Raw genomic sequence first — 113928 nt, 5'->3', positions numbered from 1 at the left:
GAAGTCCGATCTTGGAAGGCGGCACTCGAAGAATTGCCGGGTGCAAACTTGGCCCTGTTGTCGATTCCGGGCCAATATGTCGAATATGAGGCCAGAAAAGCACTCAATCAAGGGATGAGCGTCCATATTTTCAGTGACAACGTTCCTGTCGAAGTCGAACGTGAATTGAAGCAGTTCGCTGATGAGAAAGGATTGTTGGTCATGGGCCCGGATTGTGGGACCGCATCTCTTGCAGGGATTCCACTTGCCTTCACCAACGTCGTTCAAAAGGGGCGCGTCGGCATCGTCGGAGCCTCAGGGACAGGGATTCAAGAAGTGGCGACGTTGATTGACCGTCTCGGTGGGGGTGTCTCCCATGCGATTGGAACGGGCGGCCGCGACCTGTCGACTGAAATCGGTGGGATTTCGATGAAAGCAGGCATCCGAGCTCTCGCACAAGACGAATCGACAGACACGATCGTTGTCATCTCAAAACCGCCTGCCAAAGCAGTGCGGGAAGAGATTGAACAATTACTTCAACAAATCACTAAACCAGTCGTGGCCTTCTTCGTCGGTGAACACGGTCTGGCCCCAGACAATCACGTCGTCTACGCAGATACATCAGAAGAGACGGCGTTACTCGCACTCGGCAAGTCGACAGACGAACGGACACGGGTTGAACACATCCCGGGCGAGGCGACACGAATTGTCGGACTGTTCTCAGGCGGCACGTTGGCTGCGGAAACCGCAGACTTGCTCGCTCTCTCATTTGGAGTGGAGGCAGACCGGGAGCATCGTGACGGCTTCTCGTTCGATTATGAAGGAAATGTCGTCATCGATTTAGGCGATGACGTGTATACGCAAGGCAAGCCACACCCGATGATCGATCCATCGACGCGCATCGATTTCATCAATCGTTACTGTGATACGAATGACTCGATTGTGCTTCTGTTAGATAACGTTCTCGGGTACGGCTCGCACGACAATATGGCCGGTGCCCTGCTCCCGACGTTACAAGCGCTTCAGACGTCACGGCCGAACGTCCACGTCATCGTCAACGTTTGTGGCACCGAGCAAGATCCGCAAAGGTACAGCGCCCAAAAACAACTCTTTGAATCAGCCGGTATCTTCGTCGCCGAAAGCAACGTGGCCGCAGTCGAATATGCCCTTCGCATGATTGGAAACGAAGTGCCACAGTTTGAACAAAAAGCTGTTCCAACGGTAGCATCGAGTCCGCAAACCGTCGAGTCATCGGAAGCCATCCAACAGTTGTTGCGCGCACCAAAAGTCGTTAACTTAGGTCTTCGTTCGTTCGCGGAAGCCGTGACGAGCGAGGGTGGTCAAAGCGTCCAGTACAACTGGCAACCGACAGCCGGCGGAAAACCACATCTACAGCGCTTGTTAGCGCTCATGTCTTGAGGAGGAAAACAAATGAGTATCGGAGCCATGATTCAAGAAGCGAATGCGAAAGTCGTACAAACCATCCTAGAAGGCCAGCCGTTTTTGACGGACGTCGTTCCGGCGCATACGGTCATCCCTATCCTAAAAGATAAAGTGCTGTTACACGCCGGACCACCGATTGCATATGACGATATGACGGGACCGATGAAAGGGGCGGCCATCGGGGCGGTCATCTTCGAACAATGGACAGACGATTATGAAGAGGCGGAACGGATGCTCGAGCGTGGAGAAGTTACCTTTACGCCATGCCATCACGTCAATGCCGTCGGTCCGATGGGTGGGATCACGTCTGGGCACATGCCGGTGCTCGTCGTTGAAAACCGGAGCGGTAGCGCGAAGGCGTATTGCACGATGAACGAAGGGATCGGGAAAGTCATGCGATTCGGTGCCAATGATGCCGAAGTCATTTCGCGATTGCACTGGATGAAAGACGTGCTCGGGCCGGTTCTTTCGAAAACGCTCCAAGAGACGGGCGATGGCGTCAACTTGAACGTCATCATCTCGAAGGCGATCACGATGGGGGATGAGTTCCATCAACGTAACATCGCCGCCTCTGTCTTGTTATTGAAGGAATTGGCGCCTTATCTCATGTTGGCGGACGTCGATGACACGGAGCGGCGTGACGTCTTGCAGTTCCTCGCCGATACCGATCAATTCTTTTTGAACATCATGATGGCCACGTGTAAGGCCGTCCTCGACGAAGCGCGACAACACGAAGCTGGAACAATTGTGACGGCGATGACCCGAAACGGGAAAGAGTTTGGCATTCGCATTAGCGGCATGGGAGACGAGTGGTTCACGGCGCCAGTCAACATGCCGGAAGGATTGTTCTTCACGGGCTATAGCCAAGACGATGCGAACCCGGATATCGGGGACAGCGCCATCACCGAAACATACGGAGTCGGCGGGATGGCCATGGTCGCGGCACCAGGCGTGACCCGCTTCCTCGGTCGAGCCGGAGCGAGTGAGGCACAAGCGATCAGTGAAGAGATGATTGAGATTTGCGATCGCCACAACCCGAATTTGAGCATCCCGTCTTGGGACTTCCAAGGTGCCTGTGTCGGCATCGACATTCGGAAAGTCGTCGAGACCGGGATTACTCCGATCATCAACACGGGGATTGCCCACCGCGAACCAGGAATCGGTCAAGTCGGGGCAGGAACGGTTCGTGCGCCATTGGCCTGCTTCGAGAAGGCGCTCGAGGCATACGCCGAAAAACTTGGATTGGTTCAACACGCATGAGACAGATTGGGGCGGCATACAGTACGTATGCTGCCTCTCTCCTTCAAGAGTTCCCTCAGACGCTGCAAGTCGAGGCCGTCTTTCAAAACGGCTATAACCTGCGAATGGGTGGACACTTACTCTATATCGGGACGACAAAAAATGGACACACGCCTTTTGGGATCCACTTAAAAACAGTCGATCGATTGGAGTGGAGAGTCGGGGATTGTTTATTGGCCGGCATCGGCGCGACCATCCACCATATTCAAACCGGGGTTACGATTTACCCGGACCGGGTGCTACGGATGAAAGTGGAACGGGTTAAGCCAAACCGAAGTAACTTGATCGCGAACCTTCATCAACTCGAACTTCATTTAGACGAGCTAGGTCATGATTGGAGTCACGCTTATCGAGAGCGACAAGAACCGTTGTATCAGTACTTGACGAACATCGGACAAGCGGAAGGGAAGTATTTGATCGGCTACGGCAAAGGATTGACGCCTAGTGGCGATGACGTGTTGGTCGGCTATATGGCCGTGTGTGAAGTGTTAGGACGACCGATGAAATGGCAGAGCGACTATGTGATGGCGGCTAAATATCGGACGACGAGGAGCTCGGTCGCGTTTTATGAAGCAGCGTTACGGGGGGAATATACGAGCGAACTCAAATGGCTTATCACCGCACTCTTGACTGAACCGTTCTCCAATTGTCAGGACGCATGGGAACGTCTCATTACGTTTGGAAGTACGTCCGGCCAAGACACGGCGCTCGGCATATATTTGGCATTGAAACAAGAACTGGAGGAAATGGACAGATGAAAAAACGAATTGTCATTGCACTTGGCGGGAATGCGATTTTGACAGATGATGGCACGGCAGAGGCACAGCGGGAGGCCATTATGGAAACCGTGCGCCACATCGCTGATTTGGTGGAAGAAGGACATGAGGTCGTGCTTAGTCACGGGAACGGACCTCAAATCGGGGCGATTTTGATTCAACAACAAATGGCTGACTCGGAGAAAACACCTGCAATGGATTTAGGGACGTGTGGGGCGATGTCGCAAGGCATGATCGGGTATTGGTTCCAACAGTTATTGAAGAATGAATTGGCGCGTCGCGGGATTGAACGTCAAGTCGTGGCGATGATCACCCAGTCAGAAGTCTCGTCCATGGATCCAGCTTTTGATCAGCCGACAAAACCGATCGGTCCGTTTTATAGCGAGACCGAGGCAGTTGAGATGCAGGCAACCGGTGACGTCATGATTGAGGATGCCGGACGCGGTTATCGAAAAGTCGTCGCAAGTCCGAAGCCGATTCAAATCGTCGAGGCACCAGTTATTCAAGACTTGCTCGATGCAGGGCATCTCGTTATCGCTGCCGGAGGGGGCGGTGTTCCAGTCGTTCGAGAGCAGTACACACTTCGAGGCGTCGAAGCCGTTATCGATAAGGATTTTGCGGCCGCACAATTGGCCCGGTCCATCGAAGCGACACATTTGATGATCATTACGGGTGTATCGAATGTATACATTCATTACAATCAACCAAACCAAGAGAAGCTGGGGACAATCTCCACGTCTCGCCTTGAGCAGTTGATTGAGGAAAATCATTTTATGGCAGGCAGTATGTTACCAAAAGTCGAAGCCGCGCTCCAATTCATCGAAGCCGACTCGAACCGAGAAGCCGTGATCACAGACATCGCCTCGTTAAAAGGGGCAATCGCTGAAACAGAGGGTACGCGAATCCGATATGATGTCACGTCTCCGGACATGGTGTATTGATTGATTACGAATCGATAGTGGAATCAACACGCACACATCACACCTCTTTCTTTATTCCATATAAAGAAAGAGGTGTTTTCGTGTAGAGAGAACTTGGGGTCAAGCTTTCCGTCCCGTCACGGCGACCGTATGATAGTCGCGCGAGTCAGGTCCGCGTGTCTCGACGATGTCGGTCAGGCCGAGCGCGGAAGCGGTGGGGATGAACTGTTCTCGCACAATCGCTGCGATGCCGTCCCACGTCACGTCGCCTTTCCCGTCGCAGTACGTGATGACGAATGACCCACCTGGTGCGAGAACGCGATCAATCTCGGAAAGCACTGCAGGCACGTCTTCCCAAAAATAGAGCGTGTGGATACTGAAGACGCAATCAAACCGCGCGTTCGGAAACGGGAGCGTCCCTAGGTCACCTACGACGACTTCGGCTCGCCCGGCCTGCACGTCCACTCGATTTCGTCGAAGCGCCGAGCGGACGATGGTCGGGGAACGATCGAGCCCGGTCACATGCACGTGATCAAAGCCACGCAGCATCTGTGCCAGCGCGTCACCGGCCCCGCAACCGAGATCAAGGACGCGATTGTCGGGCTGAAGATGCAGTTGCTCAATCGTCCAATCGACTTCGACCCGGTGTTGCCGGACCATCTTCTCGCCGATGTACGTCCCGACGATGCCGCGTGGGTTCTCGTATTGACTGTCAATCCATGTTTGGAGACGTTTTTGGACCATTGACTCAGTCCTCTCGTTAGATTTTTTTGTAAGTCGAGTGTAGCATAACTGAAAATCGCAAACTGGACGTTGTGGGCAAGAAATCTAGAAAAATTGACCTCCAATTAAAAAGTTTCTTGATATTCCGGTTAAAACAAACTTAAAATGAATTAAATGGTCATATTAAAGATTATAAATTTATTTTTAATTATTTAGTTTGTTTTAACTGGAATAAAGGAATTGATAGTAAAGGGGGATTAAAATGAATCAAAATGAATTGAATCAATTGGTCGGTAGAAATATCAAGCTTTACATTGAAGCGACGGGAAAATCTCCGAAGTGGGTATATGAGCGAGCCGGTATGACGAAGTCGACCTATTACGACTTGTTAAAAGGGAGCGGCGATATCAATAAAAACGTCCAAAAAATAAACAGGTTGTTTCGAATCAACGAACCGTTTTATTTCTATAATGAACAGTTTGTGCCACCAAAAACAATCGAACAGATTGATTTAGAGTCTAATCTTATAAATGTTGCGGCTGCTAGCTATCATAAGAGCGGGAATGAACATCGTCTTGATGAAACGATGAAAATGCTTGAAGATTTCATCTCGATGATTGATGTATTAGAACGATTGAATCAAATAGACAAGGAGCGATCGTAATCTTATGATCAATCAGCAGAATCTGTTAGAAGTCATTACGCAGAATAAACGATTGCTGCCAGAAGTGATCAGCAAAGTAGAGAACACGAAAGACAAAGGCTTGTCATTTCGTTTAAAGACCCACGAAGCCATCAAAAATGAGTTAATGAAACACGCGCATGTATTGTTGTTTCCAAGCGAAGAGCAAAATTACGGAGGATTAGTCACATATCGAAACGGAAATTTTTATATTCACATTAATACGTCGCAACCAAGGGTTTACGAAAATTTTATGTGGGCTCATGAATATTATCATTACATGTATGAACAAGAAGAAATTAAAAACAGTACCACGCAAACGTTTTTTGACGACTCTGTTTTAAGTGAGAATGAAAGAAAAGCTAACTTATTTGCTGCAGAACTATTAATCAACAGCCATGTTTTGAAAGAGTCATATGAATCAATCAAAGAGCTTTATCCAGAGGACGACTATCGGTTGAACGTGATCCGTCTCATACCAATCTTTGAAGTGCCTTATAAATCGTTGGTCATAAAAATGACTCAGGATGGTGTAATTAATGAAACAGAGGGATTGAATGCAATCGATTATGACTATCGTAATCAACTGCCTAGTGATATCGACCATTCTTTATTCAACCCTACGCTTGCAATTAAACTGAACGAAATCAATCGTATGCTCCAACAACAACGAATCAATCCAATGCTTAGAGAAACGGATTTAGAAAGTCTTGAATCAGTTTATACGAAACACATGAAACGTCTTGTCGAGTTGCAGCAGGAGAAGTGGTGACTTTCGATGAGTGAGCTGAATGATTCGTTAATCACTTCAATTAATCCTTTTATCGATAGAAGGTATGTCCCACCGACTTCTCTTCAACAAGCGTGTCTGTTCGACACCATGATTTTGACTCGATTAGCCAAAATCGCGCGAGAACACCCTGAAGACATGAATCTCTTTATCGACGAGTTGGTTGCAATCAATGCTGTTCTCTATATCCCGGAAACTATTCTTGCAGAAACGGCCGGAAATCAAGGTATGACGATGGAGCGATATCGCGATTTACACCAGCCCCTGTTCGAAAGACTGTCTGAGAACGTTCAAGTGCGCGTTCTTTCGTTTGAGATGATCTATGACATCTTAGCAACCACAATGGATCAGTCAGCACAGGCATTTCTCAAGTTTCGATTATTGAATGTCCATTTGAACCAAACGAACAAAATGATTCAACATGAGGTTGAGAGGGCCGCTTCACCAGACGAAATCTTTCATGCGTTATCACAACAGAAAAAAGATTTAGGAGAAAGAATATTACATCTATTAGCTTTTGTACTTTTAGAAGATGGGGTTCCTGATGTTCGTCTATTCAGCGATGAAGAAAAGGGTGTGTACAATGTGCGCCGTCTGCTCAGTGCTGATGAAAAAGTGCTCGCGTTGTTGCACATTCAGAATCAGGCATCCTTTCTGGCAACGTATCAGCTAGAATCATTTGATTGTTTGTTATGTAGCATCTTGAATAAACAACTAAACGTTTGGGATGAAGAGGAAATGGCAGTATTCTTGTCTAAGCATCGTGAAGGAAAACACCTCCATCGAAAAATTAGATTTTCGTATTCAGTTCGAGATGTGGACCAAAGACAACTTGATAATCAAGAACTCGTTCGATTTGTATGTCGGAATGAAGAATTCAGAATCACGTTCTAACAGAATGCGTACAAAGCAGAGGTGGATGTAAATGCGTTCCTTTTGGATTTTCGGCAATCAACTGTCGCACGAACTCGAGCTATTCGATCACGTTGAGAACGATGACGTCATCGTCATGATTGAGGCGACGTCACGGGCGACGTGGCGGCCGTATCATAAACAGAAACTTGTCCTCATCTTCTCGGCGATGCGCCACTTCGCTGAGGAACTGCGAGAAAAAGGCTACACCGTCGACTATCACGAGGCGGACTCGTTCCAGGAGGCGTGGAACGACCACTTCAAACGGTATGAACCGGAAGAAATCCATTACACGGCCGTCACCGACGCTGCGATGGAGAAGAAGTTGCACCAGTTCGGTCAGAAGCACAAGCTCGTCGAACATTCGGACGTGCCGCTCTTCTATTTAACGAAGGGGGAAGCCGTCGACACGATTGGCAATGCGCCGTGGCGGATGGACCGCTTCTATCGCCAGATGCGGAAACGGTTCGACGTCTTGCTCGAGGACGGGAAGCCACGGGGTGGCAAGTGGTCGTTCGATGCGGACAACCGTCAGCCGCCGAAAGCAGGACTCACGTTCCCGCCACCAATTCATTTCCGGCCGGACGCGATCACGAAAGAGGTCATCCGAAAAGTCGAGACGGACTTCGCCGACCACCCCGGAGACATCACTCCGTTCGTCTGGCCAGTGACACGCAGAGAGGCACGGCGGGCGCTCGCTCGTTTCGTCGAAGCGCGTCTCGAAACGTTCGGTCCGTATCAGGACGCGATGCTGTCGGACAATCAAGAGATGTCGCATAGTCTGTTGTCGGCGGCGATCAACATCGGGCTCCTCACACCTCATGAAGTCGTCGAGGCAGCGTGCGCAGCCGATGCACCGCTCGCCTCGGTCGAAGGGTTCGTCCGTCAACTCCTCGGCTGGCGCGAATATATGCGCGCCGTCTATGTGGCGTCGATGCCTGGCTACGAGTCGGTCAATACGTTCAAGCACGAACGCGATTTGCCCGACTACTTCTGGGACGCGGAGACGGACATGCATTGTATCCATCAGAGTGTGAAGCCGGTCATCGAGCGAGCACACAACCACCATATTCAACGGCTTATGGTGCTCGGCAACTTTGCGACGCTGTTCGAGGTGTCGCCCCAGCAGACGAGCGACTGGTTCAATGAGATGTATATCGATGCCTACGACTGGGTCGTGTTGCCGAACGTGCTAGGGATGGCGCTCCATGCCGATGGCGGGAGATTGGCGACGAAGCCGTATATCGCCTCGGGAAAATATATCGACAAGATGAGCGACTATTGTAAAGGCTGCAAGTATAATCCGAAACATACGACCGAGGACGACGCCTGTCCGTTCAACGCGCTCTATTGGCACTTTATCGACAAGCATGAAGAGCGGTTCGCGAAGAACCAGCGCATGAAGATGATGGTCCGTAACTGGCAAGGCCGCGATGATGAGGTCAAAGCCGATATTTTGGCGAAGGCGAGACAGACGCTAAAGGATATGTTTTAACGACAAAAATGATGAGAAAAAAATGACGTGAGCCGGATAAACTTCCTGGCTCACGTTTTTATAAGAACTTTTATTGATCGAACCATCATTGACTCGGCCAGTCGATGCCAATCTCAGAAAATGAGATTCTACTTTCTTCAATTCCTTCCACATCATTAGAATCCAGTATTTGAATATCCTCTTTCGATAAAACAATTCGCTCAGTAGGGTCCTTCAACTTTAAATGATATAGTTTTTCCACTAATGCTAGTTGTTGTTCCGTGAGTTCGTAATTTTCTTCCCAAAATTCAATAGCCGCTTCATACGCTGATGCCTGTACTTCTAAAAGATCCGCTCCTCGTTCAAGCATGACGTCATAAGGATGACTCGAAAAAACGCGCTCGTCACTTTCCCATAAGACGGTCGTGACGACCGGACGAACCTCTCCATCCACTTCATCTAACAAGTATTGAAGCGTTTCTTGCTCAGCTATTTGTTGTACCTGGTCCGGAGCTTCGATAAAGTATTGCTTTGCGTCTACTGGGTTCAAAGCGAGATGGTCATTTCGGAAACCTGCGACATAGATCTCTTGACCAAATGCCACCGTCCCTCTGCTCCCTTGGCCATCATTGGTGCTGTAGTTGTCACCCTCCCATGAATGTTCGTACGCAAGATCAGGAGCATCCGCTATAAAAACAGCATGGGCAATCGAGGCGAGGATGCATCCTTCCCATATGTTTTGGCGGGTCCACTCATGTTCGGTGAGTTGAATTTTTTTCACGTCTATTCCCCCTAGTTATTCTCAAATGAAGGCTTTACTCGATTTCCACTCACTAACAGTATAACTCGGTTAACAAGTAGACATTGATGTTAGTTCGGCTGGTTTGTAAATCTCATTCATGAAAGGTTTACGCTTTTTTGCACACGCTTCACAGACAATTTACAATCATCCGGTACGATAGGACTTGTGAGACCCCTCATGCCAAGTGAATAGCAACCGGTAGAACATTCGAGAGACCAACAGAAGCCCGTACGTCGATGACGTCCTGTTTCTGTTGGTCCTTTTTTTAGGGAAGGATGATTCAAGTGAATGAAACGCTCCGCACGATCGGACAAGAGAAGATGATCGCCTCCATCAAATCACCAAAACAACTCGAGAAGTTCCTGCAGTCGGACGTGACGACGACGTTCCTCATGATGGGGACGCTTAGCACGCTCGACCGCTACGTCGCCCATTTGAAGCGCGAAAATCGGACCGTGTTCCTGCACGCTGAACGCATCAACGGCATCAGCCTCGACCGGGACGGCATCGACTATTTGGCGAAACGGGTGGGCGCCGATGGGATTGTGACGACGAAAGCGTCTGTCATCCAACACGCCAAACGGGCCGGCCTGATGACGGTGCAACGCCTATTCCTCGTCGATTCGGACGCCATTTCATCGGGCATCAAGATGGCGAAAGACCAACAGCCGGACGCACTCGAGTTGATGCCGGGTCTCATCCCGAGCGTCATCGAGTACGTCGCGGAAAACGTCTCGTTACCGATTGTGACAGGCGGGATGATTCGGAAGCCGATTCATGTGCATGAAGCACTTCATCACGGTGCGTTCGCCGTCTCGACCGGGGACGAGCGGCTATGGGCGTCGCAAGGAACGAAGGAGGAAATCATATGAAATCGATTCAACTGCAAAACATCAAAAAAACGTACGACGAGACGGAAGTGATTCGCGGGATTGACGTGACGATCGAGGCAGGTGAATTCTTCGCCCTCGTCGGTCCGTCCGGCTGCGGCAAGAGTACGATGCTGCGGATGATCGCCGGGCTCGAGTCAATCACGAGCGGGACGCTCCGCATCGACGGCGTCGCCGCGAACGAGCTGAAGCCGAGCGAACGGCAACTGTCGATGGTCTTTCAAAACTACGCACTCTATCCGCACATGACCGTCGAGAAAAACATCACGTTCGGCTTACATACGAAAGGACTGACGAAGCTCGAGCAGCGCGAACGTTGTTTGGAGGCGGCCGAGACGCTCGGACTGACCGACTATTTGAAGCGAAAGCCACGTGAACTGTCGGGTGGGCAGCGCCAACGGGTCGCCTTGGCCCGGGCCATTGTGACCGAGTCGCCGATCTGTCTCATGGACGAGCCGCTCTCGAACTTGGACGCGAAGCTCCGAGCCAAGATGCGTTCGGAGATCCGGCAGCTGCAACGCAAGCTCAAGCTGACGATGATTTACGTCACGCACGACCAAGTCGAGGCGATGACGATGGCTGACCGGATGATGTTGTTGAACGATGGTGAGGTCCAACAAGTCGGCCAACCGCTGGATTTGTACAACAAGCCGGCGAACACGTTCGTCGCCTCGTTCATCGGGTCGCCGCCGATGAACCTGACGGCCGTGACACGGAGTGACTCGGGCTGGCTCGCCTCGGACGGACGTGTATTCCGACCGAACACGTCGACACGTGAGGATATGGGGACGCTCGGTATCCGGCCAGAACAAATCACACCGGCGAAAGACGAGATCACGTTCTACGCCGAGCTGAAGAACATCGAAGTGCTCGGGACGGAGACGATTCTCGCCTTTGACATGGGCGGCGCCGAATGGCTCGCCAAGTGGCCGGGACAATGGCCGCTCGCGATTGGGGAGAAGATTGCCTGTTACGTCGATCCGAAGCAGATGTCCTTGTTTGACACGAACGGGAATCGCATCGAGCCGCGGCAACCAAAACTGTTCGAGGCGTTGGAGGTGTTTCAATGACGGTCGCTCTTCCGAGACAACGAATCCGCACGCGGTTGTCTGACGCGGCGAGCGGACTGCTCTACTTGTCCCCGTCGATCGCATTATTTGGGATCTTCCTCGTCTATCCGCTGTTCCGGACGATTTACTTAAGTTTCTTTCAGACGGACACACAAGGGACACCGCTCAGTTATGTTGGTGGCGAGCATTACGCAAAGCTGTTCATGAGTGCCTCGTTCTGGCAGAGCATTCAGGCGACGGTCGGCTTCGTCCTGTTGACCGTGCCGCTGACGATAATCATCGCGCTCGGGCTCGCACTCCTCGCCAATGAAAAGTTACGTGGCATCGGGTTCTTCCGGACGGCGTTTTCCGCGACGATGGGGATGAGCGTCGCAGCCTCGTCGGTCATCTGGATGTTCATGTACAACCCATCAATCGGAATCTTCAACCGCTTTTTGGAAGCGATTGGGGCGAGTGGGGTGCAGTGGCTCCTCGACCCGCAGTACGCGCTCCTATCCGTGTCGCTCGCGACCGTCTGGATGAACATCGGTTTCACGTTCTTGATTCTCCTCGGCGGGCTGCAAAACATCGACCGGACGCTCTATGAAAGTGCGGATGTCGCCGGGACGGGATATTGGACCCAGCTCCGGGCGATCACGATCCCGATGCTGTCACCAACGCTCTTCTTCGTCGGCATCATCTCGCTCATCAACGCGTTCCAGACGTTCGGGCAGATCGACTTGTTGACGAAAGGCGGTCCGACGAACTCGACGAACGTCATCGTCTACGCCATCTACAAAGATGCGTTCATCAACTATAACGTCGGCGGGGCGAGTGCGCAGGCCGTGCTCTTGTTCCTCGCGGTCCTGGCGTTGACGTGGCTCCAGTTCAAGCTCGTCGAAAGGAAGGTGCATTACCAATGACGCTCCGGAAAATAGTCACGTATACGCTCCTTGTCTTGAGCACCGTCGTCATGCTGTTCCCGATCGCTTACGCGTTCTCGATCAGCTTGATGGATGGGAGCGAGGTGTTAAAAGGCAACCTCATCCCGCGCGACGTGACGTTCGACAACTATGTCGCCGCCTTCGAACGAATCCCGCTCATGACCTACTTGTGGAACAGTCTCGTCGTGGCGCTCCTCGTCATGGTCGGACAAGTCGTCTTGTCGAGTCTTGCCGCCTTCGCGTTCGTTTTCATCGACTTCAAAGGGAAGGGGCTCATCTTTATGCTGTTCCTCGCGACGATGATGGTGCCATGGGAAGCGACGATGGTCCCGAACTTCTTGACGATCCAGTCGCTCGGCTGGCTCAACTCGGTGTGGGGGCTGTCGGTGCCGTTCTTCGCGCTCGCGTTCGGGACGTTTTTGCTCCGGCAACAGTTCAAGACGATTCCGTACGAGATGTACGAGGCGTCGCAAATCGCTGGTATCAGCCGCTTCCGTTTCTTTTGGAACGTCGTCTTGCCCGTCTCGAAGACGCCGCTCGTCACACTGTCGGTATATAGCTTTTTGACGACATGGAACATGTACTTATGGCCGCTCCTCGTCACGAACACGGAGCAGGCGCGCACGGTGCAGATTGGAATTAAACAGATGCAGTCGAACGAAGTGGCATCGGATTGGGGCGTCGTCATGGCGGCGGTCATCTTGATCATCATCCCGACGCTGATGCTGTTATTCGCAGGACAAAAGCAGTTGCAAGAAGGTTTGACACAAGGTGCAATCAAATAATAGGGGGAATACATGATGAAAAAGAAAGCGTTATTCGCAGGGTTGGCTAGTTCGGTATTGTTGCTCGGGGCATGTGGTAGCGAAGAGGCGGAGCCGGCCGCTTCGGCGACGGAGGACGGGAAGACGGAAGTCGTATTTTGGCACGCGATGAGCGGGGATTTAGAGACTGCGCTCAACAACCAAGTCGACGCCTTCAACGAGTCGCAAGAGGAATATGAAGTGAAGCCGGTATTCCAAGGCACGTATGAAGAGGCGCTCACGAAGTTCAACGCCGTCGCCGGTTCGACAGATGCACCGGCCATCATGCAGACGTTCGAGGTCGGTACGAAATACATGATCGACACGAACAAAATCACGCCGGTCCAAGAGTTCATCGACAAAGAAGACTTCGATACGAATGTCTGGGAAGAGAACATCTTGAGCTATTATCAAGTCGACGGCAAGCAGTACTCGATGCCGTTCAACTCATCGACACCGGTGCTCATCTACAACAAGGACGCGTTCGAAAAAGCGGGACTCGACCCAGAGAAAGCGCCGCGGACATACGATGAGCTGAAGCAAGCGGCGAAGGCACTGACGACCGACGGACAGACCGGCTTCACGATGCTCAACTACGGTTGGTTCTTCGAGCAACTCGTCGCCGCGCAAGGCGGGTTATACGTCGATAACGACAACGGACGTAGCGGGGCGCCGACGAAAGCGGTATTTGACGGGGAAGAAGGACAGAACGCCTTCAATTTGATCAAAGAGATGTATGACGAAAAGACATTCATGAACGTCGGTCAAAACTGGGACGATATGCGTGCCGCTTTCCAATCAGGGAAAGTCGCCATGTATCTCGACTCTTCAGCTGGGATTCGCACCGTCGCGGACAATGCTGACTTCGAGGTCGGGGCATCGTACTTGCCGGTGCCGAACGAAGCGGAGCGTGAAGGCGTCATCATCGGCGGGGCCTCGCTCTGGATGGGTGACGGGATCGCCGACGAGACGAAGCAAGGCGCATGGGAGTTCATGAAGTATGCGGCGTCGAAAGAAGCACAGGCCAAATGGCACGTCGAGACGGGCTACTTCGCCATCAACCCAGAAGCGTATGACGAGCCGATCGTCAAAGAGATGTGGGCCGAGTATCCGCAACTGAAAGTGACGGTCGATCAATTGAGTGAGACGAAAGCTTCACCGGCAACACAAGGCGCGCTCATCTCGACGTTCCCGCAATCCCGTCAAAGTGTCGTCAACGCGATGGAGAGCCTATACCAAGGCGTATCGGTCGAGGACGCGTTGAAGCGTGCGGCCGATGAGACGACTTCCACCTTGGGACAATGACATGTTGATTTACGCACATCGCGGCTATAGCGCCAAGTATCCCGAGAACACAATAAGCGCGTTCAAGGCGGCGTTGCCGCATGTCGATGGTATCGAGCTCGATGTCCAATTGACGCGCGACGGACGCCTCGTCGTCATCCATGACGAGACGGTCGACCGGACGACGAACGGGAGCGGCTTCGTCAAAGATATGACGCTCCGGCAGCTCCGCTTGCTCCGGACGGAGAGCGGGGAACGGATCCCGACGCTTGAGGAAGTACTCCTCTTGATTGAACCGTCCGACGTCACGCTCAACATCGAGCTGAAGACGGATCAGTTTGACTACGACGGAATCGAATATCTGACGTGGCTCGCCGTCACCGAGTTCAAGCTCGAGCAACGCGTCGTCTTCTCGTCGTTCAATCCGGATACGCTCGTCCGGTTACGGGATATCGCCCGAGAGGCGAGAATCGCCGTTTTGACCGGGGATGGGCATCCGAATCTGGTTGAATTTGTGGAACGCGTCGGGGCCGAGGCTGTCCATGCTCAACCGGAGTTTATCGGAACGAGAGACTGGATGACGCTTCGAGAGCAGAATCGCTTGATTCGACTATATACCATCAACGACCCGAACGAGCTGCCGGACATGACTGGTGTCGACGCCATCATGACGGACGAGGTCGAACAGTTTCAATCGAGGTCACATCAGTAAATAACACCCGAGACACTAGTCTCGGGTGTTATTAGTTAGAAGCGGTGTAAGGTTGCCGTTAGATCACCATGTAGTTGATGGGTGCGTGCAGACGTCGGATAGACGCGGCTCGAGAAGACGAATTCGCCGTCATTGACGAACACTTCAACTTGCTAGCTCTAAGGTCGACAACTCATGTGAATTCCTGTATAAAATAACTTAAAGTCAAATTTAAGTTAAAGAGGGTGACGAAATGTACAGTATCACTGAAATCGGTAAAATAACGGGCTTACCGGCCTCGACACTTCGTTATTACGAGCAGGTGGGGATTCTTCCACATGTCGATCGGAACGATGTCGGACGAAGAGTGTATAGCGAAGAAGTGTTAGAATGGCTCGAATTAGTCATCGCATTAAAAGACACGGGAATGTCTATTGACGACATTCGAACATACACAGCCATGATTTTAGAAGGGGATGACACACTGAACAAACGGCGCGAGCTATTAGTCCAACATAAACGGGATGTTGAAATGAGCATCGCAAAGACGCAAGTGTATTTAGAAAAAATTATACGGAAAGTAGCTGTATACGATGTATTGATGCATCAAAAGAAAAAACAAAAAAATCCGCTCATTTAACCGCTTGACTTAAAGTTAACTTTAAGGTGTAGGCTATATATATGCTTTGAAAGAAAGCAAATCATATAAAGCCTAAGGAGTGAGTCTCATGTCTGAAAAAGTATGGTTTATCACAGGATGTTCGACTGGTTTTGGTCGTCACATTGCAAAAAAAGCGATTGATGCTGGGTATAAGGTAGTGGTTACAGCCAGAAACGTCAATCAGATTGAAGACATCGTAGCTGAAAATGCGGACAACACGCTCGCACTTACGCTTGATGTTACAAATCAGGATCAAATCCATGAAGCTGTCCGTCAGACGATTGCGAAGTTTGGTCGGATCGACGTCTTGGTCAATAATGCTGGGATTGGGTATTTTAGTTCAGTAGAGGAAAGAGTGGAAGAAGAGACGCGCAAGATGTTTGAAGTGAATTTTTGGGGTTTGATGGAGATGACAAATGCGGTCTTACCTCATATGCGCAACCAAAAAGCAGGTCATATTATTAACTTCTCGTCGGTTGGCGGGTTGGTGTCATTCCCAACTTTAGGTTACTACCATGCCACTAAATACGCGGTAGAAGGTGTGTCGGAGAGTTTGGCTCAAGAAGTTGCACCTTTTGGCATTCACGTCACGTTGATCGAACCGAGTGGTTTCCGTACGGACTGGAGCGGTCGGTCGTCTGTGAAGACCGACACGGCAATCCCCGAACTACAAGCTTCGGCAGTAGGGATGATGTTACAAGGTGTATCGCAACAGAGCGGTCAGGAACCGGGTGACCCGGAAAAAGCAGCTGAAGCCGTATTGGCTGTCGTGGAATCAGAGACACCTCCTCTTCGTTTGTTATTGGGTAAAGCGGCTTATCAAGCCGTGACACATAAGCTGAATACGATGAGCACGAGTATTGAGTCATGGAAGGATACGACGTTACACGCTGACTTCGAGAGCGAAGTCGATTAAAACGAAATCGGCTCAACAAAAAGAGGAATCTTCCCGTCGAAGATTCCTCTTTTTGAATTCCGTCATTAATTTAACACGAGTGAACGCTCATTGACATTCGTGAGCACCACTTGATTTCGTCCCGAGTGTTTTGCTTCATACAATGCGTCATCCGCTGCTTCTGTCATTGTTTGAATCGGCTCCGATTTACCATGAGCAATCCCGATTGAAGTGGTAATGTGAATGGGAGGAAAGTCATTGAGTACAAACACTTCATGCTCAATGCGCGTCCGAATCCGTTCGGCGACTTTTTCTACTTTTTCAACAGACAGATCATACATCAAAATGACAAATTCTTCGCCACCAATCCGGGCGACTAAATCGTGCGATCTCGTTTCGATTAAAAGTAATTCAGCGAACCGTTGCAAGACGAGGTCGCCGTTCGCGTGACCATATGTATCGTTGACGCGTTTAAAGTGATCGATGTCCAAGGCGAGAACGTTATACGTTCGTTGTTTCGTCCCGAGTTCAGACGTATAACGGTCCCAGACGCGTCGATTGAATAGCCCGGTCAAATGATCACGTTCAGCAGATTGCTTGTAGTCTTTAGATTGTCGTGTCGTCTGTTCAAGATCGATCGTCAGCGCGCTTGAAAGCAACCCGACTGACATTCCGACAGTCCAGATTGTGGCAATGAGAGTGAAGTAAGCCACACTCCAACCAAGGTTGATCAACACGGCGACCGAGATAACCGACAGCGCCCAAACGTTTAACAGCATACTTTGTAAGAACACTCGCTCTGCTAGACGGCGATGAATCCAAAGCATACCGATGCTGACAAACCATGTTGCGACAAAGGCGATGACAGCTTGATCGGTGACACCGAATAAAAAGCGCGTACTCCCGATAAAAGCGGTCGCGACGAACAGCGGCAAGCGTGCCCCATAAAAAGCAAGTAACACGAGTGGTAAGTGCCGCAAATCGACACGGACTGACTCGTTCACTTCTACACCGTTAAACATGAGGAACAAACCGAGCAGTCCAGCAAGTATCCCGATTAAGACGCCACGACCTCTTGATGAGAAGAATAGTTGTGAGTGAAACACTTTTGAAATGAGATAAAAGCCAGTGAAAGCGACACAAGCGTTGATCAATAGGGCAATAATGGGCATTCGATCACGACCTTACTAACAGAGTATACGTTAACGGTAACAGACTGCAAAAACTTGTCAATTCATATGACGTTTTTTTGAAAAAACCTGTAAAAGTAAGATTGTTCAATGTATTCAATGTTTTTATTTGCTCGTGCTTCTCATGACGGAAAGCAAAAAAATAAGAGAATTGACCACCTAAATCAATGGTAGATTCTCTTACCAGAGCACTTTATTTCCAGTGTGAAATTCGGCGATTGAAAGTAGATCGTGTCGCCTCACGCTTTCTTCTTCGTTCCTTGGAACGCGAAAAACATCGCAATGCCGATGCCGAGTCCGAGCCACCAGTTATCGAACAACAGGCCGAAGATGAGGATAAAAGCGACAGCGACCGGGAGTGCTAAAAATCCACGTTGGCGTTTCATGAAAATCATCCTTTCTACTTCTCTCTGTTCGACTGTTCCCGGTTTCGCATGGAATCATTCTAAAAGCAAGCGTTTTCATAAAAACGGCTCAACGACAACGTTTGTCTAAAAGATGAACACTTCTGTTTTCATGTGAAATTGTGAGCAAACATATCTATTCAATGGATAGGAACCCTGCTATATTAATCAAGTGATATATTTCACATGAGGAATTCATAAATCACTTATATATAGGAGGACCATCCCATGGTTACATTTTTCTTAGCGTTAGGACTATTATTGCTCGGTTATCTCGTCTACGGCCGGTACGTCGAGAAGACGTTCGGTATTAAAGAAGAACGGACGACGCCCGCCTATGCGTCACAGGACGGCATTGACTACGTACCGATGGGCACAAAGCGCAACTCAATGATTCAACTGTTGAACATCGCCGGCGTCGGCCCAATCTTTGGACCGATCATGGGGGCGTTGTACGGTCCGGTCGCATTCCTATGGATTGTACTTGGCTCGATCTTCGCTGGCGCGGTGCACGATTATTTGACGGGCATGATTTCGCTTCGCAACAACGGGGCACACTTGCCGCAACTCGCCGAGAAGTTCCTCGGTCGCTCGCTCCGCCATGTCGTCAACGGCTTTGCGCTTCTCTTGTTGCTCTTAGTCGGGACGGTGTTCGTCACATCACCAGCCAATATGATCAACAACTTGTTCGATGGCAACGGCTCGACGCTCGCGATCGTCACGTTCGGGATCTTTGCTTACTACATCTTGGCGACGCTCCTCCCAGTCGATAAAATCATCGGTCGCATCTATCCGTTCTTCGGGGCGCTTCTCTTGTTGAGCGCGATTGGGATTGCCGTCAGCCTATTCACGCAAGGCTACCAAATCCCGGAGATGACGTTGACGAACATGCACCCCGACAACTTGCCGCTCTGGCCGCTCATCTTCTTCACGATCTCGTGCGGTGCGCTCTCAGGCTTCCATGCCACGCAGTCCCCCATCATCTCGCGGACGACGATGAAAGAGAGCAACGGCCGCTCAATCTTTTACGGCATGATGATCGTCGAAGCCGTCATCGCCATGATTTGGGCGGCTGCCGCCATGGCCATCTTTGAGCCGGGTGAACTGCTCGCCATGATCAATGCCGGCACACCGGCGCTCGTCGTTCAGGAAGTGGCGACGCTCATGCTCGGCAGCATCGGTGGGACGCTCGCCATCCTCGGCGTCATCGTTTTACCGATCACGTCAGGCGACACGGCATTCCGTAGCGCCCGGATGATTATCGCCGACTACTTGAACATCGTCCAGAAGAAGTTCACATCACGTCTGTGGATCGCGCTTCCACTTTTCGTCTTGTCGTTCATCTTGACGAAAGTCGACTTCCGTCTGCTTTGGCAATACTTCAACTGGGCCAACCAGACGACGGCGGTCATCGCTTTGTTCGTCGGCGCGACGTACTTGTATATCAAAGGGCGGAACTACTGGGTCGCGCTTTTGCCGGGGACGTTCATGTTGTACGTCGTCTGGTTCTACATTTTGACGGCCCCGATTGGCTTCAAGATGGACGGAGTGCTTCCGTATATTCTGGCCACGATTGGCACGGTCACGCTGTTCGGCTTGTTCTTCCGACACGCGAAAGCGATGCGTGAACAACGTTTCGAGTGCGACATATCAAGTGATCAAGCAGCATGACAAAAGGGTTTGGCCGAGGCCAAACCCTTTTTACTCGGTTGTATGTTGTTCCGAGAGCAGCGTTTTGCTATGAGTATACAAATAGATGGAGAACGTTGTCCCTTCTCCGTACACCGATTCGGCGTCAATGCCCCAACCGTGCGCCTCGGCGATCCGTTTGCAGATACGGAGGCCGAGTCCGGTCCCTTTGATGGAACGGTGAGCATCCGAGTCGACCCGGTAATATTCGTCGAATACGTACGGGATGGCGTCGCTCGGGATACCAATTCCTGTGTCACGCACTGATAGGACATACGTTTCGCCCTCGATTGTCTGCTCGACATAGACCGTGCCACCATCCGGAGAGTACTTGACGGCGTTACCAATCAAGTTGTGGAGCAACTGCAACAGCTTCTCCTCGTCGGCCTCAATTGTCACATTTTCGGCCGATAAGATGACATCGTGCTGAGGAGATGTCGCTTTGTAGTGGGCGACGACGTCCTCGAGCACCGGTCGCAAGGCGAACGTCGACAGTGACAACAGCTCTTCGGAGTAGTTGACGCGCTGATAGTCGAGGAAGTTATCGACGAGCCGCTCGAGTCGTTCGGCTTCCCGTTTGACGAGCGACAACATCCCGTGTGTTTTGTCGTTGTCGCTATGTTGGTACATGAGCAGCTCGGCATAGCCGTTGATAGCCGTGAGTGGGGAGCGGAACTCGTGAGACAGCTCGGCGAGGAAAGCATCCTTCTGCTCCTCGAACCGGATGGCGTCGGTGATGTCGCGCCACATGATAAAAACGCCACGCGGGGTGTGGGTGAAATTCAAAATGAGTTGCATCGTCCGCTCGCCAATTCGGAGCGACTTCGCATCCATACTCGGGCAACAGCCGAACCGGTTCGTCATGAGCTCATCCCAAAACAACATCACATCGTTCATGTCGGCGCCGTTCTGCTCGAACGTCTCATGAAAGAAACGACTCATGCCGTCGATGTTGTGAAAACGACGCGTCTCCATGGACGGACAGATGGTGCGGAGCTGTTCATTCGAATACAGATGGTTCCGCGTGAAGTCGATATAGCAGACGGCGTCCTGGACTTCTTCGACGAGTGAAGCGATCGGGAAGGCGTGAGGGGATCGTGATCGCTTCGTCACGATGGAACGACTGCTCGATGACCGTCCGTGATGTCTTCGAGCCGGATAGAACGATTTTCGATTCATGGGAAAACCTCCTTTCCATCATAGGTTGTATATGAAAGTAAGTGAGTACGTAGCATTCCCATTCATTATACGATATTCCGCTTTAATTCCCTATACCATCCATATACCTAAGCAAAAACGGGTCACAATCGGGATGTATGGACGATTCGGTATCGATTCTATGAAAAAAGCCTCCCTCGAGAATACGAGAGAGGCGTCAAAGTTAGAAGAGCGTGTATGGATTGACGCTGTTGGCAGCCGTCGAGCTGCTGTAGACGTACTTGTTTTTATGGATCTCGAAGTGGAGGTGGTTTCCGAACGAGTTGCCCGTGTTGCCGACCGTTCCGATTTTTGTCCCTTTGGCGACCGTCTGCCCTTTGACGACGTTCAAGCGGTCCATGTGAGCGTAGACGCTCGTATACGCTTGGCCGTTGATCGTGTGTGAGATTATGACGTGGTTGCCGTAGGCGCCGTAGTTCCGGGCGACGATGACTTGGCCGGTGGCTGCGGCTTGGACCGTCGTGCCTTTGGCGGCTGCTAAATCGATGCCGTTATGGAACGTGTAGCCATATTTGCCGCTCGCCGGGCCGTAACCTTGCGTCAATGTCCCTTTCGTTGGAATCAAGAACTTGTTCGCTGTGACCGTTTGGAGTGACGTGCTGCTATATTTTTTCACATACGTACTTGATACGTATCTAGTACTACCATTATAACTGATTTTTGTCCATGAACCTGTTGCGCCAAGATACGTGAACGTTTGACCGAGTTTGGCACTGCCGACTTTTTGATAAGATGTCGATGGGCCCGTCCGTACATTCAGGACGTTCGTCGTCACTTGGACTTTATACGATGTAGCTGCCTCTACCGGTGTCGAAGCGGGGACTGTTAAGCCGGAAACGAGAAGGGCGCCTAATGTGATCGTCATCAGTTGTTTTTTCATAGTATGGTAAATCCTTTCAATTATGTAACAATGCGACAGAACAATGATAATTACCTGATAAAAAAATTTTACCATCAAAAAATAGAATTAAATATGTCATTTATATTTCAAAAAAGTATAATCGTTATGAAAACGATTGTGGACTAGTAAAGTCTAGTCATACCAACATATATAACGTTTATTTGACGTAAGAGAATATGCCTATAATTAAAATAAACTAATCTTTCGTAGTTTAGTCATTTTAAAAATAGGGTAATTTTATCTGTTTTAGACTAAATAAAACAAGGACAGATCGAAAACAAGATATTTTGTCATTTATTTCCTTTGTTTTTAATTTCAATCCTCTCGATTTCAAGTCTGACGCTGAATAGTTCATGTGTTTTCCTCCAATATGCATAAGCAAAAACCGAGGCGTGAGCCCCGGTTTAGCGTGTCTGCCCTGACTGAGAAGGCATGATATATTCGTTGACCATTTCGGTTACGGTGCAGCTAGTTCTGCCTCGGTGACCCATTTATGATTGGTCACGTCTTCCCCAGATTCTAACGTGAAGTCGACCATGTAGACGGTCGTCTTTTCAGCCGAATCGATGGTAGCGGTCGTGCCGCCCATACCGGTCATATGTTCCGCCTCGACATCGACTTCATCACCAACCTTATACGGGGCTTGTGTCGCATCTTCGATTTCCTCATGGATAATCCATTTATGGTCTTCGACGCGCTCCCCGCCATGCATTGGATCATACGAGATGCTATATACGACCGTGTCGTAGGCACCGACAATCGTCGCCTCGGCACCTTCCATCCCCGGCATATGGGCTTCTGTGATGACGGCCGTGTCACCGACCGCGAACGTTGGGTTCTCGGCTGACTTCAAGCCTTCCGGTACGTCACCAGAGCCGGACCTGTCCATTCCTGCATGATCGTTTCCGTCCATCGTCTCTTCCATCTGGTCATTCATATTCGTGTCATTGTTCATCGCTTCATCTTCGCCACAGGCGACGAGCAAGCCGCTCAGTGAGAGTGCCATCGTCATCATTCCAAGTTTTTTGTTTACCTTCATCTGTATTCCCTCCAAACATAATGTGGTCAATCTACTTTTAATTGTCCCATCATCCCGTTTTCTTCATGTTCCAAGATGTGACAGTGATACATGAACGTCCCTGTTTCTGTGAACGTCATTTCAATTTTTACTTTTTCGCCAGCTGCGACGGCGACCGTATCCTTCCAGCCGCGTTCGTTGTCAGGCGGGGGCTGGCCGTCTCGTTCAAGTATTCGGAATTGGACGCCATGGACGTGGAATGGATGGGTCATCCCGCCCATCATGTCTTCCCGGTTATAAATTTCCCATACCTCGGTCGAGCCTTGTTGGACATTGATGTCGATTCGGTCGGGGTCGAACTGTTTCCCGTCAATTGTCACCATGTTTCCCATCCCGAACAACGTGAGACGTCGGTCGGCAACGCTTGATTCGTTGGACGCAGCCGTTCCGTCAAAGGCATCGCTCCATTCGCCATCCTGATCGACTTGGTCACGCACCGTGAACGTCGTGAACGGGATTCCATTTGCTTGAAGAGCGAGGTCGTCTCCGAGTGACAAGTCTGAGAAGTCGATTAAAATCTCGGCACGTTCACTAGGTGTGAGCGTCAACGTTTTGAGTGGTACGGGTTTGTCGAGCAACCCGCCGTCAGTCGCGATTTGAGTGAATGACGATCCGTTCGATAAGGGGAAGTCGATGTTCCGAGCGTTCGACCCGTTGACGAGGCGGACGCGTAACGTATTCGTCGTCACGTCGAACGTCGTATTGATGGCTCCGTTCACGATTAACGTATCACCGACCGTCCCATCGACGTTCATTTGGCGGTCGTAATCGAGTTGTCCGTCGTCTGTGAAGAGACGGTCTTGGACGATGAGCGGGATGTCATCGATACCGTACTCGTTCGGCAGACCCGAGGATATGCCATCCGTCACATAAAGGAGACCGGCCAAACCAAGGTATACTTGTTCGGCCGTTGCGCCCATCGGATGTGGATGGAACCAGAGCGTTCCCGGTTCTTGGTCAATATCGAGACGAACTTGTTTTTGCTCACCCGGGCCAATCAGTTGGTGCGGTCCGCCGTCTTCTTCTCCAGGAATGACGAGACCGTGCCAATGGAAAGAGGTCGGCTCGTCGAGCTGATTGATTGTGTCGATATACACGGTCTTCCCGGCCGGCAACTCAATCATCGGGCCGAGTAAATTCCCGTTATAGCCGAGCGTATCCGTGTTGACGCCTTCGTCGAAGAAGCGATGCTCGCCACGTTCGGTGCGGACCGTATAATAAAGCGCCTCGTCTGTGGCGCGGTCAGGTTGTAGCCGTTCCGGTATCGGGAGCGGTTGGGCTGGTTCGTCGGAGGCGATGAGGTCGATTGTGTTCCCACGTCCCATCCCGCTGTTCCCGTGCATCATACCCACATCGTCCCGATCTCCCATGAATGAGCCGTTTCCCATCATCCAACGTCCAGGAGTGAACGTGAACAATAGAAGGAGCAGTCCAATCACGATACTTACGATACCCATCCCGATAACCCATTTCATGACGCGGTTCATAAGGCATCATCCTCTCTACTTTAAGCAAGAGCCTATTTAGTTATACCAACAACTTATGAAATATTTGTTAAACGAGAAAAAAGTTTTTATATACTCTATAGGGGTATGTGGTATATATAGGAGGTGGTCATTGTGGAACATCCACATCACGCGTCATCTGACCATGAGCACGGGGAAGCGCACGACTCGCATGCCGGCGGACATGAAGGGATGATTGCAGAGTATAAACGTCGATTTTTCGTCTCGTTAGGACTGACGCTCCCGATTCTCATCTTGTCGGATATGATTCAAGAGTGGGCTGGTTTCGAACTCACGTTTCCTTATGACAAGGAGACGTTATTCGTGTTGGCGACGATTGTGTACGTCTATGGGGGCTGGCCGTTTTTGAAAGGGAGTCTCGACGAATTGCGGCAACGAAATCCGGGGATGATGATGCTGATTGGACTGGCCATCAGCGTCGCGTACTTTTATAGTGTCGCCATCGTGTTCGGATATGGACAAGGGCATGATTTCTTTTGGGAGTTGGCGACGTTGATCGTCATTATGCTGCTCGGGCATTGGATTGAGATGCGCTCCATCATGGGCGCCTCAAACGCGTTGCAACAACTCGTTCGGTTATTGCCGAGTGTGGCGCACCGCATCAACGGGAGTGATATCGAAGACGTTCCCGTCTCGGCGCTCGCCGCCGGAGATTTGATTCTCGTCAAACCGGGCGAGCAGATTCCTGTCGACGGGGAACTGCTGAAAGGGCGGACAACGGTCGATGAGTCGATGTTGACCGGTGAGTCGATGCCTGTCGAGAAAGAGGCTGGGGATGTCGTCATCGCCGGGTCGATCAACCAAGAAGGTAGTATGACGATTGCGACGACGAGCACGGGGGAGAGCACGTACTTGTCGAAAGTCATCGACTTGGTCAAAGAAGCGCAGGAATCCAAATCAAAAACGCAAAACCTGGCCAATCGGGCCGCCAAGCTTTTGTTCTATGTCGCCGTCGGGGCGGGCGTGCTGACGTTCGTCATTTGGCTCGCTCTCGGCTACTCGGTCAGTATGGCCGTCGAGCGGATGGTCACCGTCATGGTCATCTCATGTCCGCATGCGCTCGGCCTTGCGTCTCCGCTCGTCGTGGCGGTCTCGACGTCGCTATCGGCGAAACGCGGGTTGCTAATTCGGAATCGGACCCAGTTCGAGGAGGCGCGTCATCTTGATGCGGTCATTTTCGATAAGACGGGCACGCTGACGCAAGGTGAGTTTGGGGTGATGGACATTGAAGCCGCATCCTCTTACACGAACGATGACGTGTTGCGTCTGGCTGCCGCCGTCGAGACGGCCTCGCAACATCCGCTCGCACGAGGGATTCTTCGCGAAGCGGAAGAGCGAGGTTTGACATTGCCTGAGGTCTTCGATTTCGCCTCGATTACGGGTATCGGGTTAGAAGGACAGGTAGACGGAAGTCATGTCCAAGTCGTCAGTCCTCGTTTTATTCGCGAGCACGAGCTGTCGATCGATGAAGCGACATTTGATCAGTTATCGGCCGCCGGGAAGACCGTCGTCTTCACGATTCGCGACGGAGAGTTGGTCGGCATGATCGCCTTGGCGGACATGGTTCGCGATGAGGCGAAAGAGACGGTCCGAGCGTTGAGAGAGCGCGGTGTCCGCTCGATCATGCTCACCGGGGACAACCGGAAAGTGGCTGACTGGGTCGCGTCCCAACTTCACATCGATGAAGTATACGCCGAAGTGTTACCGGATGATAAATCACGGCAAGTCCAAACCGTCCAAGCCGACGGCAGCAAAGTGGCGATGGTCGGGGACGGCATCAATGATGCGCCGGCCTTGGCTCAAGCAGATGTCGGGATCGCCATCGGGAGTGGGACCGACGTCGCCGTCGAGACGGCCGATATCGTCCTCGTCCGGAGCAACCCGAAAGACGTGCTATCGATTCTCGACTTGTCTCGCAACACGTACAACAAGATGATGCAGAATCTGTGGTGGGCTGCCGGCTACAACATCGTCGCCATTCCGCTCGCGGCCGGCGTGTTGGCCCCAATCGGTATCATCTTGTCACCGGCCGTCGGCGCCGTACTCATGAGTCTCAGTACCGTCATCGTCGCCTTGAATGCGCGGACGCTTAAACTTTAACAAGTTTTTCATCTTTAGTTTATATACTAAGGAAGATGCTAAAGATGGAGGGACTTTAAATGAGACGAACATTACTCGTACCGACGCTCATCATGACGGTATTCCTTGCCTCGTGTGGGGGAGCGACGCCAGTGAGCGAGTCGACGGAACCGGTCACGGAAGAAAAAGAGATGTCGACGGAACAGGTGCCGGACCGCTGGGAAGCGACAAAAATAGGCACAACGGTCTCGCATATCCATGGTGCCGGTTTTTGGCAAGACGGACGCCCGGTCATCGCGACGCATACGGGACTGATGGAATTCAGGGAAGACGGCTGGTATGAGTTGTCGTCGAACCGGCATGACTATATGGGCTTCGAGCTCGTCGCGGACGGCTTTTACGCGAGCGGTCACCCAGCGCAGGATTCGCAATATGAGAATCCGCTCGGCGTCGTCCGTGGAACCGAGAAAGGCGAGACGCTCGAGATTCGCTCGCTAGAAGGTGAAGCGGATTTTCACTATATGAGCGTAGGTTATGAAACAGAAAGTATTTACGTCTATTTAGAACAAGCGACAAAAGAGCTCGCGCCAGGTTTTTATCGTTCGCTCGATGGCGGTGTCTCGTTTGAACCGATGAAGATGGACGGGATCGAAGGTCGTGGCATCGCGGGTATTTCGGCCGATGCAAGCGAACCGAAACGTGTCTTCGTCTATGGACCGGATGGCATCCTCGTTTCAGACGACGGGGGAGATACGTTCGAGCCGTTCAATGATCAAGGAAACATCGTCACGATGGCCACGGCAAAAGGACAACTGTCGTATATCGCTAAAACAGGTACCTCGTTCGATCTTGTTGTCTCGGATTTGACCGAGGAGACGGAGACGTCCATCGACTTGCCGTCGATGAGCGCGGACAACGTCCCGATTGAACTTGTGATGGAAGCAGATCGATTGTTGCTAGCGACATCGGACAACAGTGTGTATGTCTTCGAAGACGAGGGGTGGACGCAACTGTTGAAAGCGGGAAACGTGAACTGAAAAAATGGTCGGCGCCTGAGTCAGGGGCCGACCATTTTTAGTGGAGCGGAAGCGTGATCGTGAACGTCGTTCCGGATGGATTGGAGGCGACGGTCAACGTGCCATCATGCAACCGGACGATTTGATGGGCGATGGCGAGGCCGAGGCCGCTGCCTCCTGTACGACGGGAACGTGATTTCTCGACCCGATACAGGCGGTCGAAGATGTAAGGTAAGTCCTCTTGCGGGATTCCTTTCCCGTCGTCTTGAATCGTGAAATGAAGCGACTCATCCGTACGCTGCATATCAAATCGGACGTGGTGTGCCTCGCTGTGTTCAATCGCATTGTGGGCGATGGAACGGAACACTTGTAAGATTCGGTTTCGGTCCAACTGAAGGACGACGTCTGTTGCACTGCAATCGGTCTGAGCTTTGAAAGCGATCGGTGTCACCCGGAACATCGTATCGAGCACTCTCCGTAAATCTTCGCATAACTCACCTGCAGGCACGGTTTCGCGATGCAACGTGAACGTGTTCTCGTCCAACTGGGCGAGCTGGAACGCGTTCTCGACGAGCTCGGTCAACGCCTGGCTCTCCTCGAGAATCGTCTGAATCGATTGTTTTTTTAACGACTCTGGTGTCTGCGGTTTGGACGCGATTTCGGCATAGCCTTGGAGATATGTGAGCGGCGTTTTAATCTCATGGGCGAGGTCAGATAAAAATTGATTGCGCTCTTTCCGGAGGCGGGCCAGTTCAAGCGACATCGCTTCAATCGAGCGGGCGAGTTCCCCGATCTCGTCTTCTCGAGTCGTCGGGAGCGTCAACGTCTCAGGATTTGTCAGTACGTCCTCGGTCGCTCGGCGCAATAGCTGAATCGGATTTGAAATCAAACGGCTCAGTAAGACGAACGTCAAAACGGTGATGACGAGCGCGATCCCTGTGATGTAGAGAAATCGGAGTTGGAGGCGATGGCTGATTTCGTGAATGATCTCGGTCGGGAGAAACATATACACATATCCGAAGCGGGTGTCGTTTTCCATGGCGTCAATCGGGGTCCGCACCGCGAGATACGGCCCGTTCTCCCAATCATTCTCGAGAACAATCGTCTCATTTACATCTTCTCGGTTCGCTTCACCTTGAACGAGCGTCGCGAGCGGGTCAGGAAATCGATTGGACGTCTGTAAGATTGAATGGTCGGGAGCGGTGATGGCGACTTTCGTGTCAGTCTCGCTTTCCATCGTCGCGACGTGACCGATTGTCTCGGCATCAAAACTCATCGACAATACGTTCGCGTGACTCTCGGCTCTCGACTCGAGTCGATCGATTTCTTCGACGACGCGCTCACCGAGGAGTGTATGGTAGAGCAATAAGAACAAGACACCTTCAATCAATAACGTCGTCAATAAAAAGATCAGGCTGATCCGGAACGGGAGGCTATTGCGTCGAAACGTCATGAGTCCGATCGCTCCTCGCTCCAACGATAACCGCGTCCCCATACTGTCTTCAAATAGTCGTCGATCGGGAAGCCGGCCTCACCGAGTTTGTCGCGAATCATGCGGATGTGGGCATCGACCGTGCGCGGGTCCGACTCAGACGAATAGGGCCATACCAAGTCATATAAGTCCATCCGATTGTACAGACGGTTCGGGTGTTGTAGAAACAGTTTCAAAATGGCCGTCGCCTTCGGTGTCAAGACGACTTCTTGCTCTTGATAAAGAATACGACCACTCGCTTCCTCGTAGCGTAATTGACCGTAGCTGACGTTCGTCATCCGGCTGCGTCGCAAGACGGCACGGATGCGAGCGAGTAAGACGTTCCCTTCGAACGGCTTCGTCACATAATCGTCCGCACCGGCGTCCAACCCTCGAATCGTCGTCTCACTATCCGATCGGGCCGTCAGCAAGACGACGGGGAGCTCGGCATCGAGTGCTTTGATTTGGCGGCACAACGTGATCCCGTCGACACCGGGCATCATGATATCTAACATGACGAGGTCCGGGCGCTCAGAAATGAGCTCCATCGCTTCTTGTCCGTCCGCTGCCTCGATGCATGTATAGCCGTCCCCTTCGAGGAATAAGCGAAGGAGTCGTCTCATTTTCACTTCGTCATCGACAATCAAGATTTTCATCTGTTGTCCTCCTTTTGTCTGCGTCCATCATTCCTACCAATTTCGAGAGTCGCGCTACGTTCTCCTTGTAAAGAACTGTCGGACAAGTTCCGATTCGTCGAACGGCACGAGGTCGTCGTTTATGCGCTCGACGCGATCATGTCCTTTCCCGAACAGGACGCCACAATCATAGTCTACCATCCGTTCACAGAAGAAACGGATCGCTTCTTCACGCTTGTCGAAATGGGCGAGTTCAGTAGACTGTCCATCCGCTAAATCATCGAGGATTTGCTTCGGGTCTTCATGACGCGGATCGTGGACCGTCAAGATGAAGTCGGCACCTGAAGCGGCGACCACGTCAGTCATCATCCGACGTTTCATCCGGTCTCGCTCCCCGGCAGCACTGAGTAATACAAGGACACGAGAGTGACGAGCCGTTAGCGATGTCACGACTTTTTTTATGGCATCCGGGGTGTGCCCGTAGTCGATATAGACTGGTGTCGTGATACCTGTCACTTTCTCGAGTCGCCCGCTCGGTAAGTGTAAGTGCGAGAGGTGGGGAACAATCTCTTTTAATGAGACACCCTTTTGAAGGACGATACTGATCGCACATAACATATTGTCGAGATTATAGTCTTCTTGGAACGGGAGTGCAGACCAGGTCGTGTCTCCGTCCATATGAATCGCAAAATGGTCATCTTTTGTCTGACCGAGCAAGTCGGCCGTAGACGAAGAACGGCTGAACATGAACTGCCTCGTGTGCGGTGGCGCGATGGACCGCATGACCTCGTGATGCGGATCGTCACCATTGACGATCCCACAACCCACATCCGACAATTGCGCGAACAATTGAGCTTTCGTGTACGCATACGTCTCCATCGTGCCGTGATAGTCCAAGTGGTCGTGAGACAGGTTGAGAAACGAGGTCGTGTCGAATGACAAGTTCGCGATACGTCCCTCTGCAATAGCTTGAGACGAGACTTCAATCAGACAATCCGTCACACCGGCCTCGACCATGGTGTGGAGGTGGCGTTGAATCGTCAGTGCATCGGGTGTCGTGTTCGGTGTCTCGAACGTCTGTCCGGCATAGGTAATGCCAAGTGTGCCGATTAAACCGGCTGAGAGATCGAGACGGTCAAACAGTTGATGCGCGAGCGCGGTCGTCGTCGTTTTTCCGTTCGTCCCGGTGACGCCATGCAGACGTAGTCGCGTCGTTGGATGATCGTAAAATGCACTGGCAAGTTCAGCCAAAGCGTGTTTCGTATCTTTACAATAGATGACAGGCACCCGGGCCTCGATCGGACGTTCGGCGATGATGGCGACGGCCCCGTTGTGGATCGCTTCGTTCACGAAGTCATGACCATCGTGTCGATACCCTGATATACAGACGAATAAATAATTTTGTTTGATTTCTTTTGAGGAGAAGGAAATGCCTTCGATCACGGTTTCGGCAGGGTTGTCTAAATACGTCCATGTCACGAGCTGTTTTAGCTCTGCCAACAGGTCTTGCATCGTTTTGAGCACGGCTTGATTTCTCCTTTTTCGATAAAGTCCATTTTGACAGTATAGTCCCTGTTTGTGAAAAAGAAGTGAAATGATAGGAATGCTCGCTCGACGAGATGGTCCATAGGGTTTTAACAAAAAAAGAATAGGCAAAGGAATACGTAGAAGCAAATAAACAGAAAGGCAGGAGAGAACAATGAAACCTTATGCGAAATTCGGTGTGATGATTCTTGTGTCGACGTTCCTCATGTATTGGCTTATGTATTTGAACGTGTTCCAACTCGATCACATCTTCTTCAGTCAGACGCGTCTGTACATGGCGCTCATCATGGGCTCGGTCATGGCGTTCGTCATGCTGCTGTTCATGTGGGGCATGTACAAAAACAAGAAGGTGAACGCGGTCATTTTAGGCGTGAGCGCGCTCGTGTTCGGATTGTCGCTATGGCTCGTCCGGAGTCAGACGACGGTCGATGACGTCAGTTGGATGAAGGCGATGATTCCGCACCACTCCATCGCTATTTTGACGAGCGAGCGGGCTGAAATCGAGGATCCGCGCGTGAAACAGTTGTCAGAAGAAATCATCAAAGCGCAAGAACGAGAAATCGCCGAGATGAAGCGGCTGATTGAAGAGTTAGAAAAAGAAGAAGAGGAAGCGGCAAAAGAAGCTGAATCGACAACAACAGCGACCGAGTAATCGGTCGCTTTTCTCATAGAAAAAACCGAGGCGTGTGCCCCGGCTTAGCGTGCTTGCGGTATATAGTTTCTAGTACGGCGGTTTGTCGAGCGCGGTGCGACGAGGAAGAAGATTCCTAATATCACACCGACTCCAAGTCCCCACAGACTGTTGAACAACAGCATCAATACAATCCCGAAGACGAGTCCAATACTCACATCACCCATACGGTCAAACATTCGTTACCACCTTTTCTTTGTTTGCTAGAATTCATTTTTACCCACATCTGATAAGTTTTACACGTATCAAATGGAGGCGAGGCGTCTAGCGCGTCTCTGTTGACTTATAATACGTTGGTTTGCTCATTTGGTTTCGTTTTGTAGAAACTATAGACGACGCTGATCAAGATGACGAGGACGATGGCGCCGAGCGACATCCAAATCGGCATTTTATAGATGTCACCGAAAATCATCTTCGTTCCGATGAAGACGAGCATGAAGCTGAGCCCGTGCTTCAAATAGTAGAAGCGGTCAATCAAGTTGGCGAGGACGAAGTAGAGGCTACGAAGTCCAAGGATTGCCATGATGTTCGCGTAGAAGATGATATACGGATCACGCGAGTAAGCGAAGCTGGCCGCGACCGAGTCGACGGCAAAGACGATATCCGACAGCTCGATGAAGATGAGCGCGATGAAGAGCGGCGTGAAGAACAGTTTGCCGTTGATACGGTTCGTGAACTTACCAGACGAGATGTCTTGCGTGATCGGCAAACGGCGCTCAAGCCAACGGATCGTCTTATTCTCTTCAAGCGACTCGTCCTTGCCGATATTCTTGAACATCATCCATCCGGTATAGACGAGGAAGGCACCGAACACGTAATAGACCCAACCGAAGTTTTCTAACAGCGACACACCGGCGACGATGAAGACGGCCCGGAAGAAAATCGCGCCGAGGATGCCCCAAAACAACACCTTATGCTGATATTTGAGCGGAATCGCGAAATAAGCGAAGACGAGCGAGAAGACGAACACGTTGTCGATGGCGAGTGCTTTCTCAATGAAGTAGACGCTCGCATATTCTGTCGCGACCGTGCTGCCTTGCGAGTAAAACAACCAACCGCCGAACGCGAGGGCGATTCCAATCCAAACGAACGTCCATGTCCATGCCTCACGGAGCGAGACTTCGTGTGCCTTACGGTGAAACACCCCGAGGTCAAGCGCGAGCATGAAGATGACGAGTGCCAAAAAGGCGATGAGTAGGGTCAACAACAATTCCTCCTTTTAGGTTCATATGAACTCTATATAATTAATTTAAGGTCATAAGAACTTAAAGTCAATCTATTTTTTCGAGAGAGTTGTAAGATACATTTCGAGTTCTAACGACTTTGAAATTGTAAAGAATCAGTTGACGCTGTAAAATAAAATTAACTTAACCGAAAGAGGTGGAATAAGCCTTGGATTCATCCTGGCTGATTGATTTATCGATTATTTGGTTTCTCATTGTATTGAACGGTATTTTTGCGATGTCTGAGATTGCGCTCATCTCCTCGAAACCGAGCCGGCTCGAAGCGGCCGCAGCGAGAGGGAGCCGTAGCGCGGCAATTGCCTTACGACACGCAAAAGATCCGACCGACTTGTTGTCGACCGTCCAAGTCGGGATTACGTTGATTGGTATCATCAACGGGGCGTTCGGTGGAGCACGCTTTTCGGAGCCGTTGGCGCAACAATTAATCGCGCTCGGCATCGGGAGCGAGCTTGCCGGCACACTCGGATACATCATCGTCGTCACGATCATCACGTACTTGTCGCTCATCATCGGCGAGCTCGTCCCGAAACGGATTGCCCTCGTGACACCGGAACGGGTGACGATGACGATTATCCCGGCGCTCGACTTTTTCAGCAAAGTGATGAAGCCGTTCGTCTGGGTGCTCTCGAAGTCGACACTCGTCGTCTACAAGTTACTCGGGTTGAAATCTGAGCAATCAAGCGGAGAAACAGAACTCGAAATCAAACAGTTGTTAAGTGAAGGGATGGCGCAAGGCGATTTCGCCCATGACGAAGTCAAGCAAGTCGAGCGTTTGTTCGCCTTCCACGACCGCTACATCTATCAATTGATGCAACCACGTACGACCGTTGAATGGATTGACCTCGACGATTCGATTGAAGAGATTCAAGAGGCAATCTACAAGAGCCAGCACAACAAGTTGCCGGTCGGTCGTGGCAGTCTCGACCAGTTTATTGGTTTCGTCGAAGTACGCGAACTGTTGACTTTGCCGTCATTGAAACACGAGACGCAAATTTTGAAGCGGGTCAAACAGGCGCTCGTCGTGCCGCGCCAGCAAGAAGGAAGCCTCGTTCTTCAATCGATGCAACAGAGCGGCGTCGGGATGGCGTTCGTATTAGATGAGTACGGTGGATTCTTAGGAGTCGTCACCTTGTTCGATATTTTAGAAGAAATCGTCGGTGAAGTTGCCATCGAAGAGGAGGAGCCGTCGGTCGTTCAACGCGAGGACGGGTCATACCTGGCCGATGGGATGCTCAATATTGACGAGGCGAAGCAGATTTTTGGTTTGCCGGATGCGTTAGAAGGACAAGAGCGATCGGCTTATCATACGTTGGCTGGATTCGTCATCACGCAACTTGGTACGTTCCCGAAAAAGGGAGACGTCACCGAGGCGCACGGTCTGCGCTTTGAGATCGTCGATATGGATGGTCGCCGAATCGACCAAGTCTTGGTTCAACCGCTTGAGTCGGAACCGTCCATCGAGCCACAATAAAAAGAAGTCTCTCCAATATCGACGAACCGACACGGGAGAGACTTCTTTTTCATTTTTTATTCTTTTGAAATTGATTGAAGACACCCTTCACTTTATCGGTCAGCGAATCTTGCCGTCCGCTCGAGTGAGACGTACCATTGCTTTGGTTTTCGTTCATTTTGCCGGCGACTTCCTTCGCTTTGGCCGCAACTTGATCGATGATATGATCGTACTTACCGTTCTGTTTATGATCAGACATTTCTCTAATTCCTCCTCGTTTCAGGTCTATATTCATAATTTAACCGAATTCCAGAAAAATAAACTTTAAAGGTCACAAGAACTTATTTTCACACATTTCTTGAAAGTTAACCAATGTCTCATACATATTAAATGGGAGAAAAGCGAGCATGGTATAAGATTCAAGTGTATGAGCGCTTGGTCGACGCCTTGTTTACAGCAGAACGCTGCTTAAAAAAAGTACTCGGTCCACAACTTGTTCGTTTGACAAGAAAGATGCTATCTTTATCGTTAGGCAAAGTTGCGTTCAAGTGACCTTGCTAAAATTTTTAAATACTATGGAGGTGTCACTCGAGTAATTCGAGGAAAATGTGGACAGGATCTATTCTACACAGGTAATGGCTGCCGGGGGCGGCGGAGGAGATGTTGAAGGCCCGATTTGGTTATTATTGTCATTGGTGGCATTATTGATTGCGCTCACCGCTTTCTTTGTCGGATCGGAGTTTGCGGTCGTCAAAGTCCGGATGTCACGACTCGATCAGTTGATTGCCGAAGGGAACAAGTCGGCAGTGCTCGCGAAAAAAGTCGCATCTGACCTTGACTACTACTTATCAGCGTGCCAGCTTGGGATCACGGTGACGGCACTCGGACTCGGTTTCCTCGGAGAACCATCGGTCGTGCGTTTGCTCACCCCAGTCTTTAATCAGTTTGAGATTCCGGCCGCGGTCGCATCTGCCATCTCATTCGCGATTGCGTTCGCACTCGTCACGTTCTTACACGTCGTCATCGGAGAGCTGGCACCGAAGACGCTCGCGATTCAATTCCCAGAACGGATGACACTCATCTTCGCACGTCCGCTCTTCTGGTTCGGTCGAGTCATGTTCCCGTTCATCTGGTTGTTGAACGGTTCAGCACGATTGCTGCTTGGGTTGTTCGGTGTGAAGCCGGCAGGACACGAGCAGGCGCACTCGGAAGAAGAGCTGAAAATCATTATGGCGCAAAGCTTCCAAAGTGGTGAAATCAACCAGACGGAACTCGCGATGATGCAGAACATCTTCTCGTTCGACCAGCACGTCACGAAAGACTTGATGGTGCCACGGACAAAAATCGAGACGATTGACCTGGATGCGACGCGCGAAGAAGTGCTCGCCACGTTCGCAGATAGCCAATATACGCGCTATCCGATCACGGAAGATGGCGACAAAGACCATTTAATTGGCTACATTAACGTCAAAGAAGTGTTGATGGGTCTAGCGACAAGTCCGTCTATCGTCTTATCTACCTATGTGAAAGAGCTTCCGGTCGTCCATGAGATGACACCTTTGGAAGATACATTGAAACAAATGCTAGAAGCTCGTACACAAATCGCTGTTATCTTAGACGAATATGGTGGGACTTCGGGATTGATTACGCTCGAGGACTTGCTCGAAGAAATTGTCGGCGAAATCCGTGATGAGTTCGACGAGGACGAGATGGATCCAATCCATAGCGTGAGTGCCACGGTATATGATGTTGAGACACGGGTATTGCTCAACGACCTTGAGGAACGTTTCGGTATCCGATTCGAGGACTCAGACGAAATCGATACGTTAGGCGGTTGGTTGCAGTTGCAACGCTCGCAGTACGTCATTGGCGATCAACTCGAGTTTGACCGCTATTCGATGACAGTCATCGAGATGACGGATCATCACGTTGAGCGTGTTCGTCTCGAACTTCATGCGGACGAAATGCCGCAATCGACAGAAGCAGAGTGATTACTCTAGAATCATGAACAAGGTTTCAGACAGACGTAGGCGAAACAGTGTTCCTGTAGGCTATGAGAGTCAATCACAGTTCAGCCGCGAGTATGCACGGTTGTTCGGGCTGCCGCCCCGGGCCGACGTGCGGCAACAACGACAGCTTTGACAAACGAAATACGCGAGCGGTATGCTTGAAGGGAAAACGATATACACTAGGATTGTTACTGAGATGTCAGGCAAAACCTAAACTGGGCGCACGCGTTGCGTCTGGTTTAGGTTTTTCTTGTTTTTCAGGACAAAAAAGGAGGACATTATGCGACACATCATCTTTCTAGACGTTGACGGCACGCTCGTCGATGACCACGGCAACATCCCGGGATCGGCCAAAGAGGCTGTCCGACAGGCGCGACAAAACGGTCACCTCGTCTTTTTGTCGACCGGGCGCTCGAAGGCCGAGCTATTCTCGGATATTCTCGACGTCGGCTTTGACGGCATCATCGGGGCAGCCGGGGGCTACATCGAGCTCGAGGAGGAAGTGTTGTACCATCAACAAGTCTCCGTCGATGATTTGAGCCACCTCATCTCCTTCTTCACCGAACACGGCATCGACTTCTATCTCGAGTCGAACGACGGCCTGTTCGCCGGCGGCAACGCCAAGGCACGGGTGGCGACGATGATTGACGAGTTGATGGCAAACAATCCGGAGGCGAGCGCGACAATCGAGCGCGGCTTGAAGCCGTTCCATGACGCAATGATGGAAGGGGTCGACCTCGTCCGTCCCGACGTGAACAAAATCTCGTTCCTCGGCTCATCCGTGCCGCTCGACGTCATCCAACAAGAGTTCGCATCTCGCTTCACTGTCATTCCGAGCACGGTCGTCGTATTCGGGGCCAACAGTGGGGAGTTGTCCATCCCGGGCGTCAATAAAGCAACGGCGATCGCGACGCTGCTCGAACATCTAGGGTTGGAGCGTTCGCAGACGTTCGCCTACGGGGACGGGTTGAACGACATCGAGATGCTCGAATACGTCGAGGTCGGTGTCGCCATGGGCAACGCCAAACCCGAGGTCAAGCGCGTCGCGGACGACGTGACGGACGCGTGTGATCAGGACGGGCTCTTCAATAGCTTTAGAAAATATAGACTGATGTAACTGATAAAAGAGACCGTCTTCGGAGAGGGTCTCTTTTTTTGGGTTGCATTTTAGGGAGACTTCAATTAATATCGTTTCATAGCTAACGATTTAGGAGGATGAAGATGAGACACGACCTGCGAGAACCAGATTGGGACGACCGATTCAAACCTTTTGTTGATGAACTCGATCGTGATGCCATAGCGATTTTGACATCGATTGATCATTTTGCGCATACGATGAGAAGTCACTTTGAGAATCAAGTGCTCGTTCACTATCGTCTGTCTTGGACCGCCTTCGCGATTCTTTACGAACTGTTCGTGCATGGAAAGCTAGAAGTACGTGATTTAGCGGGCAAAGTTGGTATCAGTAAGGCCACGGTCAGTAATGTGTCAAAGACGCTTGAGAAGAATGGCTATTGCGGACGTGAGAGCGACAAAAAAGATCGCCGTATGACACGACTACTTTTGACCAAATCCGGTGAAGAAACAGTAGCGACACTGTACCCGAAGTTCCATGCGGAGGAACGCCGACTCGTCCGATATTTGGACACGGGCGAGAAAAAGACATTGCTTCGATTATTAAACAAAATGAACAACAAAGGAGAGAGTGAGTCGAATGAAACAGACGTTTGAAGAGATGACACTGACCGATGAGCAGTTACTGGAAGTCGAGAGGCAGATGGCTGAATACACGCAAGGGGTGGATGACATCATTCCTACCGAAGAGCTGAGGATGAAAGTAGCAAAATCGCTGATCAATAATCGTCCACTCAAGGTCAAACTCGGCCTCGATCCCTCAGCGCCCGATATTCATTTAGGACACACTGTCGTGTTAAACAAGATTCGCCAATTTCAAGAAAACGGTCATGAGATTCACTTGATTATTGGTGATTTCACTGGAAAGATTGGAGATCCGACTGGGAAATCAACGGCGCGGGTCCAACTTACGGATGAAGTGGTCAAGCAAAATGCGCAAACGTATTTTGATCAATTCGGCAAGCTGATCGATATGGACGGTGTCGTCCTGCACTATAATTCAAAATGGCTAAAAGGACTCAGCCTCGAGGATGTCATTGGACTAGCCGGTAAAATCACAGTCGCTCGTATGATGGAACGGGATGACTTCGAGGAACGGCTCGCCCTTGGTAAACCGATTTCCCTCCATGAATTCTTCTACCCTCTATTGCAAGGGTATGACTCGATTCATCTCGAGAGCGATATTGAAATCGGAGGAACCGATCAGCATTTCAATATCTTGATGGGACGACATTTCCAAGAAAAATACGGGCGAGAAAAACAAGTCGCTATCTTGATGCCGCTGTTAGAAGGGCTAGATGGGGTCGAGAAGATGTCGAAATCAAAACACAACTACATCGGGATCGATGATTCGCCCGCGGACATGTATGGAAAGACGATGTCGCTTCCGGATGAGCTCATGCCAAAGTTTTTCACGTTGGCGACGGGATTCCCACAGGAAACGATTGAGACGACGCTACGCGCACTCTCGTCAGGGAGCTTACACCCGCGAGATGCGAAAATGAAACTCGCTAAACGGTTCGTCGAGCTATACCATGGTGAAAAGGCGGCGGAACAAGCCGAACAAGGTTTCAAACAAGTGTTTCAGCTCCGCTTATTGCCAGAGGATATTGAACAACGAAAAATTCCAAACGGGGAATCTGTGACGTTACTTGAGGCAGTCATGAAATTCGATTTATTCGCTTCAAAGAGCGAAGCGAAGCGCATGATTGCTGGTGGTGGAGTACGGATCGATGGGGATAAACAGACGGATAGCGACGCGGCAATCCTACTCAAAGCGGGTATGATTCTACAGGTCGGCAAACGTAAATTCATTCAACTGAAAGACTAAAACAAGGGAAGCCCGCTTCGGGTTTCCCTTGTTTTACGTGTTCGTTTTATCAGCCATGTCGTTGACGACATCGGCGAGGGTCACGTGCTTCAACACAGACTCCATCGCTGATTGGGCGTGGATAAAGATTGGCTCGATCGTTGCTTGGATATGTTGGCCGACGGGACACGCCGGGTTCGGGTTGTCGTGGATGCTGAACAGTTCGTTCTCCTCGACGACACTGACGGCGTGATAGACGTCATAGAGCGAGATCTCGGTCAAGTCTTTCGTCAGTTTGGCTCCGGCTACGCCAGGCTTCACTTCGATCAAATCGGCTTTCTTCAACATGGCCATGATTTTTCGGATCAAAGCCGGGTTCGTGTTGACGCTGCCGGCCAAAAAGTCAGACGAGGTGACGCCATCCTTATTGACCTCGATCAACGTCAAGATATGAATGCCGACCGCGAAACGGCTACTGATGGACATAGGCTAACACCTTTCTGCACAGTCATGTAAGTGAATTGGTTACATCTTCAGTATAACAGGGAACAAACAATTGACAAACGAAGATGCTGTAACTATGATGATTACATGTAACTGATTCAATTACAGGTTAAAGGGAGGAAATGATTTATGAAATACTTAGTCACCGGTGCGACTGGAAAACTCGGTTCGAAAATTGTCGATGTGTTGCTCAAGTCGGTACCCGCAAGTGAACTCGCGGTCAGCGTCCGCAACCCTGAAAAAGCAGAAGCACTGAAAGCGAAAGGGGTCGATGTACGACACGGCGACTTCGACAAGCCGGAGACGCTCGATGAAGCGTTCAAAGGTGTCGAACGACTGCTCATCATCTCAGCGGACGGGGACAACGACACCCGCATCCGTCAACATGCGAACGCCGTCGAGGCGGCTGAACGCGCAGGCGTATCGTTCATCGCCTATACGAGTCTCGCCGACGCGACAGAGAGCCAAAACTTGATGGCACCGCCGCACGTCGAGACGGAAGGCGCAATCGAGCGCACGGGGATCCCGCATGCGTTTCTGCGCAACAACTGGTACTTAGAGAACGAACTGGGCAGCATTCAAGGCGTGCTCGCCGGCGCACCTTGGGTGACGGCGGCCCGTGACGGGAAAGTCGGTTGGGCGCTGCAGGAAGATTACGCCGAAGCGATTGCGAACGTTTTGGTGGCAGACGATTTCGAACAAGACATCTTCGAATTGTCAGGCCCGCTCCATACGCAAGCCGAACTCGTCGAGGCACTCAGTGAGGTGCTTGGCCGCGAGGTGCCCCTCCAAGAAGTGAGTAATGACGCTTACGCTGGCGTCATGCGCGGCGCCGGGGTGCCGGAAGGGGCGATTCCGATCGTCGTTGGCATTCAGGACAGCATCCGTAACGGCTCGCTCGAAGTCGAGTCGAACGATTTCGAGTTGGTGCTCGGTCGTCCGGTGACGCCGCTCAAAGAGGCGCTTCAAAAGCTCGTCTCTTCGCTATAAACGATACTGACGTCACGTTTTCGATTTTCGAGAACGTGACGTTTTTTGATGAATGCTAGCGATTTGTCGTCCCATATTTACCAATTAACTTGATTCATCTTGTATACTGACAATAAGTGGATAATTGAAGTGTACATATTGCAAGGGTCAGTAACTAAAAATATTGTCTCAAGGAGGGAAAAAGACATGAAAAACATCATGTTTCTATTGGCTGTTGTGCTCGGATTAGTTTTACTGTTCGGGTTGAGATATGAATTCCATGTGATTGGAGATCTGGGCTTTAGAGTCACAGCTGTGCTTATGTTGGTGACGGTCCTCGTCGTTCGATCGACTGCAAAAATCTCTTTCTTTAGCCATTCATAAAAACAGCCCGCGAATTCGAAAGTCGCGGGCTGTTTTTTAGTTCGCTCTTGCTTCGAGCTGATCAGTCACGTCTTCTAACGTGGTCGCAGTCGAAGCGAGTCGATCGGACATGTGACTCAACTCTTTTTGAATAGCGACTTGTTCTTCGGTGGCGGCAGCCACGTGTTGAATCTGTTGCTGCAGCTCACTCGCTGCATGTTTCGTCGTCGCGAGGCGCGTCTCGAGCGTCTCCATTTGAGACGTCACACGTTGACGTGTCTCTTGAATCGAACTGATTTGACCATCGATTTCGGAGACGTCTTCGGTCAAGCGATGGAAGACGGCGGTCACGTCGGCCGAGACGATTTGACAGTTCTCGGTCGCGCGTTTGAACAATTGTGCCGAATCCCGGACGACGGTCGTGTCATCCATCAGTCCGCCGAGGACGCGTGTCATTTCGGTTGCATAGTCTCGGGACTGGACGGCGAGTTTGCCGACTTCAGAGGCGACGACGGCGAAACCACGACCGGCATCACCAGCTCGCGCTGCCTCGATGGATGCGTTCAAAGCAAGCATATTCGTCTGGTCGCTAATGGTTTCAACATGTTGCAGAATGGCTTGAATCTCCGTCGACCGGTTCGACATCGTCGTGACGACATGTTCGAGCCGTTCCGATTCACTGATGATTTCACCGACTTTTGCTTCCATCCGTTGCATATCTTCGTTCCCGGCGATGGCATCGGCCGCAATCCGTGACGAAGCAGCAGCAGTTTGAGCCATCCGCTCTTGGATGAGGGCGGTGAGAGAGCGAATCGATTGAATCTCATCGGCACCGTGATTCATCGATGTCTCTTGCTCGGTCGCATGGGCGACGATCGGGTCGACCGAGACGGCAATCTGTTCTCCAGACTCGAGCGACTGGTTGGCTGCCGTCTCAAGCTCGTTTGCATGATTTTTTAGTGTCATGACGAGTTGGCTCGCATCGGTGACGGCTTGTTTTAGCAACCGGCGCGTCTCCTCTTCCTGTGCTTGAATTCGCGACGATTCGAGGTTACGGAAGTGAATTTGCGCGACGAGCACGGCACTCAGTAACACGAGATAGACGGCATGGACGAGCAACAAGCTGAACGGATAATCTGCCGTCCCGCAAATGATTTCAGGTACCAAGAAGTAGCCGGCTAAATGTTGAACCGCAAAGATGATGGTGCTGTAGACGATTAAGTCGATACGGCGCATGAACGATAGAATGGCCAAGACGACGAAAATCGAGAAGTGATATTCGACGAGCCCTTGCCCGCCGGCGACGGTCGAGATACTCGAAAACGTGAGCGTCAGCATCATCAAATACGGAAACAGATTCGGTTTTACGCGATGGCTGACGAACATAGTAATGAATAGAACAATCGGAAGGACGAACAGGATCCATGTCGCGATGGGATACGCATAGTCGACGGCGCCGTTTCGGAGCACGGTGTACGTATAGGCGAAATCCGTGAAGCGGTGGAGCAGGTGAACGATGACAGATGTGAAGACAATAATAAACGTGGTGACGAGCATCAACTGATTGCGTTTCATAGAACTCATAAAGATTCCTCCTGGTGATGGGTCAATATAGCTACTAGAGTATCGTCCGATTGACAAGAATGTTTACTGAATTTACACGTCGACGCAAAAAAAAGAGAAGCGGATGCGCTTCTCTAATTCGAAGTGAGCCCGAGCCAGCGTTTGACCGGTTCGCGGAAGTAGTAGGTGACACCGAGCAATGTGACGAAGACAAGGGCGGCGATAATGATTAACGTGACGCTACCTGAGGCGAGGCTTGCACCGAGGAAGCTGTAGGCGAGCGTCCCGGGTAGCATACCAAGGACGGTAGCGAGGATGAACGACTTGAATTTGACTTTCGCGATTCCGCCCGCGTAGCTAAGCAAATCGAAGCTGACGAGTGGGATGAGACGCAAGACGAACACATATAGGAAGCCGCGTTGCTCCATCTGCGTGAACAGCTTCTCCGACCACGGATAGTTCTCGACTTTGAGCACCGATCGGCCAAACAAACGTGCCATGACGTAACCGGTCACCGCGGCCGCTGTCGCACCAAATATAATATAGAGGACCCCGGGCCACACCCCGAATGCGAGCCCGGCCCCAAGTGACAGCACGGATGTCGGCAAGAAAATGATTGGGCCGATGGCGTAAATGAGAAAGAAGACGACGGGTCCCCACCATCCGAACGACAAGACGATGTCACGGACGTCAGACGGGCGAAGCTCATAATGGAAATGGGTGATATAGAAGATGCTCCCGAACACGGCGAGCATGAGGCTGATTTTGAGAGGGCGTGGCACGGGAATCATTCCTTTCGAGTCGATTCGTCTTTTATTTATCGTATCGCATTTTACATCTAAATCATCGTGAGCTAGCTTACAAATTAGTGCTCAATGTGTTGTCGATCCGAGAACGGCGCCGAAAATCGAAACTTAGGTCAATGCATGTGCAAATACGCTTCATTCCAACATCCTTTCCTACGATAAAGCAGATGGGAGGGATAATCATGAAAAATTTGAACATGTCCAAAAAGTTGTCGGTGCTCATCACCGTTTTTATCGCGACACTCGTCCTCGTCGCGGCGCTTAGTCACGTCTTTATAGGCAGGATAGCCGACGCAGGAGAAGCCATTTATGAAGAACGGTTGCTGCCGATTCGCGCGCTCGGTCAGATTCGGACCGATAACCGGGCACTTGATAGTCATTTGCTTGAATTGATGCTCACAACAGATGCGGCACGGAATGAAGAGTTACAGGCGAATATTAGTGAACGGCGCGACAGCATCGGGACGAATGTGGCGCTATTCAATGAGACGTTCGCCTCGACGGACGCGGAGATACAAAATCGGGTCGACGACTTGAACGCTGAAATCACAGCGTACCTCGAAGGGACCGAGCTCGTGCTTCAGCCGGCACTTCGAAATGAGAATGCGGCGGCGTACCGTGTCTATACGAACGACTTGCGACCAATTCGTCAAAATTTGGTCGAGACGGCCACGGTCGTCATGGATGGAATCAATCAAGAAGCGGAGACGGCGAGTGCGGAAATGCAAGCAGGACGTGAACAATCTGTCCTCACGTTTTGGGCACTCGTCGCCATCGGGGCGCTCGTCTCCATCGGACTCGGGGTCTACATCACGCGTCTCATCGTGCGACCGGTCCGTGAGTTGAATGGACTCATGAGCCGAGCCGGTGAAGGAGACTTGACGGTCGACAGCACGTACACGTCACGTGATGAGATCGGCTCGCTCGCGGTATCTTTCAATCAGATGAAAGATAACTTGCGTGACTTGATTGGCAATGTCACGTCGACGGCGGGACGTGTCGCGACGTCATCGGACGACTTGAAATCGAACGTCGAAGAGACGACGAAAGCGACAGAGATGGTCGCTGTCACGATGGAGGAGATTGCGTCGGGCTCGCTCCGTCAATTGACACGAGTGAAAGAGTCGAACAGCACATTGACCGAACTGACGAACGGGATTCATCACGTCTCGAATAGCGCCCAACATATGACGGAGTTGTCGGACGGGGCTCTTCAAAAAGTCGGGACCGGCAATGAATTGATTGAGACGCTCGAGTCCCAGCTCGAGGCGATGAACGAGAAAGTGAAGGCGTTGCAGACGGTCATCGGCCAACTCGACGTCCGCTCGCAAGAAATCGGCAGCATCACCGGTACCATCTCCGGTATCGCCGAACAGACGAACTTGCTCGCCTTGAATGCGGCCATCGAAGCGGCACGGGCCGGCGACCAAGGACGCGGATTCGCCGTCGTCGCCTCAGAAGTCCGTAAACTCGCTGAAGAGTCGGCCGTGGCGACGAAACGGATCTCCGGTTTGATTGGGGATACGCAGACAGAAACAAAACAAGCCGTCCAAACGATGCACATCGTCGAGAGTGAGATGGGCCATAGTGTCACGAACGTCCAACAAGCGGGCGATGCGTTCGAGGACATCAAACGGGCGATTGAAGAAGTCGGACAAAAAGTGGAGGAAGTGTCGGGCGCCGTCCAAGAGATGGCAGCCGGGGCGACCGAGATTTTGACGTCCGTGAACGAGATTCAAGGCATCACCGAGACGACCGCGACCGAAACCGAGAACACCTCGGCGGCGACAGAAGAACAGATGGCGTCGATGGAAGAAATCACGGCCTCGGCCCAAGAACTGTCGAACATGGCAGACGAGATGCGTCAAATGACAAAACGATTCAACGTGTAACGAACAGGCAGGTCGACAATCGACCTGCCTGTTTTTGTGTTTGATGTAAATGAAGCTGGTACATTATTTCCTCCCGTTTCCTTTTATATATAAATTATGTAAAAATGGATTCGTATTCATTCTCTACGGTAAGGAGTGGCTTATGAAATACTCATTATTTAGATTCAGCGACGTGTTAGAGGCATTTGGCATCTATCTCATGTGCTTTACTTCAAATTTGTTATTGGTTTATGTACAAATTTCGAACGTAGAAGTTGCTTCTCTTTTAGAGGGTTTTATAGAAAGTATTGTAGACTATCGACTGATTATAAGTATTTCTCTTACATTTACGATGATTGTGTTTCACTATCAATTTTTGAATCGAAAGAAGACAGAAATATCCTGCCGAATCCTTGTGGGTGATACACGCGAAGGGATTATCACCCGATACATGTTGAACAGTCTAACGATACTAATGTTCAGCTTCGTAGCATCCCTTTTATTAGGCCTTTATTTAAATGTGATTGGAACGAGCAATCTCTATTTAGTCTTTATTTTTATTCTATACATACTAGTTAGTGCGGGTCAGGTGACGAACAAATGAAAATTTTACACTTTTTTATAACTAAAATCTTTTTGAAGCGATGGATTTTGGTGTTGAGTATGGTTGCCTTACTGTTCCTAGCCAACTCTCTTTCTTTCATTGCTGCACGGTCCATTATTTCAACATTTCAAGGTTATCAAGATGTCGCTGTTTTTAATCAAGAAGGCAATTTCATTGCGAATCTAGACCCCGATCATGAAGCGAAGTTTGATAAAATCGATGTCAAAGATACACAAAAGTTATACGACTATCTAAATGACAACTATACATACGCTTTTCAAGCCGATGGGTTTGGCGCTGTATTGGACAATGAGCATGACATGGAACTTTCTTTCAGTTATATCAATGAAGATGCCTATAGAATCAACCAGTATGAATTATCTGAAGGAAACGATTTATATTTTGATTATCAGGTGGACGAAAATCAAATCCCTGTTTTAGTCGGTGCCGGTCTAGCCTCGACATATCCTGTGGGATCAACGATTGAGACCATGGATCCAGTCACCCAGCGAGTGGTTAATTTAAACGTTCAAGGGGTTTTAGAGAAGAATACGCACCGGTCTAATTTCTATGCGCCCGATTCAAAAAACTATTTTAATTTTGCGATTCTCCTCCCGGTGAACGAACAATTCATTCAACGTGCGGGCCTAGACCTTCATGTGAACGGATTGATGGATCTGGTGCTACTCGATTCGACAAAAGAGGAAGCTGCGGACTTGAATGAATACGTTCAAGAAAATATAGGTCTGAAACTTAACTTTTTTAGTCAACAAGAAAACTTTGATTACTTTGAGGCCTATTATGCGAACTCGATAAAAATAATCTGTGCCATCACCTTCGTTCTGCTTGTTATCCTTGTTGGTCTAGCAACGTGGACCACGTTGACGAGTGTTCGATTGATGATCAAAGAGTTTACCATCAATTTATTAGTTGGATTAAGTTATTCCAAACTGAGAACGATTTTTTATAGTTACTTCGGAATGTTGTTTTCAGTGATTTTAGCCGTGTTGTTCATAGTCATTGCGTTCAATCGATACGGCTATTGGATTAGAAAAGACGCCGTTTTTGCAACGTACGGGCTATTTGGTTTGATCAGTATGGATTGGCTTGCTTTACTCATGGTTCTTTTAATCAATCTGATGATTGGGTTAACGATTGTTGAACTGACGCTACGAAAAATAAAAAGGATTCCAATCTCGGTGGGGGTTTTACAATGAATCGCATTATGAAGTTAAAAATTCAGAACAAAACGTTCAAACAGAAAGGTTTTTCAATCTTGAATGATTTTGAGTTGGAAATTCAACCCGGGGAAAGAGTGTCAATCATCGGAGAGTCTGGGGTCGGAAAAACGTCGCTGCTTAATATTATCGGGTTGCTCGATACACAATACGAAGGAAGCTACGAGCTGTTTGGTTCAGCGGTGAAGGAGTTGTCACGAAATAAACTGGCGGAATGGCGCAATCAAAAGATTGGATTTGTTCTTCAAGATTCCGCGCTCATTAACTCTTTGACCATCGAGGATAATATCAAATTGCCTCTCCTGTATGCCAATATCGAAAAAAATCCCAGCGCCCAAAAACACTTTGAACGAATTGTTCAGAAGATTGGAATCGAGCCCATTTTGAAAAAGAAACCACTTGAGTGTTCGGGGGGGCAACGGTCTAGAGCTGTTTTTGCGAGGGCAGTCATGATGAATCCTCAAATCATTTTATCAGATGAACCGACGGCGTCATTAGATTCAAAAAACAAAGAAAAAATCATCGATCTACTGTTTGAAATGAACAAAGAATTTAATACGACGGTGATCACCGTGACGCATGATTTAGACGTGGCCCATCGTCACGACCGCATCATCACGCTCGAAATGAAGGAATGAGATATGTTCCATGAATGACGAAAGGCAGGTCGATTGTCGACCTGCCTGTTTTAGCGTGACTCGTAAGCCGCAATCCATTGATCCGGTGTCATCTTCGAGACGAGCTCGCCAATCAACACATACGGGATGTGTTTGACGTTGCCGAAACGGATACAGCTCTTGCCCATGTTCAACTTCGTCGGCACTTGTACGGCGTAGGATTCCTCGAACCAGCGGAGCAGTTCCGGGTCACTGTAGACGCCCATATGATACACGGCGACATGATTCTTTTGGGCGATGACGCTCAAGAAAGGGAGCGGGGTGCCCGGCGTGACGTGATACCCGGATGGATACGTCGACAGCGGGACGACATAATGGATGCCGTTCCCATCGGTCGTCTTCTCGAACCCGGCCGGCAAGTTCGCATCGATGACATCAATCAAACGGATGAAGGCGTCGAGTCGTTTGTCGTCGACGAGTGTCGTATAGTCCATCAGACGTCGCCTCCTCGTAAAATTTTCGCCATCGCCTTGCCTTTGGCGAGTTCATCGACGAGTTTATCCAAGTAACGGATCTCGCGCATGAGCGGCTCCTCGACGTTCTCGACGCGGACGCCGCAAACGACTCCTTTGATCAAGGCACGGTCTTCGTTCATCTTAGGTGCCGTGGCAAAGAACGTGTCAAAATCGACCTCGGCAGCGAGTTGGCGCTCGAGCCCAGCCTCGTCATAACCGGTCAACCAGCGAATAATCGTATCGACTTCGTCTTTCGTCCGTCCTTTTCGTTCGGCTTTCGCGACATAAAGCGGATAGACGCTCGCGAAGCTCGTCGTGTAAATGCGGTGTACCATGAAATCCCCTCGTTTCGTGGAAAGATACCTTCATTTTCTCACACAATCAAAGCTCACATCCAAAATGTTTTTTGTTGTAAATGCAACTAATTCAACTATACTAGACGTAACGTATTGCAAATACAACAATTAGGAGGATTGTATGAGAGACCAGTTGCGTGAAATCGGGATGATTGCCCGTGCCCTCGATTCGATCAGCAACATCGAGTTCAAAGAGCTCGAGCTGACGAAAGGGCAATATCTGTATTTAGTCCGGATTTGTGAAGAACCAGGCATCATCCAAGAGAAGCTCTCCGAACTGATCAAAGTCGACCGGACGACGGCGGCGCGGGCGATTCAAAAGTTGGAGACGAACGGACTAATCACGAAGCAGGACGATCCGAACAATAAGAAAATCAAACGACTCGTCCCGACCGAACGGGGCAAAGGATTGTACCCGGTCATCATCCGCGAGCACGAGCATTCGACGGACGTCGCGCTCTCCGGGCTGAGTGACCAAGAAGCCGAGCAGCTGCTCCGGCTGTTGAAGCGGGTCCGCCACAATATCGAAGGGGACTGGGATGCGGTGAAGAAAGGGAAGAAGCGAGACTACTAGAGGGGGAAAAATATGATCACAATCAAAGGTTGCACGATGGAAGACGTCGATGCGCTCCGAGACATCAGCATCGAGACGTTCACGGAGACGTTCGAAGCGGAGAACGACCCGGTGCATCTTGCGGCGTATCTCGAACGGGCGTACAACGTGCCGCAACTTAAAAAAGAGCTTTCGAATCCGGACTCACAGTTCTTCTTCGCCATACTCGACGGGGAGGTGGCCGGCTACTTGAAAGTGAACGCCAACAACGCCCAGACCGAGGCCATGGGTGAGGAGGCGTTCGAACTCGAACGGATTTATGTGCGACGCGTCTACCAAGGAAGCGGCGTCGGGAAAGCGTTGTACGACCAGGCCATCCAGTGTGCGAACGAGCTGAACAAACATGAGATCTGGCTCGGTGTCTGGGAACACAACCATAAAGCGCTCGCCTTTTACCGAAAACATGGTTTCGTCCAGACCGGGGCGCACACGTTCTATATGGGTGACGACGCCCAAGTCGACTTGATTATGGCCAAGCCGCTTCGTCCGTGACCCATTCCAATATCCCGGACAAGTCTTCGTAGACGGCGTCAGGGGCCAGGTCGGGCATGGCGATTGGTTTGCCATCGCGGTTGATCCAAGCCGTATGGAACCCAAAGTTCTTCGCACCGGCGATGTCCCAACCGTTCGAGGACATAAATAGTACCTCGTCGCGCTTCAATCCTCTGTTCTTGAACCAGTGCATATAGGCGGCCGGTGACGGCTTGGCTTGTTTGATGCCATCGATGCTGACGAGTTCGTCGAATAGGTCGGTGAATCCCGCATTTTTAATGAGTTCCTTGAGCATCGCGTCCGTCCCGTTTGAGAGAACGATGGTCTGTTTATGCTGTAGCTGCTGCAACACATCTGCGACTTCGTCATATGGCGACAACTCGGCATACGTGGCCATTAACGCGTCCTCGGTCTCGGTCGTCCACGTCACTTCGGCCGCCGACAAAGCATACCGCAGGGCGTCGCGCGTGACGACGGAGAAGTCCTCATAGCGGCCCATGATATGACGGGTGAAAAAGTAGTCGAGCTGTTTCGTCCGCCACGCTTGGCTGATCTGTTCACCTTTCCCCGGGAACTGTTCGTCACACGCCGTCTTGACGGAATGGACGTCGAACAAAGTCCCGTATACATCGAACACGAACGCTTGGATCGTCGGTTTCATCAAATCCCTCCTAAAGGTCGTCTAGCGCCTGTTTCACTTTATCGGCATGAATCGATAGGCGCAGTCCCTTTTTGATATACCCTTCTTTCTTCAAATTAGACATGATGACGCTCGTCGTCTCGCGTGTCGTCCCGACCATGGCTGCGATATCGGCGTGGGTCAATTTGATATTGATCGTCTGCCAGTCTTTCTTCCGCTCGCCGCTCTTCTCGCTCAACTTCAGCAGGAGATAGAGGATGCGGTATTTTACATCGGTCAAGGCGATCTTTTCACTGAGCGCGTATAAGTCTTTCAGCCGTTCGGAGAGGATATTGATTAGCTTCAAGGCGATTTTCGGGTTCTTCTCGATGAACTGTTCGAACTCGTCGACCCCGATCGTACACAAGTACGTGTCGGTCATCGCCTCGGCGTACAAGTCATCATCGGTCAACGAGAGTGTCGCCGTCTCGCCGAAGATGTTGCCGCTCGTCAAAATATCGACGGTGAACTGTTTGCCGTGCTGATTCATCCGGTAGAGCCGGACCTGTCCTTCTTTCAACAAGAACAGCGCCGGGATCGGAGCGTCCGGGGAGACGATGATCTTCCCTTTTTTGACCGGTCGCATCTGGCTCATCGCGTCGATCACTTTCAACTCTTGCATCGGCAGCTCGTCGAACAAGCTGATGTGCGAGAGCAATGTTAATTTGTCCATCGGTGGCACCTCACTTTCTAGTAATCTGTATTACTGTCTACTTAAATTGTAAACGATACAATGAGGAAAAGGGGGACGTGCTATGCTCGAACTGTATACGATTGACGGCTGCTCCCGTTGTCACTTGGTCAAATTGCGCCTGAACGAATTGGCCATCCCGTTCATCGAGAAGAACCTATTCGAGGAGCCCCGCTACGTCGAAGAACTGCTCAAATTGAACCAGCCACTCGTGACGCCGACGCTCGTCGACGAAGCGCGCGTCTTCACCGGAAAAGCGTTATGGGACGAGCTCGAATTGAATAAGTGAACAGGTCAAAAAGGGAGCGATCTGGCTCCCTTTTGGTCATGGTGTGACGTATGCGGCTAAAAACTCGGTGACTTCTCCTGGTGTCTTCGCGTTCGCGCTATGAAGATGTCCAATCTTTTCGCCGTTCTTATACACGAGCAGGCTCGGGATGCCCATCACTTGCTCACGTTCGGACAGGGCAGGCAGCTTGTCCTTATTGAGCGTATGGAGCGGCATGTCACCCAATGTCGAGGTGACGTCCGGCATGAAGGCGTCGAGCCGTCTGCAGTCCGGGCACCAGTCCGTGTAGAATTTGACGATCGTATGGTCGTTGGATGAGACGAGTTGTTCGAATTGTTGCTCGGTTGTGATGTTCATGTGTTTTCCTCCATTAGCGTATGGCCGCTTTCGGTGCGACTTGTTTTTCCGTTCGTAGCTTGAAGACGATGGCTAAGATGAATGAGAAGAATAGATGTGTGACAAGGCTCATCAATTGATCCGGGGCGAACGCGTTCGCGAGGTTCGTCCCCATGCCCATCATGAGCGGCATGACGACGAGCGGTCCGACGATCCAAATGCCAATCCCGAACAGAACGGCGAGCGTCCAAAGGTTCGAGATGACCAAGTGTCCGAGTCCGAACGTGACCCCGAAGATGACGCTGATGATCATATGAACGATCCAACCGACGACGAGGCTCTCACTGCCGACCATGCTCGCAATCATGCCAATCATGCCCATCATCTGCATGAAGAGCCCGAACAAAATCCCGCCGATCACTCCACCAATCACGCCGTTGACCACGTACCGTTTCATCTTCCTCACTCCTTCTAGTTTGATACAATAAGCGTATATCGGATGGGGCGATATTTCTGTAACCGTCCTTACAAACCCGAAAAAAAATGACGCCGGTTCGGCGCCATCTTGTCATTTGAGATTCTTTTTGATGTATTGGACGATCTTTCGGAGCTCGGTCGCCGTCAGACGGCCGAACGGGCTCGTCTGAATCTGTTGATACAACAGCCGTCCACCTTCATCGATGAGGAAGTAAGCCGGTTCTCCGTGCTCACCGTGGTCGGCATATGGAGCGTCGGTACCATGATACTGCACGCCATAGTCGAGCAACGTCTCGAGCGTCTCGTCGTGAAGGACCGGGAAGCTGAGCGCGTTGTCGTCGACCATTTGTTTCAAGTCCTCAGCTTTGTCGGTCGAGATCGTCACGAGACGGATGCCTTTGTCTTGGAAGTAGCCTTGTTGGCTCTCGAGCTCTTTCAAGTCTTGGACACAGACCGGGCACCAAGCACCGCGGAAGAAGATGATGAGATGCCAGCCGTCGTGTCGTTCAATCGATTCTGCGAGTGAGAACGAGTCTCCTGACACGTCCGGCAACTGGATGTCAGGGGCCTTGTCACGTAAGTTGAATAGTGTAGCCAATGGAATTCCTCCTCTGTATATGATCGTCAGGAATCCAGCCTAACATGCCACGCATTATTTTGTTTGTAAGCTAGCTAACACGATAGGAGGAATACGATGTACGTCCCAAAACTATACGCCGTAAACGATTCAAAAGAAGTCCATGCCTTTCTGAAGGCACACCCGTTCGGCACCGTCGTCACGCATGACGGACAGAAGCCGATCGCGACGCACGTACCGCTCCGGTTTCATGAAGAGGACGGTCACACCTGGTTCACGACGCACATCGCGAAAAACAATCCACAATGGCAAACGATTGAAGATCAGACCGTGCTCTTGATTATCCAAGGTCCGGACGCCTACGTCTCCGCGTCATGGTACGGGCATGAGGACGTCTCGACGTGGAACTATCAGGCGGTGCATGCATACGGACAGGCGACCATCTTGAACGCGGCACAACTCGAGGAAGACTTGGCCGGGCTATTGCGGGACCATGAAGGAGACCGCCATCACGCCGTCGTTTGGGAAGAACTATCCGAACCGGTGCAGCGGCAGAAGTACGGGGTCGTCGGGTTCCGCATCGAGATTTCGGAGATGCAGGCGGCGTTCAAGCTGAGCCAAAATCGTAACGAAACGGATTATACACGAATCGTCACAGAGCTCGAACAAGCAGGGTGTCCGCTGGCGGACGTGATGCGCGAGAAGCGGCAATCGTAAAGCATTGATTCGACGTATCATAAGTTTGGAACTTAAATCTATTTATGAAGCGAGCGAAAATCAATGAAGATGAAATGGATTGTACGAATACTAGGTGGGCTGATCATCATCTTGGCCTTGGTGGAGCTGGCGACGGACTGGGCAGATCCGCCGAACCCACCGATTAGACACGTTTTTGAAGAACCGATTGCGTTTCCGTTTGAAATCACACGGCGTTATACAGAAATCGACATTCAAGTGCCACATCATCTCCATAATTTCGTATTTCATTATGTGAACGAGGAGACGGCACAAGAACTGCGTTACATCGTCCTTAAAGTCGTCGATGAACCTACAGACATGGACGACCTCTCATCATACGGAGACCAATACGTACTTGCGGACGGGACATCTGCTTTCTATGATGAGACGGAATCGACGTCACAAGGGTTGTGGTGGAAGAACAAAGACGGCTTTACCACCCGAATCATCTACTACATCGATGGCAATTCCGTCGAACTCGATGATGAGACCCGTTTGCAGGTTCAACAATTAATCAACTTGGCCAATCAAACGTTATGACGAAAGCCCGCATCTCACCAGTCGAGAGAAGCGGGCTGTTTCTATTTTTTGAAAGATATCTTGAAGTTCAGATTGACAGCACTCCTGAATTCATCCTATACTCATAAATGATAATGATTATCAATGTCGGCGTCAGAACGTTGTCATAGAGAAAAAAGGGGATTAAATCATGAAAAGCTACAAGAAAATGCTACATATGTTCATCATCATGTCTGCTTTCGTGCTCGTGCTCGCAGGATGCGGCTCGAACAATGAAGATGCAGCCACGACAGATGAATCTGCTGAAACGGCAGAAGGCTATCCGATCACAATCAAACACGCGTTAGGCGAGACGGTCATCGACAAGAAGCCAGAACGCGTCGCAACGGTCGGTTGGTCGAACCAAGACGTGGCGCTCGCGCTTGACGTCGTACCAGTCGGTTTCTCGGCTGCGAACTACGGTGTCCAAGACGGCAGCGGCATGTTGCCATGGACGGCTGACAAGTTGAAAGACCTCGGTGAAGAAAACCCAAACATCTATCAAGATACGGACGGCCTCGACTTCGAAGCGATCGCCGACTCACAGCCGGACGTCATTCTCGCTGCCTACTCAGGCATCACGCAAGAAGATTATGATACGTTGACTGAGATCGCACCGGTCGTCGCATACCAAGAGACGCCTTGGGTGTCATCATGGCAGGACACGGTTCGTTACGACTCAATGGCCATGGGCATGGAAGCAGAAGGCAAACAGTTGATTGAAGACACAGAGAAACTCATCGCCGACAAGGCGGCTGAAGTACCGGAGATGAAAGGGAAGAAAGCGGCATTCATCGCGCTCAGCCCGGACGATCTGTCGAAGTTCTACATCTACACGACAGGTGACCCGCGCGGTGCCTTCATCGAAGAGCTCGGCATGGAGTACCCTGAGAACATCACAAGCCAAATCAAAGATGAGAACAGCTTCTACCTCGAGCTCAGCTCAGAGAACGCTGATATCTTGAACGATGTCGACATCTTCGTTGCCTACGGGAACGAAGAGACGTTGAAAGCACTTCAAGCTGACCCGCTCTACAGCAAAGTGCCGGCCATCAAACGCGGTTCGGTCGTCATGATCGAAGACAACACGCCGCTCGCGGCTGCTGGGACACCATCACCACTCTCGATCGAATACACGATCGACGACTACGTGAAACTCGTGTCAGAAGCACTCGCGAAAGTCGAGTAATCAAATGAATATGCCGAAGAAGTTACACACGCCGAAACGGTTCGAGCTCCTCCTCGTAGGGTCGCTCGTCCTGCTCGTCGTCTGTATGCTCGCTTCGCTTGCTTTCGGCTCACGGACAGTCGGATGGGATGAACTGCTTGACGGTTTATTCCGTCCGGCTGTTCAGTCGTATGAAGCGGACATCGTCCGGCAGCGGGTCGTTCGGACGGTGTTCAGTTTCATGTGCGGGGCGGCGCTCGGTGTCTCGGGTGCATTGATGCAGTCGGTGACACGTAACCCGATCGCCGACCCGAGTATTCTCGGGGTCAACACGGGAGCGGCGCTGTTCGTCGTCGTCGGGATCGCCTTCTTCAACATCTCGACTGCGAGCGACTATATTTGGTTCGCGCTCGCTGGTGCGCTTCTCACGGCCGCGTTCGTGTTCGGCATCGGTTCGCTCGGACGAGGCGGGTCGACACCAATCAAGCTCGTCTTGGCCGGTGCGGCGACGAGTGCGGCGTTGTCCTCACTCGTCATGGCCATCATGATCCCGCGCTCGAACGTCATGGACCAGTTTCGGTTCTGGCAAGTCGGTAGCGTCGGGGCCGGGACGATGGACTCGATTATGACGTTCCTGCCGTTCTTTATCGGCGGCATCGTCATCGCCATCCTGGCGGCACCGTCCCTCAATATCTTGGCGCTCGGGGAAGAACTTGCCACGGGTCTCGGTGTCCGTATCGGCACGTTGAAATTGATTGCTTCGTTCGCCGGCGTCATTTTATGCGGGGCGGCGACGGCACTGGCTGGACCGATCGGCTTTATCGGTCTCTTGGCGCCACACCTCGTCCGCTTGATCATCGGTGCGGATGAACGCTACATCATCCCGATGTCGGCACTGACGGGTGCGATTTTATTGACGTTCGCCGATGTGGTCGGGCGGCTGCTCGGCAGTCCCGGGGAACTCGAGGTCGGAATCGTCACGGCGTTCGTCGGAGCCCCAATTTTGATTGCGTTGACGATGAAAGTGAAGGTGCGTGGCCTATGAACCATCAATCGATTCAACCAATCATTCAGAACAGTCGCAAACGTCGGCAACGTACGGTCGCAGTGACGCTCGTCCTGTTCGGGTTCGCTCTCGTCTTGAGCGCGACGATGCTCATGCTCGGCAATACGATTTATTCGGTCGGAGACGTCGTCCGGGTCTTGTTCGGGGAACAAGTGCCGGGTGCGTCGTTCGCCGTCGGCACGATTCGCCTGCCACGAATGCTCGCCGGCGTCTTCGCCGGACTCGCGTTCGGGATCGCCGGCACGGTGTTCCAGACGATGCTCCGTAACCCGCTCGCCAATCCCAACGTCATCGGTATCACGACCGGTTCGAGTGCGGCGGCGGTATTCTGTATCGTCGTCTTGCAAGCGAGCAACACGGTCGTCTCGATCGGCTCCATCATTGGAGGACTCGTGACAGTCGTCGCCATCTATTTCTTATCAAAAGGCGCCGCCTTCTCGATCGGTCGACTCGTCTTGGTCGGAATCGGGATTCAAGCGATGCTGACGGCGGTCATCAACTATCTACTGCTCATCAGCCGACAAAACGATGTCGGCACGGCGATGCGTTGGTTGAGCGGCAGCCTGAACGGCGTCAAGATGGAGACGCTACCACCGCTCATGATCGCGGTCGCGCTCTGTCTGCCGATCATCCTCCGGCTCAGCCGGCAGCTCCAGATTTTAGAGCTCGGGGAGATGACGGCGACGTCGCTCGGCGTCAAGACGAACCAGACGCGGGTGCTCTTGCTCGTCGCGTCCGTACTCATGCTGGCGCTTGCGACGGCGACGACGGGCCCGATCGCGTTCGTCGCGTTCCTAGCGGGACCGATCGCGAAGCGGCTCGTCGGGGACGGGCGTTCGACGATTATTCCGGCGGCACTCGTCGGTGTCATCTTGGTGCTCGCGGCCGATCTCATCGGTCAGTTCGCCTTCACGGCCCGCTACCCGGTCGGTGTCATCACCGGCATGGTCGGGGCGCCGTATTTGATTTATCTCTTGATCCGGATGAACCGGAGAGGGGAGTTATAAGCAAAAGGAGCCGTGTCTGGTGGGACACGGCTCCTTTTGTTGAAAGCGTCAACAAAATTTCATTGACTTCTCTGTCGCTTGAGGTGTATGCTAAAAATCCTGCCCAAAAAAGAGAGGCCGGGAACTGGCATCAGTTCATTATGAGTCAGAGAGGAACATGATCCCATGAACCAACAACAATTAGTCGAGCGTGCCCGCCAAGTAAAAGAGAACGCCTACTCCCCATATTCAAACTTCCGCGTCGGAGCGGCGCTTCTCATGAAGGACGGAACGGTCATCGACGGCGTCAACGTCGAGAACGTCTCGTTCGGTGCGACGAACTGTGCCGAGCGTACGGCCATCTTCACAGCGGTCGCGCAAGGCTATAAAAAAGGTGATTTCGAAGCCGTCGCGGTGTCAGGTGACACGGTCGATTTCTTACCGCCATGCAGCATTTGCCGCCAAGTGCTCGTCGAGTTCGGCGACCCGGACTTCAAAGTATTGCTCACGAACGGCAACGCCGACGTAAAAGAAGTGACGCTTGAAGAACTCGTCCCGCTCGCGTTCACAGAGCTTGAAATGTAACCGCAATGCTCCCGTATCTATCGATGCGGGGGCATTTTTGATTACCGCCAAAAATTAAACAAGAGTCGCGGAACGGCGAGTGCGAGTTCGAATAAAAAGTCGGCGGCTAAGTCGGTGCGATTCGGTAAGTTGGACAGTTTCGGTCTGACGATGTGACCACGGACCGGCTTTTTTCTTCCTTTTAGACGAATCCGAATCGAGGTGGCGGATGCCAAATTAGGACTGTCCATCACTTGGAAGTGAAGGTGCGGTTCAGACAAATCCCCCGAGTTCCCGCAACGACCGATCAATTGGCGCGTCTTGAGACGGTCTCCGACGTTGACAGCAATCGAGCCGGCTTCGAGGTGGGCGAGGAGACTGTACTCCCCGCCAGCGTGTTCCAGGATGACGTGATTGCCGAAGGGGTGGTTCGAATCTGGGACGTCCGGTACATCATCGACAACCACGACAACCGTCCCGTCCAACGGGGTGATGACGCGTTCCCCGAACGCATAAAACGAGTGGTTCCCTGACTTTGACTTGTTATACGACCAGTTGTTGTTCACTTTTATAAAATCGTAGGCGTATCGTTGCGAGCGTTCCGGATAGTGCCTATTTTCACCAGGATGTGTGCCGCCTGATAGGACGAGCCAGTCATCCGTGAACGGGAGGTGGTATGTATGTTTCGTGAAGCGACGGTCGCCCCTCGAATCGGGTTGATGCGGTGTCATGAGTAGTTCCTCGATGAGTTCGTCCTGATTGAACGTCACGCTAAGCATGCGTTCTTTCCGGTCATCCATCCAGACGAGATGCCGGCTACCGTTCAATTTCATGTCATTGATCACACGATAGCGGCGAACGCCTTCATTGAATGAGGTGGCGAGCCGGTAGAACGTGTCGAGCGAGGTCTGCTGTTTGAATGAGTCGGTCGTCTGGCTATAAATCGAATCGAATTGACCATCGAGAAATGATTTAGGAAACGTTCGGACGTCGAGTTGCATATAGGTTCCACCTTTGCTGGTTGTTCCTATTGTATACGGCGTCAAGAACATAAAGTTTCGAGCATACAAAAAGCTGAGCCCAGATGGACTCAGCAAGTGTCATTCATTCGGTTCCCACGGATTGAAAAAGTTGTACGCGGGATGCACCCCTTCTAACGTCCGGAACTCATAGTCGCGTTCTTTCGCATAACGGATAATCGTATCGAGCGCTTGCGGTGTCATCGAGTGATCGTGTGCCAAGATGATGGAGGCGACATTCAGCTCGTAATTCGCCTCGAGCCGGTTGAACACCCGCTGCTCGATTGGAGCATTGTCTTTCTTATAGATATGGTCGAGACTGCCGACGTTCCAATCCCAAATCTCGAAACCGGCCTCGTCCATCGCTTGCCAGTGCGCGGGCGTCATCCCTGCGTCACTCCCATAGATGGTACGGGCCATATTCGTATGGATACCCGTCACTTCATAAATGAGACGTTGCACGTCCTTCATTTGACGCACGGCCGTCATCGGCGACGCATAAAACTCCTCGCGCACGTGTGTCATGCCATGTAAGGCGATGAGATGGCCTTCGGCGACGATGCGTCGGATGAGGTGCTCATTGCCCGCGATATTTTTCCCGAGGATGAAGAAAGTCGCCTTCACCCGATGCTTCTTCAAGACGTCGAGCAACGCTCCCGTCTTCCGGTTCGGTCCGTCATCGAGCGTCAAATAGATGAGACTGCGGTCGTTATAGGCTTTCGGTTTCGGGATCGCTGCCTGTGACAGGGAGCTGATCAACAAAAAGATGGACATGAGCAAAATGACGCGTTTCTTCATCCTAACAAAACTCCCTCGAGGAAAAAATCAGGTGACGTGGTATCGGTTTGAAGGTTAGAGTACCATAGATTCGATTCAGAAATGAAGCGAATAATGCCCCTGAAATTAAAAATCAGGGCAGGGATGTGATGTCGGTTCAGTTCGTTACAGGGAGTTCATAAATCTGTTCATCGTCTTCCGTCGTGACATAGGTGAAATTCAACTTTTTCAAGAGGGCGATGGACGCCTCGTTCGTCGCGAGCGCACCCGCTTTAATCGTCTCGGCCCCTTGGTCGGACAAGTGACCAATCAGTTCCGACACGACTTCGAAGGCATAGCCTTGGCGCGAGTGGAGGGGTGAAATCGTATAACCGATCCAATACGTCGTCCCGTCTTGTTGCACATACAAATCGCCGATCAAGTCATTCGTCTCTTGATGGATGATGGCGAGTTGCATCCCGTCCACGATGGATGGGGGCTTCAGCAAGGAGCGTTGATAGTCTTCATAAGACAAACCTTTGAACGACTGGTACTGCATCCAGACCAAGTCGTTGCGATACGTCATAAACGATTCGATGTCTGATGGTTCGAACGGACGAACACGACAACGGGCTGTCATCAGTTTCACGAGAGTGTCTACCTCCTGTACGATTTTTCTGAACGGTTCACTTTCAGTTTACACGGGATGTGAATCAACATGACAAAAAAACTAAATCCGGTCGTCTACCGGACTCAGGTGCTTATCGTGAAATCATTTCTCCGTCTTCAGGAACGATGAGTCGCTCGACGAAGCCATGTTCCGCCGCATAGGTGCGTAAGTCGGCACGCGACAAGTTCCAATGGTTGACCGCTTCCATATGGACCGCGATGATTGTCGCCTCGGGTGCAGCCTCATGCACGTGGCGGACATCCTCTTCGTTCATGACGAGCGACCCGCCTTCGACGAATTGGTTGTCGCCGGCGTTGACGACGATGACCTCTGGTTGATGCGTTTGAATCGTCTTAGCGACTTCGTCATACCAGACCGTGTCCCCGGCGACATAGAGCGTCTGTTCCGAAGAGTGGGTGAAGACGACCCCGCACACGAGACCGGCCATTTCCAAGATTGGTCCACGTCCGTGCTCCCCGGATGTCTTCGTGAGGCTGATGTCAGCGAACGCCGTCGTATCACTCAATACGCTCACGTTCGTGAAGCCGTCGCCTTCGATGACGTTCAAGTCGTCCTCGTTTTGGACGAACAACGGGATTGCTTTTGGCAGTGCTTGTTTCGCGACTTCATCATAGTGGTCGAGATGCAGATGCGTCAAGATGACGGCGTCGACGCCTGCCAAGACGTCCTTGATTGGAATGGGCAAACTGACCAACGGGTTGTTCTCATCTTGCCGTGCTGAGTTCGGGAACGGCGGATAGGCACCCTTCTCCCCGAGGAACGGGTCGATGAGGAACGTCTTCCCGGCGTATTCGACACGCAGTGTGGCATTACGGATCAATTGTATGTGCATAGAAAAGTCTCTCCTTTTGGCTATAATGTATGTACAGTCTAACAATCAGCCGCGCTTCCATACATAACACGAATCAAGTGTTTTCACGGATTGGCTTGAATAATGAAAGGAGTCACCTATGCTCGATTCAACAGACCGCCTCATCCTCGAGGCGCTTCAGGCGAACAGTCGGATGACGATGAAAGAACTCGGGGCACACGTCCACTTAACGGGACAGGCGACGGCGACGCGCGTCAAAAAGCTCGAAGACCTCGGCATCATCGAAGGCTATACGGTTCGCGTAAACGAGGACAAGCTCGGGCTGCCGGTCCACGCGATGATCACCATCTTCACGTCGAGCACGTTCCACGATCCGTATCTCATGTTCCTCGAGGAGCACCGGCCGTACGTCCGCAATAACTACAAGGTGAGCGGGAACGGCTGTTACGTCTTGGAATGCCGCTTCCCGTCGAACCAAGAGCTGAACGCCTTTTTGGACGGGCTCAGCAAGTACGTCAATTATAAGTTGTCGCTCGTCATCAACTGAAAAAGGACTTGTGAATCGCTTGATTCACAAGTCCTTTTTTAATGCCTCCGCCCCGCGCGGATGATAAAGCGATATTCTTCACTCTTGAAATACGTCTCTGTGAACTCGAAGCGACTGCCATCCATGAGGAACGAATAGAGTTGCACTTTGAGTACAGGCGTTCGTTCACTCACGCCGAGCATCTCGGCGATATCTTTGGTCGGAAGCACCGGAATGAACTCTTGGACGCTGTCCGCAATTTTTAATTGTTTCACGTCTTCGATATAGGCGTACTTTGATTTCGTCATCACTTCGTACGTCAAGTCGGGAAACAGCTTTAGTGGCAAGTATGTGTCCTCGACGATGAGCGGTTCGCCGTCTGCGAATCGTTGGCGCCTCACGTAGAAGACGAGCTCGCTATCTTCGAGTTCGAGTGCCTCTCGCACTTTCTCATTCGGTGGCTGCAACGTGAAGGTGAGTACTTTGTTCGTCACTTCTTTCCCTTCTCGTTTCATGTCTTCGGTGAAGCTTTTTAATTCGTACATGTTGTGTTCAATCTTTTCGGACTGGACGTATGTGCCGCTGCCTTGTCGTTTCCATAAGAGACCTTCCTCTTGCAGCAATTTGACCGCCTGCCGCACAGTCACTCGACTGACGCCGAACTCTTCAACGAGTTGAGCCTCGGTCGGGATTGCCTCACCGGGCGCCCACGTGCCGGATTCGATAAACGTGCGCATTTTGTGGGCGACTTGTTGGTAGAGCGGTGATTTTGCTTTCATGACTGATCCTCCGATTTCGACCTGAATTCATACTTCTAGTATACACAAAGTAAAACGTTTTCAAAAATGTTGTTGACGTTTAAAATAATATGTATTAAATTTGTATTGTAATCAATGAGATATGTATTCGAAAGGGGAACGCACACATGAAACAAGGACAACGCCTCGTCGTCGTCGGTGGCGGCAGCACGTACACAATCGGTATGATGATGAGCTTGATCGAAGAGAAAGCTCACTTCCCACTACGTTCAATCACGTTTTACGATACGGATGGTGAGCGCCAGGAGCGTGTCGCCAAAGCGACTGAAATCCTCTTGCGTGAGCATTACCCAGAGCTCGAGCTGTTCGAGTATACGACGGACAAGGAATACGCCTTCCGCGACAAGGACTTCTTCTTCGTTCAAATTCGAACGGGCGGCCTGGAGATGCGCGAGAAAGATGAACAGATTCCGCTCCGTCACGGCGTGGTTGGACAAGAGACGTGTGGACCGGGCGGGATGTCGTACGGGATGCGGTCGATCGGGGACATGATTGATCTCGTCGCAGACATCCGCCAAGGCTCACCGGGCGGCTGGATCTTAAATTATACGAACCCTGCCGCAATCGTCTCCGAGGCGTTGAAGCGTGTCTACCCGAATGACAAAAAGATTTTGAATATCTGTGACATGCCTGCCGCAATCATGGTGAGCTACGCGAAGATTCTTGGCAAAGAGATTTGGGATCTCGTGCCGGAATACTTCGGCCTCAACCACTTCGGTTGGTTCACAGGCATCTATGACAAAGAAGGCAACGAATTGACGGAAGACATCAAGCGCGCCATCTTAGAGGACGGGTTCATCCCAGAAGACTCAGAGATCGCAAACGATCCATCTTGGATCAAGACGTTCAAGCAAGTCGAGAAGATGCTCACCGACTTCCCGGAATATTTGCCGAACACGTATCTTCAGTATTATTTGTATCCGTCCGACATGGCGGAGAAGGAAGACGTGGAGAATACGCGGGCCCGTCAAGTCATCAACGGCCGCCAACAACGTGTCTTCTCGATGTGCGATCAAATCATCGCTGACGACTCGCTCGAGAACGTGCATCTTGAAGTCGACATCCACGGTTGCTACATGATTCGCGTCGCAGCGTCACTCGCTTACAACAATGGCGACATCTTCATCGTCATGGTGAAGAACGACGGCATCATCGCTAACTTGCCGGATGATGCGATGGTCGAAGTGCCGGCGATGCTCACGAATCGTGGACCAAAGCCGTTCGCGGTCGGACACATTCCGCGCTTCTATAAAGGGATGATTGAAGGACAGCTCGCTTACGAACAACTCGTCGTCGACGCTTATTTCGAGAATAGCTACGAGAAGGCACTTCAGGCACTCACGCTCAATCGGACTGTCGTCGATGCGCCGGTCGCCCGTCAAATTCTTGACGATTTGATCAACGAGAACGAGAACTATTGGCCGACCCTCAAACAACGGGAAACGGTCGCACGCTAAAGACGAAGGGGAGTCATTCCCCTTTGTTCGTTTTGTGAATTGATAACGCTTACACATGAGGAGTGAATCAAATGAGTCAATGGTTCGGGGTATTTCAAAAGTTCGGGAAGGCGCTCATGGTGCCAGTCGCGCTCTTGCCGGCGGCCGGTATTTTACTTGGTCTCGGCGCGGCGCTAACAGGTCCACTTGCAGAAAGTTGGACGTTTTTGCAGAACGGGACGGTCGAAGCGATTAGTGCCGGAATGCTTCAAATCGGCTTGAGCATCTTCGCCAACTTGCCAATCATCTTTGCGATTGGCGTCGCGGTCGGTCTGTCCGGCGGGTCGGGAATTGCGGCACTCGCCGCACTCGTCGGCTACGTCATCATGAACACGACGATCTCGATTGCCCTTGGGATCACACCGGAAATGGCTGCTGAGAGCGGGGAGTACGGCATGTTGCTAGGTATCCCGTCACTTGAGACGGGTGTGCTTGGCGGGATTGCGGTCGGGTTGCTTGCGGTCTGGGTATATAAGAAATTCCATACGTTCAATCCGCCAGAGATGCTCGGCTTTTTCGCCGGAGATCGTTCGGTCGGGATTGTCATGGTATTTTTCTCGATTTTGCTCGGTTTCTTTATGATGCTCATCTGGCCTCCGATTCAGACCGGTCTCACGGCGATGGCGAACGTCATCGCGAGTGACGCGACGAATCCGGCTTATGTCGGACTATATGGAATGCTCGAGCGGCTGTTGATTCCGACCGGATTGCATCACATTTGGTACGCACCGTTCTTATGGACGTCACTCGGCGGCACGGCGACGGTCGGCGGTTCGATTGTGAGCGGGGACCAATACATTTTCCTCGCCCAAATCGCAGAAGGTGTCGACGTGACGGCCGGACGCTTCATGGCAGGGAAGTTCCCGATTGTCATGTTCGGTCTTCTTGGAGCGGCGTTCGCCATGTACCGTCAGGCCGACCCGGACAAGCGTCCCGTTGTGCGTGGTCTCTTACTCGCAGCGGCAGGGACGGCGTTCTTGACCGGGATCACAGAACCGATCGAGTTCACGTTCTTATTCATTGCACCACTTCTTTACGTCGTGCACAGCGTATTGACTGGGGTATCGTTCGCACTCATGTATGCCCTCGACGCCCAGATCGGCTGGGCCGGTGGGTCGGGTCTGATTGACTACGTATTGGTGAACGTGTTGCCGGGGACACCGCGCTGGTGGATGAACCTCGTCGTCGGGGCGGGATTCTTCTTCGTCTATTACGGCATCTTCACATTTGCGATTAAAAAGTGGAATTTGGCGACGCCAGGACGTGGGGGACAAGAGACGAAACTGTTCACCCGCAAAGACTACGATGAGAAGAAATCAGGGAAGACATCGATTCAAACGACGGCACTTGCGATTCAAGAGGCGCTCGGAGGCCGTGATAACATCATCGACATTGATGCTTGTTTCACACGTCTCCGTGTCGAACTGAAAGACGTATCGCAAATCGATGAGGAAGAATTGAAGGCACTTGGAGCGGCCGGGGTCGTGAAAGTGAAAAACAATATACAGGCCATCTTTGGGGGGCGCTCCGACTTGTACAAGAATGAGTTGCTCAAAATGCATAAAGAGATGGATCAAGCGAATTAAAAAAAGAGCTCAACCGTTGCGGTTGGGCTCTTTGTGCGAGTTGAGAAAGTTAGTTCATAGCGGCCGGGGTACGATAAAACTGGACACCTTTGATCAGTGCCGACAGGACAAGTCCAATCGCGAGCGGCAACGTGATGACGCCGATGCCTTGCTCGGTGACGATCATATTGCCTTCTTCATAGTAGCCTTTTAGATAGAACAGACCTGAACCGACCGTCTCGTTCAACTCTAGCGTCGAAACGTTGAGATACACCATGATGGCGAATAGCGAGATGACACTGATTGAGACGAATAGCGTGGAGAATGATAGTTTATAATTCATAACAAGACTCCTTTCGTATGATAGCTCACATCGATTTTACCATTAAATTACATTCGTAATATGAGTCAAAGGGATTATCTTTTTATTCATTTTAAGAGTACATATTAGAAAACAGCTTATTTATTTGTTCATATTTGAGTAGTATTGGTAAGTTGTTTTATTGTACAAAAAAAAGTACAATTAGAACATGAAAGGAGGGGTTATAATGTCTACAATTACCTATAGTGATGCACGAAAAAACTTCAAAAAAGTATTAGATCAAGTTCACGAAAATAGTGAAGCGATTGTCATCTCACGAAAGAATAGTGAGAATGCCGTCATTATGTCAGAACAAGAATACGAAAGTTTAATGGAAACCATTTATTTGTTAAGAAGCCCGAAAAATGCGGAGCGGCTATTAGAATCCATTAAACAGATTGAAAATAATGATGCAACGGAAAGAGAATTAATGAATGAGTAAATCTTTATTATTCACTGATAATGGGTGGGAAGATTATTTGTATTGGCAAAAAGAAGATAAAAAGAAATTGAAGCGAATCAATTTGTTAATCGAGGATGTTAGAAGAAACGGAAATTTGAATGGAGTTGGTAAACCAGAAGCATTAAAAGGGAACCTACAAGGTTTCTATAGTCGTAGAATTGATTCAGAGCACAGACTCGTTTATCGAGTTACAAATCAATATGTAGAAATTTTACAATGTCGATACCACTACTCATAAATGGACTCACGCCTTTGTTGGTATGAGTCCATTTTCATTTATACAAATCCCACAACTTGTGTGCCTGCGTTCGCATCATCTCCCGCAATTCAAGTGGCTCAACAACCTCGACTTCCGCCCCAGCTGCGAGCAATTGCCGAGACAAGAACGGAAGCTCGGCCTCCGGCACAATCCACTCATTCTTTTCAGCGATATCGGGTAATACGTCTTCAAGTAGACGTCGACCGAGCGTGGTGATCTCGAGACGAACAGTCACACCGATTCGTTCGTCACTTGCCTCGAGAAGCGTCTCCAAATCGTCCGCTTCGAACGTCTCATCGAGCATGCGCATCGCTTCAATCCGATCGATGCGATATTGGCGCAGCCCGTAATCCGAGAGGCCATACACATACCATTTTAAATTGAGGAGTGCCATCCCGACCGGCGCAACGGTGAACGTGCGGCTGCCTTTCGTCGTCGCATATGTCATCTCGATGTTGCGCCGTTGTTCGACTGCTTGAAAGATTTCTTTCGTGAACGGGGCAGGCGGGACGGTCTTATTCCCGAGCCAAAGGATGTTCTTTTCAAGCCGAGCGATTTTTGTCTCAAGGTCGTGCGGCAATTCGTTCACGTACCAGTCGGACAGCGTATCGCGCATATCGCCGAACGGTACGTCCGGTATCTGTTCCATCCATTTGAGGGTAAGATAGAGCGCGACCGCTTCTTGTTCGCGGAGCTGGAGCGGCGGTAACAAGCGGTTCGGCAACATCTCATAGCCACCGCCCGTGCCGGGTACACTCCAAATCGGATAGCCGAGTTCTTCAAGTGTCAGCATGTCGCGTTGAATCGTCCGGACCGAGGCACCCGTCTCATGGGCGAGTTCGTCCGCGGTGAACCGTCGACCCCGATTCAATAGTCGAATCAACTGCAAATGTCGTTTTTTCATTTCATCCATTCCCGTCAAGTTTTGTCGTTTTTATCGATTAAGCTGAATGTATCACGAATCAAGGAGGAGTTCATTATGGCAAACGTCGTCTTATATATCGCGACGAGTTTGGATGGAAAGATTGCCCGTACGAACGACCAACTCGATTGGTTGTTCGCGATTGAAGGGGAAGGGGACAACGGTTACGCTGACTTCTTTAAGACGGTCGGTGCGGTCATCATGGGACGGAGGACGTACGAGGAAGTGCTCGTGCTTGAGCCGGACGGTTACCCGTACTACAAGATTCCGAACTATATTTTGACGCGGAGCCCGGACCGGGAGGCCGAGCACGTCACGTTCACCGATGAGCCAATCGAGCAGCTTGTCGAACGGTTGAAGCAAGACATCGACGGGGACATTTGGATTGTCGGGGGAGGCGAGGTCATCAAGGCGGCGATGGCGCACGACTTGATCGACCGCTATGAGATCGCCATCGCGCCGGTCGTATTAGGGGCAGGCATCCCGCTGTTCCCGGAAGGCACGAAAGAGACGAAGTTGAAACTGACGGGTCAACGGGCGTCCGGACAGTTCGTCATGGTGACGTACGAGAAGGCATAAAAAATGGTCCATTACCGTAACGTTCGACTAACTCCACGTTATGGTGACGGACCAAAAGTTATAAGAATTCAAATAAAAAAAGGGATATAAAGTAGAGGATGGGAAGAAAGGTGATGACTAAGCCGATGACTCTAATTGATTTTTTAAACTGCATGACTAAACCAATAAACCATACCCCGAATAGCAGCAACCAATAGTAGCTAGACGCAGGTTGAGGCCCTTCTGCCATGCCACTTATTCCAAGAGCCAAAATAGTGAGAGCGGTAACAACCAATCCCGTTATAATGTTCATTATAATTAAAAACACTTTATTCAATTTCTTTCCCCCTTCAATTTGATCTATGTCTTGTAAGATACTTTGGTTGCATCCCTCAAACGACTTCCTTTTCTTTTTTGAAAATGCCAACTAACAGCAGGGTCAGTCCGATTAAGAAAATAATGGGGAAGATAAGCCACATGATTAATCCGGCCCAAGCATTTTCGACACTGATTGCATAGGAGAGTCCGACTGAAAATGCTAAAGCGGGTGAAATGGGAAGCATCAGAGCGATGCCCCATACTTTAAGTTTTGTTTTTATCGATTCACCCGTACTAAACCAATAAGCCACAAATGCACCTATACCTGCAATGATATATCCGATTGCAATGGCCATCTGATTACGCCCTCCTCTCTTTAATAACAATGAAAATAAGCGCTTCTCAGGTAAACGTTGACGTTGACAACTTCAAACCACTATATATTTTCCATATATGTAATAAAATATCCTTTAACAATCTAGTTATTCATTTGCATGATTGTACGCTGACGATGAATAGACTCTAGCACCTCCAACTGAATCCATCAAAAAACCGAGCCCTTAAAGGACTCGGCTTTTTTCATACATGCTTCCGCTGAAACGCGGCAATCGCTTCATACTCTTCCGCGAGATGACGGGAGAGTCGGATATAGATCGGCAGCAACTCCCGGTAGATGGTCGTCGCCTCCGCGTCAGGTACATGTTCATGCGTCACTTGCGGCACAGCCGTGAAATCATCCACGTCGCCGAACGCATACTCGCCGAGCATGACCGCCCCTAAACACGAGCTCTCATGGCTCTCCGGCACGACGACCGGCGTATCGAAAATATCGGCCATCATTTGGCGCCACAGGCTCGACTGGGCGAAACCGCCTGTCGCGTGAATCCGGTTCGGCGCGCCCGTCAACTCGTCGAGCGCCAGCATGACCGTATACAAGTTGAAGATGACACCTTCTAATACCGAGCGGATGAAGTGCTCGCGCTTATGGTGAATGCTCAAGCCGAAGAACGAACCGCGTGCGTTCGAGTCCCAGAGCGGGGCCCGCTCCCCCATCAAGTATGGGTGGAACAGGAGTCCGTCTGAGCCCGGTTTGACCGTCTCGGCGATACGCGTTAATACGTCATAGGCGTCCATTCCGAGCCGTTTCGCCGTCTCGACCTCGCTCGCTGCGAACTCGTCGCGGAGCCAGCGCAAGATGATGCCGCCGTTATTGACCGGTCCGCCGATGACCCAATGCTTGTCGGTCAAGGCGTAACAGAAGATGCGGCCTTTCGGATCCTCGACCGGTTCCCGGACGACCGTGCGGATGGCGCCACTCGTACCGATCGTGACGGCGACGACACCTTGTTCGAACGCCCCGACACCGAGGTTCGACAACACCCCGTCACTCGCCCCGATGACAAGTGGGAAGTCCCAACCGAGCGTCTCGGTGACGTCTGGTTTGAGTGTCAGAATCGCTGTCGTCGGCACGAGTTCGGATAGTTGCTTGGGCGTGACCCCGGCGACGGCGAGCGCTTCCGCATCCCAGTCACATTCCTTCAAATTGAACAGCCCTGTCGCCGAGGCGATCGAGTGGTCGATGACGAAACGACCCGTCAGGCGATAGAAGACGTACTCTTTGATCGAGACGAACTTGGCCGCCTGGTCGAATACATCACGGTGTTCGGCCTTCAGCCAACGCAGTTTCGACAGCGGTGCCATCGGATGGACCGGCGTGCCAGTGCGCATATGGAGCGCGCTCGCGTCGAACTCGCGTTTGATTTCTTGCGTATACGGGTTGGCCCGGCTGTCGGCCCACGTGATGCTGTGGGTGAGCGGACGACCTGACGCATCGAGCGCGATCAGGCTATGCATCGCCGAGCTGAATGAAGCGAACCGAATCGGCCCGTCGACTTTCGCGCGGACGGCCGAGATTGCCTCGAGCACGGCCCCGTAGATGACGACCGGGTCTTGCTCGGCCGTCTCCGTGTCCGGGGTGAGGAGCGGGTACAACACGTTATGTACCGCGAGTTGTTGCTGGTTATGGAACAGGACGGCTTTCGTACTCGTCGTCCCGATATCGACACCAATCGTGTACACACACATCACTTCCTAACTTAAATAATGAACAAGCTAATCAAGAAGACGACCGCGAAGCCGGTCAATCCGATAATCGTTTCCATGATGGTCCACGACTTGAGCGTGTCTTTCACATCCAAACCGAAGTAGCGGTTGACGAGCCAGAAGCCCGAGTCGTTGACGTGAGACAAGACGGTCGCCCCTGAGGCGATTGCGATGACGATAAGGCCAAGCGCGGCACCGGTGATATTCTGGATTTCGAGAAGCGGCGTGATGAGTCCTGCCGCCGTGACCATCGAGACGGTCGCCGAGCCTTGGGCGACACGGACGACGGTCGCGATCAAGAAGGCGAGCACGATGGCTGGAAGCGGTGACCCGGCCATCATTTCCCCGAGTACGTCACCGACACCTGAGTCGATCAACACTTGTTTGAAGACGCCACCGGCACCGGTGACGAGAATGATGATCCCGGCCGGTTCGAGCGCTTTCGTCGCAATTTCTTGGACTTCGTCACGCGTATAGCCACGGCGTGTGCCGAGGAAGATGAACGTGAGCAGTGTGGCGAGCGTCAAGGCGACGAACGGGTGCCCCATGAACGTGAAGAACGTGCGGATGCTGTTGCCTTCCTCTAATAAGACGGCAGACAATGTGTTCGCGAGAATCAACACGAGCGGGATCGAGATGAGCGAGACGATCATCTTGAAGCTCGGTAGTTCTTTCGACGTGTCGATCTCTTCGAACTCCATATAGTCCGGGATGTTCACTTGAATCTTGTTCGCGATATACTTCCCGAAAACTGGTCCGGCCAAAATCGCGGCGGGAATCCCGGCGATGACCCCGAACAAGATGACCCAGCCGAGCTCGGCACCGATCAAGTTGGCGACGGCGATTGGCCCTGGTGTCGGCGGGATGAAACTGTGCGTGACGGCGAGACCCGCGAGGAGCGGAATCCCGTAGTAGAGGAGCGAGCGCCCCGTCTTTTTGGCGAGACCGTAGACGATCGGGACGAGAATGATGAAACCGACGTCGAAGAAGACCGGTACGGCGACGATGAAGCCGGTGATGGCGAGCGCCCATTGCGCTTTGTCTTCCCCGAACTTATTGACGAGCGTCTGGGCGAGGCGTTCCGCGCCACCCGACACCTCTAACATCTTTCCAAACATGGCCCCGAGACCGACGACGACGGCGACGAAGCCGAGCGTTCCGCCCATCCCGTTCTGGATCGAGGCGATGACGTCCCCGAGTGGCATCCCGGCCGCGATCCCGACGAGCAGACTGACGAGGAGTAACGAGACGAACGCGTGAAGCTTCGTCCGCATGACCAAGAATAAGAGCAAGAAAATCCCTGCGACCGCGATTAAAATGAGTGTCGAACCCGACATATGTATTTCCCCCTTTACCTTATGTGTAACCGTTTACAAATATTACCAAAGGAAAAGGCCACCCCTGACCTTTTCCTTGCCGTTATTTTTTCACGACCGCGTGGCCCCCGAACTCGTTGCGGAGCGCCGCGACGACTTTCCCCGAGAACGTGTCGTCCTCGAGCGAGCGATAGCGCATCATGAGCGACATGGCGATGACCGGAGCCGCCGCCTGTAGCTCGAGTGCCGTCTCGACCGTCCATTTTCCTTCCCCTGAGGAATGCATGACACCGCGGATGTCATCGAGTTTCGCGTCTTTCGAGAACGCGTTCTCCGTCAACTCCATGAGCCATGAGCGGACGACCGATCCATGGTTCCAGACGCGGGCGACCTGTTCGTAATCGTAATCGAACGGGCTCTTCTCCAAGATGTCGAACCCTTCGGCGATCGCCTGCATCATGCCGTACTCGATGCCGTTATGAATCATCTTCAAGAAGTGGCCGCTGCCGGCCGGTCCCGTATACAAGTAGCCGTTCTCGACCGAGAGATCTTTGAAGATTGGTTCAATCGTCGGCCAAGCGTCAGCGTCACCGCCGACCATCGTGCAGGCCCCGTTACGGGCACCTTCCGTGCCACCGCTCGTCCCGCAGTCGAAGAAAGCGATCTGCTTCTCGGCGAACTGTTCGGCGCGAGCGACCGACAGTTTGTAGTTCGAGTTCCCGCCGTCGATGACGATGTCACCCGGTTCGAGTTTCTCAAGGAGTTCCGCGAGGACGGCCTCGGTAATGTCCCCGGCTGGTACCATCGCCCAGACGACGCGTGGCGTCTCGAGCTTAGCAACGACGTCTTCAAGTGTCGGCACGATCTCGAACGCGTCCGTTTTGACGTCCCCGACGTCTGTCCCGACGACGGTGTGGCCATGGTCGCTCAAGTTGAGCGCCAAGTTGTATCCCATCTTGCCTAATCCAATCAAACCGATTTGCATATCGTCACCTCAAAATCGAATTTTTTTCCATCTCTCCATCATAATATCAAATTAAATTCGATTTTCAAGTGAAATCGCGGAATTTTATTCTTTTTTTCATAAAAAAAGACTCCCGAAACCTGGGAGTCGAACGATATTTAGGGATGAGACACTGATTTGACTTGATGGAAGAACGATTCGATTTCGTCTGCCGGCAGCGGTCGGTTGTAATAATAGCCTTGCGCCTGGTTACAGGATTCGGCTTTCAAAAAGGCGACTTGATGTTCGGTCTCGACGCCTTCGGCAATCACATTCAAATCCAGTTCATGGGCCATCCGAATGATCGTCTTGACGAGGGCGGCATCTTTCGTGTCGGTCTCGATGTTCTTCGTGAAGTGCTGGTCGATTTTCAGCGTGTCAATCGGGAACAGCTTCAAATAGCTGAGCGACGAGTACCCGGTCCCGAAGTCGTCAATCGACAGGTGGACGCCGAGGGCGACAAGTTCGTGCATCGTCTCGATGGCCCGGTCCGCACTTTGGATGACGCTCTCGGTCAATTCGAGCTCTAAATACTTCGCGTCAAGCCGAGACGCGTCGAGGGCACGGCTGACGACCTCGGGCAAGTCTTTTTGCGCGAACTGGACGGCTGAAATGTTGACGGCGACACGAAACGGTGAGATGCCGGCGTCTTGCCAAGCTTTGTTTTGACGACAAGCCTCGTTCAAGACGAACTCACCGAGACGATGGATCGTGCCGGTCTCTTCTGCGATCGGAATGAATTCACCCGGAGAGATGATGCCGAGTTCCGGATGATTCCAGCGGACGAGCGCCTCGACGCCGATGATTTCTCCCGATTCCAAATGGATCTGTGGTTGGTAATGGACCGAAAACTCGCCACGGCCGATTCCTTTCCGGAGCGCGATCGACAAGTTCGAACGTCGTGACACCGATTCGTTTAATTCGTCTGTGAAGAACTGGTAACCATTTTTTCCATCTGCCTTGGCCCGATACATGGCGATGTCGGCATTTTTGATTAACTCTTCTGCCGTCTCCCCGTCTGATGGGTGCAAGCTGATGCCGATGGACGCGCCCGTGAACAACTCTTCGTGTTCAAGCTCGAACGGCGGGTGTAAGACGTTGACGAGTTCCTGTGCACGATGGGCGCCCAGGTTACTCGTCGTCTCGGGGGACAGGATGATGAACTCGTCACCGCCGAGGCGGGCGAGCGTGTCGTGTTTTCCGAGAATCGATTCGATACGAGTGGTCACTTGTTTTAAAAACTGGTCTCCGACGGAGTGGCCGAACCGGTCATTGATCACTTTGAAGTTGTCCAAATCGATATAAAACAACGCGAACGTGTTTCGGTGTGTCTGACCGAGAAGGGCGTCGAGACGGTCACTGAACAAACGACGGTTCGGGAGACCGGTGAGCGGATCCAAATAGACGAGGTCGTTGATTTGTGCTTCGACTCGCTTGCGTTCACTGATATCTCGGATGATGCTGCTGAAGAACAACCCTTTCTCCGTCTCCCATGTGCCGAGTGACATCTCGAGCGGGAACTCGGTCCCGTCCTTCCGTAACCCGACGAGTTCGACGGTGCGACCGATGACGTTCGCCTCGCGTGTCTCGTGATACCGTTTCATTCCGCGTTCATGTGCTTCTTGAAACCGTTCCGGCATGATGAGGGTGATCGAATGTCCGAGCACATCTGTAGCGAGGTGACCGAACAGTCGCTCCGCACCTTTGTTCCATTGAACGATGCGACGCTCGGCGTCCGCGACGATGATGGCATCGTTCGCCGACTCGATGACGGACTGAAATTTCGTTTCGGATTCTTTTGACTGGGCCTCGAGCAACTTCTCATTTCGAATCGAGATGATGATGAGCCAAAAGAGCGTCATGACGCTGCCGGCGATCCAATAGGCGAGGAGCGTATTGTCCATCGATTGTCCGGTGAACTCAGAAACGTTCGCGACTGGGGTGAACACGGCGGCTGACATGCCGATATAGTGCATCCCCGCCACGGCAAGACCGATCAAGAGCGAGCTGACCAGTTTTCGCCAGTGGAAGCGCGACACGTCCGGAAGTGAGAACAATAAATATAATCCGACGAGCGAGGCGATGAAGGCGACGAGTGCTGATAACACCCACAAGAACGGGTCATACGAGAGCACCGCGTTCATCTGCATCGCTTCCATGCCGACGTAGTGCATCGAGACGATCCCGATGCTGATGAAGAGGGCACTGATGACGAGATTGCGCGGACGGGACGATGGACGGCTGACCATGTAGAATGCAAATCCGGATGCGATGACGGCCGGAACGATTGAGGCGATGACGATGCCAATATGATAAGTGACGGGGGTCTCCATATGAAACGCCAGCATCCCGATGAAATGCATCGCCCAAATGCCGAGCCCGAGACTGAGTGCGCCGGCTAGAACACAACGGATCCGTGAGACACGCGCGGCATATCTCAGACGACTGCTGATCGTAAGGGAGACGTAGGCGGAGAAGACCGCGACGGCGATGGAGAGGAGGACGAGCGGGAGACTGTACGTACTGTGAAGATGGTGTTCGATGGGGACCAACCCTTTCTCTATAAAGTCGGGATAAATAGACGAAATCTGACAGTTTCTCAAAAATGAGCTTTCCTAGCGTAGCATATTTATCTTGACATGAAGGGAATGTTTTCCACGGAGGGTCAATAATTTGGCACATTCTCGAATGAAACGTCCGGTCTTTGATTGCGGAATTTTTTTCGAAACGGTATCGTAAAAAGAAAAAGGGTGAGACACATGGAATCGATGAACGGCCTGGCCCGCATCCGTGGCGCCTACACGACACTGAGCAAGAAAGAGCAACGCATCGCTGACTATATCTTGAAACAGCCCGAACGCATCATCCATCATACGATCAACCAAGTCGCCGACGACCTCGACGTCGCCGAGTCGACCGTGTTCCGCTTCTGTCAGCGCGTCGGCTTCAAAGGTTATCAGGCGCTGAAAATCGCGCTCGCAACCGACGTGGTCGCGCCGCTCCAAGACATCCATGAGGACATCTCGAACGAGGACACACCGCATGAGATCGCCGAGAAAATTTTTACTTCGAACGTGAAGACACTCGAGGCGACCCGGCAAATTTTGGACGCGGCCTCGCTCGATAAATCGGTCGCGCTGCTGTTGTCGGCTCGTCGCATCGAGTTTTTCGGGAGCGGGGGCTCGGCCGTCATCGCGCTCGACGCGTACCATAAGTTCGTCCGGAGCGGTCTGTTCGTCACCGCGAACTTGGAGTCGCACATGCAGCTCATGTCGGCGTCCCAACTGACGAACGCCGACGTCGCCGTCCTCATCTCGCACTCGGGTGCCTCGAAAGATACGCTCGACGTGGCGAAAGTGTTGAACGAGCGCGGCGTCCCGACGATTGCGATCACAAATTATGCGAAGTCACCGCTGTCGAAGCTGTGTGAAGTCGCCCTCTATACGGTGTCGCAAGAGACCGAGTTCCGGTCTGAGGCGCTCGCCTCGCGAATCGCCGAGCTCAGTCTGATCGACGCCTTGTTCACCGTCGTCATGATGCGGCGTGGGGAAGACGGGAGAGAATCACTCCAAAAGATGCGGGAAGCCATCTCGCTACGCCGAATCTGACGAAATAGGATTACATTTTGCAAAAAGGTGGAAATTATAAGTCTGAGCGTAACGCGAGGTTTAGAGAGAGAAGGTGGACCGATGAACCATATTGATTTTAAGTCCTCTGACCACTACAACGAGTTCAAGCGATTGGCACAACGGCTCAAGGACCCCGGTCAGACGGACCGAGAATATTTTGCCGCGCTGTATGTGATATCAGGGAATCCACAAATTCGTGAGCGATTGCTTCCTTATATGAATCTTGAGGCTGGTACAATCCGTACCTCGACCATCATTGATGACAATACGTTCGACAATCGAGAATTTGTTCTCGCCAAGCTCATCATTCACTTGTACAACCATAAAGAATGGGTCCTGCCGACCGAGCTGATTTCTCTTCCTGAAGATGACTATAAGCTTGCGATGCAGGCGATAACACTATGCCGAAATGAGTTGTTTGACGGGGTGTCAATCCCGAATGACTAATCGTACCCTGTCCTGACCATGGACAGGTTTTTTCATGTAAAAAATAAAACTTAGCACGTCGAAAATTAATCTAACGTGCGAAAGAGATGAACAGTAAAAAATCCCACGAGGATGCCGATGAAGAAGGTATCCTCGTGGGATTGTTGTATAAAGATTTCACGTTGTATAATTTTCCATATTTGTAATACAATCAGATAAATACCGTTTAAAATTGATTGTAATTTGATGTCGGATTCGTATGGAAATGAATGAATCCGTTCTTTTTCGCATAGGAGGCACTCGTGGATCGTTGTGTAGACGAAACGGTTAATGTTTTAATCCCGAATGTCTTGTCGAGCTTGCGAAGTTCTTTCATCCGGTCTTTTGACCATTGGTCCTTCGACACGACACGGTAGTTAAACCCCTCCCACATGATGCCATCGACATACGGCGATGTGTGCGTTTGTAGTGTGGCGAAGCCCCAGTTTTGAATCAATGAAAGGGAAGGATGATGCGCTTTGATTGATTTCATGAACGTCCGCATGCCGTTACGTTGTGCTTTTAACGTGGCAGGGTGCGCCGAATGCTCATTGTCAATATTTCCGACGGTGTCCAAAAAAGCACCATCCAAACCTTTCGCCACAATTTGCTTGTTCACTTCACGTCGTAACAGCGAACGGTAGTGGGTCGAGGTCATGTCGACCAAATAAGAATCCCATGTCGCGTAATGGACACGTTTTCCGTTGCGATAAAAGAAGTCAGACTTCTTCATCTGCTTGATGAAATTGACGTTCCAGTTGTCGGCTTCCATCGTGTTGATATACCCATACACCTTTGTCCCATACTTCTGTAACTCTTTGATTTGAGTCGCCGTATAATAAACAGGTTCGATAATGACCATGTCATATTGTTGCATCTTCTTAATCTTAGCCTTGGTCGGCATGTCGTAATAAATTTTATACGACTTGACGTTCGCCAGTGGATTGCTCGATTGGGCAGAAGCTTGTTGAGGCGACCATAAAGTTAGCCCGAGGACGAGCGCACAGCAGAGTGACACCCATTTTCTTGTTGACATCATACGCATAAAAACCCTCCTGATTGTAATCAGAGAGCGGTAAGTGCAGACTGGCGATCGGTATCTAAAAAGATCGACGACCCATGTCTTTGCGCCCTTACTTTTCAGTAAGTTTGCCCGTCTCGATATGTTGTATTGTCGAACAATCAATTCAATGTCCTATCTATAAAATACCATGTAAAGGAATGAGTGACACTATGATTTATACCCAGCATCGCACGTCGATTAAATGGATTGAAATGATTGTGACTATTTTACTTATCGGCATATTGGACTATACGTTTAACTTGTCGGTATCTGAATGGGCGATCGATCCGCTTATTTTTTATATTCTTCTCTTTTCATTGCGATATGGGTTGCTCGGTGCGTTCGTCAGTTTCACGTTGACGAGTCTGTATCATTTTTCATTTTTGTTGATGGAAGGCGCAGATCTGTTGCTGTTTCTCTACGACACGAAAGAGTTGGCTTGGATTCTGCTTCACTTCTTCGTGGCGTTGAGCGCGGGTATCTTCAGTACCTCATATCGCGAGCGTTACCAATCGTTACACATTCGCCAAGAAGAAGTCGTCGATGAGAACGCGCAACTGAAGCAGACGGTTCAAAAGCTTCAAGAATCGCAAAACGAGATGAGGAAACGCGTGCTCGACTCGACGTATACATTGTCAAAAATCTATGAGGTCGGCCTCCATTTAGATCAAGATGTGACCGGCTTAGTGCGTGACCATTTGATCGGGACGTTCACGCGTGTCTTTAAAGCCCGACAAATTGGTCTGTATCACGTGGACACGTCACGCCGGACGCTTCGCCTTCACGTCCGTTCAGGCGACGTCGACCGTCTGCCCCAGACGTTGTTCATCGATTCGGACGCAGGGATGTTTCAGCGAATGTTTCAAACGAAACGACCGACTCTACGTTTGGCGGACGAATTAGAAGGACCGCTTCTCGTCGCGCCGGTCTGTTACGACGGTGATGTGAAAGAAGTACTGATCGTCCACGAGGTGGACATCCTCCGCCTGCGCAGCCATGAAATGAATATGATGAAGCTCGTATTGGACTGGGCGGGGACACGGATTGAGAAAGCGGATGCGCTCGAATGGTTGCTCGTGAGCGATCAACTCGTGGATGGGACACGCATGTTCAGAATGGATGCCTTTGAACAAAAAGTGGCGCAACAAGTGCTTCGCCATGAGCAATACGGACAGCCATATAGTACGGTCAGACTCTCGGTCGAAGGGGTCGACTTGACGTTGATTGAGATGGAGTTGATTTTAAGGCAGTCCATGCGTGAAATCGATGTCATCGGTTATGACGAGGATGAGCAGATGCTTCACTTCCTCCTTCCCGGCACACCGGTCGAATCCGCGGAGCGGTTCAAAGAGCGGATTGAGCATGTGTTCTATGTGAAAGGGGGGAAACGTTTATGACCGGATGGCTGTTAGTTGCGTTGTTTGTGCTTCACGCCATTCTGTTAATCATCGTTTATCGGCTCGTTGTCCTCCCGAGAACGGAAGGCGAGCAACGAGGGATTTGGCTCTCCATTTTTCTTCTCAGTGCCGTCATCCCGATTATCGGCGAGCTGTTCGGCATCGTGGCCTATGGCATCGCACGTCGTTTCGCCTCTTCGAAGACGCTTCTCGACTACGATGAATACATCACCTTTGAAGCGGTCAACCTCGAGCGGTTGCAACAACAAGCGAAAGAAGACCTTGATCTTGTCCCGTTGACAGAAGGCTTACAGATGGATGGGAAGAAACGAAAGCAGTCCATCACACAGCTCATGTCGACACCGTTGGTCAATACGGAAGAATACTTAACCCTTGGTCTTGAGCACGAAGACACCGAAACGGTCCACTATGCGGCAACGGTCAGAAACACGTTGTTCGACCGATACGAGTTGCTGTTAAAACAACGCGTGGCGCAAGTGAACGAGGAACGACCGGAGACAATTTACCCTGTCATCGAGACGGGCATGTCGTTTCTAGACAGTGGTTTGTTGGACCAAGATATGCAACATCGAATTGAGTCGCTCGTCATGACATATTTAGATCAGCTCGGTGAGCAGGATGAGACTGATTTGATGTATTTACGGACGAAAGCCCGTCTGTCCTTTCGGTCTGGTGCGTTTGAGACGGGCGTACGACTTGCAGAGGCGCTCACGCTACATCATCCTCAGGTAGCTGATGGGTACATCATGTTAATCGAGCATCATATGACGAACGGGGATTGGGCCTCGTTACGTCCGACGCTCGATTGGATGCGTCAGCACCTGAGCATACAAGACGTGCCTGAAGATTATCGCTTTGTCATCCAACAGTTAGAAGGTGTTAAACATGAATAAATCGATTACGACCTATACCGTCTCCTTATTTTCGCTGTTGATCGCTCTGATTGTCGTCGTCCAGTTCATCCGACTCGACTATGGGCACCGACTCATCCCGAAAGAATCACATGACCCAAAATCCTTTACGACGCTCGCGGGAGAAGCGAGCGCGTTAGAAGGAGAACCGGTAAACATTTATATCCATGAGAACGAGGACGAGTTGTCCACTTCCATCTTGACGAACGTGAAGTATGCGCTAGACTATGCGAAATTAGCCTATCAGTCGATTGAGGTGGATGACATCGCGTCGATTGAGCCATCGCCGCAACACGTCCTCATCGTCAGTGGGGAGAACACGGAAGCGTGGCCGTATGAGACGATTCGTTCGTTCGTCGAGCGCGGCGGACGGCTCTACGTCGCGGGTCGTTTCATCGACCAGTCGTGGTCCGATCTCGTCGGCGTCCGTGACTTTGGCGATTTTAAGGATGGGATTAACGGGTTGACGTTCGAACGGGAGCTGTTCCCAGGGTATGTTGACTTGCCGCAAGACTCTGAGTTGTTCATCCATAGTATCGCGGACGTCGACTTGAAGGCCGAGGCCGACGTCTTCATTTCGGCAAAGGATGAGCCGATTTTATGGAAAGCCCCGTACGGACAAGGAGAGGTCATGTTTTGGAATACGACCTCGTTGACCGACAAGAACTCACGAGGGCTCATCGTGCAGTCGCTGTCCATGATGTTTCCTGCGTTCGTCATGCCTCAGGCCGGCATTAAAGTCGTGCATCTCGATGACTTCCCGGCACCGGTCCCGAACAATTCACATCCGGTCATCACAGAAGAGTACGATTTGTCGATCAAAGAGTTTTTCTCGGAAGTATGGTGGAAGGACATGAAGCAAATCGGGGAAGACTTCGATGTCATCTACTCCGGCTTTTTGATCGGGAGTTACAAAGCGACGAATGAAGAGACGGCCGAACAGCTCATCGACAAAGTACGGGCGCCGATGCTCGAGTATGGCCGCGGGCTCATTCAGACGAACGGAGAAGTCGGATTGCACGGCTTCAACCACCAACCACTCGTCATGGGTGATGAGGTCATGGACCCCGAACTCGGTTACACGAGATGGGACAGCCAAGCGGCGATGCGCTCCGCGGTCGACCGTGTTGTCGAGACGTTTGAATATTATTTGCCGAATGAGACGATTCGCAGTTATGTCCCACCCTCGAATATTATTGGCGACTCGGGTCTTCAAGTATTGAATGACAAGTTTCCAAACGGTTTGATCGTCGCCGGGCTGTATAGCGGGGACGCTTCAAAAGGGAGCTATATCCAGGAGTTCGGACCTGACCCGAAGTATCCGAATCTCTATGATTTCCCCCGTGTGTCGAGCGGGTATAACGAGACGCCGGATGACTTGTTCGTCGTCGTTGACGCCGTCGCCAACTTTGGACTCGTCTCACATTTCATTCATCCGGATGATGTCTTGGATGAGTATCGCTCGAAAGGAAAAGGATGGGGGACGATGAAGGAGTCGTTCGGTGGTTTGTTCGAAACGCTTCATGGGACGTATCCACACCTGGAGGGATTGACGCAATACGACGCATATCGGAAGTATGAACTGTATCAAGATGCTCAAATCGACGTCGCGTATACGGAAGACGCGATTGAAATCAACGCGCAACAACTGATTGTGCCATCGACCGTGCTCGTTCGACTTGAGTCAGACAAGCATCTTGCCACAGGCTCGTTCGACTTTGGCGACGTGCAAGCGTTCGATGAGAGCGGGACACTATATCAGGTTCAATTGAGAGACACGTCGGTCCGTCTCCCGATTTTGGAGGGTCGCCCATGAAAATAGGAATTGTAGTCGAAGGAAGTTATCCATATGTCAGTGGAGGCGTCTCGAGCTGGGTTCACATGTTGATGCAACAGATGCCGATGCATGAGTTCGAGATTATCTCGATTATGCCGAATCCGAAGTCAGAGGCGGACTACCGGTACACGTTACCGGAGAATGTCACAGGCGTGACGACACTCGCCCTCAATCAACGGTCAAAGCGTAAGCGACGGATGCCCGACTTGACGCCGGAAGAGCGCGAACGGATTAAAACGTGGATGACGTTTGGTCACGTCGAGTCCTCGATTTATCCGCTGCTCGAACAAGCCATCGGGACGCCCGAACAATTTTTCTCGAGTCGTCTGTTTTATCAGCTCGTCACAGAGAACTATCAAGAAGAAGGCCAAGCCGGTTCGTTCATTAATTACTTTTGGATGTGGCGCAGCATGTATGCGCCCGTCCTTGATTTGTTGCAGGCGGAGTTGCCCCGCGTCGACGTCGTTCACGCCGCATCGACGGGTTACGCCGGTTTGATTGCGAGCGCGATGAAAGAACGGCAGGAGATCCCGTTCTTCCTGACAGAGCATGGCATCTATTCACGTGAGCGGGAGGAAGAACTGTTACAGGCGTCGTGGATTCCCGCGGAGTTCCGGACGCACTGGATTCAATTTTTCCATCACTTGTCACGCGAGGCTTATCGCAAGGCCGATGATGTGATCACGTTGTTTGAACGAAACAGTGAGCTACAACGTCAGCTCGGTGCGCCGGCCGAGAAGCTGAGCATCATTCCGAATGGGATTGATGTGACCGGACTATCGGCACTCGGTCACATCGAAGGTGATGACAAGCTCCGAATCGGTGCCATCGTCCGTGTCGTCCCGATCAAGGACATTAAGACGATGATTTATGCCGCGAAGCTGCTTCAGGACATGCTCGTCCCGTTCGAGTTGACGATCATGGGACCACTCGACGAGGACCGCGAATATGCGGCGGAATGTCAGACGCTCATCCGGCAACTCGAGCTCGAACAACATGTCTTCTTGGTCGGGAAAGTCGATATTCGTCAACACTTGCCACGATTTGATGTCTGTCTGTTGACGAGTATCTCAGAGGGACAGCCACTCGCGGTATTGGAAGGAATGGCTGCCGGCGTCCCTTGGATCGTGACAGACGTCGGGGCATGCGCGGAGCTCGTGAACGGCCGTCCGGACGAACCGTTCGGACCGGCCGGGTTCGTCGTCCCTCCGGTCAATCCACGCCGGATTGCCGAGCGGTGCGTTTGGTTTTATCAAAACAAGGATGACGCACGAAAACTCGGGCGAAACGGTCAGCAGCGGGTCGAGACCTATTATCGCACCGACCAGTTCATCGAGGCGTATGTCAATCTATATGAAGAAAGGAGCGCGGCACATGGCGGGTATCGGCTTTAAATTACAACAGTTGTTCCAGGAAGACTATTTCTCCTCCCGCATCAAGGCGTACACGTTTGCCGGATTCGTCACCTCGGGGCCGTGGCTGATTGTCATCGTCACGATTGCGCTCATGCAGTGGCTGACGAGCTATCTCTCGATTGCCACACTCGAGGAGCGGACGACGTTTAATTTAATCGTCTCCTACAGCTTCATCTTTTCGCAAGTCGTACTCGGTGTGCAGCAGCTCGTCGTCACACGTTACTTGGCCGACTGTTTTTATGAGAAGCGCTATGAGGACATTTTTCCGGCCTTTATCGGAATGATGAAGACGACGGTCGCCATCGCCTCCGTCTTGTTCGCCATCTTTTTATCGTTCTCCGAACTCTCGGCTTTGTTGAACGCGGTAGCTTTCGTCTTGTTTATGACCGTCAACTTGATTTGGGTCCACTTCCTCTTTTTGAGTGCGGCCAAGTTCTATCAGGCGGTGGCGTATAGCTTTGTGGCGGGCGGAGCCGTCGCGGTGGTGGCCATCTTCCTGACCGATCAGTGGTTGATGTCGTATGTGACGACGTCCGATATGAAGAGTTTTGCGTTGACCGCGAGTATGACGCTCGGTCTGATCGTCACATTGTTCGGCTTGTTCACATCGATGCTCTTGACGTTCCCGAATCGAAGCACAATGGGACAGTTCTCGTTTTATCGCTACTTCGACCGCTATCCGGCCCTCTTTTGGACGAGCTTTCTGTACAACATCGGGATTTGGGTCGGAACGTGGATCATTTGGTTCTCCGAAGGGGGGAGGGTCCATCTCGACACGTTCCGCTATCATCCGATTTATGATACGGCCATCTTCTTGTCCTACTTGACGATTATCCCGACGATGACGATTTTCGTCGTCTCCGTCGAGACCCGGTTCTATGAACGGTATCGCGTGTTTTATGGCTACGTGAACGAAGGGGGGACGTATCAACAGATTCAACGCGCGAAGGCGGCGATGCTGCTCGTCTTACGGCAAGAGCTTCAGCGTCTCTTCCGAAACCAAGGTCTCGTCTCGCTTCTCTTCATCATGTTTGCCGGAGTGTTATTTCCACTTCTCGGGCTATCACCTGAGATTCGGAACGTCTTTCAAATGACGACCATTGGCGCGTTCTCGAACGCGATGGTGCTTGTCCTCACGCTCGTGTTGCTGTATTTTGAGGATCATCGTGGGGCGGCGTATACTTCTGCTCTGTTCATCACGCTGAATGCCGGACTGACTGTGTTATTATTGCCGCTTGGCCCAGATAGTTATGGACTTAGCTTTGCCATCGGCTGTACGATTGCCTTCGCGTTCTCTCTGATTCGGTTAATCCGTTACGTGTCTGAGATTGACTATCATACGTTCAGTCGCAGCGAACGATCGCCACGGACGGACACGTTCCGCCGCGTCGGGGAATGGCTCAATGACCGTTCGGCATGATCGCTAAAAAAACCAGCCGTCTTCTCGAAAACGAGAGGGCGGCTAATTTTTTATGATGATCACTCTTGTGAGCCCGCGCATGACTGGGTTAAAACTGAGATGCTATGTCTCGCGTGATGCAAATCCGCAATATGGATAAAGCGTGTCATGGATGAGCCTCCTTGAACTCGAGTATCCTAATTTTCCCATGAAGCAATAGACATGTCGATGAGATTAATCTTTCCGCGTGACGGGAACATCTAACTGTCTATATGAAGGAGGGATTCGATGAGAGCGTTATTCTTGAACTGTTCATTGAAAGGCGGGGACACGACCTCGCATACGGAAGGATTGATGAAGGACATCATCCCACACTTTGATCAGCTCGGGGTCGACTCGGAGATTGTCCGTGTCGTCGACTACAACGTCGCGTTCGGCGTGACCGAGGACGAAGGGGACGGGGATGCGTGGCCGCAGATTTTTGAGAAGGTGAAGGCGGCCGACATCCTCATCATCGGGACACCGCTTTGGCTAGGCGAGAAGAGCAGCGTGGCGACGCAAGTCATCGAGCGGCTTTATGGGGGAAGCGCCTTGACGAACGACAAAGGCCAGGCCATCTATTACAACAAAGTCGGCGGTGTCGTCGTGACGGGGAATGAGGACGGGGCGAAGCATGCTTGTGCCTCGATCTTGTATGGCCTGTCGCACATCGGTTTCACCGTTCCGCCGAACGTCGACGCGTATTGGGTCGGTGAGGCCGGACCGGGCGACTCGTATATCGATGCCGGCCGCGATAACGCCTTCACGAAAAAGAACGGACGCGTCATGGCGTATAACTTGTACCATTTCGCGAACATGTTGAAGCAGACGCCGATCCCGGCTGAAGGCAACGTGATGGAGTGAAGTCGACGCACCAATCACATCAAAAAAAGTGACGGGAGAAACCGTCACTTTTTTTGATGTTTATTCGTCGAAGAACGGGCTAACGTCGCCTGGATATGAAAGTTCTCCGTACAGCTTGATTCGTGCTTCCATCCAATTTTTCTGTTGAATCATGTACTCGATGATGTGCTCGACAAAGTGCTCGTTGATTAAGCAAGGCTCGAACTCGAGGACACTTTCCTGACAAAGCGGTCCGACCGCCAATAAGCCAGGCGGAAACCAGGCTGTTTTCAAACGGATTCCTTGATCTAGGACTTGAACGACAAAATGAGCCTCGTCTACTTCTTGCTGGTACATCATTTTAAACGAGATGGCTTCACCATCCGGGAACGTACGCGTTAATTTGAGTATGGTCATCGGTCCATAGAGCATCGTATCTCCTTCGAATTGGAAGCGAGGATCTTGTTCACTGATGCGGAGCGCTTGATCGGCGATTCGATTGAACGTGTAATCGACATCTCGCCAATCGTTCGTCTGCTTGCGAAAAATAGTCTCTCTTGTGGCTTTGTGCAGGTTTTTCGAGACGCTTACCGGATACTCACGAAGTTTCAACATGTTTTCCACTCCTTGTTTATCACAAGATATTGTGCTCCTTTCATCATAAGCTAACCTTACGGGATAGAATTTTACAGATTCTAGTATATTTAAGAAGCTAATCGATGCGCGTTCCATTCGTAGTCACGTTTTATGTAAAACGTAAAAAAGAGAGAATTGTCACGCTAGCAAATATTATGCAAAAAACAGAAAGATATCAGTCGAATAGTTGACTGATCTCTTAATGCACAATAAAAGACGCTCCTAAGCGTCTTTAAAAGGTTCTCAAAAATTCGGGAAAATTGTTAGTGGGATTTGATCATTTCTTCTCCACCGCATGCCCACCGAATTCATTCCGTAGGGCAGCGACGACTTTTCCGGAGAACGTGTCCTCTTCGAGTGATCGTTGCCGCATCATGAGCGACATCGCGATGACCGGAGCCGGCACGCCGTATTCGAGCGCCGTCTCGACCGTCCATTTGCCTTCACCCGATGCATGCATGACGCCTTTGATCTCATCTAGCTTCGCGTCCTTGTGGAACGCGCTCTCGGTCAATTCCATCAGCCACGAGCGGACGACCGATCCGTGGTTCCAGACACGGGCGACTTGCTCGTGGTCGTACTCGAACGGGCTCTTCTCGAGAATCTCGAACCCTTCGGCGATGGCCTGCATCATGCCGTATTCGATGCCGTTATGGATCATCTTCAAGAAATGGCCACTACCACTCGGTCCGGCGTACAAATAGCCGTTATCCGTCGATACGTCATGGAACAACTCCTCGATTTTGCCGAACGCCTCCAAATCCCCACCGATCATCGTGCAGGCGCCGTGACGCGCCCCTTCCATGCCGCCACTCGTCCCGACGTCAAAGAAGTAGATGAGCTTGTCCTTAAAATGCTCGGCCCGCCGTATCGACTCCTTGTAATTCGAGTTGCCTCCGTCGATGACGATATCTCCCGGTGACAAAAGCGCATGCAAGTCGTTCAAGACGTGCTCGGTCACGTCGCCCGCCGGCACCATCACCCAGACGACACGCGGTACTTTGAGGCCTTCGACGACTTCATCGAGCGACTGTTTCGTCTCAAATTGGCTCGTCGACACGTTGCCTGGGTCGTAGCCGAGGACACGGTGTCCACCATCCGTCAGATTGAGCGCCAAGTTCAACCCCATCTTTCCAAGTCCGATCATTCCTAATTCCATATCGGTTCACCCCGTTCGTTATATTGGTTTCCTTATAAGGGTTACCCGATATGGCGAGACTTCAAAAGAACGGTTTCACTTCATCGATGCGATAGGCGAGGATCGATCCGACTTTCACTTGCTTGCCGTCACTTAACTCCACATAGTCATTGAGCGGGCTCGCCTCGTTCAACGTCTTCTCGAACGTGAACGCAGCTTCATGGATGGATTCCCCATACACCGTAAACGCACAAGGTTCTTGTTTCTCTAAAAAACATGTGACGACGTAACGCATTTGCTGACCCTCCAACCAGTTAATGGATTTATATGTGTATTTTCATCATAGATAAGTAAATTATTACAAAAAATCATCCATTTGTCTCATCAGGGTGTTTGAATATAAGGAAACATGCCTATGAAACAGCGGATTCGACAAAAAATTGACATAATTTTGGATGCATGTTGATTTAGAAATAGGTCTTTATACGTACCAGTCGGTCATGGTCATGGTTGAATCTGTCGAATGTGAAGAAGTCACAAAAAATAATACCGAGAAAACACTCAATAATTCGTCAGAAAAGACCGATAAGTAACAACGAATGTACGTGTACCAATTTGTTGCATCAATTTCCCTTTTTTTATAAAAATAACGGTATAAAAGACAGTTACATGCTAAAATAAAAAATGGTATTTTTCATAAAAATGGTTTACGAAAGGTGTTAAGTCATGGAAGAGCAGAAGAAGCGAGTAAAAAAACGTCGGAAAAAGAGTTCCCCAGCGAAACGGATTGCAAAAATTGTGGGACTCGTCGTAGGATTGTTCCTGCTCATCGGAGCCGGTGCAGCTGCCTATCTATATAATCAAGTCGATTCGACCGTCGAGCGGTTGAACGAGTCGACGGGCCTCAGCCCGGAGCGCATGCAGCCGGAGACGATCAATGACAAAAAACCGATTTCGGTCCTTCTACTCGGTGTCGACCGTCGTGCCGACGAGCAAGGTCGCAGCGACTCGATTATCGTCATGACGCTCAACCCGAACACGGATCAAAGCGCGATGCTCAGCATCCCACGTGATACGAAGACGGAAATTATCGGCAAAGGGACGTCGGATAAAATCAACCACGCTTACGCGTTTGGTGGGGCCGAGATGGCACTCGACACGGTCGAGAACTTGCTCGATATCCCGATCGACTACGTGGCCGAGGTGGATATGAAAGGCTTCCAAGACACGGTCGACTTGCTCGGTGGCGTCAACGTGACGAACAATTTGGCGTTCACGTCAGGGGAGCACACGTTCGAACCGGGCGCGCTCTCACTAAATGGCTCGGAGGCGCTCGCTTACACGCGTATGCGTTATGATGACCCGAACGGGGACTTTGGTCGCCAAGAGCGCCAACGTGACGTCATCACGGCGCTCGTCAACAAAGGCAAAGACGAGATTTCAATCTCGAAGTTCAACAACATGCTCGACGTGCTCGGCAACAACGCCAAGACAAACATGACGTTCAAAGATATCCGGACGCTTTCAAGCAACTATATGGCCGCTTTCAAAAACCAGGACGTCCTTCGTCTTGAAGGGTCAGGCGGGAAAGCGAGCGACGGCATCTATTACTGGAACCCGGACGCGACGTCACTCGAAGACGTGAAGTCGTATCTCGGACAATTGATGGAACAGTGACGATTCGCCTCATCCAACAAGGATGGGGCGATTTGTTTTATGGCATAATGAGAAGAAAAGGAGTGACGCGTGTGCTCGATCGCCTGTTCCGTCTCGTCATCGACGTCCGCCATCGGTTCAAGGACCATCATATTAACGACTACAGCGCGACGCTCGCGTTCTTTTGGTTTCTCGCCATCTTCCCAACGTTCGTTCTTTTGTTCACTGTCATGGCGTGGCTTGGGATTGACGACGCCTTGTTGATCGAACAGATCGAGATTCTCATCCCGGGTTCGAGCGTGCGCGATATGCTGTCGATCGTCTATGACGTCAGTGGCAACATTAACGCAGGCGTCGTCTCAGTCGGGGCCATCATCGCCGTCTGGTCAGCGTCGAACGGGACGGCCCGCCTCGTCAAGCTGACCGTGTTCGCCTACGGCGAGACAGAGGCCCGGAGCTATGTCGTCCGCCGCCTGATCGGTTTGCTCACGCTCATCGCCTTCAGTATCGGCGCCGTCATCTTGATCGTGTTCCATATCTTCGGTCGTGAGTTCGTCGAGCTCATGTACACATGGTTCCCACATCTTGAAGACTTCGACCGGCTGGCGACGCTCACCCGGTATACGGTATCGACCGTCATCCTGATTTTCGCCTTCTCGCTCTTCTATAAAATCGCCCCGCAACAACGCGTCACATTCGTCGAGACGCTTCCGGGCGCCGTCTTTGCCGTCATTTCATGGCAGATGCTGTCGACGGGCTACAGTGTCTACGTCGACCAGTTTTCGATGTTCGGCGAGACGTACGGGACAATCGGTGTCGTCATCTTGCTTCAGATTTGGCTCTACTTGACGGCGGCGACGATGCTGCTTGGTGCCGAAATCAATGCGGCCTGGCCTGACCATATGCGACGCAGCCGTTATAAGACCCACTTTCCGTAAAAATCCAAAATAAATAGTTAGCATTTTTTGACAACGTGCTATAATACAACACGTGAAGCGGGAATTATATCCATATCTAACGATGTTGAAAGCAGGTGGACATATGGCGAGACATAAGAAAAAGTCACAATGGAAAAAGGTGTTGGCGATCACGCTCGGCGTATTAACGGTTTTCCTCGTCGCCGGGGGACTGTTCGTCTGGTCGATGTACCGTGACGTCAACGAGACGGTGACGAAAGTGAATGAGAATTTGGAGATCAGTGAAGAACGGAAACAAGTCGAGACGATCGAACAGAAAGAATCGGTGTCGGTGTTACTCCTCGGGATTGACCGCCGCGACGGGGAGCAGGGCCGCAGTGACTCGATCATCGTCATGACACTCAACCCGACGACGGACGAAGGGGCGATGCTCAGCATCCCACGCGATACGAAGACGGAAATCGTCGGGAAAGGCATGAACGATAAAATCAACCACGCCTACGCCTTCGGTGGGGCAGAGATGGCGATGGATTCGGTGGAAGCGCTCTTGGATATCCCGATCGATTACGTCGTCGAGGCGGACATGGAGGCGTTCACCGAGGTCGTCGATGCGCTCGGCGGCATCACGGTGACGAACGACTTCGCGTTCTCGTCGGACGGCTACACCTATCCGGTCGGACAAGTCGATTTGAATGGGGCTTCGGCCTTGTCATATGCCCGCATGCGTTACGAAGATCCGAACGGAGACTTCGGTCGTCAAGAACGGCAACGCGCCGTCGTCGCGGCCATCGTCGAGAAGGGACGTTCCGACTTTTCGGTCGACAAAGTGACAAAATTACTCGACGTCGCCGGCAACCGTGCCAAGACGAACATCGAGTTCAACGAGCTCGTGGCGTTGTCGACGGACTATATGAAGGCGTTCCGCAACGCCAGCACGCTCCGTATCGAAGGGGCGGGCGGTCTCGAGTCGGACGGCATCTATTACTGGAATCCGGATGCATCCTCGCTTGCCGACGTCCAAGCCGAGTTGCAACGCTTGATGAACTGAGTCGTTCCTTACGGGACGGCTTTTTTTTGCGTTTGAAAATCTTGGTTCGGTGGGACTGATAAAGAGACACTGAGGAGGGATGATATGCTTTGGGAAACTGTTGAACCGATCATCAATCAATTAGAGGACGACCATACGATAGAAGAATGGCAGGAACTATTTATGAAGTGGGACAATCATCATTGGCATGATGGGGAGGAGTTGAGTGAGAAGACGGGCGTGCTTATGATCGATTCGAACGCCGTCACGACGGACGGGAGCCCTGACTTAGACGCACTACATGACTTGTTGAAGCAACACGTCCAAGCGTCGATCAGCGATCTCTATCTCGTCTCGTTGTTCCCGTACTCGGCGAAACCGACCGATACGGCCGTCAATCCGCGCATCCGATTATATGAGGACCTCGGACGCTTCAAACATGAGTTCGAGCTCATGTATGACACAGATCCTGATGTGTATAACGAAATGCAGTTCAACCTGCTCGAGGAGACGGACGCCTTCATCGAACGGCTCGCCCAAGGCGCGACGAAATTGCGCGTCCACGTCCAGTCGTTCCGCGGTATGCCGGAGGAGAGCATCCAACGCGTCATCGAACTGTGGCACGTGGTACTGCATCACTATAAACTACATGGGCAGCAGATTGTCGCGTACGAAGGCGATGTGTCGGAGCTCGGGTCATACATGAGTGTCGCCGACGCCATCTGTCACTTCGACCTCGCGTCGCATACGATGCTCGCCTTCGCGCAAGGCAATGCCAACAAGTTGTCTGACTGGGCGAACCGGATCGAAGCACCAGGAGACGGGAAGACGTACTTCAATTTCTTGTCGATGGCAGAACGAGACCCGTTCGAGAAGAACTTGATTGAGCCGAGCGTCGAGATGATTCTCGCTGCCCACAGCATCTTGTTCTCGTTACAAGGTATTCCGGCCGTCGATTACCGAACATTGCTCGGTGTCCAAACACCGGTCGACCACGACGCACTCATCCAAGAGTTGAAGACGGACACGTATCGGCTGCAAGTGTTCTCCGGAATCGTCAGCCAGTTGAACGTGAAGCGGACACATCCGGCGTTCTCGCCGTATGCGACGCAGCGAATCGACACGTCGTCCGATCAGCGTGTGTTCACGGTCGAGCGGAAAGGCGAAGGGGAGACACTCCTGTTGCATACGAACGTCAGCAATGAACCGGTCACCTTAAAAGTGAACGGAACGAACCTATTCACAGGTGAGCCGATCGAGACGATTGAACTCGATGCGTATGGGGTGGCTTGGATCAAACAATGAAAAAAACGAGTTCTCATCGACAAAGATGAGGACTCGTTTTGGTGTTAGCGATACCCGTTCGGATTGTTCGATTGCCAGTTCCAAGCGTCGCGGCACATGGCGCGGACATCATGTTTCGCTTCCCAACCGAGCACACGTTTTGACTTCGCCGGGTCGGCGAAGCAGATGGCGATGTCACCGGGGCGGCGTGGTGTCACTTTGTAGGGGACATCTTTTCCACTTTCCGCCTTGAAGGCCTGGACGAGGTCGAGGACGCTATAGCCGGTCCCGGTCCCGAGGTTGAACGCCTCGGCACCCGTATGGTCCATGACGTAGTCGAGCGCCTTCAAGTGACCCTCGGCCAAGTCGACGACGTGGATGTAGTCGCGGACGCCGGTCCCGTCTGGTGTATCGTAATCGTCACCGAACACGCTCAGTTCGCTCAAGCGGCCGACGGCGACTTGCGTGATGTATGGCATCAAGTTGTTCGGGATGTCGAACGGATCTTCGCCGATTTGGCCAGATTCGTGGGCGCCGATCGGATTGAAGTAACGGAGGAGGGCGATGCTCCAAGACGAGTCGGCGACGGCGAGGTCGCGCATGATGTCTTCAATCATCAGTTTCGTGCGGCCATATGGGTTTGTCGCGCTGAGCGGGAACGACTCGTCGATTGGTGTCCGTTCCGGCATGCCATATACGGTCGCCGACGAGCTGAAGACGATCCGTTTCACATCGAACGCGTTCATTACTTCTAAGAGAACGGTCGTGCCGACGACGTTGTTCTCGTAATAACGGAGCGGTTCAGATACAGACTCGCCGACGGCTTTCAGTCCGGCGAAATGGATGACGGCGTCAATCGTATGCGTCAAAAAGATTTGTTCGAGCAGTTCGCGGTCGAGGATGTCGCCGAGATAGAATGTGACCGATTTCCCGGTCAACGCTTCGACGCGCTCGAGCGCGTCGCGGCGGCTGTTCGACAAGTTGTCAAGGACGATGACGTCGTGGCCGGTTTCAAGTAACTGTAAGACGGTATGGGTACCGATATAACCGGCACCCCCTGTGACAAGGATTGGGTTCATGGGGATTGCTCCTTCCGTGAAACGCTCTTATTTTTCAGTTAGTCGTACCCGTGTCTGCCCGTTCGTGCCTTCGAATAAGCGAAGTGAGTACGTCTCACTCTCATATACCACCGCATCGTCCGTCTCAAGCACAGCTTCGCCGAGCGGGCTGAAAGCTTCACGCGTCGTTTGCGTGTTCGTCCAGTCGATGGCGTGTACTTTATCGTCTTGAATCACGAAGAACCCACCGTTATAGAACGCGTAAGCGTTCAACGCATCGGTCTCACGGCCGAACGGCGCGCCGATCGTCTCTGTAAGTGCTGCTTCGTTCATGGCGAAGAAATCAGGAATCGACTCACCGAGCCACTCGTTGTTCAAATTCGTGTTCACCCAGTCGAGTAAGGCACTATCCGTCAAATCACGCGTCGGCCAGTCGGTCGTGACGGCGTCGAGCGGGGCCCATGCTGTCGTCCCGTCCAAATTCACTTCGACGTGCTCATCTTGTTCCTTCACAACTTCGTACCGGTCGCCGATATCTCCTATGTAGGTGACCGTCGCGCCGTTCGGTTCCGAGACGAGGTTGACGTTTTTTGAGGCGAGCCACACATAGTTCGTCTCCGGCTCTTGGACGACCGGTTCAGGATCCGGCTTCGGCTTCTCCTCGACGACTTGGGCCTCTTGTTTTGGTTCTAACAAGTCCATGACATAGGGATACCCGATATAGCCGCCTCCGATGAATAAGGCAAGGATGAACAGAACACCGATCCATTTCCCGGACTTCCGCCGTGGTCGTGCCGGTTCAATCGTCCGATGGTATTTTGCCCGTTCTGCCCGTGATGGGACCGGGGCTTCCGGCATATACCGTGGTTTTGTGGCGGGTGGTTTCTCTTCTGGTGTTGGCGTTTTCACTACGGTCGGTTCAGGAGCGGGAATCACGGTTTGATCCATAAGCGGTGCCTCATTGACCGATGTCTTGTCAACAGGTGCTGACTTCGGCACTGTCGACTCTTTACGAAATACGTCTTCGTGCATCTCGAGTAAAGACACATAGTATGGAAGGAACGTGGCATCTTTCTTCCCATCTTTAATCCATGCCGCAAAGTCGGCCGCCGATTTGATCTCGGTCGAAAACGTTGGATCCGTTGTCCCTGTCAATTCTTCGAAAGACACGGCCAACGACTTCCCGTCCCCTAAATTCTGTTTAATCGCATCTTGCAATTTGATACGTGTCGTCGCATTCATGTCTGCGTACAACTGGAGTAGGCGCTCACTAACGTGCACTATAGTCTCCTCCTTTTGTTAAGTTCTTCCTAACAAAGTTTATCAGATTTACATACCAAAAAACCCAAATTTTAAAAAATGGGTCATCAACTGTGAGGATTTTTGCTATAATGTTTTGGTATTGGCACTGTTAAATATTATCTGCGGAATTTTTCCAGTAGTGACTTTAAAAAACAGAGGAGAGAACAGACGAAGATGAAAGAAGAAACAATTTCCCTTGGAGAACTATTCTCCATTTTAAAACGGAGCAAATGGCTCATCGCAAGTTTAGCAATCATTGCGGCGTTAATCGCATTTTTAGTGAGCTCATTCGTCATTAGTCCAACATATGAAGCATCGACACAAGTCTTAGTTGCACCGAAAGAGACACAAAACAACATGATTGATAGCAGCCAAGTTCAGTCGTCGGTCGCACTTGTAAACACATACCGGGTCATCATTCAAAGTCCAGCTATTTTAGAGCAGGTTCAAGAAAATGTAATTGGTGCCCCTGATAATATTGCAAACTTAATCACAGTCAACAGCGAACAAAACTCGCAGGTCATCAACATTAAAGTTCAACATACGAACCCGGTGCTCGCCACCGATATCGCCAACGAAATCAGCACTGTGTTCGCGGAAGAAGTCAGCGAATTAATGAGCGGTGTTGACAACGTTAAAGTCCTCTCGAATGCCTCGGTCCCGATGTCGCCAGTGAAACCGAACATCTTATTGAACACGGCCATTGCGACAGTTCTTGGGATGATGATTGGTGTGGCTATGGCATTTTTGAGAGTAATGCTCGATCGTCGGATTAAAACAGAACAAGACGTCGAAACGATTTTGGAACTTCCGGTTCTCGGATCGATTCCTGTCATCGATAAAGTCGAAATGCGTCAACAACGTCAAGCTAACGTGAAAGGTGAACGAGTCCATGTTTAAGTTCGGAAAAAAGAAACATAAGCATACCCAATACGACAAGTCAGGTCGTGAGTTGATTACGGTGTTAAAACCGAAATCGCCGATCTCTGAACAATACCGTACGATCCGCACGAACTTAGAGTTCACGGCAGTCGATGACGAGTTGCAGACGATGGTCATTACATCTTCTTCGTCTGGTGAAGGAAAATCGACGACGTCGTCAAATCTCGCGGTTGTGTATGCCCAACAAGGGAAACGAGTGTTACTCGTCGACTGCGACATGCGTCGTCCGACGGCTCACTTCACATTCCGTTTGTCGAACGGGATTGGTCTATCGACAGTATTGGCCAAAAAAACGACGGTCGATAAAGCGACACACACGACACAAATCGAGAACTTAGATTTGATTGCGGCAGGACCGATCCCACCAAACCCATCAGAGCTATTGTCGTCGAAGATGATGGATCGTGTACTAGAAGAATTAAAAGCGAACTATGACGTCATCATTTTAGATGCGCCTCCGATGATGCAAGTGGCAGATACGCGCCTCTTGGCCCGCAAAGTCGACGGTGTCGTCCTCGTCGTCGGTTGTGATAAATCGGACCGTCAAATGGTCGTCAAAGCAAAAGAACAACTCATTTTGGCAGATGCACATATCCTCGGTGTCGTCTTGAACAAGCGCGAACCACAAGGCAGCGACGACCATTATTACTATTACGCATATGAATAAGAAGGAGAGCACGCCATGATTGATATCCATTGTCACTTATTACCGGCCGTCGATGACGGTCCGGAAACAGTCGAACAAGCGGTCGAAATGGCGAAGCGCGCAGTAAGTGAAGGGGTGACTGCAATCGTAGTCACCCCCCACGCGTTTCAGCCGCAGTTTGATACAAGTCAGCTTGATGTCGCAAGTGCTGTGACAAAACTACAAAACGTACTCAGACAAGAAAACATCAAGCTCGATTTGTATCCGGGACAAGAGATTCGGATCTTCGGTGATTTGATTGACTCGTTAGAGCAAGGAAAGGCGTTATCGCTTGCTGGATCTCGTTACGTGCTCGTGGAGTTTCCGAGTGACTCGGTACCAGCCTACGCCGAACAGCTCTTCTTCGACCTTCAGACGGAAGGCTATACGCCGATTATCGCCCATCCAGAACGGAATAAAACGTTCGCGACCAACCCGCAGCGACTAATGGATTTTGTTTCGTCTGGGGCGCTGTCACAAATTACGACAAGTAGTTTGACCGGAGCATTCGGAAATAACGTCAAAGACCTCGCATTCGCGTTTCTTCGTAACGGCTTGAGCCACTTGATCGCATCAGATGCGCATAGCACGGGGCGACGAACGTTTTATTGGACGGAAGTCGAGAAGGTCGTGCGGGATGAACTCGGTGCGGACAAATGGGAGAATTATGTCATCAATGCAGAGGCAGTCATCAAGGATGATTTTGTATTCATCGACCCCCCGACATTGCCGATAAAGAACTGGAGAGGCAAATGGAAAAAGTGAGTTGTTCTAGATTTCGCTGAAATTCATTGACTTAATTGGTTAAAAATAGAGAAAGTGTCGACAACTGTCGAACGATTTTAGGTTTATTTTACTCCTCATATGTTTTTATATTAGGTCTAAAGTGATAATCTGAAAATATAATTTTGAAGGGATGTAAGTTACATCCTTTTTTCTATGAATCAGACAGATAATATATATTTATTTATAGAGGAGGAACATCATGGCAAGTAAAGTAGTGAAAAAAGCTGTGATTCCAGCTGCAGGATTAGGGACACGTTTTTTGCCGGCAACAAAAGCGATGCCGAAAGAAATGTTACCAATCGTTGATAAACCAACGATTCAATACATCATAGAAGAAGCTGTTGAATCTGGCATTGAAGATATCCTAATCGTCACGGGCAAGGGTAAACGAGCTATTGAAGATCACTTTGATTCGGTACCTGAACTTGAACAAACATTGATCGAAAAAGGAAAATCTGAGTTTCTTAAACTAGTAGAAGAAACAACAAACATTAATATACATTTTATCCGGCAGTCAAAGCCGATGGGTTTAGGTCATGCAGTATTGCAGGCAAAGGCGTTTGTTGGAAATGAACCATTTGTCGTTATGCTCGGAGATGATATTGTTCAGGCGGAAATCCCTTGTACGAAGCAATTAATCGAACAGTATGAAAAGACGGAGAGCTCAATCATCGGTGTGCAACCAGTTTCACGTGACGTAACGCACCGTTATGGGATTGTTGATCCGCAGTCATCACTTGAAGGCGGTTTACATAAAGTTGAATCTTTTGTTGAAAAGCCGGCACCAGGTACAGAACCATCGAACTTGGCCATTTTGGGTCGATATTTGTTTACTCCTCAAATATTTAACTTTTTAGAAACACAAGTCCCGGGAGCGGGTGGTGAAATCCAATTGACAGATGCGATTACGCGCTTGAATGAAGTTGAGCGTGTATATGCTTACGAATTCAATGGCAAACGCTATGATGTTGGAGAAAAGTTAGGATTTATTCAAACAACTCTTGAATTTGCATTAAAGAGGGATGATCTCCGAGAAGATGTATTAAAAATGATGACCGAACTGATGGAAGAACAATCTTCTTTGAATCCAGTGAAATAAGGAGGAAATCAGATGTCTATTCCTGAGTTAAGTCGAAAATCATTTCGAACAAGTGTACTAGTAGTTCTTGATATTATTGCTATTTTATCTTCCATGTTCGTCACATACTTCTTTTTGTATCCAATTGAGTTTATTGAAAATGTAGATCGTAATCACTTTGTAGAGTCTGCTTTACTATATAGTGCACTATTCATCGTGATGGCCGGTATCAGTCGTCTTTATCGAGTCGCATGGCGTTTTGCGAGTATGTCAGAAGCGATTCGTCTTGCGGTAACTCTTATGATGAGCACGTTGACTTTGTATGTCCTTCAATTTGCTGTTTACGGTGAAGCAATGGAAAGAATGTTATTCCTTAGTTTTTGCCTCTCTCTTTTACTCTTAGGGGGCATTCGTCTAGGTTCACGGATTTACGTGACGTGGAAGCAGGATCGTCGACTAGTTCTAGGCGGTAGAAAAATGAAACGTCGTAAATCTGAAAAGCGGACATTGATTGTGGGTGCCGGGCAAGCTGGTCGCATGCTAGTCCGTCAAATCAATCAATCTGATAATCATCGTATGAATCCAGTTGGATTTATTGATGATAACAGTCACCTTCAGAATCTGACTGTTAACGGTGTGAGAGTGTTAGGAACGCTCGAACAATTGGAAAGTGTTGTCGAGAATCATGCAATTGATAAAATTGTATTCGCTATTCCGTCTATGAGTTATCAGGATCGACTTGCGGTTATTAAACGAGCAAAAGCACTCTGTACGAATGTGCATACGCTACCCATGATTGAGGAAGTTGCAGCCGGAAAGGTGGCTGTTAACCAAATGCGTCAAGTATCAATTGATGATCTTCTTGGCCGTGAACCGGTTGAACTTGATATTTCAGGGATTCAATCAGAAGTGGAAGGTAAGACAGTCCTGGTTACAGGCGCAGGGGGATCGATTGGATCAGAAATTTGCCGACAAATTTTGAAATTTAGTCCAGAACGCCTTCTCCTATTAGGTCATGGGGAGAATAGCATCTATTTAATCGAACGTGAACTCCGTGAACTCAATTTAGACGTCGATTTGATTCCAGTTATTGCTGACGTGCAGGACGTAGAACGGTTGCGTGAAGTGTTTATGACACATTCACCGCATTTAGTTTTCCATGCAGCGGCTCATAAACATGTACCTTTAATGGAAGCAAATCCACATGAAGCTGTTAAGAATAATATCTATGGTACTAGAAATGTCGCTGAGATGGCAGATGAGTTTGGTGCAAATCGATTTGTTATGATTTCAACGGATAAAGCCGTCAATCCAACGAACGTGATGGGATCAACAAAACGTATTGCTGAAATGGTCGTTCAAAATTTAGCGAAAACGAGCCAAACAAAGTATGCTATTGTCCGTTTTGGAAATGTATTAGGGAGTCGGGGTTCTGTCATCCCGTTGTTTAAAACGCAAATTGAAAAAGGCGGACCGGTTACTGTCACACATCCTGATATGACCCGTTATTTTATGACGATTCCTGAAGCAAGCCGTCTTGTCATTCAAGCTGGGACTTTAGCCGATGGCGGAGAAGTATTCGTCCTTGATATGGGTGAACCGGTGAAAATCGTAGATTTAGCTCGTAATATGATTAAACTGAGTGGCTTTACAGAAGAACAAATTTCAATTGAATTTAGTGGGATTCGTCCAGGTGAAAAAATGTTTGAAGAGCTGTTGAAAGAAGGAGAAGTTCATCCTGAGGCAGTCTATCCGAAAATCTTTACAGGTATTGTTACCGAAGAATCGGACTTGAAAGGGAAACTTTCAAGAATGAATGAGTTAAAGACGAGTGAAGCGCTCGGTCTGTATCTCGTCAACTGGGCAAATGATTGTCTCGATTCGCTTAAGCATGATCACCTTAAAGAAACAGTTTGAATAATGGAGTGTGAATAATGAGGTATATTGAACACAAGCGAAAAATTGATTTGATGCTGTCATTGATTGGACTGGTTGTACTTGCCCCTTTATTTATTGGGATTATGATTGCAATTAAACTCGAGTCGAAAGGTCCGGTCTTTTTCAAACAAAAACGAGTTGGTCTTCATCGGTCACACTTTAATATTTTGAAGTTTAGAACAATGCGAATAGATGCTCCCAAAGACACCCCAACACATCTATTAGGTGACCCGGAACAGTACATTACAAAAATCGGTAAATTCCTTCGTAAAACAAGTTTAGATGAATTACCGCAAATCGTTAATATCCTAACAGGAGAGATGTCTGTAATTGGTCCACGGCCCGCATTGTGGAATCAATATGATTTGATTGAAGAAAGAGAAAAGTATGGAGCTAATGATATTCTTCCAGGTCTTACGGGATGGGCTCAAATTAATGGGAGAGACGAACTGCCAATTGAGGTGAAGGCTCAGTTAGACGGTGACTATGTCAAAAATTTGTCTTTTAAAAAAGACATACAGTGTTTTATAGGAACAGTACTCAGTGTATTAAAGAGCGAAGGGGTATTAGAAGGGGGCACTTCCTCTATGATTAAAGAAGTTGCTTCTGCAAAAGAAAAAGATAAGTAAATCGTTTCGACTTTAATAATGATTTAGGTATGTGAAGTACGCCAATTATTATTGATTAGGAATGACGAAAGGGTTAAATAAAAATGAATAAATACCATGGTATTCCGAATTTGGTATCAATTATTATGCCATCTTACAATTGTTCAGATTACATTGAAGAAACTATAAATAGTGTACTAGCGCAGACTTATGTAAATTGGGAGTTAATTATAGTAGATGATTGTTCAAGTGATGACACTCTAGAAATATTAAAAAAAGTTCAAGATAAAGATAATAGGATAATTGTTCATCAATTAGAAATGAATTCTGGAGCAGCGGTGGCAAGGAATAAAGCATTAGAAAAGGCTCAAGGAGAGTATATTGCTTTTTTAGATAGTGATGATCTTTGGAGTCCGAATAAATTAGAACTTCAAATTAACTTTATGAAAAACAATAACTATATTTTTACTTGTACGTTTTATGACAAAATTAACGAAAACGGGGCTTCATTAAACAATATTATAGCTTATAAATTTAAAGCCGATTATAATGATGTTTTAAAAAATTGTCCTGGGAATTCTACTGTTATTTATAACGCGACTGCCATTGAAGAAAAAAAATATATAACTCCTATAAAGAAAAGAAATGATTATCTCATGTGGTTAAATCTTATGAAAAAAGTAGACTATTTATATTGTTTAGAAGAAGTATTATCAAGTCACAGAATAAGAGAAAACTCATTATCAAAAAATAAATTTAGTTTAGTTAAGTATCACTGGAGGATATATAGAAAATTAGAAAAGATTGGATTAATAAGATCTCTTTATTTGACTTTTTATTGGATTCTAAAACCGATTATTAAGAAAATAAAACTTACTTGAAAAGTCATTTTCATAATCTTATAAGGTGGAATTTGTAATGAAAGTAGAAGTTTTAGTTGCAACAATGAAGCAATCTTCCTTTGACCTGGCCCGAAAAATGAATATACAAACCGATGCCATAATAATAAATCAAACTGATAGTATAAGTTATGAATATATTTTATTTAATGATAAAAAAATTCGATTTTTTTCATTCGATGAAAGAGGAGTAGGTTTAAGTAGAAATTCTGCCTTAATGAGATCAGAAGGTGATATTTGTTTAATGGCGGATGACGACATGGTTTATGACCATAACTATGAAAAAGCAGTTATTGAGGCGTTCAATGCTAATCCCAAAGCAGACGTAATATTATTTGATGTTTCTGTAGAAGATTCCCGAGGAGTAGTAAAGAACAAAATCAAAAAAAGTAAAAAGATTGGATTTCACAATTATATGAAATTTGGAACTGTTAATATTGCCTTCCGAAGAAATAAAATTCTTAAAGAAAATTTGTATTTTTCTTTATTATTTGGTGGAGGAGCAAAATACGGTTCGGGTGAAGATACTCTATTCTTAACAGAGTGTTTAAAAAAAGGTATTAAAATTTATGCGCATCCGAAAATTATTGCACACATTAAGTATCGCCCTTCATCTTGGTTTGAAGGATACACAGAGAAGTTTTTTTTAGATAAAGGAGCCCTTTTTGCTGCTATTTCTCCTAAAATTTCATACCTAATAGCTGCTCAATTCCTTTTCCGAAAAAAAAGTATCGTAGAAAACTTAGGAAAGAAAAAAGTATGGGGATTGTTATGTCGGGGAATTAAGGAATTCTCGGAAGGTAACCAATAATGATTTTACAGAGGTCTTAATTATGAATAATAATAATTTAAACACATGGATAATTATTACGTTTATTTATGCGTCATCTATATCTATACTTTTTTTTCAACTTTCAAGTCCATTTTTAATTAAAAGTATGATTATCGTGATACTTTTGATATTAACCGTAATATTTAATACACAAAAAATGAATAGATATTTCTTAGGGTATCTTATAGGCTTAATAATCATTATCGGAGTTAATGCTTTGTTTGTTGAAAATCCAATGTACGTCCTAGGTGATGGAATTAATTTATTAATTTATAGTACTATTCCACTTTATATTTTTAGCACTCAATCAATTCGAATTGAAGAATTATTGATGAAATGGCATAAAGTGGCAATGGGGTTCACCTTGTTAATGCCTATTTATTATCTTCTTAGGATGAACTACGTTATTACTTACTATGAAATTGGATTGTTAGCATACTATAACATTTTAGCCATTTTTATATATAATAAATTTAAAAAATCATATTTAAATTTATTCATGGGTGTAGTGAATCTAATGATATTAGGAATATTAGGATCAAGGATGGTGTTCGTCTCATCAATTCTGTCCATATTTGTTATTTTTTTGGTTTTTTCCTCTAAGAAAAAACTATCATATTATATTAAGTTTTTTTCAGTAGTTTTTACTTCTTTAATAGTTTTCACAAATTTATTGGGTCTTCTTAATGCCTTAAATGTTTCACTTATGAATCGTGGAATTAACTCTCGAAATTTATCTCTATTTATCCAACAGCTTCAAGGAACCGCCACAAATGATAGTATCTTAAGTGGGAGACAAGAAATTTATCCTTTAGTTATCGAATACATTAAAGAAAATGGTTTTTTTCCATCAGGTTTCGGAGTGGCGAGAACTTTAACACAAGGAAAGTATTATCATTCTCATAATTTTATAACCGAAATAATTCTGATTTTTGGATTCTTCGGTTTAGTACTTCTTGGTGCTTTAATTTTATTTCAAATATATAAAAATAAAAATAGATTGAAAATATTAGCAAAGAGTACAGATATGAAAGTTGCATTAGTATTACTTTCATCTTTTTTGTTTCGATCTATAACTGGAACTCACTTTGTTACTGATGTGATTTTTTTAATTTCTATTGCAATATTACTAAGCCTTTTTGCTGTAAACGGAGTTTATAACAGAACGATTAAAGGAGTTATTTAATATGAAAGTAACTTTCATAAGTTTTATGGGGAGTAAAAATTTAGGTGACTTACTAATTGTAAATCAATTAGAAAAAAAGTTGTTATATGATTGTAGTATAGAAAAATATGATTTTAATTTACGTAAATATGTTAGTAATGATAATCAAATACAATTAGAATATCCGTATATTGAGAACATGAAAAAAAGAAAGTTAAAACAATTTTATAATGATAATTTAAGAAAAAAAACTTTTCTAGATTTACTTCATACTTTAAGAGTTAAAAAGCAAATTGATTTTAATGTTGATAATTCAGATTTTGAGTTAGATATTCAAAATAGTGATTTTGTATTAGTTGGTGGAGGAAATGCAATTTTTGATTTGACCCCACATTCGGACTCGGCTTACAAATTCAAAAAAATAATTGAAATAGCCAAAAAATATAATAAAAAAGTTTTTGTGACTTCTATCGGAATCGGTCCGTTTCAAAATGAAAAGCAACTAAAAAATACGAGAGAAATTTTGTCTCAAGCCTATAAGGTTACTCTGCGGGATGAAAAATCTTATCAATATATCAAGGACATTTCAAATAAACCTGTATTATCCATTGATCCTGTTTTTTTAATGGATGAAAATCAAATACAGAATCCTAAAGTCGCAGATGAAAAATTAACAATAGGAATTTGTATTATCGATTTGTTGCTGAATAAAGTGGAGGAAGGCATTAATAAGGATTATTTAAGCAATTTGCAAAGAATAATTAAAAAATTGTCTAATAACTACCAAATTATTTTATTTTCAACAGAGCATAAAGATTATGCAGCTGTAGACTTTGTTTATGAACAATTAAAAAGTAATCACGCTATTAAAAAAGTAGAATTAAAGAATTTTGATGATATTAATGAATTGTATCGAACTATTGATTTTTTAATCGGTGCACGTATGCACTCACTTATAATAGCAGCTGCTAAAGGTGTACCTTTTGTTGGATTGTCATGGCAGGATAAAGTTGATCAAATGTTTAAAATGATTGAATCAACAAATGACGTTTTCGATATTAATAGTTTGAAAATTAAGGACGACTTATTATTACAACGCGTAAGAGAAAAAATAAGTGATTTAGAGTCTGAGAAGATTAAATTAAAAAATATTAAAACAAATAATGAATTACTTTTCAAAGAAAACATTAGAATAATTAATGAATTGAAAGATTCGATTAAGGTATAAAATGAGATCGCGTACAGAAAGTCTATTTAAAGATTCACTCATTCTAAGTATTGGAGACTTGGGAAGCAAGCTTCTTATTTTCGCCCTTGTTCCATTCTTTACTTTTTATCTTTCTAGCGTAGAGTATGGAAAATTAGATTTGATTCAAGTAACTATCACTTTGCTAATTCCATTAATCACTTTAAGCGTATATGAAGCTACTTTAAGATTTGTTTTAGATGGAGAAAACGCAAAAGTCGTTTTTAGTAATGGTGCGATTGTAATTGTCTTGGGAGTTATTTTTAGTGGCTTATGTTTAGTCATATACAGTATATTAATGGGAGTTCCTGATTTTTACTACTTAGTTTTTTTTGTTTTCTGTTTAAATATGTTTTACATCTATCTTTTGAATTTTTGTAGAAGTTTAAAAAAATTAAAATTGTATGCACTTAACTCTTTGCTATACTCAGTCTCGTTATTTGTGGGAGTTATTTTTCTTGTAGGTCATTTTCAATATGGGTTACACGGTTTTTTCATTGCCAACATAATTTCCTATTTATTTTCTCTTGCTCATCTTTTTAGAGGGATTAATATAAGAAGCTACTTATCGTTAAAAGTACTTAATTTTAATACGATTATTCAAATGTTATCTTATAGTCTTCCTTTAATGCCTAACTCATTAATGTGGTGGATAATTAACGCTTCCTCTCGATATCTTATATTATTTTATCTAGGTACATCGTTTAATGGTTTATTTGCAGTCTCGAGTAAATTATCTGGAATAATCGCAGTATTTAATTCGATTTTTTTTAAGGCATGGCAACTATCTGCTATTGAGCATAAGGATAGCAAAGATAGTGGAAAGTACAATTTAGTTGCGTTTCAGTATTTCAGTAGTTTCATATTTTTATTAGTAAGCATATTGATTATTATTGTAAAACCTTTGTTTTCAACTTTAGGCGAGGAATATATAAAAGCTTGGAAATACACTCCTCTACTGCTTATTGCAGTAGTCTTCTCAAGTTTATCTTCTTTTTTAGGGACAAACTATATAGTCAATAAGAACACTAAAGATATATTTTATACATCTTTAATAGGGGCGGGCGTTACATTAGTACTAAATGTTTTATTGATACCGATTATGGGTCTTTATGGGGTAGGTTTTTCTTCAATTGCAGGCTTTCTAACTATGTCAATCATAAGGTGGAGGAGTATAGTAGCCTATAAAAAAGAAACAAAAACTCTTCATACTATTCTATTAAATCTAATTTCAGTTTCTATAATTACAATTATCACTTATCTAACTATTCCTTTATATTTTTCTGTCTTTTTATATATTTTAGGATTGATGATAATGATTAAAATCAACAGAAAATTTATATTCTTTATTCTAGCCGTATTAAAAAAAATATTAGAAAAGTTAGTTAGGAGATATTGAAATGAAAATTGCTGTGGCCGGTACTGGCTATGTCGGTCTTTCAATGGCAGTCTTGCTTGCACAACATAACGATGTGATTGCACTGGATATCATGAGAGACAAAGTCGACATGATTAATGCGAAACGGTCTCCAATCGTTGACGCAGAAATTGAAGACTTCTTACAAAATAAAAAATTAAATTTAGTTGCGACAACAGACAACCTGACAGCGTTCAAAGATGCCGAATATGTTGTGATTGCAACGCCTACGGATTATGACCCAGTACGTAACTACTTCAACACGCGTACGGTTGAGAGCGTTATCGCAACCGTTTTAGCAATCAACCCGGATGCAATCATGGTCATCAAATCGACTGTTCCGGTTGGATATACGGATGAAGTCAATGCAAAATTCGATACTGAAAATATCATCTTCTCACCAGAATTCTTGCGTGAAGGTCAAGCGTTGCACGATAACCTTTATCCATCACGTATCGTTGTGGGTGAGCAGTCTGAGCGCGCGGAAGTGTTCGCGAACTTATTAAAAAATGCTGCCATCAAAGAAGATATTACGGTGTTGTTGACTGACTCAACTGAAGCAGAAGCCATCAAGTTGTTCTCGAACACATATTTAGCGATGCGAGTTGCGTTCTTCAACGAACTTGATACGTACGCAGAAGTTCGTGGTCTTGATTCTAAGCAGATTATCGAGGGTGTTGGTCTTGATCCACGGATCGGCTCACACTACAATAATCCATCATTCGGTTATGGTGGTTACTGTTTGCCAAAAGATACGAAACAGCTTCTTGCCAATTATGAGGATGTACCGAACAATATCATTGGGGCAATCGTTGACGCGAACCGTACACGTAAAGATTTTGTCGCTGAGTCGATTCTGAAACAAAATCCGAAGCGTGTCGGTGTTTACCGTCTAACGATGAAGACGGACTCGGATAACTTCCGGGCGTCTTCGATTCAAGGAATCATGAAGCGTATTAAGGCAAAAGGTGTCGAAGTCGTCATCTATGAGCCGGTTCTAAAAGAAGAATCGTTCTACAATTCACCTGTCATCAATGACTTTGAGACGTTCAAAGAGACAGCTGACGTCATCGTCACAAACCGTTTGCATCCAGAACTTGAAGATGTAGCGGATAAAGTTTATACGCGCGATTTGTACAGTCGTGACTAATCATATGGCAGCACGAGGAACAATCCCCGTGCTGCCATATTTTCAATCTTTTAAGTCGTCAACCGCTTCTCGGCATTCTTAGTCCGTTTCATGCAAATGTCGATCAGTCGTTTGGATATGTTTGCGACCGAATAATTTTAAATGAGGAACTGTAGTGACAACAAATATCAACACCCAAAAGGAGAAGAATAACGGCTATTCTCTGTTCAAGGTTAACAAATTTGTTAAAGACTATCGGGTAATGCAAAGATAAGTTTTTATGAAGGAGATCTATACATGAAAAAAGTATTAATCACAGGAGCGAATAGCTACGTCGGTAATGCGTTCAAACAATGGATTGAGGTACATCATGCTAACTCGATTCAAGTCGAGACGGTCGGGATGCGAAGCGGAGAATGGAAAACGATCTCGTTTGATGGATACGATGCGATTTTACACGCTGCGGGGATCGCTCACGTCTCGACGGACAAGAGCATGGAGGACCTATACTATAAAGTGAACACGGATTTGACAGCCGAGGTTGCGGAGAAGGCGAAGCTTGAAGGTGTGAAACAGTTTATCTTCCTCAGTAGCATGATTGTATACGGTGATGCTTCGAATGCTCAAATGATTACCCGAGATACAGTGCCGAAGCCGACAAACTTCTATGGGAATAGCAAACTTCAAGCCGAGAAAAAACTTGAAGCGTTAGCGGATCGAGATTTCCTCATCGCGAATGTGCGTCCGCCGATGATTTACGGAAAGGGATCGAAAGGGAACTATATCAAGCTGGCTAATCTCTCGAAGAAAATCCCGCTCTTTCCGAGCTATCAAAATCAGCGGAGTATGATTCACATCGATAACTTGTCCGAGTTTTTGGCACAGGTCATTCTACATGAAGACCATGGTACGTTCCATCCTCAAAACAAAGAGTATGTCTGTACGTCAGAGCTTGTCTCGACGATTGGGTCTGTGCATAGTAATACGGTCAAAACATTGGGCTTATTCAATGGTGTGATCCGTCAGCTCGTTGACCGAAACGTTACCATCAATAAATTGTTTGGAGATTTCGCATATGCGAAAGAGTTGTCAACATACGAACATGACTACCATGTACGTGATTTCAAAGAAAGTATTATTGCGACTGAAAAGAAATAATATGCGTACTACGAATTCTGATGTCAATAGCGGTTTAAAATTGGTTCTTCCTCACTTTTGGTGAAACGCTTCATCCCTGTGGTTATGTAGACATCGATTTATATTTCAGTAGAACAACGAGCCTCAAGTGACATTCAATATTTTGATGCGCAACAGCTCCAATCCCGCCCGACCATACATTTGGCGTTTGATCGTCTTCAGTCGGTTGACCTGTCCCTCGACCATGCCGTTCGACCAGGGCAACGTCATCCCGAGCCGGATAGCGTCGATGTCCCCTCGTATATAGGTTGCGAAAGAGGCTAGTGGGGCTTCGTTCGCCCTTTGCGCCTGTTCACACCACCATAAGATATCCTGTTCAGACGTCGCTTGATTACGGCCATTGAAATGTACCAGTCTTGCAATCTTATTTACCAAAGAGTGACAAACAATTTACCGGGCGATGCCAAAGTCCCGGCCATCCTTCACATTTCCTCCCTATGATTAAGGTGCACACCCAATGGTGTGACATCGTTACATGGGAGGTTTTTTATGCTTCGTTATTCGACCATCCTAAAACTTAAAGAGCAAGGACTCAGCCTAAGAAGCATCGCAGCGAGCACCGGAAACTCGCGTCAGAAAGTGACGGAGGTGATCGAACGGGCGACAGAAAAAGGCCTGATAGGGCCGTTCGATGATGACATGACCGATAAGTGGATTGAAGAGTTCTTGTTCCCTGAGAGGGCGTTTGAATCGTCCGGGAGACACCCGATCGACTTTGACTATGTACACAGGGAATTAGCGAAGCCGAACGTCACTTTGTCTCTCCTACATCATGAGTACGAAATAGAGTGCCGTACGAACAAAAGAATCCCCTACTCCTATCGGAGTTTCGTGCGACATTACAGTGCCTATGCGAACAAGCACAAGGCCACGCTTCGGATTCGTCGCAAACCAGGCGAGGTGATGGAAGTCGACTGGGCGGGTTCAACCACGTTCATCATCGACCGAGACACGGGAGAAAAGATAAAAGCATACATATTCGTGGCGACATTGCCCTGTAGCCAATTGTCTTATGCCGAGGCGAGCCTCTCGATGGACCTATCGGCATGGATCACGTGCCATAACCATGCCTACAGCTATTTCGGTGGGAGCACCCAGATTCTCATCCCTGACAACCTGAAGACCGGTGTCACGAGAAACACGTCACGTGAACTCATCCTCAACCCGACATACCGAGAGATGGCTGAACATTACGGGACGGTCGTCATGCCTGCGCGTGTGAGCGCGCCAAAGGACAAACCGAGTGTCGAGGGTTCCGTAGGTGTCATCTCGACTTGGATCATCGCCGCCTTGAGGAACTCCCACTGCTTCAGCCTAGAGGAGTTGAACCGTGAGGTTCATGAAAAACTAGAAGAGTTCAACCGTCGTCCGTTCACCCGAAAGCCAGGCAGCCGTCTCTCCGCATTCGAGGAGGAGGAGAAGTTTGCGTTATCGCCACTGCCGAAGCACTCGTACAAACAATCGAGTTGGCGAACCGCGAAAGTCCGGCCGGACTACCATATATCCATCGAGAGCATGTTTTATTCGGTGCCCTATGAATATATCAACTGTCAGGTCGAGGTGCGTCTGACCGAGCAATTGGTCGAGGTGTATTTCAACGAGATGCGGATTGCCTCTCACAAACGGCTGATCGGGCGCTTCGGACAATTGTCGACGAACCGTGATCACATGCCCGACAACCATAAGCTCTACGTCGACCAGACCCCGGAGAACGCAAAAGACTGGGCCGATGGGGTCGGTCCAAACGCCTTGAAAGTGATCGATTTCCTTCTTGACACTGCTCAGACCGAACGCTTGGGACTCCAATCCATCTTCTCGTTGAAAAAGCTGGAGCGACGTTATACCAAGTATGAGATCGAACGCGCCTGTAAGATGATCGTCTCCATGACCAACAGACCGACGGTCAAGGGCATCCAGAGCATCTTGGCGAACAACAAGAAGAGCGACGCCGAGCAGGAGTTGAAACGCAAGATGGAAACTGCCAACACTCACTATGGCTTTATGCGTGGTGCGGCATATTACGGGGGAGCCGATAAAGATGAATGAGCAGACGATTACCAAACTAATCGAGATGAAGATAAACGGAATGGCCGAGGCCTACGAGGAACAGTCATCCAATCGGGAATTTCAACGCATGGACTTTGATGAACGCCTAGCGTTACTCGTTGACTTCGAGCATTCCAGACGAAAGAACGGCAAGCTGCATCGAAGACATCGAGTACCATGCCGACCGTCGATTGAATAAAGAGCAGATCCTCAAGTTAGCGAGCGGCACTTACATCTTGGACGGACATAACTTAATCTTGAAGGGACCGACAGGGTCAGGAAAAACCTATCTCGCGACCGCCTTCGGGGTCTCGGCCTGCCGACAGTCGTTCAAGGTGAGATACATCCGTCTGCCTGAATTATTGGACGAACTGACACTGGCGAAGCTCGCAGCCGACGGAAGCTACCGTCGACTCCTCAAAAAGTATACAAAAGTCGACCCACTCATCCTCGATGAATGGCTATTGACCGACTTGACGACTGACGAGGCGACGATCCTCCTCGAGAATTCCGAGTCGCGCCATAAGACCGTCTCTACCATCTATTGTTCACAGATCGACCCGAGCGGATGGCATCTTCGATTAGGAAACGAGACCATCGCAGAGGCGATCCTCGACCGGATCATCCATGACTCTTATCAAATCATGATCGACGGTGAAATATCGATGAGGGAACGCCATGGCATATCAACACGCTGACGTCCGAGCCATCCAAGTGATGGCTCTTTTCTTCGCACTAGGTGGCTCAGTCGTCCGCAATCGATGGCTCACAATGCCGCAATCCCTTGTCCAACGGACTTTGAGTCACATGATGGTCGACATATGTCACTGAGTGGTACCGAACATGGCATTTGGTGGTAAATAAAATGTCAGAAGCGGTAAAAACTCGTGGCCGTAATCATCGCTTCGCTGAAAAGATTCTTGAACGAACGGACGAGCTCGTTCAATACCTTCAAGAAAGGATGGATGTCCAGTATCTTTATGAGAAGTGGTTTGTTAGAAGGCTCGTCCTCCCAGAGGACTTTCTGGATGATTCGTCGATTGATGTTAATCTCGTGTGGGACTGCTTTTTTCAATCTTGCCACATAAGGTCGAAACGTACTGATTCCACGGAGATATCCTTTCCGTTTCAACGTCCGGTACATCCATTCGGTCGTCCTACCTTGGCGGATCCATCTGACGATGTCTCCCTTGTAGATGTCTGCGCTGTGTCGTCGATGTGACCGACTGATTCTTGGTGGCTCTGTCATCTGTAGGTATCTACGGCACGTCTTTGGGTCGATATGGTGACGTCTGATCAACTCGGAAATCGGAACACCTTGTCTCGCATCCTGTTGTATTGCGAGAATAAGCGTCCATTTTCTTCTTTCAGCGTCTGTCAGTTCACGTTCGGCGTTAAGGCCATCCGGTTCGAGAAGGATTTTTTCGCTATATGGAAGACGTCGCTTCAAGATGTCTTCAATTTTCTTCCCTAAGTTATGAAACAAGTGCCATCGGTCACTCACCTGTTGAATCGTCTCATCGGCCAAACGGATGGCCTCCCGAAACTCCATGGACCCGTCACGTGCCACCACCTGGATGGTGGGATGCGAACGAATCCAAGCACAGACGGTTTTGACATCCCGAGAAGGAAGTAAGGCGATCGGGCGTCGTGTCTCTAGATCACAGATGATTGTCCCGTACTTTTTTCGTTTTCTCCAGGCCCAATCATCAATGCCGACCACGCGAGGGTCAGGCGTTTTCCGATGATGTTGTGAGCGTTTCAACAGTCGGAGTAGCATACTATCGCTGATATTGTTCAAGATACGTTCCAGCCCGATCGCACTCATTCCACTTAAGAGCCTCAGTAGCCCACGTTCTAAACGGATTGTTCTGCGGGAGTGTGGTCGACACAGGGAAGGAAATCTCTCCGTAAAGATGCTTGAGGGACAGCTTGGTTCGTCGCAAAAGAAACGTCTTGCCTGAATCCGTAGCTGCACATCAAATCCGAACACACGCTCATCGTACAATGTCCTGATGTATCGGCTATGGACACGATATGAGCTTTTAGTGCAATGGGGACAGGTGTGAACGCTAGAATAAAATTGACAGTTTTTGCTCGATACGATTTTACACTATTGCCGAAGAATCAGAACAGAACTCCGATAGAGTAGTTGAGGCTATTTTATCTGGAGGGAATGGATTTGGAGGAA

Annotated in this window: 117 protein-coding genes, 2 pseudogenes and 1 riboswitch (1 of these 120 only partly in view); of the genes and pseudogenes, 73 read left to right on the top strand and 46 right to left on the bottom strand. The window is 49.5% G+C overall.

Annotation, left to right across the window (positions count from 1 at the left end; all coding sequences use genetic code 11):
- The 4 genes in view from fdrA to arcC are tightly spaced (at most 12 nt apart) and all read left to right on the top strand, a layout consistent with a single transcriptional unit that may run on beyond the window.
- On the top strand, window positions 1–1398 hold the 3' portion of the coding sequence (gene fdrA / locus EVJ33_RS15550) for an acyl-CoA synthetase FdrA (protein ID WP_201739686.1). The gene continues 294 nt to the left of window position 1, outside the view; only the last 1398 of its 1692 coding nucleotides appear in the window; the start codon falls outside the window, past its left edge; its stop codon occupies window positions 1396–1398.
- Between the two features lie 12 nt (window positions 1399–1410).
- On the top strand, window positions 1411–2682 hold the full coding sequence (locus EVJ33_RS15545) for a YlbE family protein (RefSeq protein ID WP_201739685.1): 1272 nt from the start codon (window positions 1411–1413) through the stop codon (window positions 2680–2682).
- Window positions 2679–3479: an oxamate carbamoyltransferase subunit AllH family protein gene (locus EVJ33_RS08815; protein ID WP_131436351.1), complete on the top strand. Its 801-nt coding sequence runs from the start codon at window positions 2679–2681 to the stop codon at window positions 3477–3479. The genes EVJ33_RS15545 and EVJ33_RS08815 overlap by 4 nt, the downstream gene beginning before the upstream one ends.
- Window positions 3476–4438 (top strand): carbamate kinase, encoded by a 963-nt coding sequence (arcC, locus tag EVJ33_RS08810; protein ID WP_131436350.1) that lies wholly within the window; start codon window positions 3476–3478, stop codon window positions 4436–4438. The genes EVJ33_RS08815 and arcC overlap by 4 nt, the downstream gene beginning before the upstream one ends.
- A 99-nt stretch (window positions 4439–4537) precedes the next feature.
- On the opposite strand, the gene EVJ33_RS08805 is transcribed toward arcC, so the two are convergent.
- Window positions 4538–5161, bottom strand: a complete 624-nt coding sequence (locus EVJ33_RS08805) for a class I SAM-dependent methyltransferase (protein WP_131436349.1) — start codon at window positions 5159–5161, stop codon at window positions 4538–4540.
- Between the two features lie 241 nt (window positions 5162–5402).
- Between EVJ33_RS08805 and EVJ33_RS08800 the strand changes: the two genes are divergently transcribed.
- From EVJ33_RS08800 to EVJ33_RS08785, 4 genes are read left to right on the top strand one after another with little or no spacing between them, the layout of a single operon-like run.
- The gene (locus EVJ33_RS08800; protein ID WP_131436348.1) at window positions 5403–5804 is read left to right on the top strand and encodes a hypothetical protein; all 402 of its coding nucleotides are present in this window, start codon (window positions 5403–5405) and stop codon (window positions 5802–5804) included.
- 4 nt (window positions 5805–5808) lie between these two features.
- Window positions 5809–6594, top strand: coding sequence for an ImmA/IrrE family metallo-endopeptidase (locus EVJ33_RS08795; protein ID WP_131436347.1), 786 nt, complete (start codon window positions 5809–5811; stop codon window positions 6592–6594).
- Between the two features lie 6 nt (window positions 6595–6600).
- A complete protein-coding gene (locus EVJ33_RS08790) occupies window positions 6601–7506 on the top strand; it encodes a hypothetical protein (protein WP_131436346.1) in 906 nt (301 codons plus the stop codon).
- Between the two features lie 31 nt (window positions 7507–7537).
- Entirely contained in the window at window positions 7538–9019 is a 1482-nt protein-coding gene (locus EVJ33_RS08785) for a cryptochrome/photolyase family protein (protein WP_131436345.1), read from the top strand.
- A gap of 85 nt (window positions 9020–9104) precedes the next feature.
- On the opposite strand, the gene EVJ33_RS08780 is transcribed toward EVJ33_RS08785, so the two are convergent.
- Window positions 9105–9779 carry a hypothetical protein gene (locus EVJ33_RS08780; protein ID WP_131436344.1) on the bottom strand — a complete coding sequence of 225 codons (675 nt, stop codon included), beginning with the start codon at window positions 9777–9779 and terminating at the stop codon, window positions 9105–9107.
- A 305-nt stretch (window positions 9780–10084) separates the two neighbouring features.
- On the opposite strand from EVJ33_RS08780, the gene EVJ33_RS08775 reads away from it, so the two are divergent.
- The 6 genes from EVJ33_RS08775 to EVJ33_RS08750 are packed head-to-tail and all read left to right on the top strand — an operon-like array spanning window position 10085 to window position 15482.
- On the top strand, window positions 10085–10672 hold the full coding sequence (locus tag EVJ33_RS08775) for a glycerol-3-phosphate responsive antiterminator (protein ID WP_483297307.1): 588 nt from the start codon (window positions 10085–10087) through the stop codon (window positions 10670–10672).
- Window positions 10669–11760: an ABC transporter ATP-binding protein gene (locus EVJ33_RS08770; RefSeq protein ID WP_131436341.1), complete on the top strand. Its 1092-nt coding sequence runs from the start codon at window positions 10669–10671 to the stop codon at window positions 11758–11760. Before EVJ33_RS08775 ends, EVJ33_RS08770 begins: the two co-directional genes overlap by 4 nt.
- Window positions 11757–12662, top strand: a complete 906-nt coding sequence (locus tag EVJ33_RS08765; protein ID WP_131436339.1) for a carbohydrate ABC transporter permease — start codon at window positions 11757–11759, stop codon at window positions 12660–12662. Before EVJ33_RS08770 ends, EVJ33_RS08765 begins: the two co-directional genes overlap by 4 nt.
- The gene (locus EVJ33_RS08760) at window positions 12659–13468 is read left to right on the top strand and encodes a carbohydrate ABC transporter permease (RefSeq protein WP_131436337.1); all 810 of its coding nucleotides are present in this window, start codon (window positions 12659–12661) and stop codon (window positions 13466–13468) included. The genes EVJ33_RS08765 and EVJ33_RS08760 overlap by 4 nt, the downstream gene beginning before the upstream one ends.
- A gap of 12 nt (window positions 13469–13480) precedes the next feature.
- The gene (locus EVJ33_RS08755) at window positions 13481–14791 is read left to right on the top strand and encodes an ABC transporter substrate-binding protein (RefSeq protein WP_483297306.1); all 1311 of its coding nucleotides are present in this window, start codon (window positions 13481–13483) and stop codon (window positions 14789–14791) included.
- A gap of 1 nt (window position 14792) precedes the next feature.
- Window positions 14793–15482 carry a glycerophosphodiester phosphodiesterase gene (locus EVJ33_RS08750; protein WP_161566923.1) on the top strand — a complete coding sequence of 230 codons (690 nt, stop codon included), beginning with the start codon at window positions 14793–14795 and terminating at the stop codon, window positions 15480–15482.
- Window positions 15483–15517: 35 nt separating this feature from the next.
- Here EVJ33_RS08750 and EVJ33_RS15440 read toward each other — a convergent pair whose 3' ends face one another.
- Entirely contained in the window at window positions 15518–15625 is a 108-nt protein-coding gene (locus tag EVJ33_RS15440) for a GH32 C-terminal domain-containing protein (protein WP_161566922.1), read from the bottom strand.
- An 89-nt stretch (window positions 15626–15714) separates the two neighbouring features.
- Here EVJ33_RS15440 and EVJ33_RS08745 point away from each other — a divergent pair, with 89 nt between their 5' ends.
- Window positions 15715–16101: a MerR family transcriptional regulator gene (locus tag EVJ33_RS08745; RefSeq protein ID WP_131436332.1), complete on the top strand. Its 387-nt coding sequence runs from the start codon at window positions 15715–15717 to the stop codon at window positions 16099–16101.
- Window positions 16102–16189: 88 nt separating this feature from the next.
- Window positions 16190–17038, top strand: coding sequence for an oxidoreductase (locus EVJ33_RS08740; protein ID WP_131436330.1), 849 nt, complete (start codon window positions 16190–16192; stop codon window positions 17036–17038).
- Window positions 17039–17103: 65 nt separating this feature from the next.
- Here the strand turns inward: EVJ33_RS08740 and EVJ33_RS08735 are convergent, their stop codons facing one another.
- Window positions 17104–18189 (bottom strand): GGDEF domain-containing protein, encoded by a 1086-nt coding sequence (locus EVJ33_RS08735; RefSeq protein ID WP_131436328.1) that lies wholly within the window; start codon window positions 18187–18189, stop codon window positions 17104–17106.
- Between the two features lie 257 nt (window positions 18190–18446).
- Window positions 18447–18593 carry a hypothetical protein gene (locus EVJ33_RS15540; protein WP_021066172.1) on the bottom strand — a complete coding sequence of 49 codons (147 nt, stop codon included), beginning with the start codon at window positions 18591–18593 and terminating at the stop codon, window positions 18447–18449.
- A 246-nt stretch (window positions 18594–18839) separates the two neighbouring features.
- Here EVJ33_RS15540 and EVJ33_RS08730 point away from each other — a divergent pair, with 246 nt between their 5' ends.
- Window positions 18840–20282 (top strand): carbon starvation CstA family protein, encoded by a 1443-nt coding sequence (locus EVJ33_RS08730; RefSeq protein ID WP_131436326.1) that lies wholly within the window; start codon window positions 18840–18842, stop codon window positions 20280–20282.
- Between the two features lie 30 nt (window positions 20283–20312).
- Here EVJ33_RS08730 and EVJ33_RS08725 read toward each other — a convergent pair whose 3' ends face one another.
- The 4 genes from EVJ33_RS08725 to EVJ33_RS08710 all read right to left on the bottom strand — a co-directional run bounded on the left by EVJ33_RS08725 (window position 20313) and on the right by EVJ33_RS08710 (window position 24984).
- Window positions 20313–21479, bottom strand: a complete 1167-nt coding sequence (locus tag EVJ33_RS08725; protein WP_131436325.1) for a sensor histidine kinase — start codon at window positions 21477–21479, stop codon at window positions 20313–20315.
- A gap of 202 nt (window positions 21480–21681) precedes the next feature.
- A complete protein-coding gene (locus EVJ33_RS08720; RefSeq protein WP_131436324.1) occupies window positions 21682–22398 on the bottom strand; it encodes a peptidoglycan DD-metalloendopeptidase family protein in 717 nt (238 codons plus the stop codon).
- Window positions 22399–22876: 478 nt separating this feature from the next.
- The gene (locus EVJ33_RS08715) at window positions 22877–23458 is read right to left on the bottom strand and encodes a YdhK family protein (RefSeq protein ID WP_131436323.1); all 582 of its coding nucleotides are present in this window, start codon (window positions 23456–23458) and stop codon (window positions 22877–22879) included.
- A gap of 26 nt (window positions 23459–23484) precedes the next feature.
- Window positions 23485–24984, bottom strand: coding sequence for a multicopper oxidase family protein (locus EVJ33_RS08710; protein WP_131436322.1), 1500 nt, complete (start codon window positions 24982–24984; stop codon window positions 23485–23487).
- Between the two features lie 282 nt (window positions 24985–25266).
- On the opposite strand from EVJ33_RS08710, the gene EVJ33_RS08705 reads away from it, so the two are divergent.
- Window positions 25267–27123 (top strand): heavy metal translocating P-type ATPase, encoded by a 1857-nt coding sequence (locus tag EVJ33_RS08705; RefSeq protein WP_483297308.1) that lies wholly within the window; start codon window positions 25267–25269, stop codon window positions 27121–27123.
- 59 nt (window positions 27124–27182) lie between these two features.
- Window positions 27183–28139: a F510_1955 family glycosylhydrolase gene (locus tag EVJ33_RS08700; protein WP_131436321.1), complete on the top strand. Its 957-nt coding sequence runs from the start codon at window positions 27183–27185 to the stop codon at window positions 28137–28139.
- Window positions 28140–28176: 37 nt separating this feature from the next.
- On the opposite strand, the gene EVJ33_RS08695 is transcribed toward EVJ33_RS08700, so the two are convergent.
- From EVJ33_RS08695 to EVJ33_RS08685, 3 genes are read right to left on the bottom strand one after another with little or no spacing between them, the layout of a single operon-like run.
- Window positions 28177–29571, bottom strand: coding sequence for a sensor histidine kinase (locus tag EVJ33_RS08695; protein WP_161566921.1), 1395 nt, complete (start codon window positions 29569–29571; stop codon window positions 28177–28179).
- Window positions 29568–30245: a response regulator transcription factor gene (locus EVJ33_RS08690; protein ID WP_131436319.1), complete on the bottom strand. Its 678-nt coding sequence runs from the start codon at window positions 30243–30245 to the stop codon at window positions 29568–29570. Before EVJ33_RS08690 ends, EVJ33_RS08695 begins: the two co-directional genes overlap by 4 nt.
- 54 nt (window positions 30246–30299) lie before the next feature.
- On the bottom strand, window positions 30300–31748 hold the full coding sequence (locus EVJ33_RS08685) for a UDP-N-acetylmuramoyl-L-alanyl-D-glutamate--2,6-diaminopimelate ligase (protein ID WP_131436318.1): 1449 nt from the start codon (window positions 31746–31748) through the stop codon (window positions 30300–30302).
- A 175-nt stretch (window positions 31749–31923) separates the two neighbouring features.
- Between EVJ33_RS08685 and EVJ33_RS08680 the strand changes: the two genes are divergently transcribed.
- On the top strand, window positions 31924–32421 hold the full coding sequence (locus tag EVJ33_RS08680; protein WP_131436317.1) for a DUF305 domain-containing protein: 498 nt from the start codon (window positions 31924–31926) through the stop codon (window positions 32419–32421).
- Window positions 32422–32465: 44 nt separating this feature from the next.
- On the opposite strand, the gene EVJ33_RS15535 is transcribed toward EVJ33_RS08680, so the two are convergent.
- Both EVJ33_RS15535 and EVJ33_RS08675 read right to left on the bottom strand, forming a co-directional pair.
- Window positions 32466–32639 carry a hypothetical protein gene (locus EVJ33_RS15535; RefSeq protein ID WP_201739684.1) on the bottom strand — a complete coding sequence of 58 codons (174 nt, stop codon included), beginning with the start codon at window positions 32637–32639 and terminating at the stop codon, window positions 32466–32468.
- 104 nt (window positions 32640–32743) lie between these two features.
- Entirely contained in the window at window positions 32744–33664 is a 921-nt protein-coding gene (locus EVJ33_RS08675; RefSeq protein ID WP_131436316.1) for a TerC family protein, read from the bottom strand.
- A gap of 188 nt (window positions 33665–33852) precedes the next feature.
- On the opposite strand from EVJ33_RS08675, the gene EVJ33_RS08670 reads away from it, so the two are divergent.
- Window positions 33853–35175, top strand: a complete 1323-nt coding sequence (locus tag EVJ33_RS08670) for a hemolysin family protein (RefSeq protein WP_131436315.1) — start codon at window positions 33853–33855, stop codon at window positions 35173–35175.
- A 49-nt stretch (window positions 35176–35224) separates the two neighbouring features.
- Here EVJ33_RS08670 and EVJ33_RS08665 read toward each other — a convergent pair whose 3' ends face one another.
- Complete coding sequence (locus tag EVJ33_RS08665; protein WP_131436313.1) at window positions 35225–35413, bottom strand: hypothetical protein; 189 nt, start codon at window positions 35411–35413, stop codon at window positions 35225–35227.
- Window positions 35414–35762: 349 nt separating this feature from the next.
- Here EVJ33_RS08665 and EVJ33_RS08660 point away from each other — a divergent pair, with 349 nt between their 5' ends.
- The 5 genes and pseudogenes from EVJ33_RS08660 to tyrS all read left to right on the top strand — a co-directional run bounded on the left by EVJ33_RS08660 (window position 35763) and on the right by tyrS (window position 40128).
- Window positions 35763–37145 (top strand): hemolysin family protein, encoded by a 1383-nt coding sequence (locus EVJ33_RS08660; RefSeq protein WP_330857568.1) that lies wholly within the window; start codon window positions 35763–35765, stop codon window positions 37143–37145.
- A gap of 55 nt (window positions 37146–37200) precedes the next feature.
- Window positions 37201–37296, top strand: a pseudogene (locus EVJ33_RS15605) (AraC family transcriptional regulator); the annotation flags it as partial.
- 147 nt (window positions 37297–37443) lie between these two features.
- Window positions 37444–38280, top strand: a complete 837-nt coding sequence (locus EVJ33_RS08650; protein WP_201739683.1) for a Cof-type HAD-IIB family hydrolase — start codon at window positions 37444–37446, stop codon at window positions 38278–38280.
- 104 nt (window positions 38281–38384) lie between these two features.
- A complete protein-coding gene (locus EVJ33_RS08645; protein WP_161566920.1) occupies window positions 38385–38894 on the top strand; it encodes a MarR family winged helix-turn-helix transcriptional regulator in 510 nt (169 codons plus the stop codon).
- Window positions 38878–40128, top strand: a complete 1251-nt coding sequence (gene tyrS / locus EVJ33_RS08640; RefSeq protein ID WP_131436309.1) for a tyrosine--tRNA ligase — start codon at window positions 38878–38880, stop codon at window positions 40126–40128. The genes EVJ33_RS08645 and tyrS overlap by 17 nt, the downstream gene beginning before the upstream one ends.
- Before the next feature lie 33 nt (window positions 40129–40161).
- Here tyrS and EVJ33_RS08635 read toward each other — a convergent pair whose 3' ends face one another.
- Window positions 40162–40593, bottom strand: coding sequence for an Rrf2 family transcriptional regulator (locus EVJ33_RS08635; RefSeq protein ID WP_131436307.1), 432 nt, complete (start codon window positions 40591–40593; stop codon window positions 40162–40164).
- A 147-nt stretch (window positions 40594–40740) separates the two neighbouring features.
- Here EVJ33_RS08635 and EVJ33_RS08630 point away from each other — a divergent pair, with 147 nt between their 5' ends.
- Entirely contained in the window at window positions 40741–41601 is an 861-nt protein-coding gene (locus EVJ33_RS08630) for an SDR family oxidoreductase (RefSeq protein WP_131436305.1), read from the top strand.
- A 186-nt stretch (window positions 41602–41787) separates the two neighbouring features.
- Window positions 41788–41964, top strand: coding sequence for a hypothetical protein (locus EVJ33_RS15435; RefSeq protein WP_161566919.1), 177 nt, complete (start codon window positions 41788–41790; stop codon window positions 41962–41964).
- Between the two features lie 36 nt (window positions 41965–42000).
- Here the strand turns inward: EVJ33_RS15435 and EVJ33_RS08625 are convergent, their stop codons facing one another.
- On the bottom strand, window positions 42001–43527 hold the full coding sequence (locus tag EVJ33_RS08625; protein WP_131436304.1) for a methyl-accepting chemotaxis protein: 1527 nt from the start codon (window positions 43525–43527) through the stop codon (window positions 42001–42003).
- A gap of 113 nt (window positions 43528–43640) precedes the next feature.
- Complete coding sequence (locus tag EVJ33_RS08620) at window positions 43641–44288, bottom strand: TVP38/TMEM64 family protein (RefSeq protein WP_131436302.1); 648 nt, start codon at window positions 44286–44288, stop codon at window positions 43641–43643.
- A gap of 206 nt (window positions 44289–44494) precedes the next feature.
- Between EVJ33_RS08620 and EVJ33_RS08615 the strand changes: the two genes are divergently transcribed.
- The 3 genes from EVJ33_RS08615 (at window position 44495) to EVJ33_RS08600 (ending at window position 48663) form a co-directional block, all read left to right on the top strand.
- Window positions 44495–46204: a methyl-accepting chemotaxis protein gene (locus EVJ33_RS08615; protein WP_131436300.1), complete on the top strand. Its 1710-nt coding sequence runs from the start codon at window positions 44495–44497 to the stop codon at window positions 46202–46204.
- 579 nt (window positions 46205–46783) lie between these two features.
- Window positions 46784–48004, top strand: a complete 1221-nt coding sequence (locus EVJ33_RS08605; protein WP_131436295.1) for an ABC transporter permease family protein — start codon at window positions 46784–46786, stop codon at window positions 48002–48004.
- Complete coding sequence (locus tag EVJ33_RS08600; RefSeq protein WP_131436294.1) at window positions 48001–48663, top strand: ABC transporter ATP-binding protein; 663 nt, start codon at window positions 48001–48003, stop codon at window positions 48661–48663. The genes EVJ33_RS08605 and EVJ33_RS08600 overlap by 4 nt, the downstream gene beginning before the upstream one ends.
- A gap of 50 nt (window positions 48664–48713) precedes the next feature.
- Here EVJ33_RS08600 and EVJ33_RS08595 read toward each other — a convergent pair whose 3' ends face one another.
- Window positions 48714–49136 carry a DUF1801 domain-containing protein gene (locus tag EVJ33_RS08595; protein WP_131436292.1) on the bottom strand — a complete coding sequence of 141 codons (423 nt, stop codon included), beginning with the start codon at window positions 49134–49136 and terminating at the stop codon, window positions 48714–48716.
- Window positions 49136–49492 carry a DUF2200 domain-containing protein gene (locus EVJ33_RS08590; RefSeq protein ID WP_131436290.1) on the bottom strand — a complete coding sequence of 119 codons (357 nt, stop codon included), beginning with the start codon at window positions 49490–49492 and terminating at the stop codon, window positions 49136–49138. Before EVJ33_RS08590 ends, EVJ33_RS08595 begins: the two co-directional genes overlap by 1 nt.
- A gap of 142 nt (window positions 49493–49634) precedes the next feature.
- Here EVJ33_RS08590 and EVJ33_RS08585 point away from each other — a divergent pair, with 142 nt between their 5' ends.
- Window positions 49635–50087 (top strand): MarR family winged helix-turn-helix transcriptional regulator, encoded by a 453-nt coding sequence (locus EVJ33_RS08585; protein ID WP_131436288.1) that lies wholly within the window; start codon window positions 49635–49637, stop codon window positions 50085–50087.
- A gap of 12 nt (window positions 50088–50099) precedes the next feature.
- On the top strand, window positions 50100–50618 hold the full coding sequence (paiA, locus tag EVJ33_RS08580) for a spermidine/spermine N(1)-acetyltransferase (protein WP_131436286.1): 519 nt from the start codon (window positions 50100–50102) through the stop codon (window positions 50616–50618).
- Here the strand turns inward: paiA and EVJ33_RS08575 are convergent.
- A complete protein-coding gene (locus tag EVJ33_RS08575; RefSeq protein WP_131436285.1) occupies window positions 50593–51279 on the bottom strand; it encodes a haloacid dehalogenase type II in 687 nt (228 codons plus the stop codon). The genes paiA and EVJ33_RS08575 overlap by 26 nt on opposite strands.
- A gap of 10 nt (window positions 51280–51289) precedes the next feature.
- On the bottom strand, window positions 51290–51970 hold the full coding sequence (locus EVJ33_RS08570; protein WP_131436284.1) for a Crp/Fnr family transcriptional regulator: 681 nt from the start codon (window positions 51968–51970) through the stop codon (window positions 51290–51292).
- 82 nt (window positions 51971–52052) lie between these two features.
- On the opposite strand from EVJ33_RS08570, the gene EVJ33_RS08565 reads away from it, so the two are divergent.
- On the top strand, window positions 52053–52277 hold the full coding sequence (locus EVJ33_RS08565; protein ID WP_131436283.1) for a glutaredoxin family protein: 225 nt from the start codon (window positions 52053–52055) through the stop codon (window positions 52275–52277).
- A 36-nt stretch (window positions 52278–52313) separates the two neighbouring features.
- Here the strand turns inward: EVJ33_RS08565 and EVJ33_RS08560 are convergent, their stop codons facing one another.
- The 3 genes from EVJ33_RS08560 to EVJ33_RS08550 form a co-directional block, all read right to left on the bottom strand.
- Window positions 52314–52634, bottom strand: coding sequence for a thioredoxin family protein (locus tag EVJ33_RS08560; protein ID WP_236634576.1), 321 nt, complete (start codon window positions 52632–52634; stop codon window positions 52314–52316).
- Window positions 52635–52647: 13 nt separating this feature from the next.
- The gene (locus tag EVJ33_RS08555) at window positions 52648–53070 is read right to left on the bottom strand and encodes a hypothetical protein (protein WP_131436281.1); all 423 of its coding nucleotides are present in this window, start codon (window positions 53068–53070) and stop codon (window positions 52648–52650) included.
- 111 nt (window positions 53071–53181) lie between these two features.
- Complete coding sequence (locus EVJ33_RS08550) at window positions 53182–53688, bottom strand: peroxiredoxin family protein (protein WP_131436279.1); 507 nt, start codon at window positions 53686–53688, stop codon at window positions 53182–53184.
- Window positions 53689–53784: 96 nt separating this feature from the next.
- On the opposite strand from EVJ33_RS08550, the gene EVJ33_RS08545 reads away from it, so the two are divergent.
- The 6 genes from EVJ33_RS08545 (at window position 53785) to EVJ33_RS08520 (ending at window position 58768) form a co-directional block, all read left to right on the top strand.
- Window positions 53785–54384, top strand: coding sequence for an FMN-binding negative transcriptional regulator (locus tag EVJ33_RS08545; RefSeq protein WP_131436277.1), 600 nt, complete (start codon window positions 53785–53787; stop codon window positions 54382–54384).
- A gap of 63 nt (window positions 54385–54447) precedes the next feature.
- Window positions 54448–54945, top strand: coding sequence for a hypothetical protein (locus EVJ33_RS08540; protein WP_131436275.1), 498 nt, complete (start codon window positions 54448–54450; stop codon window positions 54943–54945).
- Between the two features lie 169 nt (window positions 54946–55114).
- Window positions 55115–56152, top strand: a complete 1038-nt coding sequence (locus EVJ33_RS08535; protein WP_131436273.1) for an iron-siderophore ABC transporter substrate-binding protein — start codon at window positions 55115–55117, stop codon at window positions 56150–56152.
- 10 nt (window positions 56153–56162) lie between these two features.
- Window positions 56163–57176: a FecCD family ABC transporter permease gene (locus tag EVJ33_RS08530; RefSeq protein ID WP_483297305.1), complete on the top strand. Its 1014-nt coding sequence runs from the start codon at window positions 56163–56165 to the stop codon at window positions 57174–57176.
- Window positions 57173–58204, top strand: a complete 1032-nt coding sequence (locus EVJ33_RS08525; protein ID WP_131436269.1) for a FecCD family ABC transporter permease — start codon at window positions 57173–57175, stop codon at window positions 58202–58204. Before EVJ33_RS08530 ends, EVJ33_RS08525 begins: the two co-directional genes overlap by 4 nt.
- Before the next feature lie 165 nt (window positions 58205–58369).
- Complete coding sequence (locus EVJ33_RS08520; RefSeq protein WP_021066236.1) at window positions 58370–58768, top strand: cytidine deaminase; 399 nt, start codon at window positions 58370–58372, stop codon at window positions 58766–58768.
- Between the two features lie 41 nt (window positions 58769–58809).
- Here the strand turns inward: EVJ33_RS08520 and EVJ33_RS08515 are convergent, their stop codons facing one another.
- The 4 genes from EVJ33_RS08515 to EVJ33_RS08500 form a co-directional block, all read right to left on the bottom strand.
- Complete coding sequence (locus tag EVJ33_RS08515) at window positions 58810–59748, bottom strand: M23 family metallopeptidase (protein WP_161566918.1); 939 nt, start codon at window positions 59746–59748, stop codon at window positions 58810–58812.
- A 99-nt stretch (window positions 59749–59847) separates the two neighbouring features.
- Window positions 59848–60564, bottom strand: a complete 717-nt coding sequence (locus tag EVJ33_RS08510; protein ID WP_131436265.1) for a polysaccharide deacetylase family protein — start codon at window positions 60562–60564, stop codon at window positions 59848–59850.
- 136 nt (window positions 60565–60700) lie between these two features.
- Complete coding sequence (locus tag EVJ33_RS08505; protein WP_201739689.1) at window positions 60701–61162, bottom strand: GNAT family N-acetyltransferase; 462 nt, start codon at window positions 61160–61162, stop codon at window positions 60701–60703.
- A gap of 121 nt (window positions 61163–61283) precedes the next feature.
- Entirely contained in the window at window positions 61284–62045 is a 762-nt protein-coding gene (locus tag EVJ33_RS08500; RefSeq protein ID WP_131436263.1) for an MBL fold metallo-hydrolase, read from the bottom strand.
- A 118-nt stretch (window positions 62046–62163) separates the two neighbouring features.
- Between EVJ33_RS08500 and EVJ33_RS08495 the strand changes: the two genes are divergently transcribed.
- Window positions 62164–62571, top strand: a complete 408-nt coding sequence (locus EVJ33_RS08495; protein ID WP_131436262.1) for an Lrp/AsnC family transcriptional regulator — start codon at window positions 62164–62166, stop codon at window positions 62569–62571.
- Between the two features lie 38 nt (window positions 62572–62609).
- Here EVJ33_RS08495 and EVJ33_RS08490 read toward each other — a convergent pair whose 3' ends face one another.
- The gene (locus EVJ33_RS08490) at window positions 62610–63329 is read right to left on the bottom strand and encodes a GntR family transcriptional regulator (RefSeq protein ID WP_131436261.1); all 720 of its coding nucleotides are present in this window, start codon (window positions 63327–63329) and stop codon (window positions 62610–62612) included.
- Window positions 63330–63475: 146 nt separating this feature from the next.
- On the opposite strand from EVJ33_RS08490, the gene EVJ33_RS08485 reads away from it, so the two are divergent.
- Window positions 63476–64825 (top strand): 6-phospho-alpha-glucosidase, encoded by a 1350-nt coding sequence (locus tag EVJ33_RS08485; protein WP_131436259.1) that lies wholly within the window; start codon window positions 63476–63478, stop codon window positions 64823–64825.
- A gap of 71 nt (window positions 64826–64896) precedes the next feature.
- Window positions 64897–66450 (top strand): PTS transporter subunit EIIC, encoded by a 1554-nt coding sequence (locus EVJ33_RS08480; RefSeq protein WP_131436257.1) that lies wholly within the window; start codon window positions 64897–64899, stop codon window positions 66448–66450.
- Between the two features lie 49 nt (window positions 66451–66499).
- Here EVJ33_RS08480 and EVJ33_RS08475 read toward each other — a convergent pair whose 3' ends face one another.
- Window positions 66500–66772 (bottom strand): hypothetical protein, encoded by a 273-nt coding sequence (locus EVJ33_RS08475; RefSeq protein WP_131436255.1) that lies wholly within the window; start codon window positions 66770–66772, stop codon window positions 66500–66502.
- Window positions 66773–66977: 205 nt separating this feature from the next.
- Here EVJ33_RS08475 and EVJ33_RS08470 point away from each other — a divergent pair, with 205 nt between their 5' ends.
- Together EVJ33_RS08470 and EVJ33_RS08465 are read left to right on the top strand one after the other, a co-directional pair.
- Window positions 66978–67232, top strand: coding sequence for a type II toxin-antitoxin system Phd/YefM family antitoxin (locus EVJ33_RS08470; RefSeq protein ID WP_131436253.1), 255 nt, complete (start codon window positions 66978–66980; stop codon window positions 67230–67232).
- A complete protein-coding gene (locus EVJ33_RS08465) occupies window positions 67225–67491 on the top strand; it encodes a Txe/YoeB family addiction module toxin (protein WP_131436251.1) in 267 nt (88 codons plus the stop codon). The genes EVJ33_RS08470 and EVJ33_RS08465 overlap by 8 nt, the downstream gene beginning before the upstream one ends.
- A gap of 34 nt (window positions 67492–67525) precedes the next feature.
- Here EVJ33_RS08465 and EVJ33_RS08460 read toward each other — a convergent pair whose 3' ends face one another.
- Window positions 67526–68416, bottom strand: coding sequence for a helix-turn-helix transcriptional regulator (locus tag EVJ33_RS08460; protein ID WP_236634575.1), 891 nt, complete (start codon window positions 68414–68416; stop codon window positions 67526–67528).
- Window positions 68417–68491: 75 nt separating this feature from the next.
- Here EVJ33_RS08460 and EVJ33_RS08455 point away from each other — a divergent pair, with 75 nt between their 5' ends.
- A complete protein-coding gene (locus tag EVJ33_RS08455) occupies window positions 68492–69013 on the top strand; it encodes a dihydrofolate reductase family protein (protein WP_131436247.1) in 522 nt (173 codons plus the stop codon).
- Window positions 69014–69071: 58 nt separating this feature from the next.
- Here the strand turns inward: EVJ33_RS08455 and EVJ33_RS08450 are convergent, their stop codons facing one another.
- The 6 genes from EVJ33_RS08450 to EVJ33_RS08425 form a co-directional block, all read right to left on the bottom strand.
- Entirely contained in the window at window positions 69072–69329 is a 258-nt protein-coding gene (locus EVJ33_RS08450) for a hypothetical protein (protein ID WP_131436245.1), read from the bottom strand.
- Between the two features lie 55 nt (window positions 69330–69384).
- The gene (locus EVJ33_RS08445; protein ID WP_131436243.1) at window positions 69385–69666 is read right to left on the bottom strand and encodes a hypothetical protein; all 282 of its coding nucleotides are present in this window, start codon (window positions 69664–69666) and stop codon (window positions 69385–69387) included.
- A gap of 223 nt (window positions 69667–69889) precedes the next feature.
- Window positions 69890–71395, bottom strand: a complete 1506-nt coding sequence (gene gntK, locus EVJ33_RS08440) for a gluconokinase (protein WP_201739682.1) — start codon at window positions 71393–71395, stop codon at window positions 69890–69892.
- 11 nt (window positions 71396–71406) lie between these two features.
- Window positions 71407–72750 carry a GntT/GntP/DsdX family permease gene (locus EVJ33_RS08435; RefSeq protein WP_131436239.1) on the bottom strand — a complete coding sequence of 448 codons (1344 nt, stop codon included), beginning with the start codon at window positions 72748–72750 and terminating at the stop codon, window positions 71407–71409.
- A gap of 82 nt (window positions 72751–72832) precedes the next feature.
- Window positions 72833–73714 carry a phosphogluconate dehydrogenase (NAD(+)-dependent, decarboxylating) gene (gene gnd / locus EVJ33_RS08430; protein ID WP_131436237.1) on the bottom strand — a complete coding sequence of 294 codons (882 nt, stop codon included), beginning with the start codon at window positions 73712–73714 and terminating at the stop codon, window positions 72833–72835.
- Window positions 73715–73851: 137 nt separating this feature from the next.
- Complete coding sequence (locus EVJ33_RS08425) at window positions 73852–76284, bottom strand: bifunctional diguanylate cyclase/phosphodiesterase (RefSeq protein WP_269088562.1); 2433 nt, start codon at window positions 76282–76284, stop codon at window positions 73852–73854.
- A gap of 207 nt (window positions 76285–76491) precedes the next feature.
- Between EVJ33_RS08425 and EVJ33_RS08420 the strand changes: the two genes are divergently transcribed.
- Entirely contained in the window at window positions 76492–77340 is an 849-nt protein-coding gene (locus EVJ33_RS08420) for a MurR/RpiR family transcriptional regulator (protein WP_131436235.1), read from the top strand.
- A gap of 81 nt (window positions 77341–77421) precedes the next feature.
- Window positions 77422–77808, top strand: coding sequence for a hypothetical protein (locus EVJ33_RS08415; protein ID WP_131436233.1), 387 nt, complete (start codon window positions 77422–77424; stop codon window positions 77806–77808).
- Between the two features lie 205 nt (window positions 77809–78013).
- On the opposite strand, the gene EVJ33_RS08410 is transcribed toward EVJ33_RS08415, so the two are convergent.
- On the bottom strand, window positions 78014–78871 hold the full coding sequence (locus tag EVJ33_RS08410) for a glycoside hydrolase family 191 protein (protein WP_131436231.1): 858 nt from the start codon (window positions 78869–78871) through the stop codon (window positions 78014–78016).
- A 32-nt stretch (window positions 78872–78903) separates the two neighbouring features.
- A riboswitch (cyclic di-GMP riboswitch) is annotated at window positions 78904–78990 on the bottom strand.
- Between the two features lie 69 nt (window positions 78991–79059).
- Here EVJ33_RS08410 and EVJ33_RS08405 point away from each other — a divergent pair.
- The 6 genes from EVJ33_RS08405 (at window position 79060) to EVJ33_RS08380 (ending at window position 86772) form a co-directional block, all read left to right on the top strand.
- Window positions 79060–80286: a nucleotidyl cyclase domain-containing protein gene (locus EVJ33_RS08405; RefSeq protein WP_131436229.1), complete on the top strand. Its 1227-nt coding sequence runs from the start codon at window positions 79060–79062 to the stop codon at window positions 80284–80286.
- The gene (locus EVJ33_RS08400; protein WP_131436227.1) at window positions 80283–81200 is read left to right on the top strand and encodes a hypothetical protein; all 918 of its coding nucleotides are present in this window, start codon (window positions 80283–80285) and stop codon (window positions 81198–81200) included. Before EVJ33_RS08405 ends, EVJ33_RS08400 begins: the two co-directional genes overlap by 4 nt.
- Window positions 81193–83034 (top strand): DUF2194 domain-containing protein, encoded by a 1842-nt coding sequence (locus EVJ33_RS08395; protein WP_131436226.1) that lies wholly within the window; start codon window positions 81193–81195, stop codon window positions 83032–83034. Before EVJ33_RS08400 ends, EVJ33_RS08395 begins: the two co-directional genes overlap by 8 nt.
- Window positions 83031–84449: a GT4 family glycosyltransferase PelF gene (pelF, locus tag EVJ33_RS08390; protein WP_131436225.1), complete on the top strand. Its 1419-nt coding sequence runs from the start codon at window positions 83031–83033 to the stop codon at window positions 84447–84449. Before EVJ33_RS08395 ends, pelF begins: the two co-directional genes overlap by 4 nt.
- A complete protein-coding gene (gene pelG, locus EVJ33_RS08385; RefSeq protein WP_131436223.1) occupies window positions 84430–85890 on the top strand; it encodes an exopolysaccharide Pel transporter PelG in 1461 nt (486 codons plus the stop codon). Before pelF ends, pelG begins: the two co-directional genes overlap by 20 nt.
- Before the next feature lie 267 nt (window positions 85891–86157).
- Window positions 86158–86772 carry a flavodoxin family protein gene (locus EVJ33_RS08380; protein ID WP_131436221.1) on the top strand — a complete coding sequence of 205 codons (615 nt, stop codon included), beginning with the start codon at window positions 86158–86160 and terminating at the stop codon, window positions 86770–86772.
- Between the two features lie 60 nt (window positions 86773–86832).
- Here EVJ33_RS08380 and EVJ33_RS08375 read toward each other — a convergent pair whose 3' ends face one another.
- From EVJ33_RS08375 to EVJ33_RS08365, 3 genes are all read right to left on the bottom strand, one after another.
- The gene (locus EVJ33_RS08375) at window positions 86833–87366 is read right to left on the bottom strand and encodes a hypothetical protein (protein ID WP_131436219.1); all 534 of its coding nucleotides are present in this window, start codon (window positions 87364–87366) and stop codon (window positions 86833–86835) included.
- 298 nt (window positions 87367–87664) lie between these two features.
- A complete protein-coding gene (gnd, locus tag EVJ33_RS08370) occupies window positions 87665–88546 on the bottom strand; it encodes a phosphogluconate dehydrogenase (NAD(+)-dependent, decarboxylating) (protein ID WP_131436217.1) in 882 nt (293 codons plus the stop codon).
- A 61-nt stretch (window positions 88547–88607) separates the two neighbouring features.
- On the bottom strand, window positions 88608–88820 hold the full coding sequence (locus EVJ33_RS08365; RefSeq protein WP_131436215.1) for a hypothetical protein: 213 nt from the start codon (window positions 88818–88820) through the stop codon (window positions 88608–88610).
- 431 nt (window positions 88821–89251) lie between these two features.
- Between EVJ33_RS08365 and EVJ33_RS08360 the strand changes: the two genes are divergently transcribed.
- From EVJ33_RS08360 to EVJ33_RS08345, 4 genes are all read left to right on the top strand, one after another.
- Complete coding sequence (locus EVJ33_RS08360) at window positions 89252–90202, top strand: LCP family glycopolymer transferase (RefSeq protein ID WP_131436213.1); 951 nt, start codon at window positions 89252–89254, stop codon at window positions 90200–90202.
- Between the two features lie 71 nt (window positions 90203–90273).
- A complete protein-coding gene (locus tag EVJ33_RS08355; RefSeq protein WP_131436211.1) occupies window positions 90274–91119 on the top strand; it encodes a YihY/virulence factor BrkB family protein in 846 nt (281 codons plus the stop codon).
- A 103-nt stretch (window positions 91120–91222) separates the two neighbouring features.
- Entirely contained in the window at window positions 91223–92146 is a 924-nt protein-coding gene (locus EVJ33_RS08350) for an LCP family glycopolymer transferase (RefSeq protein ID WP_131436209.1), read from the top strand.
- Window positions 92147–92230: 84 nt separating this feature from the next.
- The gene (locus tag EVJ33_RS08345; RefSeq protein ID WP_131436207.1) at window positions 92231–93430 is read left to right on the top strand and encodes an alpha-amylase family glycosyl hydrolase; all 1200 of its coding nucleotides are present in this window, start codon (window positions 92231–92233) and stop codon (window positions 93428–93430) included.
- Window positions 93431–93474: 44 nt separating this feature from the next.
- Here the strand turns inward: EVJ33_RS08345 and galE are convergent, their stop codons facing one another.
- Together galE and EVJ33_RS08335 are read right to left on the bottom strand one after the other, a co-directional pair.
- Window positions 93475–94488, bottom strand: coding sequence for a UDP-glucose 4-epimerase GalE (gene galE / locus EVJ33_RS08340; RefSeq protein WP_131436206.1), 1014 nt, complete (start codon window positions 94486–94488; stop codon window positions 93475–93477).
- A 27-nt stretch (window positions 94489–94515) separates the two neighbouring features.
- A complete protein-coding gene (locus EVJ33_RS08335) occupies window positions 94516–95748 on the bottom strand; it encodes a hypothetical protein (protein ID WP_131436205.1) in 1233 nt (410 codons plus the stop codon).
- Between the two features lie 195 nt (window positions 95749–95943).
- Here EVJ33_RS08335 and EVJ33_RS08330 point away from each other — a divergent pair, with 195 nt between their 5' ends.
- The 13 genes from EVJ33_RS08330 to EVJ33_RS08270 all read left to right on the top strand — a co-directional run bounded on the left by EVJ33_RS08330 (window position 95944) and on the right by EVJ33_RS08270 (window position 109652).
- Window positions 95944–96669: a YveK family protein gene (locus EVJ33_RS08330; protein ID WP_131436204.1), complete on the top strand. Its 726-nt coding sequence runs from the start codon at window positions 95944–95946 to the stop codon at window positions 96667–96669.
- Window positions 96662–97378 (top strand): CpsD/CapB family tyrosine-protein kinase, encoded by a 717-nt coding sequence (locus EVJ33_RS08325; protein WP_131436203.1) that lies wholly within the window; start codon window positions 96662–96664, stop codon window positions 97376–97378. The genes EVJ33_RS08330 and EVJ33_RS08325 overlap by 8 nt, the downstream gene beginning before the upstream one ends.
- 15 nt (window positions 97379–97393) lie before the next feature.
- Window positions 97394–98161 carry a tyrosine-protein phosphatase gene (locus tag EVJ33_RS08320; protein ID WP_131436202.1) on the top strand — a complete coding sequence of 256 codons (768 nt, stop codon included), beginning with the start codon at window positions 97394–97396 and terminating at the stop codon, window positions 98159–98161.
- A gap of 220 nt (window positions 98162–98381) precedes the next feature.
- On the top strand, window positions 98382–99281 hold the full coding sequence (galU, locus tag EVJ33_RS08315) for a UTP--glucose-1-phosphate uridylyltransferase GalU (protein WP_131436200.1): 900 nt from the start codon (window positions 98382–98384) through the stop codon (window positions 99279–99281).
- A gap of 12 nt (window positions 99282–99293) precedes the next feature.
- Window positions 99294–101177 carry a polysaccharide biosynthesis protein gene (locus EVJ33_RS08310; protein ID WP_131436199.1) on the top strand — a complete coding sequence of 628 codons (1884 nt, stop codon included), beginning with the start codon at window positions 99294–99296 and terminating at the stop codon, window positions 101175–101177.
- A gap of 17 nt (window positions 101178–101194) precedes the next feature.
- Window positions 101195–101827 carry a sugar transferase gene (locus EVJ33_RS08305; protein WP_034779052.1) on the top strand — a complete coding sequence of 211 codons (633 nt, stop codon included), beginning with the start codon at window positions 101195–101197 and terminating at the stop codon, window positions 101825–101827.
- Window positions 101828–101910: 83 nt separating this feature from the next.
- Complete coding sequence (locus EVJ33_RS08300; RefSeq protein ID WP_201739681.1) at window positions 101911–102687, top strand: glycosyltransferase family 2 protein; 777 nt, start codon at window positions 101911–101913, stop codon at window positions 102685–102687.
- 37 nt (window positions 102688–102724) lie between these two features.
- Window positions 102725–103516 (top strand): glycosyltransferase family A protein, encoded by a 792-nt coding sequence (locus EVJ33_RS08295; protein WP_131436198.1) that lies wholly within the window; start codon window positions 102725–102727, stop codon window positions 103514–103516.
- A gap of 22 nt (window positions 103517–103538) precedes the next feature.
- On the top strand, window positions 103539–104723 hold the full coding sequence (locus tag EVJ33_RS08290; protein WP_131436197.1) for an O-antigen ligase family protein: 1185 nt from the start codon (window positions 103539–103541) through the stop codon (window positions 104721–104723).
- 1 nt (window position 104724) lies between these two features.
- Window positions 104725–105930 carry a polysaccharide pyruvyl transferase family protein gene (locus EVJ33_RS08285; RefSeq protein WP_131436196.1) on the top strand — a complete coding sequence of 402 codons (1206 nt, stop codon included), beginning with the start codon at window positions 104725–104727 and terminating at the stop codon, window positions 105928–105930.
- Between the two features lies 1 nt (window position 105931).
- Window positions 105932–107347: a lipopolysaccharide biosynthesis protein gene (locus EVJ33_RS08280; RefSeq protein ID WP_131436194.1), complete on the top strand. Its 1416-nt coding sequence runs from the start codon at window positions 105932–105934 to the stop codon at window positions 107345–107347.
- A gap of 1 nt (window position 107348) precedes the next feature.
- Window positions 107349–108515, top strand: a complete 1167-nt coding sequence (locus tag EVJ33_RS08275) for a nucleotide sugar dehydrogenase (RefSeq protein ID WP_131436192.1) — start codon at window positions 107349–107351, stop codon at window positions 108513–108515.
- A gap of 276 nt (window positions 108516–108791) precedes the next feature.
- Window positions 108792–109652 carry an NAD-dependent epimerase/dehydratase family protein gene (locus EVJ33_RS08270; protein ID WP_131436190.1) on the top strand — a complete coding sequence of 287 codons (861 nt, stop codon included), beginning with the start codon at window positions 108792–108794 and terminating at the stop codon, window positions 109650–109652.
- 123 nt (window positions 109653–109775) lie between these two features.
- Here EVJ33_RS08270 and EVJ33_RS08265 read toward each other — a convergent pair whose 3' ends face one another.
- The gene (locus EVJ33_RS08265; RefSeq protein ID WP_161566917.1) at window positions 109776–110066 is read right to left on the bottom strand and encodes a transposase; all 291 of its coding nucleotides are present in this window, start codon (window positions 110064–110066) and stop codon (window positions 109776–109778) included.
- 114 nt (window positions 110067–110180) lie between these two features.
- On the opposite strand from EVJ33_RS08265, the gene istA reads away from it, so the two are divergent.
- Complete coding sequence (gene istA, locus EVJ33_RS08260; protein ID WP_131436188.1) at window positions 110181–111737, top strand: IS21 family transposase; 1557 nt, start codon at window positions 110181–110183, stop codon at window positions 111735–111737.
- Window positions 111685–112435 (top strand): annotated as a pseudogene (locus tag EVJ33_RS08255) (ATP-binding protein). Before istA ends, EVJ33_RS08255 begins: the two are co-directional and overlap by 53 nt.
- A gap of 170 nt (window positions 112436–112605) precedes the next feature.
- On the opposite strand, the gene EVJ33_RS08250 reads toward EVJ33_RS08255, so the two are convergent.
- Window positions 112606–113844 carry an ISL3 family transposase gene (locus EVJ33_RS08250; protein ID WP_131436186.1) on the bottom strand — a complete coding sequence of 413 codons (1239 nt, stop codon included), beginning with the start codon at window positions 113842–113844 and terminating at the stop codon, window positions 112606–112608.
- Between the last annotated feature and the right edge of the window lie 84 nt (window positions 113845–113928).

It is taken from the genome of Exiguobacterium sp. SL-10, from assembly GCF_004337025.1.
In the GTDB taxonomy this organism is placed as follows: Bacteria; Bacillota; Bacilli; order Exiguobacteriales; family Exiguobacteriaceae; genus Exiguobacterium.
The sequence above is the reverse complement of the archived record's forward strand: the minus strand, read 5'-3'. Positions and strand labels throughout refer to the sequence as shown.

What these genes read in the sequence shown, in the direction of transcription:
- EVJ33_RS15545 (WP_201739685.1), top strand. Translation starts at nt 1,411, where the DNA reads ATGAGTATCGGAGCCATGATTCAAGAAGCGAATGCGAAAGTCGTACAA.
- EVJ33_RS08815 (WP_131436351.1), top strand. Translation starts at nt 2,679, where the DNA reads ATGAGACAGATTGGGGCGGCATACAGTACGTATGCTGCCTCTCTCCTT.
- arcC (WP_131436350.1), top strand. Translation starts at nt 3,476, where the DNA reads ATGAAAAAACGAATTGTCATTGCACTTGGCGGGAATGCGATTTTGACA.
- EVJ33_RS08805 (WP_131436349.1), bottom strand. Translation starts at nt 5,161, where the DNA reads ATGGTCCAAAAACGTCTCCAAACATGGATTGACAGTCAATACGAGAAC.
- EVJ33_RS08800 (WP_131436348.1), top strand. Translation starts at nt 5,403, where the DNA reads ATGAATCAAAATGAATTGAATCAATTGGTCGGTAGAAATATCAAGCTT.
- EVJ33_RS08795 (WP_131436347.1), top strand. Translation starts at nt 5,809, where the DNA reads ATGATCAATCAGCAGAATCTGTTAGAAGTCATTACGCAGAATAAACGA.
- EVJ33_RS08790 (WP_131436346.1), top strand. Translation starts at nt 6,601, where the DNA reads ATGAGTGAGCTGAATGATTCGTTAATCACTTCAATTAATCCTTTTATC.
- EVJ33_RS08785 (WP_131436345.1), top strand. Translation starts at nt 7,538, where the DNA reads ATGCGTTCCTTTTGGATTTTCGGCAATCAACTGTCGCACGAACTCGAG.
- EVJ33_RS08770 (WP_131436341.1), top strand. Translation starts at nt 10,669, where the DNA reads ATGAAATCGATTCAACTGCAAAACATCAAAAAAACGTACGACGAGACG.
- EVJ33_RS08765 (WP_131436339.1), top strand. Translation starts at nt 11,757, where the DNA reads ATGACGGTCGCTCTTCCGAGACAACGAATCCGCACGCGGTTGTCTGAC.
- EVJ33_RS08760 (WP_131436337.1), top strand. Translation starts at nt 12,659, where the DNA reads ATGACGCTCCGGAAAATAGTCACGTATACGCTCCTTGTCTTGAGCACC.
- EVJ33_RS08755 (WP_483297306.1), top strand. Translation starts at nt 13,481, where the DNA reads ATGATGAAAAAGAAAGCGTTATTCGCAGGGTTGGCTAGTTCGGTATTG.
- EVJ33_RS08750 (WP_161566923.1), top strand. Translation starts at nt 14,793, where the DNA reads ATGTTGATTTACGCACATCGCGGCTATAGCGCCAAGTATCCCGAGAAC.
- EVJ33_RS08745 (WP_131436332.1), top strand. Translation starts at nt 15,715, where the DNA reads ATGTACAGTATCACTGAAATCGGTAAAATAACGGGCTTACCGGCCTCG.
- EVJ33_RS08740 (WP_131436330.1), top strand. Translation starts at nt 16,190, where the DNA reads ATGTCTGAAAAAGTATGGTTTATCACAGGATGTTCGACTGGTTTTGGT.
- EVJ33_RS08735 (WP_131436328.1), bottom strand. Translation starts at nt 18,189, where the DNA reads ATGCCCATTATTGCCCTATTGATCAACGCTTGTGTCGCTTTCACTGGC.
- EVJ33_RS15540 (WP_021066172.1), bottom strand. Translation starts at nt 18,593, where the DNA reads ATGAAACGCCAACGTGGATTTTTAGCACTCCCGGTCGCTGTCGCTTTT.
- EVJ33_RS08730 (WP_131436326.1), top strand. Translation starts at nt 18,840, where the DNA reads ATGGTTACATTTTTCTTAGCGTTAGGACTATTATTGCTCGGTTATCTC.
- EVJ33_RS08725 (WP_131436325.1), bottom strand. Translation starts at nt 21,479, where the DNA reads ATGAATCGAAAATCGTTCTATCCGGCTCGAAGACATCACGGACGGTCA.
- EVJ33_RS08720 (WP_131436324.1), bottom strand. Translation starts at nt 22,398, where the DNA reads ATGAAAAAACAACTGATGACGATCACATTAGGCGCCCTTCTCGTTTCC.
- EVJ33_RS08715 (WP_131436323.1), bottom strand. Translation starts at nt 23,458, where the DNA reads ATGAAGGTAAACAAAAAACTTGGAATGATGACGATGGCACTCTCACTG.
- EVJ33_RS08710 (WP_131436322.1), bottom strand. Translation starts at nt 24,984, where the DNA reads ATGAACCGCGTCATGAAATGGGTTATCGGGATGGGTATCGTAAGTATC.
- EVJ33_RS08705 (WP_483297308.1), top strand. Translation starts at nt 25,267, where the DNA reads ATGATTCAAGAGTGGGCTGGTTTCGAACTCACGTTTCCTTATGACAAG.
- EVJ33_RS08700 (WP_131436321.1), top strand. Translation starts at nt 27,183, where the DNA reads ATGAGACGAACATTACTCGTACCGACGCTCATCATGACGGTATTCCTT.
- EVJ33_RS08695 (WP_161566921.1), bottom strand. Translation starts at nt 29,571, where the DNA reads ATGACGTTTCGACGCAATAGCCTCCCGTTCCGGATCAGCCTGATCTTT.
- EVJ33_RS08690 (WP_131436319.1), bottom strand. Translation starts at nt 30,245, where the DNA reads ATGAAAATCTTGATTGTCGATGACGAAGTGAAAATGAGACGACTCCTT.
- EVJ33_RS08680 (WP_131436317.1), top strand. Translation starts at nt 31,924, where the DNA reads ATGAAACCTTATGCGAAATTCGGTGTGATGATTCTTGTGTCGACGTTC.
- EVJ33_RS15535 (WP_201739684.1), bottom strand. Translation starts at nt 32,639, where the DNA reads ATGTTTGACCGTATGGGTGATGTGAGTATTGGACTCGTCTTCGGGATT.
- EVJ33_RS08665 (WP_131436313.1), bottom strand. Translation starts at nt 35,413, where the DNA reads ATGTCTGATCATAAACAGAACGGTAAGTACGATCATATCATCGATCAA.
- EVJ33_RS08650 (WP_201739683.1), top strand. Translation starts at nt 37,444, where the DNA reads ATGCGACACATCATCTTTCTAGACGTTGACGGCACGCTCGTCGATGAC.
- EVJ33_RS08645 (WP_161566920.1), top strand. Translation starts at nt 38,385, where the DNA reads ATGAGACACGACCTGCGAGAACCAGATTGGGACGACCGATTCAAACCT.
- tyrS (WP_131436309.1), top strand. Translation starts at nt 38,878, where the DNA reads ATGAAACAGACGTTTGAAGAGATGACACTGACCGATGAGCAGTTACTG.
- EVJ33_RS08635 (WP_131436307.1), bottom strand. Translation starts at nt 40,593, where the DNA reads ATGTCCATCAGTAGCCGTTTCGCGGTCGGCATTCATATCTTGACGTTG.
- EVJ33_RS08630 (WP_131436305.1), top strand. Translation starts at nt 40,741, where the DNA reads ATGAAATACTTAGTCACCGGTGCGACTGGAAAACTCGGTTCGAAAATT.
- EVJ33_RS15435 (WP_161566919.1), top strand. Translation starts at nt 41,788, where the DNA reads ATGAAAAACATCATGTTTCTATTGGCTGTTGTGCTCGGATTAGTTTTA.
- EVJ33_RS08625 (WP_131436304.1), bottom strand. Translation starts at nt 43,527, where the DNA reads ATGAGTTCTATGAAACGCAATCAGTTGATGCTCGTCACCACGTTTATT.
- EVJ33_RS08615 (WP_131436300.1), top strand. Translation starts at nt 44,495, where the DNA reads ATGAAAAATTTGAACATGTCCAAAAAGTTGTCGGTGCTCATCACCGTT.
- EVJ33_RS08605 (WP_131436295.1), top strand. Translation starts at nt 46,784, where the DNA reads ATGAAAATTTTACACTTTTTTATAACTAAAATCTTTTTGAAGCGATGG.
- EVJ33_RS08600 (WP_131436294.1), top strand. Translation starts at nt 48,001, where the DNA reads ATGAATCGCATTATGAAGTTAAAAATTCAGAACAAAACGTTCAAACAG.
- EVJ33_RS08595 (WP_131436292.1), bottom strand. Translation starts at nt 49,136, where the DNA reads ATGGACTATACGACACTCGTCGACGACAAACGACTCGACGCCTTCATC.
- EVJ33_RS08590 (WP_131436290.1), bottom strand. Translation starts at nt 49,492, where the DNA reads ATGGTACACCGCATTTACACGACGAGCTTCGCGAGCGTCTATCCGCTT.
- EVJ33_RS08585 (WP_131436288.1), top strand. Translation starts at nt 49,635, where the DNA reads ATGAGAGACCAGTTGCGTGAAATCGGGATGATTGCCCGTGCCCTCGAT.
- paiA (WP_131436286.1), top strand. Translation starts at nt 50,100, where the DNA reads ATGATCACAATCAAAGGTTGCACGATGGAAGACGTCGATGCGCTCCGA.
- EVJ33_RS08575 (WP_131436285.1), bottom strand. Translation starts at nt 51,279, where the DNA reads ATGAAACCGACGATCCAAGCGTTCGTGTTCGATGTATACGGGACTTTG.
- EVJ33_RS08570 (WP_131436284.1), bottom strand. Translation starts at nt 51,970, where the DNA reads ATGGACAAATTAACATTGCTCTCGCACATCAGCTTGTTCGACGAGCTG.
- EVJ33_RS08565 (WP_131436283.1), top strand. Translation starts at nt 52,053, where the DNA reads ATGCTCGAACTGTATACGATTGACGGCTGCTCCCGTTGTCACTTGGTC.
- EVJ33_RS08560 (WP_236634576.1), bottom strand. Translation starts at nt 52,634, where the DNA reads ATGAACATCACAACCGAGCAACAATTCGAACAACTCGTCTCATCCAAC.
- EVJ33_RS08555 (WP_131436281.1), bottom strand. Translation starts at nt 53,070, where the DNA reads ATGAAACGGTACGTGGTCAACGGCGTGATTGGTGGAGTGATCGGCGGG.
- EVJ33_RS08545 (WP_131436277.1), top strand. Translation starts at nt 53,785, where the DNA reads ATGTACGTCCCAAAACTATACGCCGTAAACGATTCAAAAGAAGTCCAT.
- EVJ33_RS08540 (WP_131436275.1), top strand. Translation starts at nt 54,448, where the DNA reads ATGAAGATGAAATGGATTGTACGAATACTAGGTGGGCTGATCATCATC.
- EVJ33_RS08535 (WP_131436273.1), top strand. Translation starts at nt 55,115, where the DNA reads ATGAAAAGCTACAAGAAAATGCTACATATGTTCATCATCATGTCTGCT.
- EVJ33_RS08530 (WP_483297305.1), top strand. Translation starts at nt 56,163, where the DNA reads ATGCCGAAGAAGTTACACACGCCGAAACGGTTCGAGCTCCTCCTCGTA.
- EVJ33_RS08525 (WP_131436269.1), top strand. Translation starts at nt 57,173, where the DNA reads ATGAACCATCAATCGATTCAACCAATCATTCAGAACAGTCGCAAACGT.
- EVJ33_RS08520 (WP_021066236.1), top strand. Translation starts at nt 58,370, where the DNA reads ATGAACCAACAACAATTAGTCGAGCGTGCCCGCCAAGTAAAAGAGAAC.
- EVJ33_RS08515 (WP_161566918.1), bottom strand. Translation starts at nt 59,748, where the DNA reads ATGCAACTCGACGTCCGAACGTTTCCTAAATCATTTCTCGATGGTCAA.
- EVJ33_RS08510 (WP_131436265.1), bottom strand. Translation starts at nt 60,564, where the DNA reads ATGAAGAAACGCGTCATTTTGCTCATGTCCATCTTTTTGTTGATCAGC.
- EVJ33_RS08505 (WP_201739689.1), bottom strand. Translation starts at nt 61,162, where the DNA reads ATGACAGCCCGTTGTCGTGTTCGTCCGTTCGAACCATCAGACATCGAA.
- EVJ33_RS08500 (WP_131436263.1), bottom strand. Translation starts at nt 62,045, where the DNA reads ATGCACATACAATTGATCCGTAATGCCACACTGCGTGTCGAATACGCC.
- EVJ33_RS08495 (WP_131436262.1), top strand. Translation starts at nt 62,164, where the DNA reads ATGCTCGATTCAACAGACCGCCTCATCCTCGAGGCGCTTCAGGCGAAC.
- EVJ33_RS08490 (WP_131436261.1), bottom strand. Translation starts at nt 63,329, where the DNA reads ATGAAAGCAAAATCACCGCTCTACCAACAAGTCGCCCACAAAATGCGC.
- EVJ33_RS08485 (WP_131436259.1), top strand. Translation starts at nt 63,476, where the DNA reads ATGAAACAAGGACAACGCCTCGTCGTCGTCGGTGGCGGCAGCACGTAC.
- EVJ33_RS08480 (WP_131436257.1), top strand. Translation starts at nt 64,897, where the DNA reads ATGAGTCAATGGTTCGGGGTATTTCAAAAGTTCGGGAAGGCGCTCATG.
- EVJ33_RS08475 (WP_131436255.1), bottom strand. Translation starts at nt 66,772, where the DNA reads ATGAATTATAAACTATCATTCTCCACGCTATTCGTCTCAATCAGTGTC.
- EVJ33_RS08470 (WP_131436253.1), top strand. Translation starts at nt 66,978, where the DNA reads ATGTCTACAATTACCTATAGTGATGCACGAAAAAACTTCAAAAAAGTA.
- EVJ33_RS08465 (WP_131436251.1), top strand. Translation starts at nt 67,225, where the DNA reads ATGAGTAAATCTTTATTATTCACTGATAATGGGTGGGAAGATTATTTG.
- EVJ33_RS08460 (WP_236634575.1), bottom strand. Translation starts at nt 68,416, where the DNA reads ATGAAAAAACGACATTTGCAGTTGATTCGACTATTGAATCGGGGTCGA.
- EVJ33_RS08455 (WP_131436247.1), top strand. Translation starts at nt 68,492, where the DNA reads ATGGCAAACGTCGTCTTATATATCGCGACGAGTTTGGATGGAAAGATT.
- EVJ33_RS08445 (WP_131436243.1), bottom strand. Translation starts at nt 69,666, where the DNA reads ATGGCCATTGCAATCGGATATATCATTGCAGGTATAGGTGCATTTGTG.
- gntK (WP_201739682.1), bottom strand. Translation starts at nt 71,395, where the DNA reads ATGTGTGTGTACACGATTGGTGTCGATATCGGGACGACGAGTACGAAA.
- EVJ33_RS08435 (WP_131436239.1), bottom strand. Translation starts at nt 72,750, where the DNA reads ATGTCGGGTTCGACACTCATTTTAATCGCGGTCGCAGGGATTTTCTTG.
- gnd (WP_131436237.1), bottom strand. Translation starts at nt 73,714, where the DNA reads ATGCAAATCGGTTTGATTGGATTAGGCAAGATGGGATACAACTTGGCG.
- EVJ33_RS08420 (WP_131436235.1), top strand. Translation starts at nt 76,492, where the DNA reads ATGGAATCGATGAACGGCCTGGCCCGCATCCGTGGCGCCTACACGACA.
- EVJ33_RS08415 (WP_131436233.1), top strand. Translation starts at nt 77,422, where the DNA reads ATGAACCATATTGATTTTAAGTCCTCTGACCACTACAACGAGTTCAAG.
- EVJ33_RS08410 (WP_131436231.1), bottom strand. Translation starts at nt 78,871, where the DNA reads ATGCGTATGATGTCAACAAGAAAATGGGTGTCACTCTGCTGTGCGCTC.
- EVJ33_RS08405 (WP_131436229.1), top strand. Translation starts at nt 79,060, where the DNA reads ATGATTTATACCCAGCATCGCACGTCGATTAAATGGATTGAAATGATT.
- EVJ33_RS08400 (WP_131436227.1), top strand. Translation starts at nt 80,283, where the DNA reads ATGACCGGATGGCTGTTAGTTGCGTTGTTTGTGCTTCACGCCATTCTG.
- EVJ33_RS08395 (WP_131436226.1), top strand. Translation starts at nt 81,193, where the DNA reads ATGAATAAATCGATTACGACCTATACCGTCTCCTTATTTTCGCTGTTG.
- pelF (WP_131436225.1), top strand. Translation starts at nt 83,031, where the DNA reads ATGAAAATAGGAATTGTAGTCGAAGGAAGTTATCCATATGTCAGTGGA.
- pelG (WP_131436223.1), top strand. Translation starts at nt 84,430, where the DNA reads ATGGCGGGTATCGGCTTTAAATTACAACAGTTGTTCCAGGAAGACTAT.
- EVJ33_RS08380 (WP_131436221.1), top strand. Translation starts at nt 86,158, where the DNA reads ATGAGAGCGTTATTCTTGAACTGTTCATTGAAAGGCGGGGACACGACC.
- EVJ33_RS08375 (WP_131436219.1), bottom strand. Translation starts at nt 87,366, where the DNA reads ATGTTGAAACTTCGTGAGTATCCGGTAAGCGTCTCGAAAAACCTGCAC.
- gnd (WP_131436217.1), bottom strand. Translation starts at nt 88,546, where the DNA reads ATGGAATTAGGAATGATCGGACTTGGAAAGATGGGGTTGAACTTGGCG.
- EVJ33_RS08365 (WP_131436215.1), bottom strand. Translation starts at nt 88,820, where the DNA reads ATGCGTTACGTCGTCACATGTTTTTTAGAGAAACAAGAACCTTGTGCG.
- EVJ33_RS08360 (WP_131436213.1), top strand. Translation starts at nt 89,252, where the DNA reads ATGGAAGAGCAGAAGAAGCGAGTAAAAAAACGTCGGAAAAAGAGTTCC.
- EVJ33_RS08350 (WP_131436209.1), top strand. Translation starts at nt 91,223, where the DNA reads ATGGCGAGACATAAGAAAAAGTCACAATGGAAAAAGGTGTTGGCGATC.
- EVJ33_RS08345 (WP_131436207.1), top strand. Translation starts at nt 92,231, where the DNA reads ATGCTTTGGGAAACTGTTGAACCGATCATCAATCAATTAGAGGACGAC.
- galE (WP_131436206.1), bottom strand. Translation starts at nt 94,488, where the DNA reads ATGAACCCAATCCTTGTCACAGGGGGTGCCGGTTATATCGGTACCCAT.
- EVJ33_RS08330 (WP_131436204.1), top strand. Translation starts at nt 95,944, where the DNA reads ATGAAAGAAGAAACAATTTCCCTTGGAGAACTATTCTCCATTTTAAAA.
- EVJ33_RS08325 (WP_131436203.1), top strand. Translation starts at nt 96,662, where the DNA reads ATGTTTAAGTTCGGAAAAAAGAAACATAAGCATACCCAATACGACAAG.
- EVJ33_RS08320 (WP_131436202.1), top strand. Translation starts at nt 97,394, where the DNA reads ATGATTGATATCCATTGTCACTTATTACCGGCCGTCGATGACGGTCCG.
- galU (WP_131436200.1), top strand. Translation starts at nt 98,382, where the DNA reads ATGGCAAGTAAAGTAGTGAAAAAAGCTGTGATTCCAGCTGCAGGATTA.
- EVJ33_RS08310 (WP_131436199.1), top strand. Translation starts at nt 99,294, where the DNA reads ATGTCTATTCCTGAGTTAAGTCGAAAATCATTTCGAACAAGTGTACTA.
- EVJ33_RS08305 (WP_034779052.1), top strand. Translation starts at nt 101,195, where the DNA reads ATGAGGTATATTGAACACAAGCGAAAAATTGATTTGATGCTGTCATTG.
- EVJ33_RS08300 (WP_201739681.1), top strand. Translation starts at nt 101,911, where the DNA reads ATGAATAAATACCATGGTATTCCGAATTTGGTATCAATTATTATGCCA.
- EVJ33_RS08295 (WP_131436198.1), top strand. Translation starts at nt 102,725, where the DNA reads ATGAAAGTAGAAGTTTTAGTTGCAACAATGAAGCAATCTTCCTTTGAC.
- EVJ33_RS08290 (WP_131436197.1), top strand. Translation starts at nt 103,539, where the DNA reads ATGAATAATAATAATTTAAACACATGGATAATTATTACGTTTATTTAT.
- EVJ33_RS08285 (WP_131436196.1), top strand. Translation starts at nt 104,725, where the DNA reads ATGAAAGTAACTTTCATAAGTTTTATGGGGAGTAAAAATTTAGGTGAC.
- EVJ33_RS08280 (WP_131436194.1), top strand. Translation starts at nt 105,932, where the DNA reads ATGAGATCGCGTACAGAAAGTCTATTTAAAGATTCACTCATTCTAAGT.
- EVJ33_RS08275 (WP_131436192.1), top strand. Translation starts at nt 107,349, where the DNA reads ATGAAAATTGCTGTGGCCGGTACTGGCTATGTCGGTCTTTCAATGGCA.
- EVJ33_RS08270 (WP_131436190.1), top strand. Translation starts at nt 108,792, where the DNA reads ATGAAAAAAGTATTAATCACAGGAGCGAATAGCTACGTCGGTAATGCG.
- istA (WP_131436188.1), top strand. Translation starts at nt 110,181, where the DNA reads ATGCTTCGTTATTCGACCATCCTAAAACTTAAAGAGCAAGGACTCAGC.